Genomic DNA, 115,343 nt, shown 5'->3' with positions numbered 1-115,343 from the left:
AACCTCATTCATGGCTTAGTTTATCCAACATCAATTGGGCGGCGATTTGCTCCGCCTCACGTTTTGATTTTCCTTCGGCACTGACACTGTCCCCATCACTGGCGGTCAGTTCGATGGTAAAGACGGGTGCATGTGCCGGGCCTTCACGGCCAATCATTTCATATTTGGGCAGCGGCTTTCCGCGTCCCTGCAGCCATTCCTGCAATTGGGTTTTGGCATCCTGTGGCGGCTTGTTATCTTCATCTAGAAGCGGCGTCCACAGCTTTTCGATAAAGCTGCGCGCAGGTTCCAAACCACCATCAAGATAGAGTGCGGCAATCACCGCTTCCATGCAATCAGATAAAATGGCCGGGTTGGTGTCCGCCCCTGCGGCCCGCTCACCCTTCGCCATCTGGATCAGATCACCCAGATTAATCTGGACGGCCACACGCGCCAGTGTCTCGCGGCGTACAAGGGCGACAAACCGTTTGGCCATCGCACCTTCGCGCTCACGCCCAAAACGGGTATATAGCATATCCGCCACGACAAGACCAAGCACGCGATCGCCAAGAAACTCAAGGCGTTCATTGCCACCGCTCAGCGCATCCTTCCCCTTGGCCGCACTGCGGTGCGTTAACGCAACACGCAGAAGGTCCGGGTTGGAAAATTCGTGGTCAATCTCTGGGATCCGTGGAGCCCCCTCACCCATCAGTTAATCCCCTGAAACAGACGGTCAAATCGAATGCTGCCCAAATCGTAAATCGGCTGCGAGCTATCCTTGGAATAGAACAGGAACTCTGCACGGCCGACAAGGTTTTCAACCGGGACAAACCGGAACCGTGCCGGGAATGCGCGGCTATCTGCCGAATTATCGCGGTTATCACCCATCATGAAGAAATGACCTTCAGGCACGGTAAACGCCTCGGTATTGTCGCTCGGCCCCTGATCCCCAAACAGTTCCAGAATACGGTGCACACGCCCGTTCGGAAGCGTTTCAAGATACTGCGCCACTGCCGCTGAACGTCCGGTGCCATCGGTCAGGATGTAATCTTCGATCCGTTCGCGTTCAGCCATCTTGTTATTGATGTAAAGACGACCGTTCTTGACCTGAACCGTATCACCCGGAAGACCGATCACGCGTTTGATGTAATCCTGCGACGTATCAGACGGCAGTTTGAAAACAACCACATCCCCGCGCTCTGGCTCGGTTTCCAGAATACGGCCCGGGATCAGCGGCAAGCTAAATGGCAAGCTGTGCTTGGAATAGCCGTATGAAAACTTCGATACGAACAGATAATCACCGACAAGCAAGGTCGGGATCATCGACCCTGACGGAATGTTAAATGGCTCATACGCGAACGTACGAACCAAAAGCGCGATGAGAACGGCCCAGAAAACGGTTTTAAGGGTATCGAATAATCCGCCCGTCTTCTTTTTATGCACTAACTTTTCCATTCCGTGTCTTACCAATCACTTTTATCTGTCAATCTGCCGAAATAACCACAACAGCATTGGCGAGCGGATATTCATCCGTCAGCGTCACATATACTGAAGCCATTTTCCCGTCAGGGGTCAATTCTTCAAGTCTTTTCAATGCACCGTCTATCAAAACCATGTCGGGTTTACCACTGGGTTGATGCACAACCCCCATCGTATTGTGATAAACGCCCTGGCGAAAACCAGTTCCCAGGGCTTTTGAACAGGCCTCTTTCGCCGCAAAAGCCATTGCAAACGACGATGCCGTACGGTGCGGTTTACGTTTTGCGCGCGCAATTTCAACATCGGTGAAGACACGTTTCATGAACCGCTCACCGTGACGTTCAAGTGCCGTCTCGATCCGGCGGATATCACACAAATCTGTGCCAATACCAATGATCATTTAGCGCCCGCTTCGATACCACGTGCCTCATCCATCAGGCGACGCATTTCGCCAATGGCTTTTTCCAGACCGACAAAGATCGCTTCGCCAATCAAAAAATGCCCGATATTGAGCTCGGCAATCGCTGGCATCGCCGCAATCGGCTTAACCGTATCAAATGTCAAACCATGCCCCGCATGGATTTCAAGCCCGATAGAGGAGCCATACGCAACCGCCTTACCAATACGCTGCAGCTCTTTGTTTCGCGCGTCTTCGGTTTCGGCGTCGCAATAGGCACCTGTATGAATTTCAACAACCGGCGCGCCAAGGCTTTTGGCCGCATCAAGCTGCTCTTTCGATGCCTCGATAAACAGCGAAACGCGAATACCGGCATTACCAAGCTCGGTCACAAACGGCTTCAGGTAATTGTGACCACCGGCAACATCAAGCCCGCCTTCGGTGGTGCGTTCTTCACGCTTTTCCGGCACGAGGCACACGGCATGCGGCTTGGTTCTAAGCGCAATTGCCAGCATCTCTTCGGTGGCGGCCATTTCGAAATTCAACGGAATATCAATGTTTTCACGGATATTCTTCATGTCATCGTCTGAGATATGACGACGATCTTCGCGCAAATGGGCCGTGATGCCATCCGCCCCGGCAGCGGCCGCAAGGATCGCTGCGCGTGCTGGATCAGGTGCGACACCTCCGCGCGCATTGCGCACTGTGGCAACGTGATCGATATTAACGCCAAGCCGAAGTTTCGAACTCATGAAGTTTCATCCTGATTTTTGGTGGCAGTCTTTTTCACCGCACCGATCTTTTCCTTGGCAGTTTCAAGCATCGGCACCAACCCGGGGCGATCCGATTTTTTCATGCGGCGCAAAATCCGGTTATGGCGATAAATCCCAACTGCCCGACGTACCGGGAAGTAAAACAGCATCCAAACCACAATGGAAGTCGGAATACAGCCAACAATCATCGGCCAGATAATATCGATAATGCTATGCCACAGGCTTGCCAGTGCCGTGTGATCTGCTGGGTCCCAATGACCAAAGATCAACCCGCCACCGATATAGCTCAGTCCAAGGGTCACGAAATCCCACAGAACGGTCATATCAAAATGCACCGCATGTCCCGGATCATCAACACCGAGTATCCAGTTCCCAGCGGTATAAAGCCAAATCCAGATAAACGGGAATGTCCACGGATTACCGACGATCGTGCCAAGCAACGATGCGACAAGATTACTGCGCAAAAGGAAGCTTAGAATCGCCGACAGGACAAAGTGAAATCCGATAAACGGCGTAAAGGATACCGCCGCGCCAATCGCAAAACCCGAAGCGATGCTATAAGGCGTTCCGGGTAACCGTGCCACGCGATGCGCAAAATACTGCGACGAACGCCGCCATCCACCACGCGGCCAAACCACGTTGCGAACTTTTTGGAATGAATTTGGTTTGATGCGGCGGCGAAACATGCGGGATCAGTTCTGAGGAAAAACAGCTAAACCAAGACAAAGTCGAGGCATATGGGTAAGTGCTTGCTGCGAACTTGGCAAGGTTTTTACGCCGAAATCACCGAAAAGGCGAAGGAGTTCACAACTCACCATTATCCCCGCGCGCGCTCCACCGTATTGACCACCGGGGTTGCCCGCAAAGCCGCAATGATATTGGTCAGATGTTTGACATCCACAACATCAACATCAATCAACATTTCAAAAAAATCTGTGGTGCGATTGGTAAAGCGCAGATTGGTAATGTTGCCATGGTTTTTGGCAATCACACTGGTAATCGAACTCAACGCGCCCTGCTCATGGCCCACGGTCAAACCAAGGCGCCCGATGAAGTGTTCCGGCTCGCCATCATTGTCCCACCCAACGTCAAGCCAACGTTCTGGCTGCTCGGTAAAGGTTTCAAGGGTGTCGCAATCAATCGTGTGGATCGTAACGCCCTTCCCCGTGGTGACAATCCCAACAATGCGATCACCAGGCAACGGGTGGCAACACCCAGCATAATGCACAGCCATACCGGGGATAAGGCCCTTAAGCGGGATGGCGTGATCATGCTTGCGCGCACGTCCCTTTTCAGCCGGGATGATTTTGCGCGCGGTCTCGGTGTCTCTGGATCCCGGGAATACCGCATGAACGACTTCACGCCCGGTATGATGCCCTGCCCCGACGGAGCTTAGCAACGCATCCGCACTGGGCAGTTTGAAGATTTTTAAGACACCATCAATTGCCTTGTCGGAATAGTCATAGCCTTCTTGGCGGAATGCCTTTTGAAGGATGGCTTTGCCAAGGTCCTTGTACTGGTCTTCCTGCTGCTGACGGATAAACCGGCGAATACGCGCGCGCGCCTTACCGGTAACAACAAACCGTTCCCACGTCGGATTAGGCGTTTGCGCCTTGGAGGTTACAATTTCAACCTGATCGCCGTTATTGAGCATCGTGCGCAATGGTACCATCGCGCCATTGACCTTCGCCCCAACGCAAGTGTCCCCAATGTGGGTATGGATCATGTACGCGAAATCGACCGGGGTTGCGCGCGCAGGCAGCGCAATCACCTCGCCCTTCGGGCTAAAGCAGAATACCTGATCCTGGAACATCGCCAGCTTGGTATGCTCAAGGAATTCTTCTGGCTCGGAAGCATGTTCAAGAATATCCAAAAGGTCGCGCAGCCAGCGATACTGCACGCCTTCTTTTTGTGGCCCTGCTTTTTGCGAACCACCTTCTTGCTTATAAACCCAATGCGCGGCCACACCGTTATCGTTGACCTCGTGCATTTCACGGGTCCGAATTTGCACTTCGATCCGGTGGTTTTCCGGGCCAAGAACAGTGGTGTGAATCGAACGATAGCCGTTTGGCTTCGGGGTTGAGATATAATCTTTAAACCGGCCCGGGATCACTTTGTAATTGGCATGCAGGTAACCCAGAACTTCGTAGCATTGCGGCATGTCTTCTACCAACACCCGGAACGCCATGATATCTGACAACTCGCCAAAGGTGATGTTCTTGCGCTGCATTTTCTGCCAGATCGAATATGGCCGTTTTTCACGCCCATAAATATCAACCGCCAGCCCCTGGCGCACAATGACGTCTTTTAACTCGGAAACGATCCGGTTAACGACATTGTCGTCCTTCTCACGCAGGAATTCCAAACGCGCCAAGATCGAATCACGGGCTTCTGGGTTGATATGCTGAAAAGCAAGGTCTTCAAGCTCTTCCTTGATGTCATGCATACCAATGCGCTCGGCAAGCGGTGCATAAATCTCAAGCGTTTCTGCCGCTATGCGTACGCGTTTTTCCGGTTTGGAAATGTAATGCAGCGTGCGCATATTGTGCAGACGGTCGGCCAACTTGACCAACAGAACACGAATGTCTTCTGACATGGCAAGCAGCAGCTTGCGGAAGTTCTCAGCCTGCTTTGAGTCAGCTGATTTAAGCTCGATCTGGGTCAGCTTGGTGACACCATCGACCATCTTCAGAATATCAGGACCAAACAGCTTGTTGATTTCTTCTGGCGTGGCGTCGGTATCTTCGATCGTATCATGCAACAGCGCTGTGATGATCGTGTCACAATCGAGCTTGTAATTCGTCAGAATGCCCGCGACTTCGATCGGATGAGAAAAATACGGGTCCCCCGACGCGCGCTTTTGAGAACCATGCTTCTGGGTCGCATAGACATACGCCCGGTTCAGTGTGGTTTCACACGCATCCGGATCATAAGCTTTTACCCGTTCAACAAGTTCATATTGGCGCATCATTCAGGGGGCATCTCCGTAAATCATTATCGGGGCAAAATCGAACCCCGCTCATAAGATAGTACGATTTGGATAAAAAAAAGCCACGGATGATAAATACCGTGGCTTTTCTTTTAAAACGATCTCAGATCAACGTCTCTGTGACCTAATTTTATTCGTCTTCGGACGGTGCAACCACACCAACCGATGCATCTTCAACAGCTTCTGCAACCAGTTTTGGTCCGAAATCGTCTTCGGATTCTTCTGGCTCGTCAGGCTCAACATGCCGCTGCAGACCCTGAACCAAACCATTGCGCAGTTCGTCGAAATCAACTTTTTCTTCAGCGATTTCACGCAGCGAGACAACGGGGTTTTTATCGTTGTCACGATCAATGGTCAGTTCAGCGCCAGCCGAAATGTTGCGTGCACGCTGAGCAGCAATCATAACCAGCTCAAAGCGGTTCGGAATCTTGTCAACGCAATCTTCGACGGTAACGCGCGCCATAAATGTCTCCAGATATACTTTTTGGGGTGTCCAGACCGAGCTTTATAGCGCCGGATCGTTTGTGTTGCAACAGCGAAACCACACTTTCGAACAGGTTTTCGCTGGATTTTTTAACTCTCTGCCTGCTTGCGGATTTGCTGATCGGCCGGAAGATCGGAAATAAGGTCGCCAACAGTGCGTCCCAAAACCGGATGCACCCAGTCAGGTGCGACATCACGCAACGGCAAAAGAACGAATGCCCGCTCCGCCATTCTGGGGTGCGGCACGTTAATACCGCCCTCCTCGACAATCAAATCACGGCCATAGGCAATTAGATCAAGGTCAATGACGCGTGCGGCATTGCGTTCGCGGCGCACGCGCCCAAATTCGGCTTCCACTTCATGAAGCTTCAAAAGCAAATCATGCGCCGAAAGATCCGTCTCAACCCACGCAACACCATTCACATACCACGGCTGATCAGAAATCGGCACGGGTGCAGTTTCATAAAAAGATGACACAGCCTTGATTGAAACCCGGCCATCTTGGGCTAAATGTTCCAATGCAGCCTTCAATGTCTGCGCTGGCGCACCATATTGATCAGTAGGTAAATTCGCACCAAAAGCGATCAGCTTGGCGTCTTCAGACGTAGATTGAATATTGGACACTGACGGGTTGCTCACAAAGCGTGCTTTCTGGTCTGTGGGTCGCGGGAAAGACGGCATATCTAAGGGAGGCAGCATATCCTGTCCATGACATTTTCGCCTTTCCTTGTTCTCGCACCCACGGTAAACAATTGAGGTTCCGTTTTTTTAGGAACTGCATATTAAAATTTTAAAGTTTGAGGAATTTATATGATGATTTTTTACCCGCAGGAGCGGATCGGGCTTTTTATAGATGGCTCGAACCTCTATGCCGCTGCAAGGTCGCTTGGCTTTGACATTGATTACAAACGCCTTTTGGAACTTTTCTCGCAAAAAGGTCAGCTGATCCGGGCATTCTATTATACCGCCCTTATCGAAGATCAGGAATATTCCCCGATCCGCCCACTCGTCGATTGGCTTGATTACAACGGCTATACCATGGTCACAAAACCGACCAAGGAATTTACCGATGCCGCTGGCCGTCGCAAGATCAAAGGCAACATGGATATCGAGCTGGCAATTGACGTCATGGAAATGGCGCAACACCTTGATCATGTTGTCATTTTCTCGGGCGATGGTGATTTCCGTCGTTTGGTCGATGCGATCCAGCGTAAAGGCGTTCGTGTTACCGTGGTCTCCACGGTTAAATCGAACCCGCCAATGGTCGCCGATGAACTTCGCCGTCAGGCAGATAACTTCATTGAATTAACCGACCTTGAAGGCACCATCGCGCGCAAGGTTCAGCAACGCCGTGACGATGACCACCCTGATATTGATGATCATCCCGACCATCCTGAACTTGGCGATTTCGATTACACCTAAGAAAATATCGTTTTCGCTTTTCGCTCTATCCTGATCACGACCGGTTACGGACCGCTCCGTAACCGGCAAAACCGTCAGATATGCCATGACCGCCTATCAGCAGCCCGACCGAGACTGCCAACTTTGCCCGCGCTTGGTGGAATTTCGCCGCGCCAATCAGCAAAAGTTCCCGCATTTCTATAATGGCCCTGTTCGGCCCTTTGGCCCGATTGATGCCCGACTTCTGATTGTCGGCCTCGCACCGGGGCTTAAAGGTGCCAACGCCACTGGGCGGCCCTTTACCGGCGATTATGCCGGTGACCTTCTCTATGACACGCTTAAAAAGTTTGGCTTTGCCACGGGGACCTATGACAAGCGCCCCGATGATGGGCTCGAACTGATCGATTGCCGCATCACCAATGCGGTCAAATGCGTGCCGCCGGAAAATAAACCGACCGGACCAGAAGCCAACACTTGCCGTCCCTTCCTAATCAGCGAATTCGACGCAATGCCCAACCTTTCGGCCATTTTGTGCCTGGGTCAGGTTGCCCATCAGGCAATGATGCGCACCTATGGGCTTAAGCTGTCATCGTTCAAATTTGGGCATGGGGCGTCACATCGTATGGAAAATGGCATCACATTGTTTGATAGCTATCACTGTTCGCGCTACAACACCCAGACCTATCGCCTGACGCCAGAGATGTTTGAAAACGTCTTTGCCGACATCCGCGCACATCTGGACGGTTAAATTGCCCGATACACCCCCTATGCACGACCTTCTCGACCACCCGACGCAACGTCAGCCGATTGACGTTCTGCGTGAAGTTTTTGGCTATGACAGTTTCCGTGGCCAACAGGCCGAAGTCATCGATCACGTCATTGCCGGCAACGATGCGTTGGTCTTGATGCCAACAGGTGGCGGTAAGTCCCTGTGTTATCAGGTCCCTGCCCTGTGTCGCCCCGGCACGGCGATTGTCGTATCGCCCTTGATCGCCCTCATGAAAGATCAGGTCGACGCGCTTAACCAATTGGGTGTGAAGGCCGCCTTTATTAATTCGACGCTGGCCCCGGATGCCGCGCGCGAAATCGAAGCCCGCGCAATCGATGGTGATATTGATTTACTTTATGTCGCACCCGAACGCTTTGCTTCTGACCGGTTCCTAAACCTTCTTGAACGCATCAGCATTTCATTGTTTGCGATTGACGAGGCCCACTGTGTTTCACAATGGGGGCATGATTTCAGGCCGGAATATCGCCGTCTGGATCTGTTGCCGACCCGCTTTGCACATGTGCCACGTATCGCGCTGACCGCAACGGCGGATGCCCCAACCCGCAAAGACATCGCCGAAAACCTGCACCTTACCGAAGCAAAATGCTTCCTGACCGGGTTTGATCGGCCCAACATCACCTATCGGATTGAAACCAAGGGCAATGCCAAACAGCGTCTGTTGGCGTTCCTTAACCGCGAGCACGCCGAAGATGCCGGAATTGTCTATTGCCTGTCGCGGCGCAAAACCGAAGACATCGCACAATGGCTGACCGATAATGGCCGCCCTGCCTTGCCCTATCACGCAGGCCTGACACAGGAAACGCGCCAAAATCATCAGGATCGGTTCCTGCGCGAAGACGGCCTGATCATTTGCGCCACTGTGGCATTTGGCATGGGAATCGACAAACCAAACGTGCGGTTCGTTGCCCATCTTAATCTGCCCAAAAGCATGGAAGCCTATTATCAGGAAACCGGCCGTGCTGGCCGTGATGGGCTTCCGGCCAATGCATGGATGAATTACGACCTATCAGACATCGTCTCTATCCGCAGTATGGTGCTTGGCTCCGACGCGCCAGAAGCCCAAAAACGCATTGAATCGCGCAAACTTGATGCCCTTGTCGGCCTTGCCGAAACCACCAAATGTCGCCGACAAGTGATCCTGTCCTATTTCGGCGAAGAAAGTCACAAGCCGTGCGGCAATTGCGACACCTGCCTTGAACCGGTTGAAACATGGGATGCGACCGATGCATCGCGCAAAGCCCTGTCAGCGGTTTATCGCACCGGGCAACGGTTTGGCCCAGCCCACGTGATCGAAGTTCTGATTGGCCGCAAAACCGAAAAAATCCGCCAGAATGGCCATGACAAGATTTCAGTCTATGCCATCGGCAAAGACATCGCCCAACCGCAATGGCGATCCGTCTTCCGTCAACTTCTGGCAATGGGCTATTTGCAAGTCGATGTCGAAGGACACGGTGGGGTTTACCTGACCGAGGAATCCCGACCCATTCTACGCGGTGAAAAAGTCGTTGAAATGCGCAAAGACCCGGGCGAAAGCAAACGCGCGACCACCCGGCGCCTACGCGATTTTGATACGGAATTTGAAACCGAAGAAGACCGCGATCTTTGGGAACGATTGCGCACCATGCGCCGTGAATTGGCAACAAGCCAAAACGTGCCGCCTTATGTCATCTTTAGTGATCGCACACTTTGGGAAATGGTCCGCTTCAAACCCCGCACCCTCGAAGATATGACGTCGATTAACGGTGTCGGCGTGAAAAAGCTCGACCAATATGGTCTTGCCTTCCTGGACGTTATGGATGGGCGGCGTTAATCAAAGCCGCCCATAAACCGTAAAATAGCGCTGCAAATCAGCTTTCAGCAGCAAGTCCAGCTTTAACCGCGTCAATCACCTCGTCATCGCCGGGTTTAACCCGGGTATCGAAACTTCCGATCAAGGCCCCGTCGCGACCAATCAGGTATTTGTGGAAGTTCCATTGCGGCGCGTTATCTGCACCAAGGGTTTGTTCTGCCCATTTAAAGAACGGATGCGCATCCAGTCCCTTAACAGTGGTTTTTGATGTCATTGGAAAATCGACATCAAAATTAACCTCGCAGAATTCAAGAATGGACGCGTCATCGCCGTATTCTTGCCCCCCGAAATCACCTGATGGAACACCAAGGACAATCAAACCATCATCCCTGTAATCATCCCAAAGTTTTTGCAGGCCCGTATATTGGGGCGTAAAACCGCACATTGATGCGGTATTCACCAACAAAATCACCTTGTCGCGATACTCTGAAAGATCGATTTCCCCGCCCTCAATGGCAGGAAATGAAAAGTCATACGCTGTCTGCGCATCACCCGACGCCATGCTCTCCCTCCCGGAAAAAATGACTGTTACGAGAATAAGTGAAAACAATACAACGAATTGAAACGGTTTTCCAATTGGGGAATTGTGATTATCCATATCGTTCCTCCGCCCACGGGTCGGCGTTATTGTGATATCCGCGCTCTTCCCAAAATCCGGGGTGATCTTCCTTGGCGAAAGTAATCTCGCGCACCCATTTGGCACTTTTCCAGAAATACAATTTCGGGATCACCACCCGAACCGGGCCGCCATGCTCCTCGCTCAGGGGCTCTCCCTCCCAATGATGGGCGATCAACACATCATCATCAAGAAACTGATCAATCCGCACATTGGTCGTGTAGCCATCATGGGCGGTGAACAAAACATGCGTCGCATCACTGGTTGGTTTGACAATATCGGCCAATGCCAATGCAGATACCCCCTGCCAATGATTATCATAACGCGACCAACTGGTTACGCAGTGAATGTCATTTTTCGCTTCAACATGGGGCAAGTCAAGAAGTCCCGCAAAATCAAGAATAAGGGGATTTTCAACCTCACCCTTGATGGTCAGCTTAAAGGTCTCAGCGGTGATATGCGGGGTAATCCCTAAATCAAGAACCGGCCAGTCGGTGACCAATCGCTGTCCCGGCGGCAGGCGATTTTCACGTTTTTCGTCGGCGACACCGGTCAAAAGACGGCCGTCTTCGGCCCATTTCTGTTTTGCCGCAATCAGCTTTTCTTTGATCTTGCCACTAAAGTTCTGCGTCACAGAGATCTCCTTTACTCCAAGCTGATACGAAAAATGGCATCGACATGTTCACCATGACGACGCCATTTAAGCATTATTTCGTAAAAAACGGTCAAATTTGCATCCGCGTGCGGCAAGCAGCCAACACCAGAAATCAGCCGAAATCACGCAGGATACGCGCTTTATCACGCTGCCAATCGCGGGCTTTTACCGCTTCGCGCTTATCGGCTTTTTTCTTACCTTCGGCGATGGCCATTTCCAATTTCGCGATCCCGCGTTCATTGAAATAAAGCTTTACCGGAACAAGGGTGAACCCCTTCTTGTTCAGCGCGTCATGCATTTTGGTGATTTCGCGCTTATGCAAAAGCAACTTGCGCGGACGGCGCTCTTCGTGGCCGAACGGCATTTTGCTTTGATATTCAGGAATATAGGCGTTGATCAGCCAGACCTCGCCGTTTTTGGCTTCGGCATAGGATTCCTGAATATTGCCCTTGCCATCGCGCAACGATTTAACCTCGGTCCCACGCAAAGCGATCCCGGCTTCGAACGTTTCCGTAAGGAAAAAGTCAAAGCGGGCTCGCCTGTTTTGCGCGACGACCTTGTTATTATCAGTCTCTTTCTTGGGTGCCATAAGTCGCTTTTAATCGCTTATTGGCCGAGAAGACCAGCGCCTTTAAGCGCGGCTTCGACCTTGCGTTTGGTTTCATCGGCAATCTCGACCATCGGCAGACGCATGTTGCGCCCACACAGGCCAAGAAGTTCTGCGGCGTATTTCACCGGCCCGGGGCTTGATTCACAGAACATCGCCTTGTGAACGGGCATCAGTCGATAGTTTAACTCTTGAACCTTGGAAATGTTCCGCTCTGCCCATGCCGCATGCAGATCAGAGCACAGTTTCGGCGCGATGTTGGACGTAACCGAAATGCACCCGTGGCCACCCTGTGCCAAGAACGGAACAATCGTGCCGTCTTCGCCCGAAAGCTGGCAGAAATCAGGCCCTGCTGCCAAACGGGTCAGTGCCGGACGTTCCAGATCACTGGTCGCATCTTTAACGCCAACAATACGCGGCAATTTCGAAAGCGCCGCCATCGTATCAACCGACATATCAACAATCGACCGGCCCGGAATGTTGTAAATCACAATCGGAATATCGGTCGCATCATGAATGGCTTTGTAATGCGCGTGCAGGCCAGCCTGCGTAGGCTTGTTGTAATACGGTGTCACAACAAGTGCGGCATCCGCACCGGCATTCTGCGCATGACGGGTCAGCGAAATGGCTTCTGCGGTCGAATTTGACCCTGTACCGGCGATAACCGGGCCGCGCCCCTTGGCAACTTCAAGTGCCAGTTCAACCACACGATGGTGTTCAGCATGGCTCAGGGTCGGCGATTCACCGGTGGTTCCGACAGGCACAACACCTGTCGTGCCCTGTTTAAGCTGCCAATCCACAAAATTTTGGAACGCCTTTTCGTCAATCGCACCATCGCGGTCGAACGGTGTGATCAAAGCGGTAATAGAACCCGTAAACATAGAGATCTCCAAATCTTGGATGGATTGAAAGCGGACGCGAAAATAGCGGCTGTTCGCTATTCCCGCAAGCACTGTATACATTAATAATTCGGTTCTGCGTTTGAGGTTGCAATTTCCGACGAGGACTGTTTGGCTTTTGGCAAATTCACTGCCATAATACACAAGACTATAAGAGTATAAGTTGCCGAGAGGCACGAGGGGACAACAAACATGGCGCAAGCGTCTTTCCGCAAGATTTCGGTCTGCGCATTGGCACTGGGCTTCTTATCGCTGATGCCGACCGCAAACCCGGCACAAGCGGAAGCAACCGATGACAACATTCTGCGAACGCAACCGCCCTCGCCGGCTTTTTCGGCGGTCAGTCGGGCGCGGCTAAACGCGTTTCTGGAGGCGCTCGAAAACGGGCGCACCGAAACGTTCCAAGAGTTGCTGCCAAATTTCAATGATCCGTTGCTGCAAAAAGCCGCCGAGTGGATGTGGCTTGTCGCACCAAATTCCGGTCGCAGCTTCGAAGAAATCACCACCTTTATCGACGCCAACCCCAAATGGCCCAGTCAGTCACGCCTGCGTCAACGCGCTGAAGAAGCCATGACCGATGCGGTGCCTGACGCGGACATTCTGGCATGGTTCAAACGCTCTGCCCCCGTCACGGCGGATGGTGCGACGCGCCAGATCAAGGCTCTGTTAACTGCGGGTCAAATCTCTGCGGCAACCGCCTTGGTCCGCAACAGCTGGATCAACGAAAACTTCGGCCGCGGGCAAGAACGCCGCTTCCTTGATCGCTACGCAGAATATATCGATCAGGAAACCCACCAGAAACGGCTCGACCGTCTGCTTTGGGAAGGCCGTCTTGGCCCGGCGTCGCGCACAATGGACTATGTCAGCGACGATTACCGCCTGCTGGCAAAGGCCCGCGCAGCATTGCGCGCCATGAGCAACGGTGTCGATGCCGCCATCAATAGCGTTCCTGAAAAATATCGCAACGATCCCGGCCTGATCTATGAACGTGTGCGCTGGCGCCGGATCAAGGACCGCGACCAAGAAGCCCGCGATCTGTTGCTGTCACAGGCAAACGACCTGGCATACATTTCGATCCGCCCGCAATATTGGTGGCTCGAAAAGGCGATCTTGGCCCGCCGTGCCCTGCAAAAGGGTCACATTACCGATGCTTATCGTCTGGTTGCCAATCATGGTCAGACCGACGCGGCCGACATTGCAGAAGCCGAATGGTATGCCGGTTGGATCGCGCTTGAATTTTTGGGCGATGCCGATATCGCGCTGACCCACTTCCAAAATCTTTATGACGTGGTGCAATACCCAATCAGCTTATCCCGTGGGGCTTATTGGGCGGGCCGCGCAAGTGAAAAGCTTGGCGACACCGAACGCGCACGTCACTGGTATGCACTGGCTGCCGAACACGCCCATACCTTCTATGGCCAGTTGGCCATTAAGGCGCTTGGCGAAAAACCAACCTATTCGGTCATTCAGCCAGTTCCAACCGCCGAACAGCGTGCTGATTTTGAAAATCAGGAACTGACACAGGTTGTCCGCAAACTCGGCGAGCTTGGCCTTGGCAATATCATTCGTCCGTTCATCATGGCGTTGGTTTACGAACATGACGAACCAGAATATCTGGCGATGGCGACCAATCTTGCCCGTGAATATGGCCGGGCCGATCTTGGCATTATTGCAGCCAAGCGCAGCATCCGTACCGGCAGCGGTTATCTTGATGCCGCCTACCCGATCCATGAACAGGTTCCGATGGGTCGCAACCCGGATCCGGGCCTTGTGCATGCGATTATCCGTCAGGAAAGCCTGTTTAACCCCAATGCCATTTCATCGGCCGGGGCGCGTGGCTTGATGCAATTGATGCCGGCAACGGCAAAACGCATGGCGAAATCGCTTGATCTTGAATACGAAACGTCCCGCCTGACCGAAGACCCGGCATTTAACATCGCCTTGGGGCGCGTCTATCTTAAGCGCTTACTGGATCGCTGGGACGGCTCAGAAGCCCTGACAATCGCCAGCTATAACGCCGGTCCAACCCGTGTGCGCCAATGGATCAACGAATATGGTGATCCACGTGATCCCGAAGTTGACCTTGTCGACTGGATTGAAATGATCCCTTACAGCGAAACGCGAAACTATGTTCAGCGCGTCATGGAGGGAACCTATGTCTATCGCAAGCGTTTTGCCCGCGACGAAATTGCGATGGGACAAAGTGATAGCACGCCTGGCAAATAGATTTATCCGATACGCAAATCGGCACCCCCGCCTGTTTGCGTATGGACCACCATCGCACCATATTTGATCCACTGCTGCTTGTCAGAGAAGGTCGAAAAAATGTCCGATAAAGAACTGTCATCCTGCCGCGCATTTGTATTTGATGCTTACGGTACCCTTTTTGACGTTGGCTCTGCCGTGACCAAGTTGCGCGACAGTGTCGGCGAAGAAGCCGAGCTCCTGTCCCATGTATGGCGGCAAAAGCAACTTGAATACACCTGGCTGCGCAGTCTAATGGGGGAATTCACCGATTTTTGGACCGTTACCGGCGATGCACTTGATTTCGCCTTGGAACAAATCGGTAAAAAAGACCCGGTCTTACGCTCCAAGCTAATGGAAACCTATCTGTCGCTTGATACATTCCCCGAAGTTGTCGAAACGCTCGAAGCCCTGAAATCACAGGGCCACAAGCTGGCCATCCTGTCAAATGGCGCCAAGCACATGCTGATTTCGGCGGCAAAATCATCGGGCATTCTTGGATTATTTGATCAGATCATCTGCGTCGATGATCTTAAAACCTACAAACCCCACCCGGATGTCTATCAGTTGGCGGTCGATCAGCTCGAACTTGAACCAGATGAAATCGCATTCCAGTCGTCAAATGGTTGGGATATTGCCGGTGCTGGTCATTTTGGCTTCCGCACCGCATGGATCAATCGCACCAAACAACCGGTGGAACGCCTGTCGCATAAGGCGGATGTTGTCCTAAACGGGCTGGACGAACTGCTGCCCATGGTCGCGACGCCACAAAAAGCCTGATCGCGCTTGTGACGGGGACGTGAGCGCGCTTGGCGTGATTTGGCGGTTGCACGCACAGTAACTAGGCACTTGCGCTCTGATGCATCCGGCCCCGTCAGTAGATCGGGATTTATGCATAAAACACAAAAGGCAGGCCACTTTGGCCTGCCTTTTCATTTGCACACTACACGGTTCACAATCAGACGACCCCGTCATCCGTTATGCCCAAAAGTGCTTATTTGCTTTGTTCTTTTTTGACGTGCGACGCGACAACTTGTCCGGCCTGAATGACCGTAAGGCCGCTTTCTTCGGCTGCACCTTCGATCCGGCGGCAATGGCCTTCGATATGCGCACCCGGCTCAATCGACAGGCTTTCATGAAGGATATCGCCCATCATGCGCGCGGTATCTGCCAGTGAAACGTCACGTGCGCGAACTTGCCCGATGACTGTGCCACAAATGCGAATTTTATCGGCGATGATTTCGCCGCGCACTTCGCCAGATTGGCCAATGGTCAACGTTCGTGTGCGAATGTCGCCATTCACCGAACCATCAACCTGAACATCAGATTCTGAAACCAGATCGCCGGTCACCCGAAGATCCGCATTAATAACCGAAAGGCCGCCCTTTTTCTCGGTGGAACCACCGTGACTATTTGCTGCCGTCTGCTTCGTCTTGCTCGCTTTTGAAAACATAACGTCCCGCCTCAATGAACTTGATCGGATTAACCGGTTTGTCATTAACCAAGACTTCGTAATGGACATGGCTTCCGGTACTCCGACCGGTACTTCCCATCAATGCTACGACGTCTCGATATCCTACTTCGTCGCCCTTCTTAACGAGGACCTTGTATAAATGGCCAAAACGGGTATGAACGCCATTCCCATGGTCAACCTCGACCATCTTCCCGTATTTACCACTCCACCCTGCATGCACCACTTTTCCCGGTGCTGTTGCAAAGATTTCTGTTTTGATCGGCCCGGCAAGGTCGACCCCCGAATGGAACGCCCATTTTCCGTTAAACGGATCCTTGCGCTTTCCAAACGGGCTGGAAAGATAATAAACCGCCGCTGGCTCCCCTATCGGGGTTTGCAACACGCGCTCGTTCAAATTGGCAAGGTGATCCATACGATCGGCCAAGGCCACAGCGGTGCTGACGAATTCTTCGTCCTGCGGGTGTTCGGGCTCAAACGCCTCGAACGGTCCACCAACGCCCGGCTCGACGGGTTTCATCGGTGGTAAAATAAAGTCCTGTTCCTGCAAGCCGGTCATTTCAAGAACATTCTCAAGATCAAGAATGGTGCTGTCGGCTGTCTGGGCAACACGCTGCAATGCCTGCTGCTGGATGGTATGCAGATCGGCAATCCGCTGATGGGCGTCAGCCAGTTCTGCCTGCAGCTTTTTGGCCCGCTGGCTTGCCTGATCGCGTTCGCGCATCACGCGCGACATCACCGTTTCAACCGTTTCCAACTCATCGCGCAGCGCCATATTGCGGTTGGTGATGCCATCAATCTGCCCTTGCAGGGCTGACATCTGATTATCCATCGAGGTCCGCAGCGCAGAAATACGGGTCTTCTCTTTTTCGCTACTTTCAAGCTTCGATGTGTAATCCTGAACACGCGCTTGAAGCTGCATGTTCTTTTCCGCCATCGACAGAAGGTTACGGTGCGTACCTTCCATCTGGGTGGTGATTTCACCGAAACGTCGCTGGCTTTCGGTCACACGGGTGATTAACTGGTTGTACGATAGCTCACTGCGGAACAACTGGCGTTCGCGCAGCGCAAGTCGCTGATCAAGATACAAACTGTATCCCGACACACCAACAGACCACGTAATCGCAGCGATCCCCAACGAAGCCAATCCAAGCTGCGCGTATTTTCCAAGTCTAAGCTGGTAAACAGAATCATTTGACCGAACCAGGATCTGCCGATCAGGAAACCATTTATCCACCAAATGACGTACGCGTTCAAACGCCGACATATTCAGTATTCAACCCCTATTTGCCCGCACTCACGTAATCAAGACCCTCGACCACGTATTGTTTTTAGTCGCCCCGCTGACAATATTTTTTTAGTATAATTGTTACGCTACCTGTTACGCGCCTTTCAAGCAAGCATGTTAACGTAGCCTTAACTTCAAAAATTTCCCCGGTCAGGTGCTGTGCTATGGTACTTAAGGCCATCTTCCATAGCTAATGTGCGGATCACCAATGTCTTTTTTCCGTTTTTTGATCACTTGCTCTGCGACCTGGTTCTATAGCGGAAAAAGCCCCAAAGCACCGGGCACCGCGGGATCTTTTGCTGCTTTGCCCTTTGGCTGGCTCCTATGGGCCTATGGCGGCAACCCCGCCCTGCTCATTGCCAGCATCATCGTTTTCATCGTCGGCATCTTCATTGCCGATCGCTACAGCCACATGATCGGTGTGCATGATCCGGGCGAAATTGTGATCGACGAAGTTGTCGCACAATGGCTTTGCCTGATGGTGATCCCCCTTGGCAATGGCTGGATTGATCTGGCGTGGCTGTTTACCGCCTTTGTCGCGTTCCGGGTGTTTGACGTTTTAAAACCGTGGCCCGTCGGCTGGGTTGACCGGCGCGTTGGCGGCGGTTTTGGAATCATGTGCGATGATGTCGTCGCCGCAGTCTTTGCCATGATCGTGCTTGCTGGCCTGAATTACTTCATCGCCGGGGGATTTGCATGATCATTGATCAGAAAATTTTCGTCGCGGCCCGCGATTTGATTGATCAGTGCAACAAACACGGCGTCATGATCGCAACGGCTGAATCGTGCACTGGTGGCTTAATCACCGGCGCGCTGACCGCGGTTGATGGCAGCTCGTCCGTGGTTGACTGCGGATTTGTCACCTACTCCAACGAAGCAAAGCACGACCTGATCGGCGTAACCAACTCCTTGCTGGCCGATCACGGCGCTGTATCGCAACCCGTGGCAAAGGCCATGTGCGAAGGCGCATTGCAGCGCGCGCCAAACGCCACGATTGCAGTATCTGTAACCGGTATCGCCGGCCCCGGCGGCGGATCAAAAGAAAAACCGGTTGGCTTGGTGCATTTTGGCTGTGCAGGCAAAGGTCGCCCTACCCGCACCCATCACGAAGTCTTTGCCGGTGATCGCCATTCGGTGCGCAAGGCCACCATCTTGCAAGCCTTTGACATGATCGCAGAAATGCTTAACACCGCACAGCAAGACGCTACCTAGTTGCCCAAAGGCATCTACAGATAGCTGCTCTTCTGAACCGAACGCTTTACGTTTTGCGCAAAGCGTTAGAAATCAAAATTTGAAATCAGTCTTTTGAAATCGTTTGCTGCGGCGCGCCATACACTTCGCGGGCCCGGGTTTCAAACGCCCCGACCATCATTTTGACCGCTTCGTTAAACACCATCCCGATCATCTTTTGCAAAAGTGCGGATCGGAATTCAAAATCAACGAAGAAATCAAGACAGGTTCCGCCATCCTCGTCTGGTTCAAAAATCCAATGATTATTCAGATACTTGAACGGCCCTTGCAGATATTCCACATCAATGCGATGCGGGCGCTGCAAGGTGACTTTGGATGTGTATTTCTCGCGAAACATCTTAAAGCCGATCACAAGATCAGCGGTAAGAACGTCACCGACGCGGCTGCGCACGCGCGATGCCACGCACCACGGCAAAAACTCCGAGTAGGAATCGACATCCTCGACAAGTGCAAAGAGTTGTTCCGGCGTATAAGGCAGCTTTCTGCGCTCTGCATGCGTCGGCACTCGATGTCTCCCCTTATCGTGGCGTGTAACTGCTTAAAATAGCGTGGTTGTAAATTATTCTGCGGCGGTCGTGGACTGCGCTGCTTTTACCTTGGCCTGCTCAGCCGCCGCCAGCTTCTTCTCACGGGCTTCACGCAGCTGTTCAAAGTCACGGTCCGCGTGGTAGCTCGACCGCGTCAGCGGCGTTGCAGACACCATCAAAAAGCCCTTGCCGCGCGCCATAGACGCGTAATCGTTAAATTCGTCTGGCGTGACGAAACGATCAACCGGCTCATGCTTCAGGGTTGGCTGCAAATACTGGCCGATTGTCAGGAAATCGACATCCGCCACCCGAAGGTCATCCATCACCTGCGACAGTTCTTTGCGTTCTTCACCCAATCCAACCATCAGGCCAGATTTGGTAAAGATGGTCGGATCAATCTGTTTGACCCGATCAAGAATACGCAGCGACTGGTAATAACGCGCCCCCGGACGGATGTGGGTATAAAGACGCGGAACCGTTTCCAGATTGTGGTTAAACACATCCGGACGGGCCTTGACGACAATTTCAACCGCACCCGGCTTATCGCGGAAATCTGGCGTTAGAATTTCAATGGTGGTTTCTGGCGATTTGTGACGGATTGCCTCGATCACGCGGGCAAAATGGGCTGCCCCGCCATCGGCAAGATCATCGCGGTCAACAGACGTGATCACCACATGCTTAAGCTGCATGTCGGCAACCGCCATCGCCAAGTTTTCCGGTTCAAACGGGTCTAGCGCGTTTGGCATCCCGGTTTTCACGTTACAGAACGAACATGCACGTGTGCAGGTATCGCCCATGATCATGAAGGATGCGTGTTTTTTCTGCCAGCATTCGCCGATATTCGGGCATGCGGCTTCTTCACACACCGTATGAAGGTTCAGGCCACGCGCAAGTTCGCGGGTTTCCTGATATCCCTTGGAGGTTGGCGCTTTCACACGAATCCAGGACGGCTTGCGTCCCGATGGACGATCCGGGCGTTTCTGCTTTTCCGGGTGACGAAGTGCTTTGGCTTCGTTTTGCGCCGTCGACATAGAGTGACCTCCGAAGGATTGGACGGGCGGCAATGTGCCGCCACGCCACGTATTTGTCAAACCGACATTCTTTAATTTTCGTCATACCGGGCATGTTCGCCCGGTAAAACGCAATAAATTAGAAGTGGATCGCACGCCCATAGGCGTCAAGGACCGACTCATGCATCATTTCCGAAAGGGTCGGATGCGGGAAGACCGTATGCATCAAATCTTCTTCCGTCGTCTCAAGCCCCATCGCCACGACAAAGCCCTGAATAAGCTCGGTGACTTCGGTACCAACCATGTGTGCGCCCAGCAATTCACCGGTCTTGGCATCAAACACGGTTTTCACCATGCCTTCGGCCTCGCCCAGTGCAACTGCCTTGCCATTGCCAATGAACGGGAACTTACCGACTTTCACGTCGTAGCCCGCATCTTTTGCCTTGGCTTCGGTCAGGCCAACACTGGCGACCTGCGGATGGCAATATGTGCAACCCGGGATCTTAAGCGGATCAATCGGGTGAACATTTTTAACACCGGCAATTTTCTCGACACAGATCACACCTTCATGCTCGGCTTTGTGTGCCAGCATCGGTGGGCCTGCAACATCGCCAATGGCATAAATGTTCGGTTCTGCGGTACGCGAAAACTCGTCGGCATCAATCACATTGCGATCAACTTTAACCTTCGTGCTTTCAAGACCAAGATTTTCAGTATTGCCGATCACACCAACAGCCGAAATCACACGATCAACGGTGATTTCCTGTTTCTTGCCGTCTTTACCTTCAACCGTCACAACAACGTTATCAGCATTGCGTTTCAGATTGGCAACCTTGGCTTCGGTCAGGATTTTCATCCCGCTCTTGGTCAGCATTTTCTGCGCAAGACCGGCGATTTCTTTGTCTTCGACCGGCATGATCTGCGGCATGATTTCAACCACAGTCACATCCGCACCCATGGTGTGGTAGAAGCTGGCAAATTCAATACCAATCGCGCCAGAACCGACCACAAGCAGGCTTTTGGGCATTTTATCAGGCGTCATCGCCTTTTTGTATTCCCAAACCACTTTGCCATCGGGCTCAAGCCCTGGCAGCGAGCGGGCACGTGCACCGGTGGCAATGATGTAATGCTTGGCGGTATAGGTGCCTTCATCCTTACCAGACACAACGATCTTTTTCGGACCATCAAATTTGGCTTCGCCATTGATGACCGTAACTTTGTTCTTTTTCAGCAGATGACCAACGCCACCTGAAAGCTGCTTGGAAACCCCACGCGACCGCTGGATAACAGCATGAAGGTCAAAGGACGCCTTTTCACAGGAAAGGCCATATTCCTTGGCGTGGTTCATATTGCGATAAACTTCGGCTGAACGCAGCAACGCCTTGGTCGGGATACAGCCCCAGTTCAGGCAAATACCGCCAAGATGTTCACGTTCAACAACGGCCGTTTTCAGGCCAAGCTGGGCAGCACGGATTGCGGTTACATAACCACCCGGACCTGCACCAATCACGATTACGTCGAAATTGCTATCCGCCATCGTAGGATCTCCTTCGCCTGCCCGTCACCGGTCGCAGGTCTTAAAATTCAAATGCTTGCGGGGACTAATTAAAGTCCCCGCGCAACTTTGGACCCTTAGAGCAACATGCTCATTGGATCTTCAATCAGCTTTTTGAATTCGGCCATGAACTGCGCACCGACCGCGCCATCGACCGCACGGTGGTCAACAGAAAGCGTACAGCTCATCACAGTTGCAATGGCAAGGGCCCCGTCCTTAACAACAGGGCGCTGCTCGCCCGCGCCGACCGCAAGAATGCAGCCCTGCGGCGGGTTGATGATGGCAGAAAACTCTTTAATGCCAAACATACCAAGGTTCGAAACAGAGAACGTCCCGCCCTGATAATCTTCTGGCTTAAGTTTGCCGTCACGTGCCTTACCGGCCAGTGATTTCATCTCGCTCGAAATTTCAGCAAGCCCTTTGGAACCAGCATCGCGCACAACCGGCGTGATCAGGCCACCCTCAATGGCAACCGCCACCGAGATATCCTGTTTCTTGCACTGAAGGGTCGCTTTGTCGGTCCAGATCGAATTGGCTGCTGGAACACGTTTAAGGGCAATCGATACGGCGCGAATGACAAAGTCATTGACCGAGATTTTAACACCCTCGCCCGCTTTTTCATTCAACTGCTTGCGCGTTGCCAACAGATTGTCGAGCTCGCAATCGACCGTCAGATAGAAATGCGGAACCTGCTGTTTGGATTCCGTCAGGCGACGCGCAATGGTTTTACGCATGCCGCTGTTCGGGATTTCCTCGTATTCCGGAAGGCCGGTCAAATCCGGGTTCCAACCAGACGCTGCTGGTGCAGATGCACCAGATTTCGAAGTTTCCTGTGAAGAGGACGAAGTTGCCTCTGCATCGGATTTCTTCTCCGACGACTTAGACGACATGGCGGCTTCGACGTCACGTTTAACAACACGACCACGCGGGCCAGAACCATCAATAGACGCGATATCAACACCTTCGTTCGACGCAATACGCCGCGCAAGCGGGCTTGCCTTAACACGCTCACCACCCGAAACCGGGGCGGCTGGTGCGGAACCTTTTGACGAAGATGAATCAGAAGATTTCTCTTCTTTGGCCGGTGCTTTGTCTTTGGACTCTTCGGCGTCTTTCGAACCAGAACCAGACGTATCGGCGGCAGAGGTATCAGCCCCTTCAAGCGCACTTTCGTCTTCGTCTTCTTCAAGCAGAAGTGCAATCACCTCGTTGACGGCAACACCTTCGCTGCCCTCAGAAACAAGGATCTTACCGATTTTGCCTTCGTCGACGGCTTCAACTTCCATCGTGGCTTTATCGGTTTCGATTTCGGCGATGACATCGCCCGACTCAACGGTATCACCTTCCTTGACGTGCCATTTTGCCAAGGTGCCTTCGGTCATGGTCGGCGACAGCGCCGGCATCAATACTTTTACAGGCATGAACCCATTCTCCCGGTAACGGGGCGGCGCGTTTGATGAACGCACCTGCCCCTGTCCGTATCACTTAGCGATAGCAAACGGCCTTGGCCGCATCGACGATGTGCTGCTCTTGCGGAAGCGCAAGCGCTTCAAGATTTGCAGCATACGGCATCGGAACGTCTTCGCCCGTAACACGCGCAACCGGCGCATCCAGGTAATCAAAGGCATGTTCCATAACCGCCGACGCGATTTCAGCGCCGATACCGGCGAAATGCCACCCTTCTTCACAGGTGACAATGCGGTTGGTTTTCATCACCGAGCGCACAATGGTGTTCACATCCAACGGACGGATGGTACGCAGGTTGATGACTTCGGCCGAGATACCCTGCTCTGCCAGCTGATCAGCCGCCTTAAGCGCTTTGCCCACCATGATCGAGAAAGCAACGATGGTTACATCGGTGCCTTCGCGTTCAATTTTGGCCTGACCAATCGGCAGGACGAAATCGTCATCGTCAGGAACGTCAAAGCTCTGACCATACATGATTTCGTTTTCAAGGAAGATCACCGGGTTCGGATCGCGGATGGCCGCCTTAAGAAGGCCTTTTGCATCTGCTGCTGAATACGGTGCAATCACTTTCAAGCCCGGGCAATGTGCATACCAAGATGCATAACACTGCGAGTGCTGGGCACCAACGCGTGCCGCCGCCCCGTTCGGGCCACGGAACACGATCGGGCAACCAAGCTGGCCGCCAGACATGTACAACGTTTTGGCAGCCGAGTTGATGATCTGGTCAATTGCCTGCATGGCAAAGTTGAACGTCATAAACTCAACAACCGGGCGCAGGCCCATAAACGCCGAACCGGTCGCAAGACCAGCAAAGCCTTGCTCGGTGATCGGCGTATCGACAACACGCTTGTCACCAAATTCATTGAGCAACCCTTGGGTAACTTTATAAGCCCCCTCGTATTGCGCAACTTCTTCACCCATCACAAAGACGTTCTCGTCGCTGCGCATTTCTTCGGCCATTGCATCACGCAGGGCCTCACGCACGGACTGAGATTTAAAGCTGGAATAGCTTTTCTCGTCCTGGGTGGAGTTCATAACGCTCATTGCACGCGGATCAGATTCCGAACGCTCAATCGCGCCACTTGCACTGACCGGGGCCGCATTTGACTTGCTGGCTTTCGGTGCGTCGTCTTCTTCGTCTTTTTTCTCAGATGATTTCTCTTCTGATTTGGCAGAAGACCCGCCAGACGATGCAGAAACGTTATCAAGGGCAGATGCGTCTTCATCTTCTTCAAGAATGTACGCAATGACTGCATTGACCGAAACATTTTCGGTCCCTTCGGCGATCACGATCTTGCCCAGAGTACCTTCTTCGACAGCTTCGACTTCCATCGTTGCTTTGTCGGTTTCAATCTCTGCAAGGACATCCCCGGATGCGACAGTGTCGCCTTCCTTGGCAATCCATTTGGCAAGCGTGCCTTCGGTCATGGTCGGCGACAGCGCCGGCATCAAAACTTCAATCGGCATTGTTCCCTCTCTCCCGGGAAAAATCGTTCAAAAGCGGTTCGCGATGGGTCGCGATCACGCGTCGATCAGAATATCGGTAAACAGCTGCGAAACATCTGGTTCCGGGCTGTTCTGTGCGAACTCGGCCGCTTTTGCGACTTCGCCTTTCACTTCCTTATCGATGTCTTTCAGGCCTGCTTCGTCAACGATGTTGCCATCAATCAAAAGCTTTTTGACCATATCGATCGGGTCGTGCTCTTTGCGCATTTTGTCGAGTTCGTCCTTGGTGCGATATTTCGCAGGATCCGACATTGAATGACCGCGGTAACGATACGTTTTCAGCTCAAGGATATAAGGCCCTTTGCCTTCGCGGCAATGTGCAACGGCGCGTTCACCAGCCGCCTTAACGGCCAGAACATCCATACCATCAACCTGTTCACCCGGAATGCCATAAGCCATACCGCGCTGATACAGATCAGGGCTGGATGAGTGACGCTGGGTCGATGTGCCCATGGCATACTGGTTGTTCTCGATGCAATAAATCACCGGAAGCTGCCAGAGTGACGCCATGTTAAAGGACTCATAGACCTGACCCTGGTTGACAGCACCGTCACCAAGATAGGTCAGGCAGACCTTGTCTTCACCGCGATATTTGTAATTAAAGGCAATGCCGGTTCCCAACGGAACCTGTGCGCCAACAATGCCGTGCCCGCCATAGAAATTCTTTTCCTTGGAGAACATGTGCATCGAGCCGCCCTTACCTTGGGAATAGCCGCCTTCGCGGCCTGTCAGCTCGGCCATCACGCCGCCCGCATCCATACCACATGCCAGCATGTGGCCGTGGTCGCGGTAACTGGTGACAATGCCATCGTCGCCTGTGACAGCAGCTTGCATGCCAACAACAACGGCTTCCTGCCCGATGTAAAGGTGACAGAAGCCACCGATGAGACCCATGCCATACAACTGACCGGCTTTTTCTTCAAAGCGTCGGATCAGAAGCATTTCACGGTAATATTTGAGGAGATCGTCACTGCTCGCCTGATTGTCGGCGCGCGTAGTGGCACGTTTGCGTTTCGTGGTCGCCATGTTTCCTCCCGGTGGATGGCTGTCGCTTAAGCATCATGTATGAGCGCTTAATTCGGTACTGGACCACCGAAATAACTAACGAAAACCACGCAGAAGGGCAAGTAATCTAACTTTGAATAAACCGTTGTTTTGCAACGCACAATCACCAATAAACCAGATATTGGTTAATTTTTGCGATTTGACAAATATGCAGATTTTAAGGGTTTTCAGCTACTTGGGGCGATCCTTTAAAATCCGTTCATTCCCCCACGTCACAAATGCTGTGCTTTGACAAACATAATACCGCATAGCCGTAGAAGACCCAAAACAACCCCAGAAGGCATTCAATATCAACGCTCTCAACTGTTTTGTTTCCTATCAACCCCGCAAAGCAAAAGTCAGTTGAAACAATTCGTTACCGATAAGCTTTTATTACTGCCAATGTTTCACAACTAGAAATTTTCATCGATACGGGGATATTTACGCCAAAATGGAACAAGAAACCGCAAAACAGGCATCATGACACCGCCCGGATTCCCGATCCAGGTTCCCCTCGCCCGCGGCATGGACAACGCTCACCAAGGCAGCTTTAAAATGTGCAGGATATAATGCGTAAGATATATCGAACAGTCGTCCGGACTATTTGCGTGCCGTAATTACTTCGGTGTCGGCATAGCCATCATGATGGAAAATAATCACATCATCAGGATGCGCAGCATTCAACATCGCGCGCGCACGCTCGTCGAGCAAATCCGGATCAAGGTGCTTGGCCCGCAAGGACACGACATGCTGTTCAAGGTCTTTGCGCTTTTGGGTGGTTTCGTCACGCACAACGGCAATATTGGCAACACGGTCTTGCATCGACCAATAGGCCAGCAAACCACGATCACCTTCCACGCTGTGGAAGATGAAGTATGTCATAACTGTAAATGCGATGACCGGCGCGACAGCCTGCTTTAGGCGGTAAAAAACCGGTGACGTTGACGACATTTACCCCTGCCCGTGCGAAACAAGCCAAAAACCTGGCCCAAAACATTTATTTCGGCTTCGAAATATGAAAACAACATACGTTATCATATCGACTTATCAAGCACTTAGAGCCCAACAAAGCCGAAAACCGCGCAATACTACCGTCCTAGAAGCACACAAAGACGTAAAAATAGAGTTAACCCCACAGCGCAAACCAACAAAATTACGCTCGATCAGATAATTCTAAATTAAAAAAACAGCCCTTCATTCCACTTTTATGAATGCCCTTTAACCGCGAAGCACCACGACATCACGCATTTTCCATCGCCAAAATTTAGTCGCGGAAACGGCGCGTAAGGCACAGTGGCATCTAAGAACGAAGGTACTTTTGGAACCGAAACTGTATTTCGCGCCACTCAATGCTAATGATCACGAAATTGCGACGACCAAAGCAACACGCGATGCGAGCATACAGGAGAAAAAAGTGGCAATAATAAATAATCCTCCCAAAACCAATCTGACAGCGACGACAAACGCCCCAACCAACACCCCCGCTGCCACCGATAACGGCGTCAAAGCGCGTGGCGTTGGATCTTTAAAAAAGAAGTTTTTGTGGGTGACAAAACAATTCGTAAGCCTGACCAGCCGAAAGCATATTGCACAGAAAAAGCATAATACGCAGCTCAACGACCTGAAATCACAGATCAGAACCTCGTGTGGTGAGCGTGGCTTGGCTGTATTGACCAAAAAACTGGCGAACCACAAGTGGGACCGCGAGACCAAAGTGTTCTCAAAAAAGAACCTGACAACATTGCGCACGGAAGTACGCACCACCCTCAGCGAGAACGACAAGCTTGCAAAAGCTCACGAAGAAACACTCTTAACCCAAAAGGTAGAACAGAAAACAAGCAAGCTTCTTTGTTCCATGTTTGGCCACGATCATCAAACACGAAATTACGATGAAGAGCGAGCGGGACGCGAAGAACTATTCCAAGAACTTCAAGACTTAAAATCGAAAGCAGCGGTTTTTATTGAAAACGAAACCGTCGCCGAGGTGGCCGCCAACAAAGAAAAACGCATTAACGACAAGTTTGAAGAGATCTTTAGCGGCCTATCGTCTGACGTCACCACAACAATGAAAGATCCTGAAGCCACACAATTTGTAGAAAGCATCAGGACAAAAAATGCTCTCCAAGTGGATTTCGAGTTCTTGCAAGCTGTGAAACCATATTGCAGCGGTGCTGTTAAAGCCAGTCCGCAAGAAGTAAACAACCTCGTGGCGATCGTCGAAAAATTCATTTCTGACGGTGAAAATTTTGACGAGTTTTCCGAGAACTCGATAATCAATCTAGACGCCCCCAGAGCAGAGGAAATTCAGCAAGCGTGCAAAGATTTAAAAAAGGAAAGCAGCGACGCGGAAAAAACGGCGAAAGCCGAAACCCTCATTACCAAATTAGGCGGTGCGCAGGAATATATTCAGAAGCAGGTTTTCAATGATAAATTCGACAAGACGACTATCCGCGACGACATTCAACAAATTGCGGAAACAATTGTCGAACGAGAGATTCTTGTAACGAACAGGCAAGAACTCGGATTGGATTAAACTGACGCACGCCCAAAACTCTGCGCCTCACAACGGGTATTCCACGTGGAATATCCGTTTTTTTTGGCCGATATACCGTTTTTACGGAACCCATCGGCCTGTTTTGTGACTCAATTTATAATGCAGATCAGAACACAGTGATGTTGTACTCACGCAAAACAGGAAAGCCGTTCAAAAATGTCACTCACAGCAATCCAGGCACTTTTCGCAGAACTCGGTCAACAGCTTGGCATGGCCGAACTGGCGTTGGATGAAAATAACCACTGCATTTTAAACATTGATGATGGCAACGACATTCACCTTGAATATCTTGAATCCGAAGATCTGCTATTGATGGTCTCGGCCCTGCCCCCAGTCGAAGAAAAACACCAAGCCGTGATTTATGGAACCATGCTTCAAGGCAATTATTTGTGGCAGGACACCTATGGCGCAACACTAGCCATCCACCCCGAAACCGATGCCATCATCATCGAACATAAAATGCGAATTGACGCCATCGAACCGGGATCTCTTCAGGAACACATTGCCGGGCTTGATACCTTGACCCGCGCTTGGGAAGAGCGGATTGGCGATATCATCGCCAAGCAGGACACATCGGCGTCTGACACAGCACTGCGCCCACAAGATATGAACCACATGCTGCGCGGTTAATACGCGCACTTTCGCTAACGAGTAGCCTTCTCCGCCGATGTCCGTTTGGGCGCGCAGCGTGCGATGAACGGCTCGCGAATACGGAAATAATGAAATGGCAATAACAAACAATCCCATCCACAACACAAACACCACTGCCCTGCAGGGTCATAACGCTGAAAACACCCCTGCCCCCCAGCAAAACAATCGCGTTGTCGCACGCGGTGTCGACATGCTTCAAAAAGCATGGTTGCACCTCACGGGACAAGCTAGAGAAAAGCACAAAGAACAGCTCACCAACCTGAAAGCGCAGGTTGAGCGCAAATTCGGCGAAGATGGGTTGCAGGCCCTAAACAACAAAATTTCGGCCAAAAAGTGGGACAGCCCGAATTCAACCAAGCTGTTTTCACGTTCCGAGCTAAAAAGTCTGCGTTCAGATGCCTTTTTCGGCGCGAAAGACATTCGCCTTGCTCAAAAGCTGGAGGCAATCGACGACACAGTGCAGGAAATGAAGGAGCCGCGTATTGATAAAAAGTTTAATGAGATCTTTAACGACCTAAAATCTGACGTCACCAAAACAATGAAACATCCGGAAGCCACACAATTTGTAGAAAGCATCAGGACAAAAAATGCTCTCCAAGTGGATTTCGAGTTCTTGCAAGCTGTAAAACCATATAGCAGCGGTGCTGTTAAAGCCAGTCCGCAAGAAGTAAACAACCTCGTGGCGATCGTAGAAAATTTCATTTCTGACGGTACAACCTTCGACGAGTTTTCCCCGAACTCGATAATCAATCTAGACGACCCCAAAGCAGCGGACATTCAGCAAGCGTGCCAAGATTTAAAAGATGCCGGCAGCGACGCGGAAAAAACGGCGAAAGCCGAAGCCCTCATTACCAAATTAGGCAGTACGCAGGAACATATTCAGAATCAGGTTTTCAACGATAAATTCAACAACTCTACTGCCAAAGGCGACCTCAAACAAATTGCAAGAAAAATTGTCGAAAACGAGATTCTTGCAATGCAAGGGTAAGCACTCGGATTAGATTAAACTGACGCACGCCCAAAACTCTGCGCCTTACAACGGATATTCCACATCGGAATATCCGTTTTTTTTGTGACACGCCATTTTCACGGAACCAATCAGCCTGTTTTGTGACTCAATTTATAATGCAGATCAGAACACAGTGATACTGTGGCTCACTCAAAATAGGAAAGCAGTTCAATAATGTCGCTTACAGCAATCCAGGCACTTTTCGCAGAACTCGGTCAGCAGCTCGGCATGGCCGAACTGGCTTTGGATGAAAACAATCATTGCATTCTCAATATCGATGATGGCAACGACATTCACCTTGAATATCTGGAATCCGAAGACCTGCTGTTGCTGGTTTCTGCGCTGCCGCCGGCCGCTGAAAAACACCAAGCAAAGATTTACGACATTCTGCTTAAAGGCAATTATTTGTGGCAGGATACCTATGGCGCAACGCTTGCCATCCACCCCGAAACTGATGCCATCATCATCGAACATAAAATGCGAATTGACGCCATCGAACCGGGATCTCTTCAGGATCATATTGCCGGACTTGATACGTTGGTGCGCGCCTGGGAAGAGCGTATTGGCGAGGTCGTCGCCGAACAGGACACACCATCGTCTGACACGGCCCCTCGCCCACAGGATATGAACCATATGCTGCGCGGTTAATACGCGCGCTTTCGCTAACGGTTAGCCTCTCGAGCGATGTCTGTTTGGGCGCGAAATGAGCGATGATAGGCCCGCAAATACAGGAATGATGAAATGGCAATAACAAACAATCCCATCCACAACACAAACACCAATGCCCTGCAGGGTCATAACGCTGAAAACACCGCTGCCCCCCAGCAGAACAATGGCGTTGTCGCACGCGGCGTCTGCATGCTTCAAAAAGTATGGTTGCAGCTCACCGGAAAAGCTGGAGACAAGCACACCAAACAGCTCACCAACCTGAAAGCGCAGGTTAAGCACGAATTCGGCGAAGGCGGGTTAATGGTCCTGAATGACAAACTCTCGGCCAAAAAATGGGACAGCAAGGGTTCAAAAAAAATATTCTCGCAAACCGAACTAAACAACCTGCGCAAAGAGGCCAAAGAAGGCGCGGGTCTTGCGGAGTTCAAGATGGGATTGCATCAAGAACTCGACGCAAAGTTACGGGCGCCCGCACTCGAGAAGGCAGACGCGGCTGATGCAGCTGCGTTGGACCGAAACGAAAAGATCGAAGCAAGAATACCTGGTTTGCTCCAAAACCACACTGGCGAACTTATCAAGGCATTGTTTGAAGGGTCACACGTTTCGCGTTTTGAAGCAATTCAGGGATCACACACAATCAACGTCGCAGCAGAGACCGTCCTCAAAAATCCATCCGTCTCCTTTATGATGAGCTACGCCCTGCCGTACTTGAAACTGGATCCAAACAAAGACGTCAAACCGGAAATGATTAATGACATGATCGAAATTGCGCAACGTCATTGCGTGCCCGATGCAATGCAAGAAGTTACGCTGCCCGATCACGAACTTGATGGCGTCATGAAGAATAATATGGCTGCGTCTCTGGAAAAACTCACCCAAGTACGGGCGAAAGGCTCCGACAGTGAAAAAAAACAAGCGGTGCACGAGTTCCTCACTGGAAACTTGAAGGATTTCTATAATCATGCCAGCGACATGTATTTTGACAAACTGGACAATGCTCCGGCCGAGAGCTTGCTAAAATTCACCGGGACGGTCCACGCAGCTTTGCCGGAGCTTGCACACGCCGAAGCAGCAAGGCTTGTTGACGCAGAAAAAGCTGATCTGGTCGCAGCAGAACGCGCGCCGATCGAACAAAATCTGAAATTGAATCTTGCGAACAGAAAAAGTTATCCCGAAGTCAATTTGGCAATCACAGATCTGGGACTGGCAGCAGCAAAGTCAGCACTTGACGAAAATATTACCCTCCCAAGTTACGACCACCTCAACCTCATTGACGATCTCGCCCTCCTAAGCACCGAAAAAAGGTCCCCTTCTCCATTTATTCTCAATCAGTTGGGCAACCTGGCAAACAGAATCCTCGACGATGAGGCCGTCTGGGCCGAACTCATGCCCGCCGAACAGAGAGCTTTGATCGAACAAAGAGCGAGTGAAATGGAAAAGGTAGGAACAAATGCGACCGAGTCCGAAAGAAGTGACGCCGCCCGTAATTTCCTCGACACGCTGGACTCATCACTCCACGAGCTGATTAGTGCCTCCTACTATGATAATTATTTGGCAAATGACCCACACTTTTCCAGCGCCCTGAATAAAGAAGCAACAAACATCGTGAACAAACAAATTCGTGACGAAAGAATGGCTGCTGGTTAACGCCGGGAACATTTGTTCTTCGGATATAAAAACGGGCCGTCTGGATTTTCCAAGACGGCCCGTTTCTTTTTATGCCTCTTTGACGATCACTGAAATAGTCAACAAAGATGCTTTATTTCAGGATCGAACGCCCCGGGTAATATGCACCAGCGTCGAGCATCTCTTCGATGCGGATCAGCTGGTTGTATTTTGCCAGACGGTCTGACCGCGACAGCGAACCGGTTTTGATCTGACCACAGTTGGTTGCAACCGCAAGGTCGGCAATGGTCGAATCTTCGGTTTCGCCCGAACGATGTGACATCACAGCAGTATAGCCTGCACGGTGGGCCATCTCGACGGCTTCCAACGTTTCAGACAGGGTGCCGATCTGGTTGACTTTGACCAGGATCGAGTTGGCGACGCCTTTTTTGATGCCATCGGCCAAACGTTTCGGATTGGTGACAAACAGATCATCGCCAACCAACTGGATTTTTTTGCCGATGCTCGACGTCAGCTCTGCCCAACCATCCCAGTCATCTTCGGCCATGCCGTCTTCGATGGAGAAGATCGGGTATTTGCCAACAAGATCGGCCCAGTATTTTACCATGCCGCTGGCATCAAGGGTTTTCCCCTCGCCCGACAGGACGTATTTGCCGTCTTTGTAAAATTCGGTCGATGCCGCATCAAGCGCCAGAACAACGTCTTCTTCTGGGCGATAACCAGCAGCTTCGATCGATTTCATCACATAGCTGATGGCGTCTTCGGTCGATGCGATGTTCGGGGCAAAACCACCTTCATCCCCGACCGAGGTGCTCAGACCATCTGCGGACAGGGCCTTTTTCAGGTTATGGAAGATTTCAGCGCCCATACGGATGGCATCCGAACCGGTTTCTGCCGAAACAGGCACAACCATGAATTCCTGAACGTCGATGGCATTGTCGGCATGCTCGCCACCATTGATGATGTTCATCATCGGCACCGGAAGGGTACGCGCGAAGGAACCACCAACATAACGATACAGCGGAAGACCAGCGTCTTCTGCAGCGGCTTTGGCGGTCGCAAGCGACACACCAAGGATGGCATTCGCACCAAGGCGCGATTTGTTTTCCGTGCCATCAAGGTCGATCATGACGGTATCAACAGCAACCTGGTCTTCGGCATCCATGCCAGCCAGTGCTTCGAAGATCTCACCATTGACCGAGGCAACAGCCTTGGTCACACCTTTGCCCATGTAACGGTCTTCTTTGTCACGAAGCTCAACAGCTTCGTGCGCCCCCGTTGACGCGCCAGACGGAACGGCAGCACGACCAAAGGCGCCATTTTCCAGGGTGACATCAACTTCGACCGTCGGGTTACCACGGCTGTCAAGGATTTCGCGGCCGCGAATATCGATAATAGCGGTCATGACTGAAACTTCTCCTTAAGCGGTAGGAAGCAGGTCCCGGATCGGGCCTGCGGGTTACAGCAAAAACAATGCCGCCAGTTCACGTCTGGCGGCATTTTTAGAATTAGGCGTCAAACATATCCAGACGAACCGGGTTGGCTTTCGCCACCTTGTCGAGTTCCATCAGGACCGAAAGCACTTCGGGGAGTTTGTTTAACGGTATTTGGTTCGGGCCATCGGAAATGGCCGTTGCCGGGTTATCGTGGGTTTCGATAAACAATGCCGCGATGCCAACCGAAACGGCTGCACGGGCCAGAACCGGCGCGAATTCGCGCTGACCACCCGATGAGGTGCCCTGCCCGCCTGGCTGCTGAACCGAATGGGTCGCATCAAAGACAATGGGATAGCCCTGACGGGCCATGGTGGGAAGTCCGCGGAAGTCTGTAACGAGCGTGTTATAGCCAAAGCTGGTCCCACGATCGCACAGCATAATGTTTTCATTGCCGGTTGCCGCAATGTTATTGGCAACATTGGCCATGTCCCAAGGGGCCAGGAACTGACCCTTTTTGACATTGACCACACGCCCGGTATTGCCCGCTGCCTGCAACAAATCCGCCTGACGGCACAAGAATGCCGGGATTTGCAGAATATCGGCAACTTCGGCAACCGCCGCACATTGATCAGGCAAATGCACATCCGTCACAATCGGAAGGCCGGTCTTGTCTTTGACTTCTGCCAAAATATCAAGACCTTCGGAAATCCCAACACCACGTTTGGATGTGGTGCTGGTCCGATTGGCCTTATCAAAAGAGCTTTTATAAACAAGCCCAATCCCCATCCCTTCGGACAGTTCTTTTAGCGCAACCGCCATTTCAAGCGCATGCGCCCGGCTTTCGATTGCACATGGACCTGCCAGAACGGCAAAGGGCCGATCATTGGCAATTTCGATATTTCCGACTTTAACGGTTTTGATTTCGGTCACTTTAACGACTTTCTTTCAAGGCATTAGACACGCACGTTAACGGTTTACACCAAACGACTGCGTTCTTTGGCAGCCTTGATATAAGACACAAACAGCGGATGCGGATCAAGCGGGCGCGACCGAAGTTCCGGGTGGAACTGAACGCCGATGAACCACGGGTGATCCGGATATTCAACGATTTCCGGCAAACGCCCATCCGGTGAAAGGCCCGAGAATTTAAGCCCTTTTTCCTCAAGCTGCGGCATGAAGTTTACGTTAACTTCATAACGATGGCGATGGCGCTCAAGCACGGTCTCGCTGTCGTAAATTTCGCGCGCACGCGAACCATCAACCAGTTTGCACTCGTAATTGCCAAGACGCATGGTTCCGCCCAGATCGTCTTCATCCGAACGACGCTCAACCGAACCGCCATCCTTTGACCATTCGGTCATCAGGCCAACAAGCGGTGTTTTGGTCGGACCAAATTCCGAAGAAGACGCGTCACTAAGACCAGCAAGATTACGCGCAGCTTCAAGAACCGCCATCTGCATGCCAAAGCAAATACCGAAATACGGCACTTTGTTTTCACGTGCATAACGGGCCGCAGCAATTTTGCCCTCGGTCCCACGTTCGCCAAATCCGCCCGGCACCATGATCGCATCAAGTTCGGACAGGATTTCGCTGACATCGCCTTCTTTTTCAAGCGCGTCAGACGCAATCCACTGCAACTTCACCCGTACTTTGTTGGCGATACCGCCATGGGTCAGCGCTTCGGTCAGCGACTTATAGGCATCTGGCAACTGGATGTATTTACCAACGATCCCGATGGTGACCTCACCTTCCGGATTGCGGATGGTGTTGCAGATTTCATCCCACGGACGCAGATCCGGGTCCTGTGCCTGCAGGCCAAAGTGATGCAGAACTTCGTTGTCCAAGCCATACTGGTGATAGCTGATCGGCACCTGATAAATGTTATCAACGTCATAGGCCGGAATAACGGCTGCTTCACGCACGTTACAGAAGCGCGCAATTTTGCGACGTTCATTGATCGGGATTTCACGATCACAACGGCACAGAAGGATATCTGGCTGAATGCCAACGCTTTGCAGTTCCTTGACGGAATGCTGGGTTGGTTTGGTTTTAAGCTCACCGGCCGATGAAATGTACGGCACCAGGGTCAGATGCATGAACAAGGTCCGGCCATCGCCAAGATCATTGCCCATCTGACGGATCGCTTCAAGGAACGGCAGGCTTTCAATATCGCCAACAGTCCCGCCGATTTCGACAAGCACGAAATCCTCAGTCGCGTCAGACTGAACGAATTCCTTAATCGCATCGGTAATGTGCGGAATAACCTGCACCGTCCCGCCAAGGTAATCCCCCCGACGTTCACGTGCGATCACGTTCGAATAGATACGCCCGGTGGTCACGTTATCGGAACGACGCGACGACACCCCGGTAAAACGTTCATAGTGACCAAGATCAAGGTCGGTCTCGGCCCCGTCTTCGGTCACATAACATTCGCCGTGCTGATACGGGCTCATGGTGCCCGGATCGACGTTGATATACGGATCAAGTTTCCGCAGGCGAACGGTAAAACCACGTGCCTGTAGCGAGGCACCCAAAGCAGCCGACGCCAGGCCTTTGCCCAACGAAGAAACAACGCCACCGGTGATAAAGATATAACGAGTCATTTCTTTGCCTCATCTCAAAGCACAAAGCCTCGGTTAGATGCCACTTAGTGCACCATGAACCGGGAAATACAACAATCAAAAATTGAGGCGGCAATTTTGCCGCCTCGGGTCGTCGGTTATTTTGTCTAGCGGGTCGGGGCCGCGGGCCCGGTATCCTCAGCGGGTTCAGTGACCGCTGGGGTGTCCGTGCTCTCCGTGGTCGATGCTGCCGGGGCCTGCTCCAAAATGGATGCTGGCTTGGTGTGGCTGTTGGACTGAAGCGCGAGGATGATGCTGGTGATCATGAACGCACCGGCCAGTATCGCAGTCGTACGGGTCAGCAAGTTTGCAGCACCGCGTGAGCTCATCACGCCGAAACCGCCGCCGCCACCGCCGCCGCCACTTCCACCGATACCAAGCCCACCGCCCTCGCTGCGCTGTACGAGAATGACGGCAATCATGCCAAGCGCGAGAAGAAGGTGAATTACCAGGATAACTGTTTGCATGGTGTCGAAACTCTTGTCCTAACTTCCGATCCGAACGCAACCTGCCCCGGATCGGGCATAAATTTGATGGCTATTTAACGCGTTTTCCCGCTGTTGGCTAGGCGCAAGTTTCAATAATTTTCCAAAAATCGTCAACCTTAAGGCTGGCCCCGCCAACCAACGCCCCGTCGACATCTTCGACAGCAAGCAATTCCGCCGCGTTGGACGGCTTGACCGAGCCACCATAAAGAATTCGGAATTCTGCACCATCTTCAAATCGCGCAACAAGTTCGGCGCGAATGGCGGCGTGAACTTCGGCAACCTCGGCAACACTTGCGGTCCGCCCGGTGCCAATCGCCCAGACCGGCTCATAGGCAATCACGGTATTTTTCGCTGTCGCACAATCTGGCACAGAAACAGCCACCTGACCATTCACCACCGCAAGGGTCGCGCCAAGATCGCGTTCCTGTTCAGTCTCACCGACACACACAACCGCCGTCAAACCGGCATCATGTGCGGCAATTGCCTTTTGGCGAATGGTGGTGGAGCTTTCATCATGATCGGCCCGGCGTTCCGAATGGCCAACCAAAACGCAGGTTGCGCCAATATCGGCAAGCATCGGTGCCGCCACATCACCCGTATGCGCACCCGACGTCGCCGCGTGGCAATCCTGCCCGCCAACCATCACCGCACTGTCCTTGGTCGCGGCAACCACATCGGAAATCAGTGTTGCTGGCGGACAGACCAAAACGTCACAGCCCAAAGCCCCCTTCTCGGCCGCCTTGGCCGCAAGGCCCTTGGCCAGCGCGACACCGTCCGCGCGTAAACAATTCATTTTCCAGTTTCCGGCGATCATCGGACGGCGTTGGGTCATGGCATGGGTCCTTATCAACAGCTCAGGTTTTCGACATCGGCTATGTCTAACAAATTGATCCGCGGGTGCATAGCCCGGTTACGGTTTGTTACATTGTATAATATACGCGGTTTTTACCACGCCCTATTTGCAACGAAAACCCATAAGAACAAAACCAATAATCCCTTGGAAAACCGCCCGAAATCCGGTGCATGACAAACGTTGTTGTGTCCTTGATCATTGTTCTATGCAATCGGATGTTGCCGGTGATACCTCTCGCCATTAAGATGCGCGGCAATTCCGCACCGGATACCATGCCGTGACGGACAAAATTATAACCTGTCGAAACACCGTTTCGGCGCCAAACCACGAATTGTTAGGCTTATTCATATGCTTGCTGGCATTCGCAATTTTTCGAAATCAATCTTTGCCAAGATCATCTTTAGTTTGCTTGCGCTAAGCTTTGTTGGCTGGGGCCTGAACGCATCTATGCTTGACCTTGGCACATCCCGTCAGGTCGCGGAAATCGGCAATCAGTCGATTACCCCGGTTGAACTGGATCGCGCGTTTCAGCGCACCGTTCAGAACATGCGCAATGCGTTTGGTCCGAACTTCAACCAGCAGCAGGCCATTCAGATGGGCCTCCTGAACAATACGGTTCAGTCGCTGGTATCGCAAAAGATCATGCGCGAAGACGCCCGCGAGATGGGCATTGGCATCAGCGATGAAAAAGTCCGCGATGCGATCTTTGCCTCTGATAGCTTCAAAAACCCGACGACCGGCAAATTCGACCGTGATCGTTTCATGCAGTCGCTTTATGCCGCCGGTTACACCGAGCAGGAATTCATCGACGGTGTACGTGGCGATCTCATGAGCCAGCAGATCGTGGGCAGCCTGACCGGAACCGTCGCCGTTCCTGATATCATGGCAAAGCAGATCGTGGCCTATCGTAACGAACAGCGTTCCGGGTCGTTCTTTACCCTGAACCCGGCTGAGTTCGATAACATCGAAACGCCTGATGACGCGACGCTTCGTAAATATCACGAAGACAATGCGCCGGCCTTCACCGCCCCGGAAAGCCGTGATGTGGTTCTTGCCACCCTGTCGGCTGCTGATCTGGCCGACACCATCACCGTCACCGACGAAGAAGTGCTCGAAGCTTATAACCAGCGCATTGCCGAATTCCAGACACCGGAAAAACGCACGGTTCAGCAAATCCTGTTTGCCCCGAACGAAGAACAAACCGCCAAAGACGCCTATAAGCGCCTTGAAGACGGTGCGGACTTCATGGAAGTTGCCAAAGAAGCAGGCATGGACAGCTCGGTTGTTAATCTGGGTGAATTCACCGCCAACGACATTCTTCCTGATTTGCGCGATGCGACCTTTGCCTTGAAAGAAGGTGGCATTTCCGAACCGGTTGAAACCGCTCTTGGTTGGCACATCCTGCGCGTTCCGTCGATCACGCCAAGCAAAACCCAGTCCCTTGACGAAGTGCGTGACACCGTCGTCGAAGGCCTGAAACAGTACAAAGCCGAAGACGCAATGTACGATTTGTCGGTCACCTTCGACGAAGAACTTGGTGCAGGCACCCCGATCGAAGACGCTGCCCGCGAAGTTGGTGCAAAAACCTATACCCTGACCGGCATTGTCAAAGGCCAGGGTCTGGACGGCAACAAGATCGATGGTGCGGACGAAATCAACGCCAAAATCTTTGAATTGGGTGATGGCGAGGAAAGCTTCCTTGAAGAAACCGCAACCGGCACCCGTTATGTTGTTCGTGTGACCAACGTAACCCCGTCGGCGCTTCGTCCGTTCGAAGACGTCCGTGATGAAGTCACCACCGCATGGAAAGCCGAAGAACGTCAGAAAGAGATGCTGGCCAAAGCCGAAAAACTGGCATCAGACGTCAATAACGGCACCGCCATTGCAACGGTTGCCAGCGAAGACGGTGCGAACGTTCAGCAAACCGGCATGACCAAACGCGATGGTCAGGGCCTAAGCCAGAACGTCAATCCTTCGATTGCCGCTGCCCTGTTCTCGCTCGACGACGGCAAGGCTAAATCGCTTCAGACCGGCGAAAACATCGTTGTTGTCAAACTTGACGACGTCAAAGCCGCCAACACCGACACCGCAGACGCGGCTCCGGTCAAGGACGAGCTTCGCCAAGCAATCGATCAGGATATTGTTGCGCAGTATCTTGATTACCTGCGCGATGAAATCTCGGTCAGTGTCAATCAAGGCGTGATTAACGGGCTTTACGCCCCTGCCGCTGAAAACTGATCCGCAAAACATTGGGCGGCCCCGTCAAACGGGCCGCCCTTTTTCTTAACCACACCGCACATCTAAATCGCCCACCCACAAGATCAGAAATCGGATACCCCATGGAAATCAAACCGGATTTCACCAGTTTCAAGCAAAATTACGAAAACGGCATTTCGCAGGTTGTCTCAACCGCGCTGACAGCCGATCTCGATACGCCTGTTTCGGCCTTTCTTAAAATCGCCGAAGGCATGCCCAACACCTATTTGCTTGAATCTGTTGAAGGCGGTGCTGTTCGCGGCCGCTATTCGTTTATCGGCCTGAAGCCCGACCTGATCTGGCGGTGCTTTGGTGATCGCGCCGAACTTAACCGCCGCGCCATGGCCGATGCCGATGCCTTTGTGGCTGAGGCCGACGCGCCGCTCGAAAGCCTGAAAAAGCTCATCGCCGAAAGCCATATCGACCTGCCAGATGACCTGCCCCCCATGAGTGCGGGACTGGTCGGCTATATGGGCTATGACACCGTCCGCTTGATGGAAAAGCTTCCTGACAGCAACAAGGACGAACTTGATGTGCCCGATGGCATTTTCATTCGCCCAACCGTCACGGCAAGTTTTGATACCATCGCAGACACCGTAACCGTGGTAACCCCGGTGCGGCCCGAAGACGGCATCAATGCGCAAGCGGCCTATGATCTGGCCTGTGCGCGCATCAATGACATTGTCTTGCAGTTCCAGCGCAATCTGTTTATCGACCGTCGTTCGAAATCCGTGCCCGACACCCTGCCCGAACCAAAAGTCAGCGTTGACGAAGCCGGCTTCCACAAAATGGTCGATCAGGCCAAGGAATACATTCGCGCCGGTGATATCTTCCAGGTCGTGCTGTCCCAACGCTATACCCTGCCCTATCAATTGCCCCCATTCGCGTTCTATCGTGCGCTGCGCCGCATCAACCCGTCACCCTTTATGTTCTATCTTGATATCGGTGGTTTTCAGGTTGTCGGCGCCAGCCCGGAAATTCTGGTGCGCCTGCGCGACGACGAAGTCACCATTCGCCCCATTGCCGGTACGCGCCGCCGGGGTCGTACTGCCGAAGACGATAAAATCATGGCGCAGGATCTGTTGGACGATCCTAAGGAACGCTCAGAACATCTGATGCTGCTTGATCTCGGCCGCAACGATGTTGGGCGTGTGTCCAAGCCGGGAACCGTGCGTGTCACCGACCGCGAAAACATCGAATATTATTCCCACGTCATGCACATCGTTTCCAACGTTGTGGGTGAAGTCGACGAAAAATACGACGCGATGGACGTGCTTAAGGCGGGCTTCCCGGCAGGCACCGTTTCGGGCGCGCCCAAGGTTCGCGCCATGGAAATCATTGATGAACTGGAATCGGTGCGTCGCGGCATCTATGCCGGCTGCATTGGCTATATCTCGGCCGACGGCTCGATGGATACCTGCATCGCGCTGCGTACTGCGGTCATCAAAGACGAACAAATCCACATTCAGGCCGGTGCTGGCATCGTCGTCGACAGCCAACCCGAACTAGAAGACAAGGAATGCCGCAACAAAGCCGGTGCGCTCATGGCCGCTGCCCGCGAAGCCCATCGCTTCGCGTAATCACACAACGGCATATCCACCTGCTTAATAAAACCCGACCATAAAAAAGGGCCGCATCACATGATGCGGCCCTTTGTCATAACAAACGAATGGTTGGCTGATTATGCTGACGTCTCGCCTAGCCCGTCGCACGTTGCGATGTACGGCGCAGAACTTCCGTCGCCGGGACAAGGACAAACCCCTTGGCTTTAAGCTTCGGGATCCAGCTTTGCAGTGCTTGCAATGTCAAATCGCGCGGGTGACCAATCGCGATGGCATAGCCCTGCTTGGCAGCAACCCGTTCGGTTTTGGCCAGCATATTGGCAATCTTGGTGGCGTCATCTGAATCATCAATGAACACATCACGCGTGATGGCCGGAACGCCGAAATCATTGGCGGTTGAAAAACCAACCGATTTCGCACTGGTGCGGGAATCCAGGAACATCAAACCACGCGACTTCATGACTTCCATCACGATCCGCATTTGCCTGGAGTCAGATGTGAATTTGCTGCCCATGTGGTTATTCACCCCGACATAGCCATCAAACCGATCAAGCATCCAATTCATCTCGCTCAGAACTTTTTGACGGTCATATGCTTCTAACAAGGCATGCGGGCCGGGATCGATGGATGCGGATGACGGCTCCATAGGCATATGCAGCATGACCTCGTGCCCGGCCTTGCGCGCTTCGTTTACTTGCGGCTGCAAATTGCGCGCATAGGGCAGATATGAAATCGTCACCGGTCCGGGCAATTTAACCGTGCGTGCGGTGCGCGGCTGATCAAGACCAGCATCATCAATGACAATGGCAATTACCGGCGCATTTCCGGCATTGGGCGACAGGGCCGCATATTTGCGCCACGGCGCGTTGGCATCATCCACGGTCGCGTTTACACCGCCATCTGATCCGCTGCCGCCGGGCAAGACATCTGGTGTGGGTGTGGTGTGCTGCGGTTTTGGCTGCGTGGGTCCGGTCGTGCCCAGTTCGGGCAAGGCGGCGACTTCTGCCGGGGCGTTGCCCTCTTGCTCATTATTGCCAACAAGATATCCGGTGCGGTCGCGCACTTGGGCGTCTTCGGACATCTTGTAATCTTTGCGCAATTTCGGCGTCGGTGCCGGGTCGGCCATGGCGTAATCAGGTGCTCTTTGATCGGCTGCGCGGCCAAATTCATCCGATGCGCGATCAAGTTCAAGCATGCTGCCAACCGCAATGATCGCCGACAAGGTTCCGGCGACAAAGGCCCCGCCCAGCATCAGACGGCCAAAACCGCCCGATTTCTTTTTCGGTGCGGACTTCTTGCGGGTTGATTTTTTGGGTGCCGCCTTCTTACGTTTGGCGGGTTGTGCCCGGCGTGCCACGTGGTGGTCTCCAGTTTGGTTTGCCCGGTCTCGTGAACCGGTTCGTGCTACCCATATAGTGATTATACACCGACTCTGCAGACGGTTGTTATGCTGGTTTTACATTGCCTCTGGTTAGCACCCTGTTAATTCATTCATTCCCTTCTCGCATTTGGGCGAAAAAATCCTTACCTTGCTTCCGCTTGACGTAGCGCCACGTGCGTTTATTCTCTGCCGACCTTCATATTTATAGGCCTTTTCCCGCGATGTACCTCCTCATCGATAATTACGACAGCTTCACATTCAATTTGTGGCATTACCTGCGCGAACTCGGTCCCGAGGTCGAAGTCCGCCGCAATGATGAAATCACGGTTGAGGATGCCCTTGCCCTCAACCCCGAAGGCATCGTGATATCGCCGGGTCCGTGCGATCCGGAGCGGGCGGGTATTTGTCTTGATCTGATCAAGGCCGCTGCGGGTAAGGTCAAGCTGTTGGGCGTGTGTCTGGGCCATCAATCCATCGGCCAGGCATTTGGCGGCAAGGTCATTCGTGCCCCCCATTGCATGCATGGTAAAACCGATGCGATGAAACATGACGCCACCAGCGTGTTTAGCGGCCTGCCGAGCCCCTTTTCCGCCACGCGTTATCATTCATTGGTGATTGAACGCGACACCCTGCCCGATTGCCTTGAAATTACGGCCGAAAGCGATGATGGTCTGATCATGGGTGTACGTCATAAAACCCATCAGATTCATGGCGTTCAGTTTCATCCTGAAAGCATCGCGTCGGAACATGGCCACGCATTGCTTAAGAATTTTATCGATTTTCCGCGCATTTGATCCTGCTGCGGACCGCAAACCGAGGACACCTGTATGTCGACCGATAACGATCTCAAGGCCATCTTGGCCAAAGTCGCAACTGGCGAAAGACTGAACGAAGAACAGGCCGAACAGGCGTTTAGTGTTCTGATGTCAGGTCAGGCAACCCCGTCACAGATGGGGGCGTTTCTGATGGGCTTGCGCCTGCGTGGGGAAACGGTCGATGAAATCACCGGGGCGGCACGCGTTATGCGCGCCAAGGCAACCGGGATCATTGCCGCTGAAAATGCGGTTGATACCTGTGGCACTGGTGGTGATGGCAGCGGCACCTATAACATCTCAACCGCTGCTGCGATTGTGGCCGCGGCCGCCGGCGCAACAGTTGCCAAACACGGCAACCGCGCGGCATCGTCAAAATCGGGATCCGCCGATGTTTTGATGGCGCTTGGGGTTAATCTGGATGCGGATATGGCGCTTTTGGAAAAGGCGCTTAAAACCATCAATCTCTGCTTCATGATGGCAACCCGTCACCATTCGGCCATGCGCCACGTGATGCCAACCCGCGTTGAAATGGGCACGCGCACCATCTTTAACCTTTTGGGCCCGCTTGCCAATCCGGCCAAAACCAAACGCCAGGTTCTTGGCGTGTTTGCCCGTGAATGGGTTGAACCGATTGCCAACGTTCTAAACCGCCTTGGCTCCGTCCATGCGTGGGTTGTGCATGGGCATGATGGGCTTGATGAAATCTCAACCACCGGCCCGACTTTCTGCGCCGAAGTCAAAAATGGCAATGTCACCACCTTTGAAATTAATCCGGGTGATTTTGGTTTGGAAATCGCCACACTTGACGCGCTTAAAGGTGGCGATGCCGATGAAAATGCCCGTGCCATTACCGATCTTCTGGCCGGTCAAAAAAGCGCATATCGTGACATCGTCTTGATGAATGCCGGTGCTGCCCTTGTCGTCAGTGATATCGCAACCGATCTTGCCGATGGCATTGCCAAGGCAGCAAACGCCATTGATACCGGCGAGGCCGCAGAAACACTTAAGGGCCTTGTGGCGATTACCAACGAAGGAAATCCAGCGTGAGCGACGTTCTTAAAAAAATCTGCGCCGACAAACGCGATCACGTTGCGGCCTGCAAAGCCCGCAAGACGCTTGGCGAACTTGACGCTGCGGCCAAAACGCAATCGGCCCCGCGTGGTTTTATCAACGCGCTTGAAACATCCGTTGCTGATGGGCGCTATGGCTTGATTGCCGAAATCAAAAAAGCCTCCCCCTCCAAGGGACTTATTCGCGCGGACTTTAATCCGCCAGAACTCGCCAAGGCTTATAAGGCTGGTGGTGCAAGCTGCCTGTCGGTCTTGACCGATGTGCCCTATTTCCAGGGTGATGACAGCTATCTGGTCGCCGCGCGCGCCGCTGTTGATCTTCCGGCCCTTCGTAAGGACTTCATGATTGATCCCTATCAGGTCACCGAGGCCCGCGCACTTGGCGCGGACTGCATCCTGTTGATCATGGCCGCCTTGGAAGACGACCTTGCCGCCGAACTTGAAGATGCCGCCCATACCCTTGGCATGGATGTCCTGATCGAGGTGCACAACGCCCCGGAACTCGAACGCGCACTGAAACTCAAATCGCGTCTGATCGGGATCAATAACCGCAATCTTAAAACCATGGAAACGTCGCTGACCACGACCGAAGAACTGGCAAGCATGGTCGACAAAGACCGGTTGCTCGTTTCGGAAAGTGGTTTGTTTACGTCCGATGACTTGGCCCGAATGGCCAAACACGGCGCGCAATGCTTCCTGATCGGCGAAAGCCTGATGCGCCAAGAAGACGTCACCGCCGCCACCAAAACCCTTCTGGGCCTTGCGGCGTAACGATCTTCGTCATTCATGATTGTAGTTCCGGCTGATGGAGGATCTAATCAGCCGGAACGTTGATCTGATCAATGTTTGTGAACACCCAATAGCGGTAGTTTAACTTCAATAGCTTTTTACCGCCTCGATGCACGCGCGCACCAAGAATGTCGTCACCTTCAAGATCATCGAACCGTGAAAAGACAAAGCAGAATTGGGATGTCAGGCACAGTTTGTCTCTGTCGTGATAATCGCCCCAAGAAAAGCGTTCCCACGAAGCATTGCCCGACCAATATGCGCCCCGCCGCCCACGGATGATGACTTGATTTTCACTGTCGAGTTGCGCACGAACTTGAAATCCGTTGGCCGGATTGACCAACGTGAAAGATTTGCCAACAAGAACTGCTTCCACCTGTTCGCGGTCTAGTTTGCGATATCCGGGCGGTAAGTATGATGGATCTTGATATTCTCTCTCAAGGTGTCGGATGCCAATTTCAAGAAAACGGGTGACCGTGTCCGTGTCGACCAGACGATCAAGGCTTGGCCCGCTAGCACACGCCTGAAGCAGAACCAGCGTTCCACCAACAATTAGTTTGGTGTATGTCTTCATCAATCTTACCATTTTCGATCATAAATATCTTTAAGTGTATTAACCGATTAGCACACAACCCTAAGCCCAACAAGGAAGCACCATGGCAGACGAACTTTCCCATATTGATGCGGGTGGCAACGCGGTAATGGTTGATATTTCGACCAAGGCTGACACCTCGCGGATCGCAGTTGCCAAGGCACGGGTTTTGATGTCTGCCAAAACTTACGAGCTGATTGCAAATCGCGGGCATAAAAAGGGGGATGTGCTTGGCATTGCCCAACTGGCCGGGATCATGGGGGCCAAGAAAACCCCCGACCTGATCCCGCTCTGCCACCCCCTGCCCCTCACATCGGTCACGGTGGATCTTGAACTGGCCAAGGATGTTGATGCCGTCGATATTACCGCCACCTGCAAAACCACCGGGAAAACCGGGGTCGAGATGGAGGCCCTGACTGCGGCATCTGTCGCGGCACTGACCGTGTTTGACATGTGCAAGGCAGTCGATAAGGGCATGCAGATTACCGACCTTCGTGTCACCCGAAAAGAAGGCGGCAAATCGGGCACCTTTATCGCCGACTAGGTACGGGATATTAAGGCGTATCTTCCGACATATCTTCCGCCCCATCTAAAGGCGGATACCGACGCACGATTTGCTCGTGTATGAACAGATGGCGCGCGCATAAAATTCGGAGTTCAGCGCATCTGTGGTGATGCGGGTGATTATTCACTTATTTTGAAGAATAGGCCCGATTGAACAATTCCACCATCAAGTGGATCGGACATGCTTGACCTCGGAAAAGAACTAAAGTAGAACACTTATGTATTCATTTTGTTCTTTCTACAGGTTCGGAAAATGTCATGCTGACGCGTAAGCAATACGAATTGCTGGTCTATATCGACAATTACCTTCGCGATCGCGGGATCTCGCCTTCTTTTGATGAGATGAAGGAGGCACTGGACCTTAAATCCAAATCGGGCATTCACCGCCTGATTACCGGGCTTGAAGAACGCGGTTTTATCCGCCGCCTGGCCCACCGGGCCCGTGCGCTTGAAGTCTTGCGCCTGCCTGATAACAGCAATGATGACACCCCGGAAACCGCCAATAATGTGACCTCTATCGCCAATGCGCGCAAAACGCCGCATCGGCCAACGACGGTGCCAACAGCGTTTTCTGACAGCAACGACGCCATTTCGCTGCCGCTTTATGGGCGGATTGCCGCAGGTACACCGATTGAAGCACTGCGCGATCAAAGCACGATGGTGCAGGTTCCAGCCGCCCTTTTGGGGACCGGTGATCATTACGCGCTTGAGGTTTCAGGTGATTCCATGATCGAGGCCGGTATTCTTGATGGCGATACAGTCCTGATCCAGCGCTGTGAACAGGCCCATGACGGCACGATTGTCGTCGCCCTTGTCGATGACAGCGAAGCGACGCTTAAACGCCTGAAACGCGGTCTTGGTCAAGTGATGCTTGAACCGGCCAATGCGCGCTATGAAACGCGGTCCTTGTCACCCGACCGCGTCCGCATTCAGGGCCGTCTGGTCGGACTGTTGCGGCAATATTGAGCTGAAGCATTAAGTTTCGGCTCCCCGCATAACCAATTGATATGTCGCCCGGATTTACATTAAGTCCGGGCGATATTTATTTGTATGATGATTTAATTTGGGCATTTTCCCCACCCGCGTGGATCAAAACCAAACCCCAAACTTAGCGGGCAACTTTGCCGCCAATCACGATCCATGGCCAAGGCCCCGCCTGTTGGCGCACTGACAGTATCGACGGGTCCTGATTTTGGCGGTTGCTGACCGTGTTAAGGTCACTGGCTTTGTCTGTGTCGCCAATATTTTTCGGATTCATCGCCACCCCGCCTTGCCACCACAAAACATCATCATCGATCTGAATATCTGTGCCAGATGCGCGGCACTGTTTGGTTGGCAGGTCGTTTTTCAGATCAACAACGATATCGGCATTCCGGCAGGCATAGAACGGGTCGGTCAAAGCACTGGCGATGATGATGTTTTTGGGATGATCCCCACCAAGGGCGATATAACAGGGTTCGTCGGTACAGGCTTGCACCTGTTGGTTTTCGTTTTCGGGACGCAGGCCAAAGCGCGCCATCCAAATCGATTTTTGAAAGGATGACAGCTTTTCGGGGATATGAAGAACCTGTTGATTGCGGTCAAAAACCGCCCAGCTTTCCCGATCCCCAGAGATTAAAATGTCAGAAGATTGATGCTGGGTTTGAAAGATCACAGCTGCGATCAAAACTGGAATGACGGGCAGCAGCATCAGGCGATGGCGCCAGATCACACACCATGTTAGCGCTAACACCAGGCAGGTCATGGCCGCGGCATCGAGCCCCGCGACATACCACAACCCCCATTCAACATTGCCAAGCCATGACGCGGTATCAAGCAAGATGGTCAGTCCCGGTCGCATCAACCAAAGTACGGGATATTCCAACCCGAATGGCATCAATGCCAAAGCCGCGACGATTAATGGCATCACCCAAAAAGCCATCACCGGAATGGCAAACAAGTTGGCGACAACACCCAGGGCCGATATGCGACCAAAGTGATAGCCAATGATCGGCGCCGTGACAGCGGTAACAATAACACCGGTAATCACAAGCCCCGCCAAATAGACCAAGACGCGTTCAAACCACGGTCTGGCACCCTGCCCGTCAAGCCAACGCCGCCCCGGACCATCGTAAAAGGCGACAAGCGCGCCCACGGCGGCAAAGGATAGCTGGAAACTGGCACCGAGAACCGCATCCGGGCGCAAAAGCAAAACAATCACAGCCGCAACACCGACCAGACGCAGTGAAATCGCCCGTCGATCCAGCAACAACGCGACCCAGACCACAAACAGCATCACATAGGCCCGCTGTGTCGGGACTGTCGCCCCGGACAATCCCATATAAACAAGCCCCGCCGTCATTGCGCCAATCGCGGCCCATTTTTTAATTGGATATCGCAAGGCAATGGGCGGGATCGCCGCCAAACCACAGCGGATCAGAAAAAACACAGTGCCGCAGAGAAGCCCCATATGCAGCCCGGATATCGCCAGCAGATGGGCCAAGCCTGATTTGCGCAAATCTTCGGCAATTTCGGGCCAGACATCGCCGCGTTCCCCAATGATGAGGGCCTTAGCAATTCCGGCCTCAGGCGCGCTTAAACTTGCATCAATCTTGTGCGATATTTTTTGCCGAAGAACTTCGATATACCTCCATAATGCACTGATATTATTTTCTTCTTTACCGCGCGATACTTCAAATTGACGACCAAAGGCAAAGCCGGTCGCACCGATGTCGCTGAAATACAGATTGCGGGCAAAATCGGGATCCCCGGGAACGGATGGTGCACGTAGAGGAAACAACCGTGCGCGGACCGATATCCGGTCGCCAATCGCAAGGTCGCTATCGCCTAGAAAACTAAGCCGCACCGTCCAATCAAAACGATCCTGATCGAGCCCATCAATCGCAATCGGTTCAATGGTCGCACGCAGTCGTTTCCCGCGTGGTTCAACAGCAATGATGTCGCCGGTGACAGTTGTAGAATATAGCGTTCGGGTCAGAAGGTTGGTCGGCCCCATTTGGGTGTGGAGTGCCGCGATAAAAAGCCCGGCGGCAAGACAGGACAATAATTGCAAGCAAAATGCCACCATTGTCCGTCGGCGCGACAGCCAAAAACCACTGGCCAAAAGAATCAATGCGGTAGCCGATTGGGTTGTGGAAATGCGCGCAGGAAGACAAAAATAGATCGCGCATCCCAACCCAAAGAAGATAACCGACAGCAAAAACCATTTATTTCTTTGCTGGGCCACAATGGATGTAACTTGCGAAAATATCTCTGCAAGCTTTTGTTTTTGCGATATTATTCCAAAACGCCTTCGACGAATGTCCAATAGCATGCCCGCAGCTTAGTTCCTACCTAACATCCGCTGTGGTGCAACAGCGTGTCATTTGTGCTATAGCCTGCACGCCAAAAGTCCATACGACAAGCGACAACATCCAAATAACGGATAGAATGAATGACGGTTGTTACCCGTTTTGCCCCGTCCCCGACCGGGTTTCTCCACATCGGCGGCGCACGCACCGCTCTTTATAACTGGCTTTATGCCAAACATACCGGCGGCAAATTTTTGCTGCGCATCGAAGACACAGACCGCGAACGGTCAACCCCCGAGGCTGTTGAAGCCATTTTTGATGGGTTGAACTGGCTGGGCCTGACCGCCGACGAAGAGCCGACGTTCCAGTTTGCCCGTCGCGACCGCCATGCCGAGGTTGCCCAACAGCTTCTTGATGCGGGCAAAGCGTATCATTGCTATTGCACGCCCGAAGAATTGACGGCAATGCGCGAAAAAGCACGCGCAGAGGGCCGCCCAATGAAGTATGACGGCACCTGGCGTGACCGTGACCCATCCGAAGCCCCAGAAGGTGTTAAGCCTGTGGTGCGCCTTAAATCGCCGCAGGAAGGCGATGCCGTGATCAACGATCAGGTTCAAGGTGAAGTCCACGTCAGCAATGAGCAGCTTGACGATTATGTCATTCTGCGTGGCGATGGCACCCCGACCTATATGCTGTCAGTGGTTGTTGATGACTTTGACATGGGCGTAACCAACGTTATTCGTGGCGATGACCATCTGACCAACGCATTCCGCCAAAAGGCGCTGTATGATGCGATGGGTTGGGATGTTCCGACATTTGCCCACATCCCGCTTATTCACGGCCCGGATGGCGCGAAGCTTTCCAAACGTCATGGTGCTTTGGGTGTTGATGCCTATCGCGACGAAATGGGCTTTTTGCCAGAAGCGTTGAACAACTATCTTCTGCGTCTTGGCTGGGGTCACGGCGATGACGAAGTCATTTCGCAGGAACAGGCGATTGAGTGGTTTGACGTCACCGACGTTGGTAAAGGTGCGGCACGTTTTGACTTTGCCAAGCTGACCAACCTGAACGGCGTTTATATGCGCCAGACAGATGACAAAAGGCTTGTAGACGAGATTTCCCAACGGGTTGCGGACCTGATTGGAAGCGATGCAATTGATGCAGCGCAAAAAGAAATCTTGATCAATGGCATGCCAGGCCTTAAAGAAAGAGCTAAGACACTCATCGAGCTCGCCGTATCTTCGGCCTTCTACGTTACCGATGGCGTTACGTCATTTAACGAGAAAGCTCAGTCCCTGATTGATAGCGCCCCCGAAGGTCTGTTTGGAGAACTTGCCAGCAGCCTTGAAGCGCTTGACAACTGGACCGAAGAGAACGTTGAGGCAAGTGTTCGCGCAACCGCCGAGAAACTTGATCTTAAACTTGGCAAAGTGGCGCAACCCTTGCGGGCGGTGCTCACAGGTTCCAATTCTTCACCAGGCATCTTCGACGTCATGATCGTGCTTGGCAAAGAGCAAACGCTGAAACGCATTCGCCATTTCGATGCATAACAACAGCGAATAACGAAAAAGCTAATAGTCTGTTTGCGCTTGGTGCGCCGCAGCATTATGCTGCATCCAACTTGAAACCGTGTTCGTTCAAACAGGGAAGGAAAAATAGTCATGGCTGATAATTCCAAGACTTCCCACACCGTAACACTGACCGACAATGCCTCAGGCAAGTCGATCGAGATGCCGGTGCTTAAGGGTAGCGTAGGACCGGATGTTATCGACATTCGGAAACTTTACGCCGAAACTGGATTTTTCACATATGATCCTGGCTTTACGTCAACCGGCTCCTGCCAGTCAGAGCTGACCTATATTGATGGCGATGTGGGTATCCTGCGCCACCGTGGTTATGCGATTGACGATCTGGCAGAAAACGCAGACTTCCTTGAAGTTTGCCACCTGCTGATCTATGGCGAGCTGCCGAACGCAACTGAAAAGAAACAGTTCGAAACTGACATCACCCTGCACACGATGGTGCATGAGCAGATGCGCAATTTCTATAACGGCTTCCGCCGTGACGCGCATCCGATGGCCATCATGGTTGGTGTTATTGGTGCAATGTCTGCGTTCTATCACGACAGCACCGACATCAATGACCCGCAGCAGCGTCTGATTTCGGCTTATCGCCTGATTGCGAAAATGCCGACCATCGCAGCGATGGCGTACAAATATTCAATCGGTCAGCCGTTCCGTTATCCGAACAACAACCTCGGTTATGCAGAAAACTTCCTGCAGATGATGTTTGGTAACCCGTGCGAAGAGTATGTTGTTAATCCTGTTCTGGCCAAAGCAATGGATCGTATCCTGATCTTGCATGCTGACCACGAACAGAATGCATCGACCTCGACCGTACGTCTTGCCGGTTCTTCGGGTGCAAATCCGTTTGCATGTATTGCTGCTGGTATCGCATCCCTTTGGGGTCCGGCACATGGTGGTGCAAACGAAGCCGTTCTTAAGATGCTTAACGAAATCGGAGATGTGAAAAACATCCCGGAATATGTCGCAAAAGCAAAAGACAAGAACGATCCGTTCCGCCTGATGGGCTTTGGTCACCGCGTTTACAAAAACTACGATCCGCGCGCCAAAGTGATGCAGGAAACCTGCCACGAAGTTCTCAAAGAACTCAACATCAGCGATCCGTTGCTTGACGTTGCGCAGGAACTTGAACGCATTGCACGTGAAGACGAGTACTTCATCGAGAAGAAACTCTATCCGAACGTCGATTTCTATTCGGGCATCATCTTTAAAGCGATGGGCATTCCGGTCAGCATGTTTACCGTGCTGTTCGCGGTTGCACGTACCGTCGGCTGGATCGCCCAGTGGAAAGAAATGATCGAAGATCCTTCGCAGAAAATCGGTCGTCCGCGTCAGCTGTTTACCGGTGTCGCAGAACGTCCGTTCGTTCCGGTCGACAAGCGTTAATTCGCCCAAGACCAACGATCTAACGAAGATCAAAAAGCAAAGGCCCGGAGTTAAATCCGGGCCTTTGTTGTATCTGACGTCTTTTAGAACGGTCTAAAACGACCATCCCCGAAACCGGTTTTACCAGCTTCCGGTGTTTTCCATGCTTGCCCACGGTTCTGCTGGTTTCAGGCTGTCGCCTTTTTGCAGGAACTCGATGGAAATGTTGTCTGGCGAGCGAACAAACGCCATACGGCCATCGCGCGGCGGGCGGTTGATGGTTACACCGGCATCCATCAGTTTCTGGCAGGTGGCATAGATGTCATCAACTTCATAGGCCAAGTGACCGAAGTTACGACCTCCAGAATAGCTTTCCGGGTCCCAGTTATAGGTCAGTTCAAGTTCCGGAGCCTTAACGGATTTGGCACTTTCGACGTCGGCCTCGGGTGCCAGATAAATCAGGGTGAAACGCCCTTCTTCGCTTTCGATGCGGCGGGTTTCGCGCATGCCCAGCAGGTCACAATAAAATTTCAGTGAGTCATCAATATTTTCGACACGCACCATCGTGTGCAAATAACGCATAACAATGTCTCCGTAATGAAGTGATCAATGATGTGAAACTAGGCTGTATCAGGACATAACGCCACCCTGAGCAGGTTATTTTTTGGCTATGATTTTTAAAATCTGCTCGGCGGCTTTTTCGCTTGGCGCGCGATCGCCAAAGCCCAACAAGCGACAGGCTTCGTCAAAGCCGTCTTTTTGTTCTTGGCGCGCAGGACTATCGCCAAGCAATTCATCTAACACCGGAATGATTTTTTTGGGTTTGCATCGGCTTTGTAAGAATTCCGGGATCAATTTGCGGCCCAGGACCAAATTAACAATGGTCACGGTATCGATCTTAATCAGGCGTTTGGCCACCCAGCCGGTCAGTGCATTGACCTGATAGGCAATGACATGCGGTACACCAGAAATTGCAAGCTCCAGCGAGACTGTTCCCGATGCCGCCAGCGCACAGTTTGCGGCAGCAAAGGCATCATGGCGTTCTTGATCGGTTGAAACAACGATCGGCGACAGAGGCCAATCTTTCATTTCATCAGTGACCACGTCGGCCACCTTGGCAACGGTTGGAACGACTATCCGGGTATTGGGATGTTTTGCGGCAATGTCGGTGACAACCGCCTTAAAAATCGGAAGCAGGCGTTTGACTTCTGAATTGCGACTGCCCGGCAGAACCGCCAACAGCTTTGTATCGCCATCAAGGGCGTGCTGGGCGCGAAAACGGTCTGCGTCCCCATCATGGCGCTCTTCGACGGCTGAGTGGCCGATAAAAGTGGTTGGCAGGCCTTCTTTTTCGAAATAGGGCGGCTCAAACGGCAAAAGTGCCAAAAGATGGTCCAAGAAATCAGCAATTTTGCGCGCGCGCCCGGAACGCCACGCCCAGACAGAGGGCGCGACATAATGGACAAGCGGAATTCCCTTGCCCTTAAGCTTTTTACCAACACGGAAGCTGAAATCCGGGGCGTCAATCGTGATCACTACATCGGGGTGTTCACTGCGCGCAAATTTTGCGGTTTGCGAAATGCGTTTGAGCAAATGGGGGATGTGGGGCACGACTTCGGTCAGGCCCATCACCGACATTTCATTCATTGGAAAAAGGCTGCTGAGGCCTTCGCGCTCCATCCGCGGGCCACCGACACCGATAAAGCGCGCATTTGGCGCCTGTGCCTTGATCGCGGCCATCAAACGCCCGCCCAACTGATCACCGGATGCTTCGCCGGCCACCAGCATAATTTTGGGGCCGTTTATGGAGGACTGAGTGGTCATTGGCTTTCATCCACGCGAAGCCCCATGACAAATAGTCCAAGCGCGTCAGCACGCGCCAAAACCGCATCACGATCAATGATCATGGTGCCACCGGCCAACAGACCAATGCCACGTAATCCAGCTTTGTGGGCTTCTTCGACGGTTGTCATGCCAATCGCGGGTAGATCAAGACGGCGGTCTTGTTGTGGTTTGGCAGATTTCACCAAAACACCACCAACACCATCACGTTTATAAAGGGCTGAACGGCGGACCATTTCATCGGTGCCTTCGATGGCTTCAAGTGCCAGAACAAGGCCCTGTTGTACGACACAGCCCTGCCCGACATCGGCTTGGCCCAATGTGCGCGCGACGATTAAGCCATGTTTGGCATCACTAAGTGCCTGTTCATCGGGCTGCACGGCACCAAGAACGCCTTCTTGGACGGCAAGATTGGACAGGATTTCATGCGCACCGACAAGGTGAAATCCTTCGCGTTCAAGCTCTTGGCCGACAAGGCGCAAAAGACCGTCATCGCCGAGTGCCTTCATGCCGACTTTCATCAGAAGTTTGGTGGCGCGCCAGTCTGGGCGCATGGCCGAAAAGCTTGGTCGTGCGACTTTGCCCGCCAACACAACATCGACGCATTTTTGTTTGCCCATGGCATCAAGGATTTTGGCCGCAGCCCCAAGACGCAAGGTTTTGTGCGGATAATCTTCTAGCGCCGGGTCGTTGGCATAGCCATCAAGCAAGACAATAAACACATCCCGCCCAGCGGCCGTGGCCGCAGACGCCAAGCGCACAGGTAGTGCGCCGCCGCCTGCGATAATCCCCAATTTCGGCTGCGGATTATCCTGCTGAGCTGTCATATTTTGGCGTACATGCGGAACGCATGCTTTCTGCTTTCAGGAAGTCGATGATTTCCATCACAGGACCAACGCCTTCGAAATCTTTGGAGACTTCTTCGACGCGTTCGGCAAGCGTGCCTTCCTGGGCAAATAACAGTCGATATGCTTTGCGCAGGGAATGGATCGTTTCACGATCAAATCCACGGCGTTTCAGACCAATGATATTCAAACCCGATAGATACGCACGGTTGCCAATGACAGACCCGTATGGGATCACGTCACTGTCAACACCAGTCATGCCACCAATCATGGCATGTTTGCCAATACGGACAAACTGATGCACGGCCGAAAGCCCGCCGACGATTGCGAAATCTTCGACCAGAACATGTCCCGCCAAAGTACCGTTATTGACCAGAATGCAATGATTGCCGACATGACAATCGTGACCAACATGGGCCCCGGTCATCAAAAGGCAGTCATCTCCAATTGTGGTTTCCATCCCGCCGCCTTCGGTACCGGGATTAAGGGTGGCACCCTCGCGGATTTTGGTGCGTTTGCCGACGATCAGGCGGCTTTCTTCACCTTTGAACTTTAAGTCCTGCGGGGCATGGCCGACCGATGCGAATGGATAAACCTCGCATTCATCGCCAAGGGTCGTCACCCCCGCCATGGCCACATGACTATGCAGCTTGACCCGGTCCCCCAAGACAACCTTCGGGCCCACCACACAATAGGGCCCAATTTCGACATCCTGACCAATCTGCGCGCCATCTTCGACGACGGCGGTTGGATGTACTTTTGACATTATCAGTTATCCCGGATCATCGCGGCGATTGTGGCCTCGGCAACGACTTGCCCATCCACTTTGACTTGGCTTTCGAATTTCCAGACCGGACCACGGCTTTGTTTTTTGACCACATGAATGTGCATGACATCGCCTGGCGTTACCGGCTTCCGGAAACGGGCGTTATCGATGCTCATGAAGTAAACCAGTTTGCCTTCGGCGTCTTCGCCCAGTGTCTGAACGACAAGAATGGCGGCGGTTTGAGCCATGCTCTCGACGATCAAAACGCCCGGCATAATTGGCTGCTGCGGGAAATGCCCTGTGAACTGTGGTTCATTCATCGTAACGTTTTTGATGCCGGTCGCAGACTCACCCGGATCAATATCGATGACTTTATCAATCAGCAAAAACGGATAGCGATGCGGAATCATTTCCAGAATGCGCTGAATATCAACACTTAACAGTTCGGTCATGCGTATAGCCCTTATTTCTTTTTTCGTATCAGACGCGACAAGGCCACCGTCTGTTTATGGTATTCCATAACCGGGACGGCAGGGCTTCCGCCCACGGTCTCGCCCGGTCCAATGCTTTTCATGACACCCGATTGCGCGGCAACCTTGGCCCCATCACCAATCTCAAGATGCCCGGTAACACCGACCTGCCCGGCCAAAACAACAAAGTTGCCAAGTTTGGTCGATCCGGAAATCCCGACTTGGGAGACAATAACACATCCCATGCCAAGTTCGACGTTATGGCCGATTTGCACCAGATTGTCGATACGACAGCCATTGCCAATGATGGTATCTGGCCCTGCCCCACGATCAATTGTCGCGTTTGAGCCGACTTCGACGTCATTGCCGATGACAACGCGACCAAGCTGGGGCACCTTGACGTGTCCCTGCGGGCCCATGGCAAAGCCAAAACCGTCCTGACCGATGCGCGCACCGGGGTAAATCAGGCACAGATTACCAATCAGGCTGTGGCTGATGGTCGCCCCTGCCCCGACTTTGCTGCCGGCACCAATGACGACGCCATCGCCGATCACCGCATTAGGCGCAATGATCGTCCCGTCGCCAATTTCACAATTGGCGCCGATGACAGCACAGGCATCAACCTGAACACCTGTGCCAAGCTTCGCGGTCGGATCAATCACGGCCCGGTCAGAAATGACACCATTTCCGGTTTCAAACGGATAATAGGCCGTTGCTGCCTTGGCATAGGCGCGGTACGGATCATCGGTCGTAAACAGGACCATGTCCTTCGGCGCGCGATCAGCAAATTCCGGACGCACGAAGCATGCGCCAGCTTTGCTTTCGACAAAGGCATCAATGTATTTGCGATTGTCAAAAAAGCTCAGGATCGTGGCATCTGCGATTTGCAGAGGCGCCACGTCCTCAAAACGGCGGTCCGCGTCCGGTGCATTGACCGGGGTCGCGCCCGTAAGTTCAGCGATCTGTTGAACGCTGAACGGACCTTTGCGATTAAAAAAACGCGGATCAGCCATTAAGAGCCTTCCTTGAACTGAACCTTAAGCGTTGGCAGTTCAGCGTTAATCCGCTCAAGGACCTGCGGGCTAGCATTCATGCCCTTGGCATGAAGGATGACCTGACTTTTACGCAGAACCAAAGTTGCCTGACGCTTTTCAGCAAGATCAGCAACAATGCCGATCAGCTTTTTTTGGAACTCGCCACTGGCGACAGCGCGGGCTTCATCGAGCACACGGTTGCGACCCTGTGCGAATTTCTGGAAAGCTGCGACCTTCTGTTGGAAGGCTTTTTGCTTTTCCTGAAAAACGTCGGCAGCCAAGAGGCTACGCTGCTGCGCCAATTGCTTGTCTTCTTCGCGCAAGGCCTGCTGCCGGGTTTCAATTTCCTGCTGGTAGGCCTGCTGCCGGGCTTTGAGCTGCTTGTTCACATCGCGCATGGCGGATGCTTCGCGCAAGATGCCGTCGATATCGACGATCATGACGTTTGCAAGGGTCTCTTTTGCAAGCGGCTCTTGGGCCTGCGCATGGGTTGCCAAACCGGCGCCGGAAATCATTGCGACAGCAAATGCGACGTTACGGATAGATTTTGTAATGCTCATTTAGAATCTGGTCCCGAAGTTAAGACGGAACACTTCCTCTTTGTCGTAGCTTTCTTTCAAAACAGCCTGCGAGAGATCGACACCGATGGGGCCAAATGGCGATTCCCAACCGACACCAACACCGACAGACGCGCGAAGTGACCCCTCATCATAGATTTCGCCAGCACGTGCACCGTCTACGCCCTCAGAAGAACCGAAGTCACTAAAGATACGGCCCTTAAGGGCAAATTCAGACGGCAGGCCAAGCGGGAAGTCCATCTGTACAGACCCCGTGTAGTAACTTTTGCCCCCAAGCGCATCATCCGATGCGATATCACGCGGCCCGACACCCGCCGATGCGAAACCACGCAGGTTTGCACCGCCAACAAAGAAGCGTTGGGAAATACGAGTATCGTCGCCAATACCAACAATGTAACCGGCAGCAGCACGTGCTGAGAGAACCCATTCATGCTCACGATCGATCGGATAGTAATACCCGCCATCAATCCGTGTGCGCAGATAGGTTTCATCCCCCCCGAGACCGGCAAAATCGTTAGACAGACGACCGAAATAACCCTCGGTCGGTGAGAAGCTGCTATCACGTTTGTCGTAGGTCAGCGTGTGACCAATTGAAGATTCAATGAACTCATTGCTTTCTTCTTTCAACAAACGCGACGCATCTTTTGAAATGTTAGAATATTTATTCTGCTCAATCCCGTAGCGAAGCGAATGCGACAGGGCTTCTGAATATCTAAATCCTGCGCGCAGGCGCCCACCTGTCTGCTCTTCGTCATAGGAGCTTTCGTCCTGATTGTCCTGCTCTCGACGATAGACATCGAAGCCAGCAGCAATTTCTCGATCCATGAAGTATGGTTCGGTGAAAGACAGATCAACCTGCTGATCCGACGAACCGAGCGTGAAGTTAAGACGCAAATCCTGACCTTTACCCAGCAGGTTACGTTCACGCACACCAATCTGACCAAAGGCGCCGTTATCCGTGCCATACCCAGCACCGATCGAAAACTCACCGGTGGATTTTTCTTCGACATCAACTTCAAGAACGGTCTGATCCGGTGTTGAGCCCGGCAACGTCTTCACATCAACCTTTTTAAAGAAGTTCAGGTTTTCAATACGTTGCTTCGAACGCTTCATCTTAGAGCTGCTAAACGCATCACCCTCGACCAGGCGGAATTCACGGCGGATAACTTCATCAAGGGTCCGTACGTTGCCAACCACATTGATCCGTTCGACGTAAACCTTTGGACCTTCGGCGATGGTAAAGGTCACGTCAATCGTACCGTCTTCGCGGTTACGCTGAACGTTCGGGCGAATATCGATAAAGGCATAGCCCTGATCACCGACTTTTTCGGTCAAGGCCTGAACGGAATCATCGACAAGCTCAGCGTTATACCATTCGCCCGATTTGATATCGACCAGTGGGAGAAGCGTTTCGCCGTCAATCTTGTCGATCTGGGATTCAACCTTGATGTTACCGAACTTATAGCGCTGACCTTCACTCACCGTATATGTGATGAAGAAATCAGAGCGGTCCGGTGTCAATTCTGCAACCGACGACAGCACCTGGAAATCAGCATAACCGGCAGAAAGATAGAAACGACGCAGCAATTCTCGGTCAAAAGTGACGCGATCAGGATCGTAGTTGTCATCTGCGGTCAGGATTTTCCACCACGCACTTTCGGTCGTGCGGATGACTTCGGACAGTTCACCATCATCGAACGCTTTATTGCCGATGAAATTGACTTTACGAATGCCGGTGGCGTCGCCTTCCTTAATCTCAAAGACAAGATCGACACGGTTTTGTTCAAGCTGGATGACTTTTGGATCCACCGTCGCGGCGAAACGGCCATTACGGCGATACAGTTCCAGGATACGCTGAACGTCCGACTGCACCTTGGTGCGGGTATAGACAACGCGTGGACGCAGCTGCAGCTCGGTGCTGAGCGTATCGTCTTTCAGACGCTGGTTACCTTCAAAGGCAATGCGGTTAATGATCGGGTTTTCAACAACGTTAACCAGAAGCACGCCCTGATTAAATGAAATCGACACATCTGCAAAAAGGCCTGTCGAAAACAGCGCTTTGAGAGATTCATTGATTTTCTGCGCATCATACGGGTCGCCCGGGGCAACAGTCAGATAGGCATCAACCGTCGCACTTTCGATACGATTATTGCCATCCACCTTGATGTCACGGATCACGCCCGAGCTTTGAGCGTGGGCCACCGTCGAAACAATCATTGGCGACATCGCGCCAAGCAGAGCCGTACAAATTCCGGCCGCTTTTACCGTACGCAGCAAGTTAAAACCCCTTTTGCCGTCAATCATCAGCCAGCAAGTCCTTTGAGGAAACTAAAGACGCCCAATTGCGTCAGATCGTTCCAGGTTGCAAAGATTATTAAGCTGAATACCAAACCCGCACCGATACGGAAACCATATTCTTGTGCTTTTGCGCCCAATGGCTTACCGCGAATTGCCTCAATCGCGTAAAACACCAAATGCCCCCCATCCAAGACCGGAACAGGCATCAAGTTAATCAACCCGAGGCTGATAGACAAATATCCCATAAAGAACAGCAGCGGTCCAAAGCCGCCTTCGGCGACTTCACCCGACATCTGCGCGATCCGGATCGGACCACCAAGCTCGGAACTGTCACGATCCCCACTGATCATTTCGCCAATGGCCGAAAATGTCTGGGTGGTTAACATATAAACCGAATTAAACGCGCGCCCAACAGCATCAACAACACCGTCGCGGCTGGTTTCAAACGCCCCCGCAGTCACACCAAGACGGCCAAATGCCTGCGATGCGTCACCGCCTTCTGGCGTGACGGCCTCTGGCGTGACGGTCAGATCAAGCGGCTGATCGTTGCGCACAACGGACAGCTGCAACTGTTCAGACGGATGTGCGCGCACGATTTCGGAAAGATCGGAGAACCATTCAACCTGATCGCCATCAATTGCAGTAATGCGGTCATCGGTCTGAAGCCCGGCCACAGCCGCCGGACTGTTTTCCATGACCTCGCCCACGACCGGCAATGCGCGTTGTTGACCAACCGCGGCAAACAGGAACGTAAAGACGATAATGGCAAACAGGAAATTGGCAAACGGGCCGGCAAAAACAATCGCCGCACGTGCCGCGACACTTTTGTGATGAAAGGCGAATTGCTTTTCGTCTTCGGCCAAGTCATCACGCTGGCCAGCACTGGCTGGGTTCATGTCGCCAAACATCTTAACGTAGCCGCCCAGTGGCAGCAGGCTTACTTTCCAGCGCGTTCCTTTTTTGTCGTACCAGCCAAACAGTTCTGGTCCAAAACCGATTGAAAAGGCTTCGACTTTCACGCCGTTTTTAATCGCAACCCAATAGTGCCCATATTCGTGAACGAACACGAGAACCGAGAGTACGAAAAGAAAAGAAAGCAAGGTTTCCATTAAGACGTCCCTTATCCGGCAAAACCGGTGTTATTTAGTTAAACAGCCGCGATCCGTGCAGCTGTTTCGCGTCGGACCATGGCATCTGTTGCAAATACCTGATCCAGATCGACAAGATTTTCGTTGCCGATTTTCGTCATCATTTCTTCGACAATCTCGGCAATCGCAAGAAAACCGATTTTATCATTCAGAAACGCTTCGACGGCGATTTCATTTGCCGCATTCAAGACTGTAGGCAGTGTCCCGCCCGCCTGCAAGGCTTCTCGTGCGAGACGCAGTGCTGGGAAGCGAGCACAGTCTGGTGCCTCGAAGTTCAAACCTCCGATCGTGGCAAAATCAAGACGCGGTGCGTCGACTTTGATCCGCTCGGGCCAAGACAGGGCATAGGCAATCGGGGTGCGCATGTCGGGCGAGCCCAATTGCGCCAGAATCGAGCCATCGGCATATTCGACCATGCTGTGCACCACCGACTGCGGATGCACCACGATTTCGATGCGTTCTTCGGGAACCGGGAAAAGATGCCGGGCTTCGATGAGTTCGAGGCCCTTATTCATCATGGTTGCCGAATCAATCGAGATTTTAGCCCCCATTTCCCAGTTGGGATGGGCAAGTGCCTGCGCACGCGTAACCGATTTCATATCGTCCAATGACCATTGACGAAACGGCCCGCCGGAGGCAGTCAGCAAAATACGTTCGATCTGGTCTTCGGCCCGGTCTTCGAGCACCTGAAAAATCGCACTATGTTCAGAATCGACCGGAATAAGGGTGGCGCCATGCTGGGTAACCTCGCGCGCCATCAAGCTGCCCGCGCAAACAAGGGTTTCCTTATTGGCAAGCCCCACCCGCGCACCACGGCGAATGGCCGCAAGTGTTGGTTTCAGGCCAGCTGCGCCGACGATTGCTGCGATGATGATGTCCGACGGGCGCGAAGCCGCCTCGATCAGCGCGTCTTCGCCTGCGGATACTTCAATTTCGGTCCCCGACAGCGCATCGCGCATCTGTGCGAAATAGGCAGGATCCCCGATGACAGCGCATTTCGCGCCAAGGTCCATGGCCGTTTTGGCAAGAGCATCAACATTGCGATGCGCCGTTACCGCGTCCACACTGTATTTATCAGCATGCGTTTTTAGAATATCGACAGTACTTTTGCCGACGGATCCCGTAACGCCAAAAACACTGACGGATTTCTTCAAAGTCATCAAACACCTGTCAGAAAAGAACCAGCTTCATATCTGGTTCTAGCGCAATGAGAGCCCAGCGAAATAAATAATCGCAAATGCGACCGGGAACACCGACAGCATGCCATCGGCACGGTCAAGCAATCCGCCATGTCCGGGGATAAGGTGGCTGCTGTCTTTGACTTTGGCATAGCGTTTAAGCGCAGATTCACCAAGGTCGCCAATCTGAGCCACTACAGCAAGAACCATGCTCAGGACCACGATCACCCAATTAATGGCATCGGTGCTATGATAGGTCACCACACCGCCAACAATCCCGGCACAAACCATACCACCAAGCAATCCGGCCCAAGTTTTGTTCGGGCTATACCGTGGTGCGAGTTTCGGGCCACCAATCAAGCGTCCAAACGTGTAGCCGCCGGTATCTGTCGCCCATACCAGGAAGAACAACCACATGATCGTCAAAAGACCATTAGGTTCCTGATGGCGTAGCCAAATCGCCGATAACCCGGCAAGAGAGATGTAAAGAACGCCAAACCCGGCCAGAAGCCAGTTTTTACCGCCACGCGCCATTGCAATGATCACACCGATGGCAACAGGCATGAACATCAGTTCGCCCTGCCCGGTTACTTGCATCAAGATGGCCACACCAATGGCAACACCCGAAACAATTGAAACACCAATATAGTGATTGGGAATGCACATCCGCGCCCATTCCCACATCATTCCCGCAGAGAACACAAATAGAAGGATATCGAAATAAGGCGCGCCAAACCAAACGGCGGCGATGGCGACGGGTGTCATCACCAACGCAGATAAAATGCGTGGTTTTAGCCCGGAATTCGTATCTTTTTGACGTTCAGCCTCAGATGACTGCACCAAAACGTCGCTCCCGTCCGGCAAAGTTTTCAATGGCTTTTTCCAGATGGCTACGATCAAAATCAGGCCACAGAACATCTTCAAACACGAATTCTGTATAGGCCGACTGCCAAAGCAGGAAATTGCTTATCCGCTGTTCCCCACTGGTTCTGATCAAAAGATCAGGATCCGGCAGGCCCGCGGTCGATAAATTATTTTCGATCAAATCTTCAGTCACGGCATCGGCTGTGATCTGCCCAGATGCCACTTGGCGCGCGATTTCACGGACGGCCTCGGTAATTTCGGCCCGCGCCCCGTAACTCAATGCAATCGTTAGATTAAGACGCGTATTGTTACGGGTTTTTTGTTCGGCCCCGTCCAATAGATCGCGAATGTCATCGGCAAAACGTGACCGATCGCCAATAATGCGGATTTTGACATTATTGCGATGCAAAGTCGCAAGCTCTCGCTTTAGGAAAAAGCGCAAAAGCCCCATCAGGTCGGTGACTTCGCTTTCGGGGCGTTTCCAGTTTTCCGTCGAGAAACCATAAAGCGTCAGGTATTCGATACCAAGATCGCCGGCTGCCTCGACCGTACGCCGGACGGCTTCGATACCGGCACGATGACCCATCGTACGTGGCTTGCCACGCCCGCGCGCCCAGCGTCCGTTGCCATCCATAATGATGGCAACATGACGCGGCACACAGGCCTGTTCGTTTGGTTGAGCTTGCGAAGACAGAACAGCCATAATCAGACTTGCATGATTTCCTGTTCTTTATGAGACAGCGCCTCATCGATCTCGCCGATGACCTTGTCGGTCAGCTTCTGGATCTCTTTTTCCTCATCATGCATCTCGTCCTTCGAGATTTCGCTGTCTTTTTCCCATTTTTTCAGTTGATCCATACCGTCGCGGCGGACGTTACGGACTGAAACTTTGGCTTGCTCGGCATATTTGCCAGCAACTTTAGACAGCTCTGCACGGCGTTCTTCGTTCAGGGCTGGAATCGGAACGCGAACCAAGGTTCCGTCAGCAGCCGGATTGAGGCCAAGGCCAGAATCGCGGATCGCTTTTTCAACGGATTTGACCATGCTTTTGTCCCAGACCTGAACCGAAAGCATCCGGGATTCAGGAACACTGACAGAAGCCACCTGATTAAGCGGGGTCGGAACACCATAGGCTTCGACCATAACCGGCTCAAGAAGGCTGACACTCGCACGTCCGGTACGCAGACCGGTAAATTCTTTGTGCAGTACTTCTACAGCCCCTTCCATACGGCGGGACAGGTCCTTTTTTAGGCCAGCAACGTCAGACACGTTCAGTCTCCATTCGAAATAATCGTAAACGTCCCCTTTGCAGAGACAACATCTGCAAAGGCACCCGGATTATGCAAAGAAAATACGATAACCGGAATATCATTTTCGCGTGCCAAAGAAATAGCCGATGCATCCATCACACGCAAATCTTTGGACAAAACTTCCATATAAGTCAGGGAATCGTAACGTTCTGCCGTCGGGTCGGTTTTCGGATCAGCGGTATAAACGCCGTCCACCTGTGTCCCTTTAAGCAACGCATCACAATCCATTTCAACCGCGCGCAACGCAGCAGCCGTATCGGTCGTAAAGAACGGGTTGCCCGTTCCAGCAGCGAAGATAACAACGCGGCCTTTTTCCATGTGCCGAACAGCACGACGGCGAATGTAAGGTTCGCAAACAGAAGACATTGGAATGGCGGACTGCACACGGGTTTGAACCCCGTGACGCTCAAGCGCGCTTTGAACCGCGAGCGCATTCATAATGGTCGCCAACATGCCCATATAGTCGGCTGTGGCGCGTTCCATGCCCTGAGAGGCACCTTTGACGCCGCGGAAGATATTCCCGCCGCCAATTACCATACAAACTTCGGCACCCATGTCATGAACGGTTTTGATTTCGCTGGCAATTCGGTCAACCGTTTCAGGATCGATCCCATATTGCTGTTTACCAAGAAGCCCCTCACCCGAAAGTTTCAATAGGACGCGGCGAAATTTTAATGGACCGTTTTCTGCCATGCTGACTGCCTCTTAATGCCGATGTCGCACATCACCCAAGGACGGGAAATGCAAAATTCAGATATAAAAAGACCGGCGAGTAACAGGGCGGATTTGCGCTGCCGACCTCGCCGGTCTGGATCATACACGAAATGATGCAAAACGCACCATTTCGAACAGATGTTTTATTTGTTCAGCTGCTCAGCAACTTCGGCCGCGAAATCTTTCTCTTCTTTCTCGATGCCTTCACCGAGTTCGAAGCGAACAAAGCCTTTAAGGGTAATCGGTTTACCAGCTTCTTTAGCGGCATTCTCAATTACGGTTTTAACTTTGTTTTCGCCGTCAATTACGAAGGTTTGCTCAACCAGAACAACCTGCTCGTAATATTTACGGATACGACCTTCGATCATTTTCTCGATGATCTCAGCCGGACGACCCGATTCTTTGGCCTGGTCGGTCAGAACGGCTTTTTCACGCTCGACCAATTCCGGGTCCAAATCTTCGACGGTTGCTGATGCCGGGTTGGTTGCCGCAATGTGCATTGCGATCTGTTTACCAAGACCGTCGAGAACCGCAGCGTCTGCTTCGGATTCAAGAGCAACGAGAACGCCGATTTTACCAAGATCGGTTGCAACACCCGAGTGGATGTAAGAAGCAACTGCACCTTTTTCGACCGACAGACCAGCCGAACGACGCAGGGACATGTTTTCGCCGATGGTGGCGATCATGTGGGTGACCTGCTCTTCAACGTTACGCGACGAGCCTGGGAACGGTGCCGATTTCAGTGCTTCGATATCGCCATCAACCGAAACGGCCTGAACAGCAACTTCTTTAACGAACTTCTGGAATTCTTCGTTACGCGAAACGAAGTCAGTTTCAGCGTTCAGCTCGACAACGGCACCTTTGGTACCGTCAACAGCAACAGCAACCAGACCTTCGGCAGCAACACGGCCAGCTTTTTTGGCAGCATTTGCAAGACCTTTGGTGCGCAGCCAATCAACAGCTGCGTCAACATTGCCATCAGTTTCGGAAAGCGCTTTTTTGCAATCCATCATGCCAGCGCCGGTAGTTTCGCGAAGCTCTTTTACGAGAGCAGCGGTAATAGCCATTTCTAAAGCCCCTATTACGCAATCAAGTTAACACCTAAAGAAACGGCGGCATATTAGCCGCCGTTTCCCCGGGTAAAAAATGAAAGTTATGCGGAAGCTGCTTCTGCAGCTGCATCTTTCGTCGCGGCGGCTTCAGCAGGAACTTCTTCCGCTTCGCCAAGATCCGCGCCAGAAGCGGTCATTTCTTCCTGGATGCCGTCAAGAACGGAACCAACGAACAGATCGCAATACAGCTGGATCGCACGGATTGCATCGTCGTTGCCCGGAACCGGGAACTGAATGTTCGCCGGATCAGAGTTGGAATCGAGGATTGCAACAACCGGGATGTTCAGGTTTTTGGCATCCTGAATAGCAAGTGATTCTTTGTTGGTGTCGACCACGACGATAATGTCTGGCAGACCACCCATATCCTTAATACCGCCGAGAGCGCGTTCAAGTTTGTCGCGCGAACGGGTCAGGTTCAGGATTTCTTTTTTGGTCAGACCTTCAGCGCCAGCGTTCAGGATTTCGTCCTGTTCTTTGAGGCGTTTGATCGAGTTGGAAACAGTGTTCCAGTTGGTCAGCATGCCGCCGAGCCAGCGATGGTTCACATAGTACTGGCCGCAACGTTTTGCAGCATCAGCAATGATCGGGGATGCCTGACGTTTGGTACCAACGAACAGAACACGACCACCTGAAGCGGTAACGTCACGAACGGCCTGCATCGCACGATGCAGCATCGGGACAGTTTCCTGCAGGTTCAGGATGTGAATGTCGTTACGTGCACCGAAGATGTACTGTTTCATCTTCGGGTTCCAACGGCGGGTGTGGTGACCAAAGTGGACACCAGCTTCCATGAGCTGGCGCATGGTAAAGGTTGGCAAAGCCATGATAATTCCTACCTTTTTCCGGTTAATACCTCCGCGAAAGGGAATTTCATGCCTCATGCATGAAACACCGGATGGACGAGTTGCCATATGACGGCAGTCGCCGCTCTTTCGCGTGCGATGTTCGAGCGGGTTTTAATCCCGTCCCGAGAAGAATGCAAGCCTAAAAAGCACCTTACCCAGCACCTTGAGGCCAACTGCACGCAGTGTAACGGAAATCTGGGTGTGCGGTCAAAAATCTTTGACAAAAGTAAAACGATCGTTTTACACTTGGTGGCATGAAAACGAAAACCAAACTCCTTACATCGGCGGAACGGCTATTTGATCAGCAAGGTTTCATGGCAACCAGCATGGACCAGTTGACCGAAGCGGCCCAAATGTCGAGCCGCACACTGTACAAACATACCGGCGGCAAAACAGAACTTGTCAAAACGGTTCTGGTTGCCCGCGATGAGCGCTTTATGCAGATCATTGACGTTCAAAGCATTGATGATCTGTTTGACGCCTTACACACGTGGACACGGACCGAAGGCGCGCGGGGATGCCTTTTCTTGCGCGCCTATGGTGAAACTGGCGGGAAAACCGCAGAACTCACCGAGGTTATCCTAAGACACAAGTCGGCCTTTCAAGCGCAGATCACGAACATCATCTGTGGCGAAGTTGGTCCAGATCACCCGAACCTCTCCTTGCTCGCTGACCAAATCCTTGTACTGATCGAGGGGGCCACAGCTGCTGCGATCTATCGCGGTGCCGATGCCATCACTGCCGCACACCAAGCAGCAGTGATGCTTATTGCGCAGGCCAAAGCATGAACACTGCATTTAAAATCGGAGTAACTGGCTTTGGGCTGATTGCTGTTTGTTATGGCTTTGCACGGTTCGCGTTTGGATTATTCCTGCCTGAAATTGACCAACAATTGTCTTTAGGCCCGACCCTTTCGGGGTTTATTTCAGGTGGATCTTTCCTGGGGTATTGCATTGCGATTATTGGATCAGCCGCCCTGACCGAGCGTTTCGGACCACGACGTGTGGCGGTTGCCGCATCTTTGGTCGCAGCGATTGGCATGATTGGGATCGCGACCGCCCCGAATGCAATTTGGCTGGCCTGTGCCGTTTTGATTGCCGGATCAAGTACCGGCCTTGCATCGCCCCCGATGGCCGCCGCCGTCGTCGCCGCTGTGCAAGCCGATAAGCAGAACCAAACAAATGCAACGATCAATGCCGGAACCAGCGTGGGCGTTGCGCTATCTGGGCCTATAGCACTTTTGATCGCCGGGGAATGGCGCATGGCTTTTGGCGGCTTTGCCTTGGTCGCTGTTATTATGGCGATCATAAGCGCCATCAATCTTCCATCGTCATCCAAAATGGCTGCGCACCAGCACCGTTTGCCAAAGCTTGATGGCAATGTATTGCGGCTGATTATTGCAGCGTTTCTGATGGGGGCAGCCAGCACCGCAGTTTGGTCGTTTGGTGGAAAGCTTGCGACGCTTCGCCTTGGTTGGGACAGCAGTGATGTCGGTATTTTGTGGATTGCCATTGGATCGGCGGGTATCGCTGGTGCGTATGCGGGCAATCTTGTCGCACGCTTTGGCATGACCATTACGCACTGGCTGTTTTTAGGGTTGATGGCGATCGGCATGCTTGCCATTGGGTTTGAAGGCGCGAATACCGTGACAACATTCATTGGCGGCGCACTGTTTGGGGGATCCTATGTCATCTTGACCGGTGTGTATCTTATCTGGGGTGTCAACGCCCTGCCCCGACGCCCGGCGACGGGTTTAATGATCGGATTTTTGATGATCGCAGTTGGGCAAACCGCCGGTGCGCCGTTATTCGGCATACTGCTTAACACTCTTGGTGCTGAATATGCGGCATTGGCCTTTGCCATTCTAAGCCTTTTGGCCGGGCTGGCCCGCAGCGGGCAAAAAGCGACCTTTGCCTGAGCGAGATATAAAAAGCCCGGCCCCTAATCAAAGGTGCCGGGCTTGGATTTCCGTAAGATTTTGCCGCGTCTTTAGATTTCTTCGGCAAATTCAACGCCGGGAATGGCCCCGATGGCCCCAATAAGAGAAGGGCCAACTTTGTAGTTATCTTCAAGTTCGATCTCGGCCATGCGGCCATCACCACACATCGATGACAAGGTGACAAGCCCCCGGCCCTTGCCCGCCGATTCAAGCAGTTCGCGGATTTCCGGAACCGGATCAGGGCGGTTTAAGCGAATACGAATGCCTTCAGCAGCCCCCGATACGGCGTGTTCCAGATCTTCGACACGCTGTCCTTGGATGCGAAGCTGTCCTTCACGCATTTCAGCAGCAACGATCAAAAGCACAGGCCGCCCTGCGGTGATGATTTCCTTATAGGCCGCCCAGGCCTCAGCCCAAAAGGCGACTTCGAAGCTGCCGGTTGGATCGGAAAACATCACAAAGGCAAATTTCGAGCCGTTCTTTTTTGAAATCATTTCGCGGGCATTGATCAAGGTGCCCGCCAACTTAATCGCGCCTTTGTTTTGCGCACGCATACGCGCAGGCAGTTCCTTAATCGGGGCAATGCCGATGCGCTGGATGCTTTTGCCAAATGTATCAAGCGGATGGGCCGACAAATAGAACCCGATGGCCGAGAATTCCTCGGTCAGTTTTTCCATGGGCACCCAGTCGCGCTCGTCCGGCAATTTGATCGCATCCTTGGCAAAGCCGGTTTCATCACCAAACATCGAAATTTGATCGTCATTTCGTGCCTGCATTTCGCGCTGGGCAACGGCGATGACTTTATCGACATTTTCGAACATGACTTTGCGGTTGGTCGTCAGGCAATCAAGGGCGCCTGCCCGTACAAGGTTTTCAAGCAGGCGTTTATTGACCGCACGGCTGTCGATGCGCGATGCAAAATCAGTAAGGTCCTTGAACGGACCGTTTGCTTCGCGTTCGGCCACCAGGCTTTCCATGGCGGCATCACCAACATTTCGGATCGCGGCCAATGCATAACGGATTTTCCCGCCGCTTTCGTGGTTTTCGACCGAGAAGGCAACTTGCGAATTGTTAATGCATGGCGGCAGAATTTCGATTTCAAGCCGTTCGACTTCTTGTTTAAACACCGCAAGTTTTTCGGTGTTGTGCATATCAAGCGTCATCAACGCGGCCATGAATTCGACCGGGTAGTTGGCTTTTAGAAACGCGGTTTGATAGGCCACTAGTGCGTAGGCCGCAGCGTGCGATTTGTTAAAGCCGTAGGACGCGAACTTGGCAACCTGATCAAAGATGTCAGATGCATGTTCACGACCAACACCATTCTTTTCCGCGCCATCAACAAACAGCGAGCGCTGCTTTTCCATTTCCTCGGCGATTTTTTTACCCATCGCACGGCGCAACAAATCTGCGCCGCCGAGCGAGTAACCCGCCATGATCTGGGCCAGCTCCATGACCTGTTCCTGATAGATCATGATGCCATAGGTTTCTTCGAGGATCGGCTGCAACATCGGGTGCATGTAATCTGGTTCTTCCAGACCGTGCTTACGCGCGATGTAATATGGGATATTATCCATCGGCCCCGGACGATACAGGGCCACCACAGCGATAATATCTTCAAGCGTATCGGGCTTTAGGCCGCGCAAAACGTCCTGCATGCCTTGGGACTCAAGCTGGAACACGCCGACAGTTTCGGCGGCAGACAACAGCTTAAACGCCGGGCGATCATCAAGATAAATCGCACTAATATCAAAGTCTTGCGGCACGTCTTTACGTTGACGCATCAAGTTAACGGCTTCGATAATCACCGTGAGGGTCTTAAGACCCAAGAAGTCAAACTTCACCAGCCCGGCATTTTCAACATACTTCATGTTAAATTGCGTCACAGGCATGTCCGAGCGCGGATCACGATAGAGCGGAACGAGCTCATCCAAGTCACGGTCACCGATCACAACGCCCGCCGCGTGGGTCGATGAGTTACGGTACAGCCCTTCGATCTGCATGGCGATGGACAGCAGGCGATCAATATCGGGATCTTCGCGCGCAATTCGACGCAGATCCGGTTCCATATCGATCGCTTCTTTCAGCGGGATCGGTTTGGCCGGATCACCCGGGATCATTTTACAAATTTTATCGACATAGCCGTACGGGATGCTCAGCACACGCCCGACGTCACGCACGGCGGCCTTGGCTTGTAGCTTACCAAAGGTAATGATCTGTGCAACGCGGTCGTGACCGTATTTTTTCTGCACATATTCGATGACTTCGCCGCGCCGATCCTGACAGAAATCGACGTCAAAGTCAGGCATGGAGACACGTTCCGGGTTCAAGAAACGTTCGAACAGCAACGAGAAACGCAGTGGATCAAGGTCGGTAATCAACAACGCATAAGCCACAAGCGACCCCGCCCCCGAACCACGGCCCGGCCCGACGGGAATTTCGTGATCCTTTGCCCACTGAATAAAGTCCGCAACGATCAGGAAGTAGCCCGGAAAGCCCATCTGATTGATGATGCCAAGTTCGTAATCAAGGCGCTTCCAATAAGGTTGGGCGACTTCTTCCTTTTCGGCGTCGGTCATACCTTCGGTAAAGACGTATTTTTCCAAACGGCCTTTAAGGCCCTCTTCGGACATGTGACGCAGTTCGTCGACCTCGGTACGGCCTTCGCCGCAATCAAACGGCGGCAAGATCGGATCGATTTTTTCTACGTGCCATGAACAACGTTTGGCAATCGCGACGGTATTGTCACACGCCTCTGGAATATCGGCGAACAGACCACGCATTTCAGAAGCAGTTTTAAACCGATGATCACGCGTCAGGCGCCAGCGTTCTTCCTGGCCGACAACCGCCCCCTGCCCGATACAGATAAACACGTCATGGGCTTCATACATTTTCCCCGACGGGAAATAGCAGTTATTGGTCGCAACCAACGGCACGTTATGATCATAAGCCAGCTTGATCAGGCCGGGTTCAACCTGCTCTTCAAGCGGTTCGCCGTGTCTTTGCAGCTCGATATAAAGACGATCGCCAAAGATGCCCTTTAACTTATCAAGGCAGGCTTCGGCCTTATCGACTTGCTCATCGGCCAACAAACGCGCAAGCGGCCCGGTCGGACCACCGGTAAGGCAAATGACGTGCTCGGAATATTTTTCGATATGTTCGAACAGCGCCTTGGGCTCGCTGCCGGCTTCTGATGTCATGTGCGCGCGAGAGATAATTTTCAGAAGATTGAAATACCCTTCTTTGTTCTGCGCAATCAGAACAAGACGATCGGGCATCGGTTCGCGCATGACTTTGCCAATGGCGGGTTTGTCGCCGAAGCGCTCAAAGCCCATTTGCACGCCAAGGATCGGCTGAATGCCCGAACCACTCATGGTTCCGGCAAAATCAAGCGCGCCAAACATATTGTCCGTATCGGTCATCGCAACGGCGGGTTGGCCGTCAGCTGCACACAGTTTTGCAAGCTCCTTCGTCGTGATGGCACCTTCGGCAAGCGAATAGTTGGTGTGAACACGAAGATGGACGAAACCGTTTTCCATCGAATTTAACCCCGGGAAAGAAGACAAAAAATTGGCAACGCGCCGTTTCGCGACATGGCGAAACGACGCGTCCCATCAGCTTAAAGAATTTTGGGCCGTTGCGAAAGATCGCTTAGGTCAGATTGGCCGGATCAAGCTCGACCAAATTCCCATCGCGCAGGGTCACAACCCGGTCCATCTGGCTTGCCAGTTCCGGGTTATGGGTTGCGATCAAGGATGCCAAACCGGTTTCACGTACCAACTGCATCAACATGCCAAACACGATTTCCGCAGTTTGCGGATCAAGGTTGCCCGTTGGTTCATCGGCAAACAAAACATCGGGCACATTGGCAAGCGCACGGGCGATGGCAACGCGTTGCTGTTCCCCACCCGACAGGCGTGCCGGGCGATGTTCGCCACGGTTTTCAAGCCCCAGACAACGCAGAAGTTCAAGCGCGCGTTCTTCGGCCTCGGACCGTTTCAAGCCGGCAATCATTTGCGGGATGACGACATTTTCAATCGCAGAAAATTCCGGCAGCAAATGGTGGTACTGATAGACAAAGCCGATATGGCGGCTGCGCATTTCGGTTCGTGCCAGATCAGACAAATCTGTGCTGCGCTTGCCGCCAATCGACACCAAGCCACCATCTGGCTTTTCCAGCAAACCGGCGATCTGAAGCAAGGTTGATTTACCCGCCCCTGATGGCCCGACAAGGGCAACAATTTCACCCTCGTGGATATCAAGGTTGACCGATTTCAGAATTTCAAGCTGATCGGGGCCCTGATTGAAGACGCGGTCAATCTTGTCCAAGCGCAACACAACATTGCGCGAGCGTTCCTGCGCGGTTGTTTTCACCTGATCACTCATAACGAAGGGCCTCCACCGGATCGAGACGCGACGCACGCCATGCCGGATATACCGTAGCAAGGAATGTCAGTGTCAGCGACATGACGCAGACCAAGACGACCTCGCCGGTATCCATGTCGGCTGGCAATTTCGACAGGAAATAGATTTCAGCGTTAAACAGATCGGTCCCGGTCAGGGTCTGGATGAACTGGCGAATATTTTCAATATTCAGGCAGAACAACACGCCAATGATCAAACCGCTGAGCGTGCCCAAAACGCCGATGGATGCACCAGCGAGGAAGAACACCTTCATGATGGATTTTCGCGTCGCCCCCATGGTGCGCAAGATCGCAATATCGCGCCCCTTGTCCTTTACCAGCATCACCATGCCGGAAATAATGTTGAAGGCGGCCACCAGAATGATCAAGGTCAGGATTAAGAACATCACATTACGTTCGACCTGTAACGCATTGAAAAATCCGGCATTTGATTGCTGCCAATTGACCAGGCGCAACCGTTCACCGGCAAGGGTTTTCAGCAACGTATCCATGGTGTCATCAAGCGATGAGATATCATCAAGCATCACTTCAAAATGCGTGATTTTTTCAGGCAGCCTGAAATAAAGCTGTGCGGCATTGAGCGGCATAAAGATAAAGCCGCTGTCATATTCATACATGCCGATATCAAACAGCCCGGTCACCGTATAAGCCCGCACGCGCGGCACGGCGCCAAAGGCGGTGACATTGCCCTTGGGCGAGATCAGGTTGACGGTATCGCCCACCCCGACACCAAGCTTCATCGCAAGGCGCGCGCCCATAATCACGCTGTCGTCGCCCTTAAAGTTATCAAGGGTGCCAAACACGATGTTATCGGAAATGGTTTTGCGCAGTTTGACGTCTTCGGGGCGCATGCCACGGACAATCGCACCCGATGCACGGCCATTTTTCGACGCCATGACCTGCCCTTCGACGACGGGGACGGTCAGTTTGACATTGCCAGTCGCGGCGATCTCTTTTTCGATCGCATCGTAATTGCCAATGCCGTCATTGCCCTGCGCATAGACAGATATATGCCCGTTCAATCCTAAAATCCGGCCAAGCAATTCGGCCCGGAAACCGTTCATGACCGACATCACAATGATCAGCGTCGCAACACCAAGCATGATGCCCAGCAACGAGAAAATGGCGATAACGGAAACGAAACCTTCCTGCCGACGTGGACGCAGGTAGCGGAAGGCCACCATACGTTCGAACGGACTGAACATGGGCAATTTATCCTTGTGGAAGCGGGTCAGGAATGGCCTAGTGTGCAAAATCAAAAATCAAACGCACAAACCAAGCCGGAAATCACGACGGGGCAGCGATGGCTGCCCCGTACATCAACATTTTAATCAGGCGCTGATCTGGTTCAAAGCCGCCTCGAAGGTGACTTCGGTTTTTTCGCCAGACCGGCGATTTTTCAATTCAACAACACCGTTTTTAAGCCCCTTAGGACCAATGACGATCTGCCATGGCAGACCAATCAGGTCCATATCGGCAAACTTGCCACCAGCACGGATATCGCGGTCATCATAAAGAACCTCGATCCCGGCATTGGTCATTTTGGCATAGGCATCTTCACAGGCCGCATCGCAGGCATCATCGCCGGTACGCAGGTTGATCAGGCCAACCTTGTACGGTGCAACGGACTCAGGCCAGATAATGCCGTTTTCGTCATGCGATGCTTCGATCAGTGCACCAACAAGACGCGAAACACCAATACCGTAAGAGCCCATCTGAACCGGGGTATCTTTGCCATCCGGTCCAAGGACAGTTGCGCCCATCGGTTCGGAATATTTGGTGCCAAAGTGGAAGATATGCCCCACTTCGATGCCGCGCGTTTCGATCAGGTCATCGCCAGAAATCGGGCTGTTGGCCTTATCGTGTTTTTCTTCGGTCGCGGCGTAATCAGAAAGCGTGGTCTGAACCCAGTTTTCAAGGCCCGGACGATCGTTAAGGTCAACGCCCTGCCCGGTCAAATCTTTGTCGAGCCATTTCTTATCGCAGAAGACTTCACTTTCGCCGGTATCGGCAAGAATGATGAATTCGTGGCTAAGATCGCCGCCAATCGGGCCGGTATCAGCGACCATCGGGATTGCCTTTACGCCCAAACGGGTAAAGGTCCGGCAATAAGCCAAGAAAATCTTGTTATAGGTGTGACGGGCACTTTCGTAGTCGATGTCGAATGAATAGGCATCCTTCATCAAAAATTCGCGGCCACGCATCACGCCAAAGCGCGGGCGGATCTCGTCACGGAACTTCCACTGAATGTGATAGAGCATCTGCGGCAGCTGCTTATACGAGCGCACATCATTGCGGAAAATATCAGTGATGGCTTCTTCGTTGGTCGGCCCGAACAGCATTTTACGATCATGACGGTCGGTGATGCGCAGCATTTCCAGACCGTAATCGTCGTAACGACCACTTTCCTGCCACAGCTCAGCCGGCTGAATGGTTGGCATCAGCAGTTCGTTAAAACCGATTTTGTCCTGTTCTTCGCGAACGATCTGTTCGATTTTTTTAAGAACACGGTGGCCAAGCGGCAGCCAAGAATAGATCCCCGCGGTGAGCTGGCGAACCATACCGGCGCGCAGCATCAAACGATGAGAAGCAATCTGTGCTTCTGACGGGGTTTCCTTCAGGGTCGGCAAAAAGAACTGGGAAAGACGCATCAATGCCTCGTGATGAACAAATCTAAAATTTGGGTGTGTTAATTACCTTGCCCGGAAAATGCGACAGCATCGCGCGAAACGCAAGCTGGAACTTGTGTTATCTGTTCCCTGTTTGGTTAGTTTCCAATGATGGCAAAACTACGATAGTACGATTATGCCCGCAAAACAGGATTTTGGCCCCGACATTGCTGCGCAAAAAGCCGTCCCCGTCTTATTTGTACCCGGCCTGACGACAGGCTGCGATCACCTCGGCATTCACGGCGTCATCACCCAACGGCTGATCATTGAAATAGACCCGCCCGTTGCGGAATGAAATCTTGCCAATGCTTTGTTCGCCGCCAACCCCGCGCGGTTTGGTGATGCCCGCATATTCAAAGAAATCAATCGTGACCGGGAATTCAATTTCCTTGGGCAAGGATTTTAAAATCGTGCTGCCGCCATTCAAATCCGCGGGGGCAACTTTGTTGCCGTAAACATCCACACCCGGCTGATAGGTCACGTCATCATCTGGCACATGACGGACAAGCTGCAGGCAGGCCGACCGGGTCACGATGATGGTTGGTTTTGTATTTTCATCCGCTTTGGTGTCACTTGACGCCCCGTCATTTGGGGCATCTTGGTCCGTCTGAGCCTGATCCGCGGAACTTTCGGACGCAGTCGGCAAAGGAGAATCGGTTTGCGCCGTAACGTCAAACGGCAAAACCAACATCACAACCGCCGATGCGCAAACCGCCATTTGACGGACAAAACCGCCAAAAACACGTCCGGTAATAGGTTTAACCAATAGAATATTGTTCATCTTAGAGTTCCGCCCTATCTGTGTGCAGTGCAGCATCGAATCATTTGTGAATATTGGTCAAAACATCTTGCATAAAACGGCAACATGTGGCTTTTTAGTCCTCCGCTAACGGCGCAAGATCGTTGCGGTAGACGTATCGCAGCCGCTCAAAAAATTGCGGGAGGCTTTGTTGCCAATAAGCATACAAGAAGCTGGCGCGACGTCGAATTAAAACCTGTGCAAGATGCCCAGGTCTTAGGAGGAAGTATAAAAAGATTACGGGAAAAACAGCTATTAAAATAGCATCTTAGCAAGATCCTTTGGATCTTGCTTTTTTTTTGGCCGATCACCTGCCCGTGTTTTATTGTGCAGTCCAAGACGACAAAACCCCGCAGCATAAGTGCGGGGTTTTCTGTTATTGGCGGGCATAACTGGTGACGATATTGGGCCAGCCTCGCAACATTTGTGATTATTGCGGCGGACGAACTTCAATCATACCGCTTGTGATCACGAACCACGCAACGACCCACAAAATGCCTGAAATGATGCTGGTGGCCAGAACCTTTTTCCACATATGGGCTTGTTGCGGTGCGCCACTATCATGGCCGGCTTCGACATTTTCGGTCCGTTTGACACCAAACGGCAGCACCATAAACAGAACCAGCCACCAAATAACGATATAGACCAGAATGCCGGAAAACCAGTTCATGGGATGCTCTTTTGGTTAAGGGTGACGTGTGTTGTGCGGATGATGAATAGGTCGATCATGTGACGGTGATGTACGAAAAGTTTAGGCTAGGCCACCTGCCCCATTTCCATACGATGCCCGACAATCAAACTTGTTCAAGCTCGACCAAGGTGCCGTTAAAATCCTTGGGATGCAGGAATAGAACCGGTTTGCCATGTGCGCCGATTTTCGGATCGCCATCGCCCAGAACCCGGGCGCCGGTTGCTTTGAGCTTGTCACGGGCGGCGATGATATCATCCACCTCGTAACAGACATGGTGAATGCCGCCTGCGGTATTCTTTTCAAGGAACGCTTTAATCGGGGAATTTTCACCCAGCGGATAAAGCAATTCAATCTTGGTGTTGGGCAGTTCGACAAACACCACCGTCACACCGTGATCGGGTTCATCTTGCGGTTCGGAGACCTTTGCCCCAAGCACGTCGCGATATTGCGCGATCCCGGCTTCAAGGTCGGGCACTGCGATGGCAACGTGGTTTAACCGTCCGATCATGGTGGTCCTCCTGCAATGTGATCTGCACACCCGGTCAATCTACGGGACCAATCACACCTGTGACAATTGCCCATTTGGTCGAATGCCCGACCAAATGGGCGTGTCGTAAGTCGTTCTATTCCTTAACGCGGACCAGATGGACTTCGATCAGCGGGCGTTTGCCCAGACGTTGGCGCACAGGACGGCGCAAGGCCTGCCGGATTGCCAAGATCACGGCTGAATCATCCAAAACTTCTTCGTCGCCCAACTGATCGACACGGTTGCCAATTTCAGCGGCAAAATGATCCAAGCGCACATCGTCATCTGGTTCATCAAACAGGCTTGGCGCGGTAATCATGGGTTCATTGACCATTTCACCAAACTGATTGAGCACCACGGTGACAAACATCACGCCGTTCCAAATGATGCGATTGCGGTTGCGGATGGTGTTCGCATCACGTTTGAGCAAACGACCGCCATCAAGGGCCAGCACACCGGCCTCAGCCACGCCGATCACCTGTGAATTGCCCGGTGACAGGCGAATAACCGTACCGTCATGCGGGATCACTTGTTCGGGGATCTGGCATTCCGCACCAAGGGCTGCCTGTTCACACAGATGGCGGGTTTCGCCGTGAACCGGGATCAGGATTTTTGGGCGGGTCAGTTGATACATCCGTGCCAAGTCCTGACGGCCAGGATGGCCCGAAACGTGGATGGGTTCATCCCGTGCCGTAATGACCTTAATGCCGCGGCGGATCAAAAGGTTCTGGATATAGCCAATCGACTTTTCATTGCCGGGAATTTCACGCGCCGAGAACACCACCGTATCGCCGGGATCAAGTTGCACCATCGGGTGATCGCCCTTGGCAATCCGTGACAAAGCCGCACGGGGTTCGCCCTGCGATCCGGTGCAAAGGAACAGCACCTGATCCTTGGGCACTTCCATCGCGTCCTGATCGGTCAATAGGTTCGGATAGGACGTCAGGTAGCCGACTTCGCGCGCCGCCTCCGTCACGCGATACAGCGACCGACCGACCAAGCCAACACAGCGGTTGTTTTCGTGCGCGGCCTCGATCACCGATTGCAGACGGGCCACGTTGGTTGCAAAGCACGCTATCGCAATGCGGCCTTGCGGATGTTCGGCGAAGAGTTTGGATAGATTTTTGGCAACGTCCCCTTCTGAGCCTGTTTGCCCCTCGGAAAAGACGTTGGTTGAGTCACAGACCAGCGCCATAACGCCCTCGTCACCAAGCTCTTCGAGCTTTTTGACATCGGCGGCTTCGCCAATTTGCGGATCGGGATCAAATTTCCAGTCGCCGGTATGGATGATCAACCCCTTTGGCGTGCGAATGGCCAAGGCATTTGGTTCCAAGATCGAATGGGTCATGGTGACAAATTCGATATCAAAACAGCCCAACTCAAATCGACCGCCGAGTTCAATCACATGGATTGGTACTTCGTCGGCGAAATCGGTTTCAGACAGCTTTGCCTTAAGGAACGCGGCGGCAAAGGGCGTTGCATAGATCGGGCATTTCAGGCGCTTCCACATATAGGGAATGGCACCAAGGTGATCTTCGTGGGCGTGGGTCAGCACCAGACCAAGCAGCTTGTCCTTGCGGTCTTCGATAAAAGTGGGGTCCGGCATGACGACGTCGACACCTGGCAGGCCTTCCTCGCCAAAGGAAACCCCCATATCGACCATCAACCACTGATCATCATAGCCGTAAAGGTTCATGTTCATGCCGATCTCGCCAGAACCGCCAAGCGGCACAAACAGCACTTCGTCTTTTGGCAAATACAAATCCACGGACGGTATTCCTTTACTTTCGGTATTCTGATCCGGCGGGGAATGTCCCCCTACTCGGTGCGAGCCGCGACACGGCCCAAATATCTTATTGCTGGCTGTTGCGACGATAAATCATCAACAGACCAAGCATGGTCAAATCGCCATGCAGATGTTTAATTTCTTCTACTGCCTTGGTAAATAACGGCGCAAGCCCACCGGTGGCAACGACCTTGATCGTTTCAAGGCCTTGCTGTTGGCGAATGCGCGCAAGCAATCCTTCGATCATGGACACATAGCCCCAATACACGCCAGATTGCATGGCCTCAACGGTGTTTTTACCAATCACATTACGCGGGGCTTCGATGGCAACCATCGGCAATTGGGCGGCCGCCATATGCAGCGCCTTGATCGACAGGTTCACCCCCGGCGCAATCACCCCGCCAAGATAATCCCCGTTGCCATCCACCACGTCAAAGGTGGTCGCGGTGCCAAAATCAAGCACGACCAGCGGCCCACCAAAAATCTTGTGGGCGGCAACCGCATTGACCAAGCGGTCGGCCCCGACTTCGCTGGGGCGGTCCATGATGATGTTCATGTCCAACTTAACGCTTGGATCACCAACCACCATTGGTTCGACATTGAAATAACGCCGACAGAGGGTTTTCAAGCTAAATTCCGCCGCCGGGACCACGGTCGCGATAATCGCACCGGTGATCGCATCAACGGGTACATCAGACAGGGTAAACAGATGGTGCAGCCATACGCCCAACTCGTCGGCGGTGCGTTCGGTTGTTGTCGAACAGCGCCATTGCCCTTTGATGGTATCGCCATCAAAGACAGCAAAAACGATGTTTGTGTTTCCGGCATCAATCGCAAGCAACATGAAGCTTACAGCCTCCACTTCGCAGCAAGATATTATTCCATTTAGGCCCTGAAGAAGATTTCGCCAGCGCCGATACGATGTTCGTCACCGCGATCTTCTCTTAGAATAAGCGCGCCATCATCATCAAGACCGACGAAAGTCCCGTGTAATTCGCGCTCGGTCAAGCGCGCAACCACAGGATCGCCAATTCCATAGGCCCGTGTGAGCCACGCTTCGCGGATCGGGCCAAAGCCCTGCTGTTCCCAAATTGGCAACCAGTGCGCAATACGCGCGACATAGACCGACACAAGATCATCCACCGAAACCGGTGCGCCAAGACTTGCCAGCGAGGTTGCAGGCCGTTCGGCATCGTCCGGGAAAAAGGCGACATTTACCCCGGCACCGATGACCAGATAATCCGTCGCCGATCCGTGATTAGACGCACTTTCAAGCAAGATACCGCAAATCTTACGGCCATTGACCATCAGATCATTGGGCCATTTACAATCGGGGCGCACCTGCATGCCGGTGATGGTTTCAATGGCCTCCGCCATGGCGAAGGCAATCAGGAACGTCAGACGGGCGGCTTCGGCCAAGGAACAGCGCGGACGCAGCAACAAGGACGAATACAGATTGCCCACGGGCGACGACCAAGCCCGACCGCGGCGACCGCGGCCGGATGTTTGCGTTTTTGCTAAAACAAGGGCGCCACTCTGGGCGCCCTTGTCTGCGAGGCGTTTGGCCTCTTCATTTGTATTGTCGATCGTATCTACCTGATGAAGGTAAAATCCTTCGGGAAGACGGATCGTGCTTTGCGTCATTCTTATTGGCCGAACAATGATGCCGCAGCAATCGCTGCGCTGTCCATCAGCGGGTTCGGGAAGAACACAAAGACCAAGATCGCAACCGTGGCAAGTGCCATGATGACATTCATCTCAGTACCGTTGCGATCAAACCCTTCGACCGGCTCATCGAAATACATGACCTTGATGATGCGCAGATAGTAATACGCACTGACAACCGAGGTCACCAAACCAATGACAGCCAATGTCACAAGACCAGCATCAACCGCCGCCTTAAAGACATAGAACTTACCAAAGAAGCCTGCCAGCGGCGGAATACCAGCCATCGAGAACATCAAGATCGCGGTAATCGCAGCCATCAGCGGCTTGGTCTTGGCAAGACCGGCCAGATCGGTGATTTCCTCGTTCATGCGGTCGTTACGACGCATGCACAAGATGACCGCAAAGGTGCCCAGGTTCATGACAAGGTAAATACCAAGATAAACCAGAACGCCCGTAACACCTTCTTCGGTGCCTGCTGCCAGACCGACAAGCGCAAAGCCAACGTGACCGATAGACGAATAAGCCATCAGACGTTTGATGTTTTCCTGACGCAGGGCCGCGAACGAACCAAGCATCATAGACAGGATCGAGATCAGAACGATGATCTGCTGCCAATCGGCTACCACACCACCAAACGGACCAACCGCAACCCGGATAAACAGCGCAAGACCGGCAATTTTCGGTGCAACCGCAAAGAAGGAAGTCACCGGGGTCGGTGCGCCTTCATATACGTCCGGGGTCCACATGTGGAACGGAACGGCGGAAATTTTAAAGCACAGACCAGCAAAGATGAATGCCAGACCAACCATTGCACCAACCGGAAGGTTGCCACCCGTAAGGGTATCGGCAAGAACCGCAAAGCTGGTGGTCCCGGTAAAGCCATACACCATCGACATGCCATAGAGCAGAATGCCCGAGGCAATAGAGCCGAGGATGAAGTATTTCAGGCCAGACTCAGTCGAGCGAACGGTATCGCGGCGGATGGCCGCAACCACGTAAAGAGCAAGCGACTGCAATTCCAGACCAAGATACAAAGACATCATGTCGGTTGCCGACACCATCGCCATCATGCCAACCGTGGCAAGAGAGATCAGGATCGGGAATTCGAACCGTGACATGTTTTCACGTTCAGCGAATTTCATCGACATGACGATACCGACACTTGACCCGATCAGGATCAAGACTTTGCAGAACTGTGCAAAGGCGTCGGCCTTAAACTGGCCAAAGAATGCCGAGCCGCCCTGCCCGGTCACCACAAGGATGATCGCGACAATGTGGACGGCAACCGCCAACCAAGACACGGTACGGAACGCTTTGTCCTTGCCGGCGAAAACCCCAAGCATCAACAGAGCCAAGGCAGAGACTGCCATGAAGATTTCGGGCAATGCGGCCCCGAGGTTGAGCATAGAAACTCCCATGTCCATTCCCCTCAATTCGCGGTCAGCTGGGCGGCTTGAGCCGCGGCAGCTTGCGCCGTTTCGACGTGGTTGACGAGGTTCTCAACCGAGACATGCATGACATCAAGGAAGGAGACCGGATAGACCCCCATCCAAAGAACGACGATCACCAATGGTGCAAAGAGCAGCCATTCACGCGGGCTCAGATCGAGGATCGTTTTGAGGTTTTCCTTCGTCAGGGCCCCAAAGATAATCCGGCGATAGAGATAAAGCGCATAGGCCGCACCAAGGATCAAACCGGTTGCCGCAAAGAATGCGACCCAGGTGTTGGCCTCAAACGCGCCAAGCAAGGTCAGGATTTCACCAACGAAACCACCCGTCCCCGGCAGACCAACAGACGCCATGGTGAAGAACATGAAGATCAAGGCATAGCTCGGCATCCGGTGAACCAGACCACCATAGGCGTCGATTTCGCGGGTGTGGATGCGGTCATAGACAACACCAACACACAAGAAGAGCGCACCCGAAACCACACCGTGGCTGAGCATCTGGAAGATCGAACCTTCGATACCGTGCTGGTTAAAGGTAAATGCCCCAACCGTCACGATGCCCATATGCGCGATCGAAGAATAGGCAATCAGCTTTTTCATGTCCTGCTGAGCAAGAGCCACCAGCGACGTATAAATGATTGCAATAATCGACAGCGTAAAGATGAGTGGTGCGAAGGTTTCAGACGCCAGCGGCATCATCGGCAGCGAGAACCGAAGGAAGCCATAGCCACCCATTTTCAGCAACACGCCAGCCAGAATAACCGAACCGGCAGTCGGTGCTTCAACGTGGGCATCCGGAAGCCAGGTATGAACCGGCCACATCGGAACTTTAACCGCGAAGGAAGCAAAGAATGCCAGCCACAGCCACAACTGCATATTATAGCTAAACCCGTACTGCATCAGGGTCGGAATGTCGGTGGTGCCTGCGTCGAAATACATCGCGAGCAAAGCAACCAGCATCAGGACCGAGCCCAAAAGCGTATACAGGAACAGCTTGAATGCAGCGTAAACGCGGCGCTGACCGCCCCAGACACCGATGATGATAAACATCGGGATCAGGACGCCTTCAAAGAAGAGATAGAACAGCAGACCGTCAAGCGAGCTGAACATACCGATCATCATCGTTTCAAGAACGAGGAAGGCGATCATGTATTCCTTCACGCGCTTTTGGATCGCTTCCCATGCCGACAAAATACAAATCGGCGTCAGGAAGGTCGCAAGCAGGACGAACAGAACGGAAATACCGTCAACGCCCATGTGATAGGAAATGTTCAGGCCCGGCATCCAGTCGGCTTTTTCGACGAACTGGAAGTCAGCAGTTGTTTTGTCGAAGTTCACCCACAGCATCAAAGATACAAGGAAGGTGAACACCGACGTCCAAAGCGCAACCCCACGGGAATTGCGGGCGACATTCGCCTCTTCACCATTGATAAAGAGCAACAGAGCTGCCCCAAGCAATGGCAAGAAGGTGACGATCGAAAGAATTGGCCAATCACTCATCGCCCGTTAACCCATCTTCCAAATTGTGTAGGAGACCAGCGCAGCAATACCAATCAGCATTGCAAATGCATAGTGATAGACAAAACCACTCTGAATGGCGCTGACGCGACGTGCGATGTTACGGCAAGCAGCGGCAACCCCATCAGGGCCACAACCGTCAATGATCGCACCATCACCCGATTTCCATAAGCCATAGCCAAGTGCGAAGGCCGGTTTTACGAAAATCTTGTCGTAGAGTTCATCGAAGTACCATTTGTTCAGCACGAAGCGATACAGACCATTGAAGGTGTTCGCCAAGGTGCGTGGCAGCGACGGAACAAGCTTGTACATGATTACCGCAAGGGCAAAGCCTGAAATCATCGCAACAAACGGTGCCAGTTTGACCCAGCCCGGAACGTGGTGTGAATGTTCAAGAGCCATATGGCCCTCTGCCATAAAGATCGCACCGTTCCAGAAGTTCAGCATTTCTTCGTAGTTGCCACCACCGAACCAGTCTTTGGCAAACCAACCAGCAAAGATTGCGCCGACAGCCAAGAACAGAAGCGGTGCCGTCATGACAGCCGGGCTTTCATGAACATGCGCCATGGTGCGTTCATCAGCACGCGGAGCGCCAAAGAAGGTCATGAAGATCAAACGCCAGCTATAGAACGAGGTCATAAGCGCGGCAAGAACCCCTGCCCAGAAGGCATACAGACCGACACCGGTATGTGCCGCATAGGCACTTTCGATGATCAGATCCTTGGAATAGAAGCCCGCAAGACCCGGAACACCGGTAATGGCGAAGGTCCCAATCATCATGACCGCAAAGGTCAGCGGAACCATTTTCCAGATGCCGCCCATTTTACGCATGTCTTGTTCATCAGACATCGCGTGAATGACCGAGCCAGCCCCAAGGAACAGAAGTGCCTTAAAGAAGCCGTGCGTCATCAGGTGGAACACACCAGCCGAATAAGCCGACACGCCGCAAGCAAAGAACATGTAGCCAAGCTGCGAACAGGTCGAATACGCGATAACGCGTTTGATATCGTTCTGAACACAGCCGATGGTCGCTGCAAAGAATGCGGTCGACGCACCAACGATGGTCACAATCATCAGCGTGGTTTCAGCATATTCAAAGATCGGCGACAAACGCGCGACCATGAACACACCGGCCGTCACCATGGTTGCCGCGTGAATAAGGGCGGAAACCGGGGTTGGGCCTTCCATAGCGTCAGGCAGCCATGTGTGCAGACCAAGCTGTGCCGATTTACCCATCGCACCGATGAACAGCAAGAAGCAGGTAACTTCAAGTGCTTCGAATTGATGGCCAAGGAACATCAGTTTGGTGCCAGCGACTTCTTCTGCATTGCCAAAGATGACGTCGAACTGAACGCTGTCAAACAGGACATAGACTGCAAAGATACCAAGTGCGAAACCAAAGTCACCAACACGGTTAACAAGGAACGCCTTGATCGCAGCAGCCGAAGCCGACGGTTTGGAATACCAGAAACCAATCAGAAGGTAAGACGCAAGCCCCACCCCTTCCCAGCCGAAGAACAGCTGGATCAGGTTGTCAGCGGTAATCAGCATCAGCATCGCAAAGGTGAACAAGCTGAGATACGCCATAAAGCGCGGCTTGTCCGGATCGTGCGACATGTAACCGATGGAATAGATGTGAACCATTGAGGACACACCGGTCACAACGATCAACATCACACAGGTCAGCGTATCAAGACGCAGCGCCCATGAAACATCGAAGTTGCCCGATGTGATCCAGGTAAACAACTGAATGGTTACCGGGTTGCCACCAAGGGCAACATCGACAAAGGCAAAGACCGAAATGATAAAGGCAACAACAACACCGCAAACGGTGACAAGCTGTGCCACACGATCGGCCGAGGACGCACCATGATGGTGATGACCGTGCGAGTCATGCGGGGCATCTTTCGCGGTCGACATGGCGCCGACCAGCGTGATGGTCCCAGCAATGATTGCCGCGATCAGGGGCAGGAATACAATCAACGGATACATATCTGCCTTACCCCTTCATCATGTTGATGTCTTCAACCGCGATGGTGCCGCGGTTACGGAAATAGACGACCAGGATCGCCAGACCAATTGCGGCTTCTGCTGCTGCAACTGTCAGAACGAAGATGGTGAAAACCTGTCCAACGAGATCGCCAAGGAATGACGAGAACGCGACAAAGTTAATGTTGACCGCCAACAGCATCAGTTCGATCGACATCATAATGATGATGACGTTCTTACGGTTCATGAAGATGCCGAAGATCCCGAGTGTGAAAAGGATCGCCGCGACGGTCAGATAATGTGCAAGACCGATTTCCATCAGATCCCCCTTCCGACCGGAACTTTTTTGACTTCAAGCGTATCAGCGCGGGTACGCTTGATCTGCTCAGAGATTTTCTGACGGCGGACACCTTCACGGTGACGCAGTGTCAGAACAATTGCGCCAATCATCGCTACAAGCAGAACCAGACCAGCCGACTGGAAGATGTATGCGTAATCGGTGTAGATCAGTTGACCAAGCGCCTCGACGTTGTTGACGCCAACCGGCGTTGGTTGCGCCAAGACAGCAACCGTCCCGTCCGTCAGTGTCCATCCGGCACCGACAAATGCCAGTTCGACAAACAGAACAACCGCGATCAGGACACCGATCGGCAGGTAGTTCAGGAAACCCTGGCGCATTTCAACAAAGTTGATGTCCAGCATCATCACAACGAACATGAACAGAACTGCCACTGCGCCGACGTAAACAACGACCAGCAGCATGGCGAGAAACTCAGCACCCAGCAGGACGAAAAGCCCCGCTGCGTTAAAGAATGTCAAGATCAGCAACAGTACCGAATGCACCGGGTTGCGAACGGTCACAACCGCTGTCGCGGACAGAACCGCGATGGTAGCAAACAGGTAAAAAGCCAAAGCCTGTACGACCATAAGGTACCCCCTTGGCGAACCGTTGCCGCCCCATTGGCAGACAACGATCCATGAACTCTCTTTATAACGATCAGACGCGACACTTACCGATAAGGTGCGTCTGCCTCCAATCGTGCAGCAAGCTCGGCTTCCCAACGCTCGCCGTTTGCCAGAAGCTTGTCTTTGTCATAAAGAAGCTCCTCGCGGTTTTCGGTTGCGAACTCAAAGTTCGGACCTTCGACAATTGCATCCACCGGACAGGCTTCTTCGCAGAAACCGCAATAGATGCATTTTGTCATATCAATGTCGTAGCGGGTTGTACGACGCGAACCATCGTCACGCGGCTCTACCTCGATGGTGATGGCCTGCGCAGGACAGATCGCTTCACACAGTTTACATGCAATGCAGCGCTCTTCCCCGTTCGGGTAGCGGCGCAAAGCATGTTCGCCACGGAAACGTGGGCTCAGCGGGCCTTTTTCATATGGGTAGTTCAGCGTCACTTTTGGCTTGAACATATATTTCAAGGTGAGCGCCATACCCGATACGAGTTCCGCGAGCAGGAAGCTCCGGGCCGTCCGATCAATAAATGACATCGTTTACCTCTCTCTTTCCGATGCGCGGCGATCAGGCCGGGACCTTGTCAAAAACAACCAGGAACGTGGCAACCAGCATGACCCAGGCAAACGACAGCGGCAGGAAGATTTTCCAACCCAGACGCATCAACTGGTCATAACGGTAACGCGGGAATGTTGCACGCACCCAAAGGAAGATGAACAGAACGAAGCAGATCTTCAGGATGAACCAGATGGCCCCCGGGATGAAGTCGAGGAACGGCAACGGTGCGCTCCAGCCCCCAAGGAACAGAACAGCTGCAAGGCCGCTCATCAGGATCATATTGGCGTATTCACCCAGGAAGAACAGCGCAAAGGTCATTGCCGAGTAATCGACGTTATAACCTGAAACAAGTTCCGCTTCGGCCTCGGGAAGGTCAAACGGTGCGCGGTTGGTTTCTGCCAGAATGGATACGATGAAGACGATAAACATCGGGAAGTGATAGATAAAGTTCCACTCCCATACGCCGCCAATCTGGCCGCGGACGATGTCGCTCAGGTTCAGCGAGCCGGTCGTCAGAAGAACCGAAATGATGATCAAGCCAATCGAAATCTCGTACGAAACCATCTGGGCGCCGGAACGCAGCGCGCCAAGGAATGCGTATTTGGAGTTCGATGCCCAACCGGCCATCACGATGCCATAGACACCCAGCGAAGAAATCGCGAACAGGTACAAGATGCCAACGTTCAAATCCGCCAGAACCATGCCTTCGTCGAACGGAATAACCGCCCAGGCAATGATGGCAAGGATAAAGGTCAACATCGGGGCGATAACGAAGACGCCCTTATTTGCACTTGTCGGAATGATTGTTTCTTTCAGAAACAGCTTCAGACCATCAGCAAGCGGCTGCAGAAGGCCAAACGGCCCCACAACGTTCGGGCCTTTACGGAGCTGAATAGCACCGATGACCTTACGCTCAGCGTAGGTCAGATAGGCGACAGCGACCAGCAGCGGGACCACAATCGCCAAAATCTTGGCGACGATCCAGACTAGTGGTTCAATATATCCGTCCCAAAGAAGTTCCATCGGTCAAACCGTATCTTTTGCGTTTCGTCCCAGAATTGGGACACCCCCTTGCGGGATAGGCGACGATCAGATCGCCGCCCCCCTTACTCAGGCAACCTTCTCGGCAGCCGCACCTTTGACAAAGGCCTCAGTACATTTGGCCATTGTCACCGATGCACGGCTAATCGGGTCGGTCATATAGAAATTGCGAACCGGAGACGTGAAACCTTCTGACTTCATGTCGCCTGCTTTACCGAAATCGGTCCATTCGGCTTTGGTCGGAACATTCAGCGACGCGAAGGTCGGGCTGAGTTCGACCATACGGGTCCGAACAGCATCGATATTGTCGTACGGCAAGGTCTTGTCCAAGGCACCGGAAAGTGCACGAACAATGGTCCAATCCTCACGGGCATCACCACGTGGGAAGACTGCACGCCAGCCCTGCTGGGCGCGGCCTTCGGTGTTGACGTAAGTACCGTTCTTTTCGGTATAAGCTGCACCCGGCAAAATAACGTCTGCAGCCTGCGCACCGGCATCACCCATCGCACCCTGGTAAATGACAAATGCCTTTTCCAGTTTGCTCATGTCGATTTCGTCCGCACCCAACAGGTAAACAACTTCGACGTCGCCTTTGGCGGCACCGTCAAGGATGTCGTTGGTTGCAAGGCCGCCCTCGCCCGGGACAAAGCCCAGATCAAGGCCACCGACGCGTGATGCAGCAGTGTGAAGAACGTTAAAGCCGTTCCATTCCCCCGAAACCATGCCGAATTTCTCGGCAATTGCGCGGGTCGCGGCCAAAACAGCGTCGCCATCTTCACGGTTCAAAGCGCCCATGCCGACGATGATCATCGGTTTTTCAGCAGCTTCGAGAACCTTGGCGAAGTCGTTTTTGCCGTCAAGAATGTCAGAAAGCGTTTCCGGACCGGCACCAAGATAATCGTTCTTGTAGGTCGGATCCCACTTTTCACCAACGATGCCAACGCTGAAATCACCGTTCGTTCCGCGCCAGCGTTTCCGCAGACGGGAATTGATGATCGGTGCTTCTGCACGTACATTGGCGCCAACGATCAGACAGGCGTCTGCCTCTTCGATGCCGGCAATGGTGGTGTTGAAGATATAAGAACTGCGCGGACCGCCAATTTTCGATCCGTCCTGACGGCAATCAAGGTTCGGAGAACCCAGGCTGCCCATCAGGTCTTTGAGCGCGGTCATTGATTCGCAATCAACAGTATCACCGGCAATGGCAGCAATTTTTTTGCCGTCAAGCCCGGTTACCTTGGCTTTGATTGCTGCAAACGCTTCGTCCCAGCTTGCCGGAGCAAGTTTGCCGTTTACACGAACATAAGGACGATCAAGACGCTGACGTTTCAGACCGTCAATGGCGTAACGGGTTTTGTCCGAAATCCATTCTTCGTTCACGTCTTCGTTGATGCGCGGCAAAACACGCAGAACTTCTGAGCTGCGCGCATCGATGCGAATGTTTGAACCAACCGCGTCCATAACGTCGATGCTGTCGGTTTTTTTCAATTCCCACGGACGTGCGGTGAACGCATAGGGTTTCGAGGTCAATGCACCGACCGGGCAAAGGTCAACCAAGTTGCCCGAAAGTTCGGAGTTGATCGACGCTTCGATATATGGCCCGACTTCGGTGTCTTCGCCGCGGTAAACAGCACCCATGGTGCCAACACCAGCAACTTCCTCGGAGAAGCGCACGCAACGGGTACAGTGAATGCAACGGGTCATGATCGTTTTAACGATCGGGCCCAGTTCCTTGTCCTTCACGGCACGCTTTTTCTCGGCATAACGTGACGAATCAAAACCATAGGCCATGGCCTGGTCCTGAAGGTCACATTCACCACCCTGGTCACAAATCGGGCAATCAAGCGGATGGTTAATCAGCAGGAATTCCATCACACCATTGCGCGCTTTTTTAACCAGATCAGAATCGGTTTTAATCACCATTCCATCTGCTGCAGGCATGGCACAGGACGCGACCGGTTTGGGCGCGCGTTCCATTTCAACCAAGCACATACGGCAGTTGCCGGCGATTGACAGGCGTTCGTGATAGCAGAAACGCGGGATTTCCTTACCGGCCTCTTCGCAAGCCTGAAGGACTGTCGCCCCGGCTTCTACTTCAACTTCTATACCGTCAACTGTTAGTTTCGGCATGTCTCAATCCCTCTCAACAGGTCCTTCTCAGGCCGCGATCCGCGCGCGATATTCCTTAATCCGACGTTCCATTTCGGGACGGAAATGACGGATAAGGCCCTGAATTGGCCATGCCGCAGCATCACCAAGCGCACAAATGGTATGGCCCTCGACCTGTTTGGTCACATCCCACAACAGATCAATTTCATCAAGCGTGGCTTCGCCGCGGACCATGCGCGTCATCATGCGCATCATCCAACCGGTACCTTCACGGCACGGTGTGCACTGGCCACAACTTTCATGCTTGTAGAATTCCGACAGACGCGCGATCGCATAGACAATGTCAGTCGACTTATCCATGACGATAACCGCCGCCGTTCCAAGACCCGATCCCACTTCACGCAGGCCATCAAAGTCCATCAGAACGTCGTCACACACGTCTTTTGGCATCAGCGGAACAGACGAACCACCCGGAATAACCGCCAGAAGGTTGTCCCAGCCGCCGCGAACGCCGCCGCAATGTTTTTCGATCAGTTCACGCAGCGGAATGCTCATTGCTTCTTCAACGGTGCACGGCTTTTCGACGTGACCGGAAATGGCAAACAGCTTGGTCCCGTGGTTGTTTTCACGGCCGAAGCTTGAGAACCACGAACCGCCGCGACGCAAAATGGTCGGAACCGCTGCGATGGATTCAACGTTGTTCACTGTGGTCGGGCAACCATACAGCCCCGCATTCGCTGGGAATGGCGGTTTCAGGCGTGGCTGACCTTTTTTACCTTCGAGGCTTTCGATCAATGCGGTTTCTTCACCACAGATATACGCCCCGGCACCAAGGTGCAGGTAAATGTCAAAATCCCAACCAGAACCGCAGGCGTTTTTACCAACAAGGCCCGCTTCATATGCCTGATCGATGGCAATCTGAAGGTTGGAGGCCTCATGATAGAACTCACCGCGGATGTAGATATACGCGGCATGCGCATTCATTGCGAAGCTGGCCAGAAGGCAACCTTCGATCAATGTATGCGGATCATTGCGCATGATCTCACGGTCTTTACAGGTGCCCGGCTCGCCTTCGTCGGCATTGACGACGAGGTAGCTTGGACGACCATCGGATTCTTTGGGCATGAACGACCATTTAAGGCCCGTCGGGAAGCCTGCGCCCCCACGACCACGCATCCCCGATGATTTCATTTCATCGATGATCCAGTCACGGCCCTTTTCGATCAGTCCTTTGGTCCCATCCCAGTTTCCACGGGACTGCGCGCCTTTAAGGCCGAAGTCCTGAAAACCATAGAGATTGGTAAAGATACGATCCTTATCCTGCAGCATATCAGGCGTCCCCTTCGCTTGCATCGGCGTCCTGCGGTGCAGCACCGCAACCACAGAATGCTTTCAGAACCTTCGGACCATCAATCGGCTCGCAACCTTTACGGCCGCTTTGCGGACCGGTTTTCGGTTTCTCACCCTTTTTCAGGGCGTCGAGGATTGCCTTGGTCGTATCTGCGGTCAGATCTTCGTAATAATCGTCGTTAATCTGCATCATCGGTGCGTTAACACACGCACCAAGGCATTCAACTTCGATCATGGTGAACTGACCGTCTTCGGTTGTTTCGCCGACACCAATGCCGAGTTCCTTTTTACAGGTTTCGACAACATCGGCAGAACCGCGAAGCCAGCACGGCGTTGTGGTGCAGACCTGGATGAAATTCTTACCCACTGGGGCAAGATTGTACATCGTATAGAAGGTCGCGACCTCATAGACACGAATGGCGGGCATATCGAGCATGTCGGCAAGGTAATCCATGGCGACAGTCGGAACCCAGTTCCCCTCGGTCTGGCGCTGTGCCAGATCAAGCAACGGCATGACCGCACTTTGCTGGCGGCCTTCCGGGTACTTGGCGATGATCTTTTTCGCTTTTTCCAGATTTTCTGGCGTAAAGGCGAAGCTGACAGGTTGAAGCTCCTTAGGAGCAGGTCTTCTCAAATGGCTCATCGGTCAATCTCACCGAACACGATATCTAGCGACCCGATATTGGCAACGACGTCGGCCAGCATGTGGCCTTTTGACATGAAGTCGATGCCTTGAAGATGCGGGAATCCCGGGGCGCGAATTTTGCAACGATACGGACGGTTCGAGCCATCCGAAACAAGATACACACCAAACTCGCCTTTTGGTGCCTCGACCGCGGCATAGCATTCGCCAGCCGGAACGTGGAAACCTTCGGTAAAGAGTTTGAAGTGGTGGATAAGCGCTTCCATCGAACGCTTCATCTGCGCACGTGACGGCGGAGCCACTTTGTTGTTCTGAACGATCACCGGACCATCAGGCATGTTTTTAACAGCCTGCTTGATGATTTTCAGCGATTGCCACATTTCTTCAAAACGCACGAGGAAACGGTCATAGCAGTCACCGTTTTTGCCCACGGGAATGTCGAAATCGAAATCTTCGTACGAGTCATAAGGCTGCGATTTACGAAGATCCCATGCCAAACCAGATGCGCGGATGTTCGGGCCGGTAAAGCCCCAATCAAGCGCCTCTTCGGCGGACACGGTGCCGATATCAACAGTACGCTGTTTGAAGATACGGTTACCAGTCAGAACGCGGTCAAAGTCGTTCAGGAAGATGTCGAACTGATCGGCCCATGCATCGATATCTTCGAGCAAACCAGCCGGCAAATCAGCCGCAACACCACCCGGACGGAAATAGTTCGCGTGAAGACGGGCACCACAGGCGCGCTCATAGAATTCCATGAGCTTTTCACGTTCTTCAAAGCCCCAAAGCAGCGGGGTCATCGCACCAACGTCAAGCGCAAACGCGGTCAAGTTCAGGATATGGTTCAAGATACGGCCGATTTCGGCGTACAGAACACGGATATACTGAGCACGTTTTGGAACTTCGACGCCCATCAGCTTTTCGATGGCCAGGCAATAAGCATGTTCCTGGTTCATCGGCGCGACATAGTCGAGACGGTCAAAATACGGGGTTGCCTGAATATAGGTTTTATATTCGATCAGCTTTTCCGTACCGCGGTGCAGAAGACCAATATGGGGATCAGCACGTTCAATGACCTCGCCGTCCATTTCCAGGACAAGACGCAGAACCCCGTGGGCCGCAGGGTGCTGCGGACCGAAGTTCATGGTCATATTTTTGATTTTTTGTTCGGACATCAGGCGTTGCCCTCCGCCTTTTCATCGCCCGGAAGAACATTCTGGATGCCTTCCCATGGGCTTTCGAAATCGAAATTACGGAAATCCTGAACCAGTTTGACCGGTTCATAGACGACGCGCTTTTGCTCATCGTCATAACGAACTTCGACATACCCGGTCAGCGGGAAATCCTTACGCAGCGGATGACCTTCAAAACCGTAATCTGTCAGGATACGACGGGGATCGGGATGATCGGCAAAGAAGATGCCGTACATATCCCACGTTTCGCGCTCAAACCAATCGGCGGCGCTGAAAAGAGAGACACAGCTTGGTACTGGCGTTTCTTCGTCGGTCCGCACCTTAACGCGAATGCGCAGGTTATGCTTAAGCGACAGCAGGTGATAGACAACGTCAAAACGCTCAGCACGTTCTGGATAGTCTGCACCACAAACGTCGATAAGCTGCTTAAACAAGCAGCCGGTATCATCCCGAAGGAACGTCAGAACTTTTAGAATATCATCGCGTTTGGCGACGATGGTCAGCTCGTCATAACGAATCTCAGACTCGAGAACTTCGTTTGCAAGCTGTGACACCACAAGATCTTTAAGATCTTTCAATGCGGCGCTGTTATCGCTGAGCAGATCGCTCATGCAAGCCCCCTATTACGGATCAGCGTGTCAGGACACCAGTTCGGCGGATTTTCTTTTGCAACTGCATCACGCCGTAAATCAGCGCTTCGGCTGTCGGCGGGCACCCCGGAACATATACGTCAACCGGGACGACACGATCACAACCGCGCACCACTGAATAGGAATAGTGATAGTAACCGCCGCCATTGGCGCACGACCCCATCGAAATAACCCAGCGCGGCTCTGCCATCTGGTCATAGACCTTACGCAGTGCCGGGGCCATTTTGTTGGTAAGTGTACCAGCAACGATCATCACGTCTGACTGACGCGGGCTTGGACGGAAGACAAGACCATAACGATCAAGATCATAACGCGACGCAGCCGAATGCATCATCTCAACAGCACAGCACGCCAGACCAAATGTCATTGGCCACATCGAACCAGTACTTGCCCAGCTTGCGAGCTTATCGAGATTGGCAAGGACAAAGCCCTTGTCGTTCATCTCGTCAAACACACCCTTAAGCAGGGTATCCTGATCCGTACCGGGTGCCAGGGGTGCGCCTGTATTGGTGCTCACTCCCATTCCAAAGCTCCCTTCTTCCATTCGTAGATAAAGCCGACCGTCAGAACGGCCAGGAAGATCACCATCGAAACAAAGCCGAATGTGCCGATATCACCGAGGGTAACAGCCCACGGGAACAGGAACGCGACTTCAAGGTCGAAAATAATGAACAAAATTGCGACCAGATAGAACCGCACGTCAAACTTGATGCGCGCGTCCTCGAACGGCGCAAAACCGCACTCATATGCGGACAGTTTTTCGACATCCGGTGCCTGCTTGGCAAGAACCAGCGACGCGATGATGATTACCGCCGAAAGACCGACGGCGATCCCGATGAATACCAGGATCGGAAGATATTCCGAAAGAAGCTCTTGCATCTCTCTGACCTCTCAAGAACAGGCCCTCTGACCCGACCAGGTCCCCACCTGGCCAATAACGGCGCACCATAACGTATGCACCGCACAAGTTCCAGCTTTTCAAACAGTTTTTACTGATCTTACGCTCAGAACTTCCTAATCTTTTCTGCCATTTTCTATCATCGAATATCGGACCGCACATCGAGATGATCAAGCCCCACCCCAGCAAACCAGCAAAAGCAACGTGTGGAGTGGCAATCGCGGAAAAGACGAAATGCCCGATAAAAGACAATAGATGAATGGTCATGGCGCGAGCGACGAGACTTGAACTCGCGGCCTCCGGCGTGACAGGCCGGCGCTCTAACCAACTGAGCTACGCCCGCAAAATGACCATCATTCGGCGCGCCTTTGTTAGACCACCCCCCAAACCAAGTCAAGCAGCTAGCAATGATTTCAACCGTTTCGACATTTTGCGGCGCACACATCCCCCGTGGAATGGTAATTTAACCGGGATTTGTACAGAATTAACGCTTTCTGCACATTTTACGCCCTCAATTCGTTTTGGGTTTTTGCATTGGGGTGTCAGCTTTTATAGAATTGTTGACGAATTTCTCCTATCTTACGGTGCGATAGGGGCACGTTCGAACTTCCCACATCAGATTTCGAACAAAGGCATTAGGACGGAGAAGACCACTCGTGGGGCGCGTTAAAGAAGAATACAGATCACTGGCCGGTCCTGAGAAAGCTGCGATTCTCATGCTCGCACTTGGGGAAGAACACGCCACCAAAATGTTCAGCATGATGGATGACGAGGAAATCAAAGAGATTTCCCAAACCATGTCGAGCTTGGGCACGATCGGCTCAAACATCGTTGAACGGTTGTTTGTTGAGTTCGCCGATCAGCTTTCTTCCACCGGGTCGCTTGTTGGCTCGTTCGATACAACCGAACGCTTGCTCTCAAAGGTTCTGTCTGAGGACCGCGTTAACGGCATCATGGAAGAAATCCGCGGCCCTGCGGGTCGCACCATGTGGGACAAGCTGAACAACGTGAACGAAGCGGTTCTGGCCAACTACCTTAAAAACGAATACCCGCAGACCGTTGGTGTTGTGCTTTCGAAACTTAAACCCGGTCACTCTGCCGCGGTTCTGTCATTGCTGCCTGAAAACTTCTCGATGGAAGTCATCATGCGTATGCTGCGCATGGAGGCCGTGCAGAAAGAAGTTCTCGATAATATCGAGAAAACCCTACGTACAGAGTTCATGTCCAACCTTGCGCGCGGTTCGCGCGGGGACAACCACGAACTTATGGCGGACATCTTCAACAGCCTTGATCGCCAAAGTCAGGATCGGTTCCTTACCGCCCTTGAAGAACGTAACCGTGACTCCGCGGAAAAGATCAAAGCCCTTATGTTCACCTTCGAAGACCTTGCGCGTTTGGACAACAACGGTGTTCAGACCCTGCTGCGTCAGGTGGAAAAAGACAAGCTGGCCCTGGCCCTCAAGGGATCGACCGATGCGATGCGCGACCTGTTCTTCAAGAACATGTCCGAACGTGCCGGCAAGATGATGCGCGAAGATATGGACGCGCAAGGCCCGGTCCGCCTGTCGGATGTCGAAGAATCGCAGATGATGATCGTGCAACTGGCCAAGGAATTGGCTGCACAAGGTCAAATCGTTATTTCCGAAGGCGGCGGCGAAGACGAAATGGTCTATTAAGACGACGGACGCCTTCCCACCCCATCAAAAAAGGACAGCCTCGCGCTGTCCTTTTTCTTTTTGGTGCCCTACACGTCAAACCGAGATCAGAACGCACGGCACATATATTATATGCCCTGCCCTCACCGTCCTGCGCGCTGCCTGCAAAAAGGCTTACCCAACAATCACGTTCGGCACCGGATCGGTAATGGATTTGATTTCCCAGTGCAGGCGGTTTTCGCCGTCCTCGTTCTTGAATTCGGCAGCGTTGTGGCTTCGAATGCCTGCCTTCGTGCGAAAATTAATCGTGCCGGTCATTTGATAGCCCAACGCGTTCAGGCGTTCTTGATAGCGATCCGGCACAAACCCGCCGCGAATTTCGACCGTGTTGGAGTCTTTGTAAAAGAACATTTCCAAAATACGAGAATTGCGCCGCACAAAGACAAAGCTTTTATCGCGGATGATGTTGCTGCTGCGTTCGTAAACGATTTTGAACACGCCGCGCCCACTATAGCTTAGCTGCTTAACACCAGAATCGCGTTTTAGGTCGGCCAGAACGATGGCGACTTTTTCTTTTTCCGCTTCGGCGTCCAAGCTGCCATCCAACAGGGCTTCGGTGATGGTCGGCTGTACCAGCAATCCGCGATAGCTCATGCGGTAATCGCCGTTGCGTTCCATACTAATGTCGATGGCAAAGGATTCTGGCAGATAACACCCAACTAATATGAAAGGCATCAGCAGCGCCAACATAAAGCCCCTGAGACGCCGCAGCCCGGATTTTCCACCCTGTGCTGGCGACAGCAGAAAGAAGGGCTGACGCCCCTTTAAAATCAGCGATGCGTAATGGTGGGTCATTATAATTGGTTATCCGATTCCCATGGTCATCCGCCAAGATTGCCCGTCAGCTTGGCAAGCGTCAACTTTTACAGTGATTTACAGAGCTCCGAGCTTGGGGCCGAGCCAAAAGCCAAGCAATGCGATTCGCGCACAAGAATACATGCCGATCACATCGCCCTTTCCGAAATTCCGCATTGCAGTTGGTGTCCGTATTTTTGGTATGCAAACCAAACCGTCAGCCTCTACTGCGCTGCGATATCCAATCAGGCGGAATGCGCACACGCCGAGGTCAAACAAGGTGCCTAAACGACCATTTGATAGCGGTTGTATTTCAGCGAAAGAAAGGCTTCTGGGAAATGAAATTCAGGCAAAGAAAAAGGCGCCCTTTAGGGGCGCCTTAATCGTGGTGGGTGATGAGAGATTCGAACTCCCGACCCTCTCGGTGTAAACGAGATGCTCTAACCAGCTGAGCTAATCACCCGATGTTTCCGCGCTTGTCTGCGGAAGCGAGGCGGAACTTAGCATGCTTTTTTAGAAAAGCAATCCATACATTGCAGAATTTTGAATATTCTATTTCAACGGTATTTATCACCCGCGCATGGTCAACCATGACACTCTATTTTGCGGCTTTTTTGACTGAAAACCCGCGAATCACGCGCCAACCCGAAATGCGTTTTGCCGGATAATGATTCGTCTGAACGTAAAAAAATGAAATGCAGGCAAAGAAAAAGGCGCCCTTTAGAGGCGCCTTAATCATGGTGGGTGATGAGAGATTCGAACTCCCGACCCTCTCGGTGTAAACGAGATGCTCTAACCAGCTGAGCTAATCACCCGATATGTCCATGCTTTCTTGCGAAAGCGGGCGGAACATAGCATGGATTTTAGAAAAATCAATGCCGGTGACAGGTGTCACCGGCATTTTTATTCAAAACATCGCCAAACTTAGTTGACGGCGTCTTTAAGGCCTTTACCAGCCTTGAATTTCGGCTGTTTCGATGCCGGGATGTCGATTTCTTCACCGGTGCGCGGGTTGCGACCTTTTGAAGCAGCGCGAGCAGCGACAGCGAAGGTACCGAAGCCAACCAGACGAACTTCGTCGCCTGATTTCAAAGAATCGGTAATGGAATCGAAAACAGCATCAACTGCCTTAGCGGCATCAGCTTTTGAAAGATCAGCTTTAGCGGCTACACTTCCAACGAGATCGTTTTTATTCACTTCCTGGCCCCCTTGTTTGGACGTTCGGAGTTATGAGGAAATTTGGTTTGCCCCAAACCTGTTGCACGGGCAGTTTAAGCAGGTCGCCAACATCTCGTCAATGCGAGAGACGCAGTTTTCTGCGGTTTTTGACGTTTTTTTCCATTTTTTACACTTTACACCTCAGCTGAGATCGGACTTTGCCGATTCTAAGCCCAAGTTATCCACAGAAAAAGGGGAGCAACGATGCTGCTCCCCTTTATTTTCTGCGGATTTGGAGGTTTTCTAGTGTGTGGTCACACCGCCTACTTCCGATTCTTCGCTGTCTTTGGATCCGACGGCGATATCATCGTCGCCTTCTTCCCATTCGATTGGCACCAATGGGTTGACCAATGCGTGGGTCAGAACCTCGTCAACATGGGAAACCGGAATGATTTCCAAGCCGCGTTTTACGTTGTCAGGAATCTCTTCGAGATCCTTTTCGTTTTCCTGCGGGATCAGAACGGTCTTCACCCCACCCCGCAAGGCCGCGAGAAGTTTTTCCTTCAAACCGCCGATCGGAAGAACGCGACCACGCAAGGTCACCTCGCCCGTCATCGCGACATCTTTGCGTACCGGGTTTCCGGTCAGAACCGAAACAACCGACGTCACCATGCCAACACCGGCCGACGGGCCGTCTTTTGGTGTTGCGCCTTCGGGGACGTGAACGTGAATATCGCGTTTCTGGAACAAGGTTGGCTTGATACCAAACTCGACCGCACGTGAACGAACAAACGAGGTTGCCGCCTGAATCGATTCCGTCATGACTTCACCGAGTTTACCGGTGGTTTTCATGTTGCCCTTGCCAGGAACCGTTACAGATTCAATCTGCAACAGATCGCCACCAAATTCGGTGTAAGCAAGACCGGTCACGACACCAACCTGATCTTCACCCTCCGTCTCCCCAAAGCGGAACTTACGGATACCGGCATATTTGCCAAGGGTCCGCGGGGTCACACGTACAGATGTAATGCTTTCAAGCATCAGGCGTTTGGTCGCCTTACGGGCCAAGCCAGCCAATTCACGCTCAAGACTACGCACACCTGCTTCGCGGGTGTAGTAGCGAATAAGATCGCGAAGGGCATCGTCGGAAATGCTCCACTCGTCCTTTTTCAGGCCGTTATCTTTGACCTGTTTGGGGATCAAGTGACGTTTGGCAATTTCGACTTTTTCATCTTCGGTGTAACCCGAAAGACGGATGACTTCCATACGGTCCAAAAGCGGCTGCTGCATGCGCAGCGAATTCGCCGTGGTCACGAACATGACATCCGAAAGATCGTAATCGACTTCCAGATAGTGATCGTTAAAGGTCGAATTCTGTTCCGGATCAAGCACCTCAAGCAGAGCTGACGCAGGGTCGCCACGGAAATCCGAACCCATTTTTTCGATCTCATCGAGAAGGAAGAGCGGGTTGGAATATTTGGCTTTTTTCATACCCTGAACGATCTTGCCCGGCATGGACCCGATATAGGTCCGACGGTGACCGCGGATTTCAGACTCATCACGTACACCACCAAGTGACATACGCACAAAGCTACGACCGGTCGCATTGGCCATCGATTTACCGAGCGAGGTTTTACCCACGCCGGGAGGACCAACAAGGCACAGGATCGGGCCTTTAACTTTTTTCGTACGGGCCTGAACGGCTAAATACTCAAGGATGCGTTCTTTGACCTTTTCCAGACCGAAATGTTCTTTATCCAGAACCTTTTTGGCCTTTTTCAGATCATGCGAAACACGCGAACGCTTGTTCCACGGAATAGACACCATCCAATCAAGATAGTTGCGCACCACAGTGGCTTCTGCCGACATCGGGCTCATATTGCGCAATTTCTTGAGTTCGGCTTGGGCCTTTTCCTTTGCCTCTTTGGGCATTTTGGCCTTGTTCAGCTTCTCTTCGAGTTCAGAAGCTTCGTCCTTGCCGTCTTCGCCCTCGCCCAGTTCTTTCTGAATGGCTTTAAGTTGCTCATTCAAATAGTACTCGCGCTGGGTTTTTTCCATCTGGCGTTTGACGCGGTTGCGGATCTTCTTTTCGACCTGCAGCACGCCAATTTCGGATTCCATGAAGCCGAAAATACGTTCCAAACGATCACCGACAAGGGCAGTTTCCAGAAGTTCCTGTTTTTCGGAAATCTTAAGCGACAGGTGCGAAGCAACCGTGTCAGCAAGCTTTGCCGGTTCTTCGATCTGATTGACCGAAACCAGGACTTCTGGCGGAATTTTTTTGTTGAGTTTGATGTACTGCTCAAACTGCGTGACGACAGAACGCGCCAGCGCTTCAAGTTCGCTGTCGTCTTCGTCTGTGTCTTCGCGCACGGCTGCATGGGCCTGGAAGAATTCCGTGTTATCAACGTAACCAGAAATTTCGGCACGCTTACCGCCTTCGACCAGGACCTTTACCGTCCCGTCTGGCAGTTTAAGAAGCTGAAGAACAGTTGCGACCGTCCCGACGTCATAAAGATCATTGACCGACGGATCATCAAGACCGGCGTCTTTCTGTGTGACAAGCAGGATTTGCTTGTCTTCGCGCATGACATCCTCGAGCGCACGCACAGACTTTTCACGTCCCACAAACAGCGGAACAATCATGTGCGGGAACACGACAATGTCGCGCAACGGCAGCACCGGGTATATTTCGCCACGTGCTAATTCGACCATTATGTTCTATTCCCTAATCTGAGCCAAAACGTTCCTGCGGTCCTACCTTAGGCCCCGACAGCAACGCGAACATTCAGAAGATAATCTGAAATTCCCGCACCGCAATAGCATGCCGGTGCGGGAAATGAATATCAGGCAGAGTTCTCGACACCTTCGCGACGTTCCGCATGGATCAGCAAGGGTTTCGCTTTTCCTTGGACAACATCGGCGTTGATGACGATTTCCTCGACACTTTCAAGGGTCGGCAGGTCGAACATGGTGTCAAGCAGGATGCCTTCCATGATCGAGCGCAAACCACGTGCACCCGTCTTACGCTCAATCGCCTTAGCAGCGATTGCTTTAAGCGCATCCGTCTGGAAGGTCAGTTTGACGTCTTCCATGTCGAACAGACGTTCGTACTGCTTGATCAGTGCGTTTTTCGGCTGGGTCAAAATCTGAACCAGCGCGTCGTCGTCAAGGTCTTCGAGCGTTGCCAGAACCGGCAGACGACCAATGAATTCTGGAATAAGACCGAATTTCAACAGATCTTCTGGTTCAACTTCGCGCAAGACATCGCCAGTACGGCGTTCTTCCGGGCTGCGAACATCGGCACCAAAGCCGATTGCGCTGCCTTTGCCACGCTGCGAGATCACCTTATCGAGGCCGGCAAACGCGCCGCCAACGATGAACAGGATGTTGGTCGTGTCGACCTGCAGGAATTCCTGTTGCGGATGCTTGCGACCACCCTGGGGCGGCACAGAGGCAACAGTACCTTCCATGATCTTAAGCAATGCTTGCTGAACGCCTTCACCCGAAACATCGCGCGTGATCGACGGATTGTCCGACTTACGCGAGATTTTGTCGACTTCGTCAATATAGACGATGCCGCGCTGGGCGCGTTCGACGTTGTAGTCAGCAGACTGCAGCAATTTCAAAATGATGTTCTCGACATCTTCACCGACGTAACCGGCTTCGGTCAGTGTCGTGGCATCTGCCATGGTGAAGGGAACATCAAGAATGCGGGCAAGGGTCTGGGCCAGAAGCGTTTTACCGCAACCGGTCGGACCAACCAGCATAATGTTTGATTTCGCCAGTTCGATATCTTCGTTCTTACTGGCGTGATGCAGACGCTTGTAATGGTTGTGAACCGCTACAGAGAGAACTTTCTTCGCATGGCCCTGACCGATGACATAATCATCAAGGACCTTGCAAATCTCTTGCGGAGAAGGCACCCCGTCAGCCGATTTGACAAGATGAGTTTTGTGCTCTTCGCGGATGATGTCCATGCAAAGCTCTACGCATTCATCACAGATGAACACGGTTGGACCGGCGATGAGCTTGCGAACCTCGTGCTGGCTCTTTCCACAGAAAGAACAGTACAGAGTGTTCTTGGAGTCCCCGCTATTCGATTTGCTCATACAAACCCCAATTACGTTTGACGTTATCTTTTATCGCCATGTTAGCCGGTAAACGATACCGATCTCAACGTTTAATCTGCGCTTTTCGGCCATTTGGCTATTTGATTTATATGGGACCGCAATTCCAGTTGCGAAACCCCCTTACCTTATCACCCAAACGTTTGGGCAAAAGACAAGTTCCGATCAGCGGCCAAAAAGCCAAGCACCCTCTTGTCTATGACTTAAAAGTGCCATGAAGCAAGTCATAAAAAAACGCCCCGGCCAACGACCGGGGCGTTTTCACCGACCATCATCAGACGATCAGTCTTTCTTTTCGTCGCTTTCGGTCTTCGGACGCGACGTCACCACCTCGTCAATCAGGCCAAATTCTTTTGCCTGATCCGGGGTAAGGAAGTTGTCGCGCTCCATCGCATCTTCGATCGTCTTAAGATCACGGCCGGTATGTTCGACGTAGATCTCGTTAAGACGCTGACGCAGTGCCAGGATTTCGCGGGCATGGATTTCGATGTCCGATGCCTGCCCCTGGAAGCCGCCAGACGGCTGGTGGATCATGACGCGGGCATTCGGCAGGCAGTAACGCTTACCTTTTGCACCGGCCATCAACAGAAGAGACCCCATAGAAGCCGCCTGCCCCATGCACACCGTAGAGACATCGCAACGGATGTACTGCATGGTATCATAGATGGCGAGACCAGAGGTCACAACACCGCCCGGAGAATTGATATAGAGCGAAATATCCTTATCGGGATTTTCCGATTCGAGATGCAGGAGTTGCGCGCAGATCAATGACGACATGCCGTCATGAACCTGACCGTTGATGAAGACGATCCGCTCCTTGAGCAAACGCGAAAAGATGTCATAAGCCCGTTCGCCACGGCTGGTCTGTTCAACCACCATCGGCACAAGCGAGTTCATCTGTTCTTTAATCATCAACTGCAATCTCCCTGCATGATCCAAACCGGTTCCGGTAGGATGTATTCACTTCCGATTAGTCAGCTTTCTTTTTAGCAGCCGGTTTCTTGGCAGCAGCTTTTTTGGCCGGAGCCTTTTTTTCTGCGTCCTTTTTAGCCGGTGCTTTTTTGGCAGCCGATTTTTTCTTTTTCGGAGCTTCTTCTTCCTCTTCAGGTTTCAGAAGTTCGTCAACGGTGACGGTCTTGTCTTCAACCTTGGCAAGCTCAACGATGAAATCAACGACCTTGTCTTCATATACAGGGCCCTGAAGCGCCTGCAAGGCCTGCGGGTTATTTTTATAGAATTCAATAACCTGCTGTTCCTGACCCGGGTACTTCTGAGCTTCGGCAACAAGAACCTTGTTGACGTCTTCCTGAGTAACCTGGATTTCGTTTTTGCGGCCAACTTCTGCCAGAAGCAAACCAAGAAGAACGCGGCGTTCTGCGATTTCGCGGAACTCGTCGGTCAGCTCTTCTTCGGACTTGCCTTTGGTTTCGTCGTCTTCCTGTCCAGCTTCACGGGCCTGTTTGATCTGGCCGATGATGCCTTCGAGTTCGTTGTCAACCAGCGAGGTCGGCAATTCGAAGCTGTGGTTTTCAGCAAGCGCGTCAAGAAGCTCACGCTTCATTTTCTGACGGGAAACCGATTCGTACTCACGACCGTAATCCTTACGGATTGCGTCTTTGAGCGCTTCGAAGCTTTCCTGACCCAATTTTTTGGCCAGTTCGTCATCAAGCTCAGCTGGTTTCTTTTCTTTAATTTCTTTGACGGTTACGTCGAACTCGGCATCTTTGCCTGCGAGTTCAGCAGCACCGTAAGCTTCCGGGAATTTAACTTTAACGACGAGTTCGTCGCCAGCGTTAACACCGGTCAGCTGCTCTTCGAAACCTTCGATGAACGAGCCAGAACCCAGTTCGAGTTCGTAATCTTCGGCTTTGCCGCCTTCGAATGCTTCGCCATCGATTTTGCCGAGGAAGTCAATTACGACAACATCGCCAGTTTTCGATTTGCGTTTGCGCGCCAACGGAGCAGTGGTGCCCTGTGCTGCAGCAATACGCTCAAGCGTTTCAGTAACTTTGGAATCGTCAAGTTCAACAACTTCGCGGGTCAGCGTCAGCTTTTTGAAGTCCATTGCTTCGATCGCCGGGATGACTTCAACAGCGATGTCGAACTCAAGATCACCGCCTTCATCGAATTTGGTAACTTCGATTTTCGGCTGAACGGCGGGGCGCAGGTCATTGTCGTTGAGAACTTTGCCAGTGTTTTCGTTTACAGTGGCTTCAAGAACTTCACCCATGACGGACTGACCATAGCGCTGGCGCAGGAGTTTCGCCGGGATTTTGCCCGGACGGAAGCCTGGAAGGCGAACCTGGTCTTTGATCTCGTCAAGTTTGGCGACGACTTTTTCTTCGATGAGTGCGGCTGGCACCACGACTTTGAACTCGCGCGCCAGGCCTTCGTTTTTGGTTTCAGTAACCTGCATAGATAACTCTTTTGCTTGGTTCGAATAATGTCCGTTACGCGACGCAGTCCGGACGTCAGAAAGTCAAAATGACTAAACGAATATGTAATCTGGTCCAATATATCCGGTGCGCAAGTGGTACGGGCGAAGGGACTCGAACCCCCACGAATTGCTTCACCAGGACCTAAACCTGGCGCGTCTACCAATTCCGCCACGCCCGCACACAAGCGTACCAAACACGCCGGACAAACCGGCATGAGTGCGCCTTAATACAAACTTCGATGACCTCATGCAAGCGTCGCCTTTCGACAATTGTCATCTTGGCACGCCGAAATAACCCAAAAGCGCAAAAATCCGCCATTTCAGCGGATTTCACTACATTACAAAACGCATACCAAAGCCCAACCACACGGCGAAAATGGGCAAAATCGCCCTGCCCGACACGGCTTTGCTGCGTTTTTTGACGCCAAATTGGTCCTGATAACTTTCATGCGAACAAGCGCCCTTCTCCACCGCGCGAAAGCAAAGGTTGCCCTAAGCCCCTTAAAAAGAGGGACAAAAGGTCAAGACACAGCCGAGAAAACACCTGTGCGATGATCGCTTATTTCCGCGACGCCAACCACAATTCGCGCAAAACCGTAGGCAAATGATCCGGGATATCTTCGGCAATCAAGCCGGGGCCGATATCGCTTCCGGCCCGCCCATGCAGCCATGCCCCCATGCAGGCCGCATCGAACATTTCCATCCCTTGGGCCATCAACCCGGCAATGATCCCGGCCAAAACATCGCCCGATCCCGCCGTTGCCAACCAAGGCGCATCGACTGAGCTGATCGCGGCGCGACCATCAGGTGCAGCGATAACCGTATCGGCCCCTTTGATCAGGACCGTCGCACCGCTTCGTTTGGCGGCCGCCCGGGCACGCGCCAATTTATCGCCAGAAATATCAGGAAACAGTCGAGAAAATTCACCTTCATGCGGGGTTAAAACGGTCGGCCCTTTGATCGCAAAGCACAAGGTGGACGGATCGTCGGCAAAGCTGGTCAGCGCATCGGCATCCAACACAGTCGCCCGGCAAAGATGCAAAAGCTGCAACACCAGACCGCGCGTGTCATCACCAACCCCATAGCCTGGCCCAACGACAAAGGCATTATGTCGACAATCATTTAAAAGGCCGTCTAGCCCGCCAATCGATGCGGTCATATTCCCTGGTGCGTCCGCCGCATAGACCGGCATCGCAGATGGTTCGGATACGATGGTCAGCAACCCGACACCTGATCGCCGCGCAGCACGGGCAACAAGGCGCGTCGCCCCGGACATGGCGCCACCGCCAAAGGCCAATAAATGCCCACGGTGATATTTATGCCCATCAAGCCCCGGCCAGCAGATGCCAGCACGCCAAAGGGCCGGATCATTGCGCCAACAGTTTGGACGCAGTTCTGCAACCACCTGATCGGGAATGCCTATATCGCGCACAGCAAGCTCCCCACAATGTTGGCGGCCCGGCAATAGATAGTGCCCAGGCTTGGCCCGGCAAAACGTCACCGTCAGGTCAGCCTTGATGGCACACCCCATAACCGCACCGGTATTTCCATCGATGCCACTTGGCACATCCACCGACACCACCGCCGCCATGCTTTGGTTTGTTGCCGCAATCAGATCAGCGACTTCGCCGGTGATATCGCGCGCCAACCCGGCGCCGAAAATGCAATCAACAATCAGATCCGCCCCAACGACCAAGGCGGGCGATAACCGTTCGGTTGCCCCATCCCACCGTTTGGCATGAAGCAATGCATCACCGGTAAGGTTTTCAGTATCGCCCAGCAGTCCAAGGCGCACGGACCAGCCTTCGTCACGCAACAAGCGCGCAATGACAAAACCATCGCCGCCATTATTGCCCGGACCACACAGGACCGAAACGGAGCGCGGCGACCAATGGCGGACAATTTCGTCAAACACCATCCGCCCGGCTGTATCCATCAGGGTTTCGCCCGAAACACCGCCATCAATTGTACGACGGTCAGCTTCATACATCTGGTCGGTTGTCAGGATTTCAAACATTTTGCACCGTCACCATTCCCTGCCAATAATCGCGGCCTTTATTGCTTGGCCGTTTGGTCCTTTGATCTGATCATACACTGCACCGCACGGACAGACATCGGTAGCCATTTGTTTTATGCATCAGTATATTGCAAATGATTTTGCGAGTCAGATAGTTAAAGAAATTACGCACCGTCGCATAGGCTTTACGATCTGACGGATGCGCAAAAGAGACACTTCACACGGGGCTTTTCCGACATGCATGTTGTCGTTTTGGGCGCTGGCGTCATTGGGACGACGGCGGCTTGGTATCTTTTGGAAAATGGCCATCAGGTGACAGTGATTGACCGCCAACATGCCAGCGCACAAGAAACCAGCTTTGCCAATGGTGGGCAAATTTCCGCCTGCCATGCAACACCCTGGGCCAATGCCAATACCCCAAAACAGATCCTGAAATGGCTGGGCCGCGAAGAAGCCCCGCTTTTGTTTCGTATGCGCTTTGACCCGCAACTTTTTGACTGGGGCCTTCGGTTTTTGCGCAATTGCACTTCTGCGCGCGCGGCCGAAAACCTTGAAAAATCGTTGCGCGTTGCAGTCTATAGCCGCGATTGCCTGCGGCAATTACGCAATGACCTTGGCCTTACCTATGACCACCGCCAAGAAGGTATTCTTCATATTTGCCGCGATGAACGTGAAATGGCTTCTGTTGCCGCGGCAACCGCACAAATGCAGGAATTTGGCCTAAACCGGCGCATGGTCAGTGCCGATGAATGTTATGACATTGAACCTGCCCTTCGCCAAAGCAACGCCAAAATCTTGGGCGGCAGCTTTACCCCCGATGATGAAAGCGGCGATGCCCATAAATTCACGCAAAGCTTGGCGCAAAAATGCATCGAACGCGGCGCAACGTTTAAATTCGACACCAAGATTATGGGCCTCAAATATGATCAGGGGCGCGTAACATCGGTTCAAACCGATGCGGGCACCATCAATGGGGATGCGTTTGTTGTCTGCATGGGCAGTTACAGCCCGCTTTTAACAAAGCCGCTTGGCATTCATCTTCCGATATATCCCTGCAAGGGCTATTCGCTTAGCATTAATACAACCGGATATAACGGCGCGCCGACAACCGCGTTGATAGATGACAGCGTTAAGATGGTTTATGCCCGGCTTGGTGATCGGCTTCGTGTCGCAGGAACCGCCGAATTGGATGGATACTCGTTGCGGATGTCCGAACGGCGCCAACAAATGATCGTCGATAAGGCATTTGAATTATTTCCAAATTCGGGTGATCGGTCGAACATCACGTTTTGGTCGGGTCTTCGCCCGGTTACGCCTGATTCTGCCCCTATTATTAGCCGCACAAAATATGCTAATCTATTCCTTAACACCGGTCATGGGACGTTGGGCTGGACAATGAGTTGTGGCTCAGGCAAGGCAATTGCCGACCTGATCAGCAACAAACACCCTGACATCCCGCTAACAGGATTAGGTAGCGAACGTTTTTAACGGGCTTTGCTATTCAAAATGGGATCTGGGACAGATATGACCAACGACACACCTATTGGTGCGCAATCTGGTGCGCCATTGGCCGATCAGGTCGTTTTAAACGCCCTTCCCTATGCCGCCGTGATTTGCGACCGCACGGGCAAAGTATTGCAATGCAACGATGCCATCGCACGCATGATCGGTGTATCCAAGGACCGCATGCTTGGCACTACAGCCGGCTTTCTTTCCAAGGGTCTATTAGCTGACATTCAAGATGTGTTTTCATCTGGTCGATCTTGGCGTGGCGATATCGTGCTGGTCAATGCAAATGATGAAAGCCACGTCTGCGATCTTTCGATTGCGCCGCTTGAATATTCCCAGAACAACGAAACCTGCACGGCAGTGTTGCTCACGCTTTTGGAAAACGATCGTCAAAAGCAGGCCGAGCGCAGCCTGATGGTGCAAAATCGCAACCTGTCGGATGCCAACGCATCAAAGGCAGAGTTTATTGCCAATATGGGCCATGAATTGCGCACACCGCTAAATGCAATTATCGGCAACTCCGAACTGATTGCAGAAGGCGTGCTTGGCGATCTTTCAGATGGCTATCGCGATTGCGGCCGTGACGTGTTTGAGGCGGGTAAACACCTGCTGGAACTGGTCAATAATGTTCTGGATGTGTCGAAGCTATCGGCTGGGTCGATGACGGTGAACCTTGAAGAAGCGGATCTGATTGCCGTGATCAAAGAGGCCGTCAAACTGACCAATGATGACATTTCCCGCCATCAGCACAGCCTGAATTTCGAGATCGCCGAAACAACCTTCCCAATGCGCTGTGATACGCTCAAGACCAAGCAAATCTTGATCAACATCCTTAGCAACGCGGCGAAATTCACCCCCGACGGCGGCACCATCACCATCGGCCTGACACAAACAGAAACCGACATCACCATTTCGATCGCGGATACCGGTGTCGGCATGGCGCCCAACGATATTCCGCGCGCGCTGGCCCGGTTTTCACAGCTTCATCCATCGGGTGTTAAGGAAAGCCCCGGTACGGGACTTGGCCTGCCGCTGGCAAAGCTTTTGGTCGAGCTTCTTGGTGGACGGCTTAGCATTGAAAGTGCGGTTGGCAAGGGAACGACGGTTGGCATCACCCTGCCGCGCGCCTGATCAACACAACACACCAATAGCATCCTGCTTATACAAAGCCCGCTATAGATCGCACGTCTAAGGCAGGCTTTGTTACTTTCGCGTCGCCCAATTTATTGCTCTCGGGCCGAACGGTTGATTTCGTCGTGGCGTTTGCGGATTTCCTTTGGCCAGCGGCTTTTAACGTAAGACAGGCTTGCCAGGATTTCCTCATCACTCAGCACATCATCAAACCCTGGCATGGTGGATTTGTAATCACTCCCCGCCATGACCGATGGCCCATATTTGGTCAAGGCAAACAACACCGCATCGGGGTGATGCCACGTATGGCCGGTTTCATCATGGGGTGGTGCGGGCAACAACCCATTGGCATCGCGTTCGCGCCAATTTTCCTGCCCCTCAAACGACCGGCCATGACAAGACGCGCAGTTGGCGTCATAGACCTTCTTGCCAAGTGCCACGAGTTTAAGGTCATCGGGGCGCAGCTCCACGGATGGATCGATGCGCGTTCCCGGTCCAAAAAAGGTAACGATGCTATAGACAATCGCGGCCCCGACCACTGCGCCGACGGCCATGAATCCTTTGTTTTTCATGCTGAACGCTTTCTTTACACGATGTGGTTACGGGCACGGATATCGGTGGGAAGATATGTACCGATGACACTTCCCCCTATCAGCTTGCCAAATCATTGATGATCGGGCAATTGGGACGCCCATCACCGTGGCAGGCATCGACCAAATGCGACAGCGTTTTTTGCAAACTTTGCAATTCTGCGATCTTGCGTTCAATTTCCGCCAAATGGGTTTGGGCGATCTTTTTCACGTCAGACGAAGCACGGTTGCGGTCTTCATAGAGCGACAACAACCCGCGGCAATCTTCGACAGAAAAACCAAGTCCGCGCGCACGCTGCAAAAACCGCAACTTGTGCAGATCATCTTCGTCATAATCGCGATAGCCATTGGCAAGGCGTCCGGGTTTGACCAAACCGATCTCTTCGTAATAGCGAATGGTTTTGGCCGCCAGACCGCTTTCAGTCGCTGCATCCGAAATATTCATGACCTTACCCCCGCGGCTTCCAACGACGCAGTGTCAGGGAATTCCCCACCACCGAGACGGAGCTAAGCGCCATCGCGGCACCGGCAATCGCCGGGCTCAGCACGCCCAAGGCCGCCAATGGTACACCCACAACGTTATAGGCAAATGCCCAAAACAGGTTTTGTGCAATCTTACGACGCGTTGCGATCGAAATATCAATCGCTGCGGCCACCAATGCCGGGTCGGACCGCATCAGGGTAATGCCCGCTGTTTCCATCGCAACATCGGTCCCTGCCCCCATGGCAATGCCAACATCGGCTGCCGCCAAGGCCGGGGCGTCATTGATGCCATCGCCAACCATCGCAACTTGGCGGCCTTCCTTACGCAGTTTTTCAACCGCCAGCGCCTTATCCTGTGGGCGCACGCGACCTTCGCCACGTTCAAGGCCAAGTTGCTCTGCGACGTAGCTTGCCACTTCCTGACTGTCGCCAGACAGCATAATGCTATTGATCCCGCGCGCCTTAAGGTCGGCAATCGCCTGTTTCGCACTATCGCGAATGCGGTCTTCCAAGGTGATAAAACCGGCATAAGAACCTGAAATCGCGATAAGAATAACCGTGCGACCGCGTTCTTCGTGATGTGCAATATCGGCTTGGATGACCGCCGCATCTGGCATCGAAACCGATTGATCACGCAGCATGGCATCGGTGCCGATGATGACGACTTTGTCGTTTACCGTTGCCATCACGCCAGCACCGGTTGTGCCCTTAAAGTCCGCAACATCGGGGATATCAAGTTCCTGATCACGGGCTACCGATACCACCGCGCGGGCCAGCGGATGCTCGCTTGCGGCCTGAACCGCGGCGGCATAGCGCAGCAATTCGTTTTGATCCATCCCATCAACCGGATTGATATCTCGCACAGTCGGGGTGCCTTCGGTCAAGGTACCGGTTTTATCAAAAATAACGGTATCGATGTTATGGGCCTGTTCGAGCGCATCAAAATTGCGGATCAAAATACCCGCCCGCGCCGCACTGCCCGTTCCAGCCACAAGGGCGGTTGGTGTGGCGAGACCAAGCGCACAGGGGCAGGCAATCACCAAAACAGATACGGCAACAACGATGGATTGTTCCACCCCGCCGCCGGCAATCATCCAACCGGCAAAGGTAACCAACGCAATCAAGACGATGACTGGCACAAACACCGCAGAAACCCGGTCCACCAGTTTTTGCACCGGTGCCTTACCCGTTTGAGCCTTTTCCACCAACCGAATGATCCGCGACAAGGTGGTGTCATCACCAACCGCACTGACCTTCACATCAAGGCGCCCGGTGCCATTGACGGCACCGCCGACAACCTCATCCCCCGCCACACGGGCAACCGGGCGGGTTTCGCCCGTGATCAGGCTTTCATCAAGGTCACTTTCACCGGCCTCAACCACTCCATCGACAGGCAGGCGCTCACCGGGCAAAACCCGAACGATATCGCCAACATTCAACTCATTAATATCAACGTCGACTTCTTTGCCATCGCTCATTTTGCGGGCCCGGCGCGGACGGAGTGCCATCAATTCCCGAATGGCGGCGGATGCCCCGCGCTTGGCGCGGTCTTCCATGATTTTACCGCCGAGGATCAAGGTGATGATCGCAGCCGATGCTTCGAAATAAAGGTGCGATTCCCCGCCTTGCGCGACAATCAGATTATACAGGCTCAGCAAATACGCCGCCGACGTGCCCAGTGCGACAAGCACGTCCATATTGGCACTGCCGTGACGCAGGGCAGAATACGCCCCACGATAAAACCGCCAACCAATCAGAAACTGTACCGGTGTCGCCAAGGCAAGCTCCACCATGCCCGGCAGCCGATAGGAAACGCCTAGATACATCCAAATCATCTGCCCAACCAGCGGCGCGGTGAGTACAATCGATGCGCCTAGCAACAGCAATGACCGCTCTGTGGGCTTACCTGACGTATCACCGTCCGTCTGCTCCGTACCGTCTTGGTCGGATTTTTTGTTACGTGATGTGGCGTGATATCCGGCATCCTCGACCGCGCGAATGGCGATATCGTCGCTCATTTGACCGGGAAGTGCGGTGATCGTTGCTTGCTCTAGCGCGAAGTTAA

At 52.7% G+C, this 115,343-nt stretch carries 106 protein-coding genes and 4 tRNA genes (2 of these 110 only partly in view); 26 read left to right on the top strand and 84 right to left on the bottom strand.

The genetic code is table 11. The features are described 5' to 3' along the window. The 9 genes from era to folK form a co-directional block, all read right to left on the bottom strand. Positions 1 to 12: the 5' portion of a GTPase Era gene (era, locus tag HCZ99_RS11305; RefSeq protein WP_167447076.1), read on the bottom strand. 927 nt of this gene lie to the left of the window's left edge; the window shows 12 of its 939 coding nt (coding positions 1-12); the start codon lies at positions 10 to 12; its stop codon lies off the left edge, out of view. Then, complete coding sequence (rnc, locus tag HCZ99_RS11300; RefSeq protein ID WP_167447075.1) at positions 5 to 688, bottom strand: ribonuclease III; 684 nt, start codon at positions 686 to 688, stop codon at positions 5 to 7. Before rnc ends, era begins: the two co-directional genes overlap by 8 nt. Further along, on the bottom strand, positions 688 to 1,434 hold the full coding sequence (lepB, locus tag HCZ99_RS11295) for a signal peptidase I (protein ID WP_167447074.1): 747 nt from the start codon (positions 1,432 to 1,434) through the stop codon (positions 688 to 690). The genes rnc and lepB overlap by 1 nt, the downstream gene beginning before the upstream one ends. Before the next feature lie 28 nt (positions 1,435 to 1,462). Beyond that, the gene (gene acpS / locus HCZ99_RS11290; protein ID WP_167447073.1) at positions 1,463 to 1,858 is read right to left on the bottom strand and encodes a holo-ACP synthase; all 396 of its coding nucleotides are present in this window, start codon (positions 1,856 to 1,858) and stop codon (positions 1,463 to 1,465) included. Then, entirely contained in the window at positions 1,855 to 2,607 is a 753-nt protein-coding gene (locus tag HCZ99_RS11285; RefSeq protein ID WP_167447072.1) for a pyridoxine 5'-phosphate synthase, read from the bottom strand. Before HCZ99_RS11285 ends, acpS begins: the two co-directional genes overlap by 4 nt. Then, a complete protein-coding gene (locus HCZ99_RS11280) occupies positions 2,604 to 3,314 on the bottom strand; it encodes a DUF2062 domain-containing protein (RefSeq protein ID WP_167447071.1) in 711 nt (236 codons plus the stop codon). The genes HCZ99_RS11285 and HCZ99_RS11280 overlap by 4 nt, the downstream gene beginning before the upstream one ends. Positions 3,315 to 3,445: 131 nt before the next feature. Continuing rightward, a complete protein-coding gene (locus HCZ99_RS11275) occupies positions 3,446 to 5,599 on the bottom strand; it encodes a RelA/SpoT family protein (RefSeq protein WP_167447070.1) in 2,154 nt (717 codons plus the stop codon). Positions 5,600 to 5,747: 148 nt separating this feature from the next. After that, positions 5,748 to 6,080, bottom strand: a complete 333-nt coding sequence (rpoZ, locus tag HCZ99_RS11270) for a DNA-directed RNA polymerase subunit omega (protein ID WP_167447069.1) — start codon at positions 6,078 to 6,080, stop codon at positions 5,748 to 5,750. A gap of 110 nt (positions 6,081 to 6,190) precedes the next feature. Further along, entirely contained in the window at positions 6,191 to 6,739 is a 549-nt protein-coding gene (gene folK, locus HCZ99_RS11265) for a 2-amino-4-hydroxy-6-hydroxymethyldihydropteridine diphosphokinase (protein WP_368484255.1), read from the bottom strand. Positions 6,740 to 6,913: 174 nt separating this feature from the next. Here folK and HCZ99_RS11260 point away from each other — a divergent pair, with 174 nt between their 5' ends. The 3 genes from HCZ99_RS11260 (at position 6,914) to recQ (ending at position 10,101) form a co-directional block, all read left to right on the top strand. Next, positions 6,914 to 7,522 carry a LabA-like NYN domain-containing protein gene (locus tag HCZ99_RS11260; RefSeq protein WP_167447526.1) on the top strand — a complete coding sequence of 203 codons (609 nt, stop codon included), beginning with the start codon at positions 6,914 to 6,916 and terminating at the stop codon, positions 7,520 to 7,522. A gap of 85 nt (positions 7,523 to 7,607) precedes the next feature. Then, positions 7,608 to 8,249, top strand: a complete 642-nt coding sequence (locus HCZ99_RS11255) for a uracil-DNA glycosylase (RefSeq protein WP_167447068.1) — start codon at positions 7,608 to 7,610, stop codon at positions 8,247 to 8,249. Positions 8,250 to 8,268: 19 nt separating this feature from the next. Continuing rightward, positions 8,269 to 10,101: a DNA helicase RecQ gene (gene recQ, locus HCZ99_RS11250; protein ID WP_167447067.1), complete on the top strand. Its 1,833-nt coding sequence runs from the start codon at positions 8,269 to 8,271 to the stop codon at positions 10,099 to 10,101. A gap of 37 nt (positions 10,102 to 10,138) precedes the next feature. On the opposite strand, the gene HCZ99_RS11245 is transcribed toward recQ, so the two are convergent. From HCZ99_RS11245 to dapA, 4 genes are all read right to left on the bottom strand, one after another. Then, on the bottom strand, positions 10,139 to 10,642 hold the full coding sequence (locus HCZ99_RS11245; RefSeq protein ID WP_167447066.1) for a glutathione peroxidase: 504 nt from the start codon (positions 10,640 to 10,642) through the stop codon (positions 10,139 to 10,141). A gap of 88 nt (positions 10,643 to 10,730) precedes the next feature. After that, a complete protein-coding gene (locus HCZ99_RS11240) occupies positions 10,731 to 11,390 on the bottom strand; it encodes a sulfite oxidase-like oxidoreductase (protein ID WP_167447065.1) in 660 nt (219 codons plus the stop codon). Between the two features lie 133 nt (positions 11,391 to 11,523). After that, a complete protein-coding gene (gene smpB, locus HCZ99_RS11235) occupies positions 11,524 to 12,000 on the bottom strand; it encodes an SsrA-binding protein SmpB (protein ID WP_167447064.1) in 477 nt (158 codons plus the stop codon). Positions 12,001 to 12,017: 17 nt separating this feature from the next. Continuing rightward, complete coding sequence (gene dapA, locus HCZ99_RS11230) at positions 12,018 to 12,899, bottom strand: 4-hydroxy-tetrahydrodipicolinate synthase (protein ID WP_175581479.1); 882 nt, start codon at positions 12,897 to 12,899, stop codon at positions 12,018 to 12,020. Between the two features lie 210 nt (positions 12,900 to 13,109). On the opposite strand from dapA, the gene HCZ99_RS11225 reads away from it, so the two are divergent. Both HCZ99_RS11225 and HCZ99_RS11220 read left to right on the top strand, forming a co-directional pair. After that, a complete protein-coding gene (locus HCZ99_RS11225; RefSeq protein ID WP_167447063.1) occupies positions 13,110 to 15,143 on the top strand; it encodes a lytic transglycosylase domain-containing protein in 2,034 nt (677 codons plus the stop codon). Positions 15,144 to 15,242: 99 nt separating this feature from the next. Beyond that, entirely contained in the window at positions 15,243 to 15,941 is a 699-nt protein-coding gene (locus HCZ99_RS11220; RefSeq protein WP_167447062.1) for a haloacid dehalogenase type II, read from the top strand. A gap of 214 nt (positions 15,942 to 16,155) precedes the next feature. Here HCZ99_RS11220 and HCZ99_RS11215 read toward each other — a convergent pair whose 3' ends face one another. Continuing rightward, entirely contained in the window at positions 16,156 to 16,614 is a 459-nt protein-coding gene (locus tag HCZ99_RS11215) for a bactofilin family protein (protein WP_167447061.1), read from the bottom strand. Further along, entirely contained in the window at positions 16,571 to 17,899 is a 1,329-nt protein-coding gene (locus tag HCZ99_RS11210) for a M23 family metallopeptidase (RefSeq protein WP_167447060.1), read from the bottom strand. The genes HCZ99_RS11215 and HCZ99_RS11210 overlap by 44 nt, the downstream gene beginning before the upstream one ends. Positions 17,900 to 18,128: 229 nt before the next feature. On the opposite strand from HCZ99_RS11210, the gene HCZ99_RS11205 reads away from it, so the two are divergent. After that, positions 18,129 to 18,620, top strand: a complete 492-nt coding sequence (locus HCZ99_RS11205; protein WP_167447059.1) for a phosphatidylglycerophosphatase A family protein — start codon at positions 18,129 to 18,131, stop codon at positions 18,618 to 18,620. Beyond that, positions 18,617 to 19,132: a CinA family protein gene (locus HCZ99_RS11200; RefSeq protein ID WP_167447058.1), complete on the top strand. Its 516-nt coding sequence runs from the start codon at positions 18,617 to 18,619 to the stop codon at positions 19,130 to 19,132. The genes HCZ99_RS11205 and HCZ99_RS11200 overlap by 4 nt, the downstream gene beginning before the upstream one ends. 85 nt (positions 19,133 to 19,217) lie before the next feature. Here the strand turns inward: HCZ99_RS11200 and HCZ99_RS11195 are convergent, their stop codons facing one another. From HCZ99_RS11195 to HCZ99_RS11165, 7 genes are all read right to left on the bottom strand, one after another. Then, positions 19,218 to 19,676: a type II toxin-antitoxin system RatA family toxin gene (locus HCZ99_RS11195; protein ID WP_167447057.1), complete on the bottom strand. Its 459-nt coding sequence runs from the start codon at positions 19,674 to 19,676 to the stop codon at positions 19,218 to 19,220. Between the two features lie 54 nt (positions 19,677 to 19,730). Continuing rightward, positions 19,731 to 20,729 (bottom strand): lipoyl synthase, encoded by a 999-nt coding sequence (gene lipA, locus HCZ99_RS11190; protein WP_167447056.1) that lies wholly within the window; start codon positions 20,727 to 20,729, stop codon positions 19,731 to 19,733. Positions 20,730 to 20,847: 118 nt separating this feature from the next. Then, entirely contained in the window at positions 20,848 to 22,245 is a 1,398-nt protein-coding gene (gene lpdA / locus HCZ99_RS11185; RefSeq protein ID WP_167447055.1) for a dihydrolipoyl dehydrogenase, read from the bottom strand. Positions 22,246 to 22,340: 95 nt separating this feature from the next. Next, the gene (locus HCZ99_RS11180; protein WP_167447054.1) at positions 22,341 to 23,684 is read right to left on the bottom strand and encodes a pyruvate dehydrogenase complex dihydrolipoamide acetyltransferase; all 1,344 of its coding nucleotides are present in this window, start codon (positions 23,682 to 23,684) and stop codon (positions 22,341 to 22,343) included. A 64-nt stretch (positions 23,685 to 23,748) separates the two neighbouring features. Next, positions 23,749 to 25,197, bottom strand: coding sequence for a pyruvate dehydrogenase complex E1 component subunit beta (locus HCZ99_RS11175; protein WP_167447053.1), 1,449 nt, complete (start codon positions 25,195 to 25,197; stop codon positions 23,749 to 23,751). 54 nt (positions 25,198 to 25,251) lie between these two features. Continuing rightward, positions 25,252 to 26,262, bottom strand: a complete 1,011-nt coding sequence (gene pdhA, locus HCZ99_RS11170; protein WP_167447052.1) for a pyruvate dehydrogenase (acetyl-transferring) E1 component subunit alpha — start codon at positions 26,260 to 26,262, stop codon at positions 25,252 to 25,254. A gap of 618 nt (positions 26,263 to 26,880) precedes the next feature. After that, a complete protein-coding gene (locus tag HCZ99_RS11165; RefSeq protein WP_167447051.1) occupies positions 26,881 to 27,231 on the bottom strand; it encodes an FtsB family cell division protein in 351 nt (116 codons plus the stop codon). 367 nt (positions 27,232 to 27,598) lie between these two features. On the opposite strand from HCZ99_RS11165, the gene HCZ99_RS11160 reads away from it, so the two are divergent. From HCZ99_RS11160 to HCZ99_RS11140, 5 genes are all read left to right on the top strand, one after another. Further along, positions 27,599 to 28,813, top strand: a complete 1,215-nt coding sequence (locus HCZ99_RS11160; RefSeq protein WP_167447050.1) for a hypothetical protein — start codon at positions 27,599 to 27,601, stop codon at positions 28,811 to 28,813. Positions 28,814 to 28,990: 177 nt separating this feature from the next. Further along, positions 28,991 to 29,464 carry a type III secretion system chaperone gene (locus tag HCZ99_RS11155; protein WP_167447049.1) on the top strand — a complete coding sequence of 158 codons (474 nt, stop codon included), beginning with the start codon at positions 28,991 to 28,993 and terminating at the stop codon, positions 29,462 to 29,464. 94 nt (positions 29,465 to 29,558) lie between these two features. After that, positions 29,559 to 30,473 (top strand): hypothetical protein, encoded by a 915-nt coding sequence (locus HCZ99_RS11150; RefSeq protein ID WP_167447048.1) that lies wholly within the window; start codon positions 29,559 to 29,561, stop codon positions 30,471 to 30,473. Positions 30,474 to 30,668: 195 nt separating this feature from the next. Further along, positions 30,669 to 31,142 (top strand): type III secretion system chaperone, encoded by a 474-nt coding sequence (locus HCZ99_RS11145; RefSeq protein ID WP_167447047.1) that lies wholly within the window; start codon positions 30,669 to 30,671, stop codon positions 31,140 to 31,142. A gap of 93 nt (positions 31,143 to 31,235) precedes the next feature. Next, on the top strand, positions 31,236 to 32,810 hold the full coding sequence (locus tag HCZ99_RS11140; protein WP_167447046.1) for a hypothetical protein: 1,575 nt from the start codon (positions 31,236 to 31,238) through the stop codon (positions 32,808 to 32,810). 112 nt (positions 32,811 to 32,922) lie between these two features. Here the strand turns inward: HCZ99_RS11140 and eno are convergent, their stop codons facing one another. The 5 genes from eno to tpiA form a co-directional block, all read right to left on the bottom strand. Continuing rightward, the gene (eno, locus tag HCZ99_RS11135; RefSeq protein ID WP_167447045.1) at positions 32,923 to 34,194 is read right to left on the bottom strand and encodes a phosphopyruvate hydratase; all 1,272 of its coding nucleotides are present in this window, start codon (positions 34,192 to 34,194) and stop codon (positions 32,923 to 32,925) included. Between the two features lie 103 nt (positions 34,195 to 34,297). Further along, positions 34,298 to 35,155: a 3-deoxy-8-phosphooctulonate synthase gene (gene kdsA / locus HCZ99_RS11130; protein ID WP_167447044.1), complete on the bottom strand. Its 858-nt coding sequence runs from the start codon at positions 35,153 to 35,155 to the stop codon at positions 34,298 to 34,300. A 44-nt stretch (positions 35,156 to 35,199) separates the two neighbouring features. Continuing rightward, complete coding sequence (locus tag HCZ99_RS11125) at positions 35,200 to 36,828, bottom strand: CTP synthase (protein WP_167447043.1); 1,629 nt, start codon at positions 36,826 to 36,828, stop codon at positions 35,200 to 35,202. Positions 36,829 to 36,953: 125 nt separating this feature from the next. Further along, a complete protein-coding gene (secG, locus tag HCZ99_RS11120; protein WP_167447042.1) occupies positions 36,954 to 37,313 on the bottom strand; it encodes a preprotein translocase subunit SecG in 360 nt (119 codons plus the stop codon). A 97-nt stretch (positions 37,314 to 37,410) separates the two neighbouring features. Further along, positions 37,411 to 38,166, bottom strand: a complete 756-nt coding sequence (gene tpiA, locus HCZ99_RS11115; RefSeq protein WP_167447041.1) for a triose-phosphate isomerase — start codon at positions 38,164 to 38,166, stop codon at positions 37,411 to 37,413. A 369-nt stretch (positions 38,167 to 38,535) separates the two neighbouring features. Between tpiA and HCZ99_RS11110 the strand changes: the two genes are divergently transcribed. Together HCZ99_RS11110 and trpE are read left to right on the top strand one after the other, a co-directional pair. Next, positions 38,536 to 40,425, top strand: a complete 1,890-nt coding sequence (locus HCZ99_RS11110) for a peptidyl-prolyl cis-trans isomerase (RefSeq protein WP_167447040.1) — start codon at positions 38,536 to 38,538, stop codon at positions 40,423 to 40,425. A 101-nt stretch (positions 40,426 to 40,526) separates the two neighbouring features. Then, positions 40,527 to 42,023: an anthranilate synthase component I gene (gene trpE, locus HCZ99_RS11105; protein ID WP_167447039.1), complete on the top strand. Its 1,497-nt coding sequence runs from the start codon at positions 40,527 to 40,529 to the stop codon at positions 42,021 to 42,023. 118 nt (positions 42,024 to 42,141) lie between these two features. Here trpE and HCZ99_RS11100 read toward each other — a convergent pair whose 3' ends face one another. Further along, positions 42,142 to 43,362 carry a divergent polysaccharide deacetylase family protein gene (locus HCZ99_RS11100; RefSeq protein ID WP_167447038.1) on the bottom strand — a complete coding sequence of 407 codons (1,221 nt, stop codon included), beginning with the start codon at positions 43,360 to 43,362 and terminating at the stop codon, positions 42,142 to 42,144. A gap of 245 nt (positions 43,363 to 43,607) precedes the next feature. Here HCZ99_RS11100 and HCZ99_RS11095 point away from each other — a divergent pair, with 245 nt between their 5' ends. The 3 genes from HCZ99_RS11095 to trpC are packed head-to-tail and all read left to right on the top strand — an operon-like array spanning position 43,608 to position 46,042. Next, complete coding sequence (locus HCZ99_RS11095; protein WP_167447037.1) at positions 43,608 to 44,180, top strand: anthranilate synthase component II; 573 nt, start codon at positions 43,608 to 43,610, stop codon at positions 44,178 to 44,180. Positions 44,181 to 44,213: 33 nt separating this feature from the next. Further along, positions 44,214 to 45,248 (top strand): anthranilate phosphoribosyltransferase, encoded by a 1,035-nt coding sequence (gene trpD, locus HCZ99_RS11090; RefSeq protein WP_167447036.1) that lies wholly within the window; start codon positions 44,214 to 44,216, stop codon positions 45,246 to 45,248. Continuing rightward, positions 45,245 to 46,042: an indole-3-glycerol phosphate synthase TrpC gene (trpC, locus tag HCZ99_RS11085; protein WP_167447035.1), complete on the top strand. Its 798-nt coding sequence runs from the start codon at positions 45,245 to 45,247 to the stop codon at positions 46,040 to 46,042. The genes trpD and trpC overlap by 4 nt, the downstream gene beginning before the upstream one ends. Positions 46,043 to 46,085: 43 nt before the next feature. Here the strand turns inward: trpC and HCZ99_RS11080 are convergent, their stop codons facing one another. After that, positions 46,086 to 46,631, bottom strand: coding sequence for a hypothetical protein (locus HCZ99_RS11080; RefSeq protein ID WP_167447034.1), 546 nt, complete (start codon positions 46,629 to 46,631; stop codon positions 46,086 to 46,088). A gap of 82 nt (positions 46,632 to 46,713) precedes the next feature. Between HCZ99_RS11080 and moaC the strand changes: the two genes are divergently transcribed. Both moaC and lexA read left to right on the top strand, forming a co-directional pair. Continuing rightward, positions 46,714 to 47,193 carry a cyclic pyranopterin monophosphate synthase MoaC gene (gene moaC, locus HCZ99_RS11075; RefSeq protein ID WP_167447033.1) on the top strand — a complete coding sequence of 160 codons (480 nt, stop codon included), beginning with the start codon at positions 46,714 to 46,716 and terminating at the stop codon, positions 47,191 to 47,193. Between the two features lie 278 nt (positions 47,194 to 47,471). Beyond that, a complete protein-coding gene (lexA, locus tag HCZ99_RS11070) occupies positions 47,472 to 48,179 on the top strand; it encodes a transcriptional repressor LexA (protein WP_167447032.1) in 708 nt (235 codons plus the stop codon). Between the two features lie 142 nt (positions 48,180 to 48,321). Here the strand turns inward: lexA and HCZ99_RS11065 are convergent, their stop codons facing one another. Then, positions 48,322 to 50,439: a ComEC/Rec2 family competence protein gene (locus HCZ99_RS11065; RefSeq protein ID WP_368484254.1), complete on the bottom strand. Its 2,118-nt coding sequence runs from the start codon at positions 50,437 to 50,439 to the stop codon at positions 48,322 to 48,324. 207 nt (positions 50,440 to 50,646) lie between these two features. On the opposite strand from HCZ99_RS11065, the gene gltX reads away from it, so the two are divergent. Continuing rightward, complete coding sequence (gltX, locus tag HCZ99_RS11060) at positions 50,647 to 52,053, top strand: glutamate--tRNA ligase (protein WP_167447030.1); 1,407 nt, start codon at positions 50,647 to 50,649, stop codon at positions 52,051 to 52,053. A 111-nt stretch (positions 52,054 to 52,164) separates the two neighbouring features. After that, the gene (locus HCZ99_RS11055; RefSeq protein ID WP_167447029.1) at positions 52,165 to 53,472 is read left to right on the top strand and encodes a citrate synthase; all 1,308 of its coding nucleotides are present in this window, start codon (positions 52,165 to 52,167) and stop codon (positions 53,470 to 53,472) included. Positions 53,473 to 53,592: 120 nt separating this feature from the next. Here the strand turns inward: HCZ99_RS11055 and HCZ99_RS11050 are convergent, their stop codons facing one another. The 16 genes from HCZ99_RS11050 to rpsB form a co-directional block, all read right to left on the bottom strand. After that, the gene (locus tag HCZ99_RS11050) at positions 53,593 to 54,033 is read right to left on the bottom strand and encodes a VOC family protein (protein ID WP_167447028.1); all 441 of its coding nucleotides are present in this window, start codon (positions 54,031 to 54,033) and stop codon (positions 53,593 to 53,595) included. Positions 54,034 to 54,108: 75 nt separating this feature from the next. Beyond that, a complete protein-coding gene (gene lpxB / locus HCZ99_RS11045) occupies positions 54,109 to 55,275 on the bottom strand; it encodes a lipid-A-disaccharide synthase (protein WP_167447027.1) in 1,167 nt (388 codons plus the stop codon). Further along, positions 55,272 to 56,120, bottom strand: a complete 849-nt coding sequence (locus HCZ99_RS11040; protein ID WP_167447026.1) for an LpxI family protein — start codon at positions 56,118 to 56,120, stop codon at positions 55,272 to 55,274. The genes lpxB and HCZ99_RS11040 overlap by 4 nt, the downstream gene beginning before the upstream one ends. Then, positions 56,101 to 56,904: an acyl-ACP--UDP-N-acetylglucosamine O-acyltransferase gene (gene lpxA / locus HCZ99_RS11035; RefSeq protein ID WP_167447025.1), complete on the bottom strand. Its 804-nt coding sequence runs from the start codon at positions 56,902 to 56,904 to the stop codon at positions 56,101 to 56,103. The genes HCZ99_RS11040 and lpxA overlap by 20 nt, the downstream gene beginning before the upstream one ends. Before the next feature lie 2 nt (positions 56,905 to 56,906). Further along, complete coding sequence (gene fabZ, locus HCZ99_RS11030; RefSeq protein WP_167447024.1) at positions 56,907 to 57,356, bottom strand: 3-hydroxyacyl-ACP dehydratase FabZ; 450 nt, start codon at positions 57,354 to 57,356, stop codon at positions 56,907 to 56,909. 11 nt (positions 57,357 to 57,367) lie between these two features. Next, positions 57,368 to 58,387, bottom strand: a complete 1,020-nt coding sequence (lpxD, locus tag HCZ99_RS11025; RefSeq protein WP_167447023.1) for a UDP-3-O-(3-hydroxymyristoyl)glucosamine N-acyltransferase — start codon at positions 58,385 to 58,387, stop codon at positions 57,368 to 57,370. Beyond that, complete coding sequence (locus HCZ99_RS11020; RefSeq protein ID WP_167447022.1) at positions 58,387 to 58,968, bottom strand: OmpH family outer membrane protein; 582 nt, start codon at positions 58,966 to 58,968, stop codon at positions 58,387 to 58,389. The genes lpxD and HCZ99_RS11020 overlap by 1 nt, the downstream gene beginning before the upstream one ends. Next, positions 58,969 to 61,263, bottom strand: coding sequence for an outer membrane protein assembly factor BamA (bamA, locus tag HCZ99_RS11015; RefSeq protein ID WP_254869578.1), 2,295 nt, complete (start codon positions 61,261 to 61,263; stop codon positions 58,969 to 58,971). A 26-nt stretch (positions 61,264 to 61,289) separates the two neighbouring features. Further along, a complete protein-coding gene (gene rseP, locus HCZ99_RS11010) occupies positions 61,290 to 62,393 on the bottom strand; it encodes an RIP metalloprotease RseP (protein ID WP_167447020.1) in 1,104 nt (367 codons plus the stop codon). 38 nt (positions 62,394 to 62,431) lie between these two features. Beyond that, positions 62,432 to 63,592, bottom strand: a complete 1,161-nt coding sequence (locus tag HCZ99_RS11005) for a 1-deoxy-D-xylulose-5-phosphate reductoisomerase (RefSeq protein WP_167447019.1) — start codon at positions 63,590 to 63,592, stop codon at positions 62,432 to 62,434. A gap of 39 nt (positions 63,593 to 63,631) precedes the next feature. Beyond that, positions 63,632 to 64,483 carry a phosphatidate cytidylyltransferase gene (locus HCZ99_RS11000; protein ID WP_254869577.1) on the bottom strand — a complete coding sequence of 284 codons (852 nt, stop codon included), beginning with the start codon at positions 64,481 to 64,483 and terminating at the stop codon, positions 63,632 to 63,634. After that, a complete protein-coding gene (locus HCZ99_RS10995; RefSeq protein WP_167447018.1) occupies positions 64,437 to 65,177 on the bottom strand; it encodes an isoprenyl transferase in 741 nt (246 codons plus the stop codon). The genes HCZ99_RS11000 and HCZ99_RS10995 overlap by 47 nt, the downstream gene beginning before the upstream one ends. Positions 65,178 to 65,179: 2 nt before the next feature. Continuing rightward, the gene (gene frr / locus HCZ99_RS10990; RefSeq protein WP_167447017.1) at positions 65,180 to 65,743 is read right to left on the bottom strand and encodes a ribosome recycling factor; all 564 of its coding nucleotides are present in this window, start codon (positions 65,741 to 65,743) and stop codon (positions 65,180 to 65,182) included. A gap of 2 nt (positions 65,744 to 65,745) precedes the next feature. Continuing rightward, positions 65,746 to 66,477, bottom strand: a complete 732-nt coding sequence (gene pyrH, locus HCZ99_RS10985; protein ID WP_167447016.1) for a UMP kinase — start codon at positions 66,475 to 66,477, stop codon at positions 65,746 to 65,748. 164 nt (positions 66,478 to 66,641) lie between these two features. Continuing rightward, positions 66,642 to 67,565, bottom strand: a complete 924-nt coding sequence (gene tsf, locus HCZ99_RS10980) for a translation elongation factor Ts (RefSeq protein WP_167447015.1) — start codon at positions 67,563 to 67,565, stop codon at positions 66,642 to 66,644. An 86-nt stretch (positions 67,566 to 67,651) separates the two neighbouring features. Then, entirely contained in the window at positions 67,652 to 68,434 is a 783-nt protein-coding gene (rpsB, locus tag HCZ99_RS10975) for a 30S ribosomal protein S2 (RefSeq protein WP_167447014.1), read from the bottom strand. A gap of 275 nt (positions 68,435 to 68,709) precedes the next feature. Between rpsB and HCZ99_RS10970 the strand changes: the two genes are divergently transcribed. Then, positions 68,710 to 69,243, top strand: a complete 534-nt coding sequence (locus tag HCZ99_RS10970) for a TetR/AcrR family transcriptional regulator (RefSeq protein WP_167447013.1) — start codon at positions 68,710 to 68,712, stop codon at positions 69,241 to 69,243. Beyond that, positions 69,240 to 70,373: an MFS transporter gene (locus HCZ99_RS10965; protein WP_167447012.1), complete on the top strand. Its 1,134-nt coding sequence runs from the start codon at positions 69,240 to 69,242 to the stop codon at positions 70,371 to 70,373. Before HCZ99_RS10970 ends, HCZ99_RS10965 begins: the two co-directional genes overlap by 4 nt. 71 nt (positions 70,374 to 70,444) lie before the next feature. On the opposite strand, the gene dnaE is transcribed toward HCZ99_RS10965, so the two are convergent. The 25 genes from dnaE to HCZ99_RS10840 all read right to left on the bottom strand — a co-directional run bounded on the left by dnaE (position 70,445) and on the right by HCZ99_RS10840 (position 97,656). Continuing rightward, the gene (gene dnaE, locus HCZ99_RS10960; protein ID WP_167447011.1) at positions 70,445 to 73,930 is read right to left on the bottom strand and encodes a DNA polymerase III subunit alpha; all 3,486 of its coding nucleotides are present in this window, start codon (positions 73,928 to 73,930) and stop codon (positions 70,445 to 70,447) included. Between the two features lie 112 nt (positions 73,931 to 74,042). Next, positions 74,043 to 74,777 carry an ABC transporter ATP-binding protein gene (locus HCZ99_RS10955; RefSeq protein WP_167447010.1) on the bottom strand — a complete coding sequence of 245 codons (735 nt, stop codon included), beginning with the start codon at positions 74,775 to 74,777 and terminating at the stop codon, positions 74,043 to 74,045. Further along, on the bottom strand, positions 74,770 to 76,020 hold the full coding sequence (locus tag HCZ99_RS10950) for a lipoprotein-releasing ABC transporter permease subunit (protein ID WP_167447009.1): 1,251 nt from the start codon (positions 76,018 to 76,020) through the stop codon (positions 74,770 to 74,772). Before HCZ99_RS10950 ends, HCZ99_RS10955 begins: the two co-directional genes overlap by 8 nt. A 126-nt stretch (positions 76,021 to 76,146) precedes the next feature. Continuing rightward, positions 76,147 to 77,466 (bottom strand): proline--tRNA ligase, encoded by a 1,320-nt coding sequence (gene proS, locus HCZ99_RS10945; RefSeq protein ID WP_167447008.1) that lies wholly within the window; start codon positions 77,464 to 77,466, stop codon positions 76,147 to 76,149. 211 nt (positions 77,467 to 77,677) lie between these two features. Next, positions 77,678 to 78,265 (bottom strand): hypothetical protein, encoded by a 588-nt coding sequence (locus HCZ99_RS20700; RefSeq protein WP_254869576.1) that lies wholly within the window; start codon positions 78,263 to 78,265, stop codon positions 77,678 to 77,680. A gap of 448 nt (positions 78,266 to 78,713) precedes the next feature. After that, positions 78,714 to 78,953, bottom strand: a complete 240-nt coding sequence (locus tag HCZ99_RS10935; RefSeq protein ID WP_167447007.1) for a DUF1467 family protein — start codon at positions 78,951 to 78,953, stop codon at positions 78,714 to 78,716. Positions 78,954 to 79,077: 124 nt separating this feature from the next. Next, positions 79,078 to 79,482, bottom strand: a complete 405-nt coding sequence (mce, locus tag HCZ99_RS10930; RefSeq protein ID WP_167447006.1) for a methylmalonyl-CoA epimerase — start codon at positions 79,480 to 79,482, stop codon at positions 79,078 to 79,080. Between the two features lie 115 nt (positions 79,483 to 79,597). Then, the gene (locus tag HCZ99_RS10925) at positions 79,598 to 81,268 is read right to left on the bottom strand and encodes a ribonuclease J (protein WP_368484253.1); all 1,671 of its coding nucleotides are present in this window, start codon (positions 81,266 to 81,268) and stop codon (positions 79,598 to 79,600) included. A gap of 85 nt (positions 81,269 to 81,353) precedes the next feature. Continuing rightward, positions 81,354 to 82,130, bottom strand: a complete 777-nt coding sequence (locus HCZ99_RS10920; protein WP_167447005.1) for a type III pantothenate kinase — start codon at positions 82,128 to 82,130, stop codon at positions 81,354 to 81,356. Between the two features lie 41 nt (positions 82,131 to 82,171). Beyond that, complete coding sequence (locus tag HCZ99_RS10915; protein WP_167447004.1) at positions 82,172 to 82,930, bottom strand: biotin--[acetyl-CoA-carboxylase] ligase; 759 nt, start codon at positions 82,928 to 82,930, stop codon at positions 82,172 to 82,174. Between the two features lie 2 nt (positions 82,931 to 82,932). Next, positions 82,933 to 84,372: an NADH-quinone oxidoreductase subunit NuoN gene (gene nuoN, locus HCZ99_RS10910; protein WP_439654654.1), complete on the bottom strand. Its 1,440-nt coding sequence runs from the start codon at positions 84,370 to 84,372 to the stop codon at positions 82,933 to 82,935. 11 nt (positions 84,373 to 84,383) lie between these two features. Then, positions 84,384 to 85,901 carry an NADH-quinone oxidoreductase subunit M gene (locus HCZ99_RS10905; RefSeq protein WP_167447002.1) on the bottom strand — a complete coding sequence of 506 codons (1,518 nt, stop codon included), beginning with the start codon at positions 85,899 to 85,901 and terminating at the stop codon, positions 84,384 to 84,386. Positions 85,902 to 85,907: 6 nt separating this feature from the next. After that, a complete protein-coding gene (gene nuoL / locus HCZ99_RS10900; protein WP_167447001.1) occupies positions 85,908 to 87,911 on the bottom strand; it encodes an NADH-quinone oxidoreductase subunit L in 2,004 nt (667 codons plus the stop codon). Positions 87,912 to 87,918: 7 nt separating this feature from the next. Continuing rightward, entirely contained in the window at positions 87,919 to 88,227 is a 309-nt protein-coding gene (gene nuoK, locus HCZ99_RS10895; protein ID WP_022732390.1) for an NADH-quinone oxidoreductase subunit NuoK, read from the bottom strand. Further along, entirely contained in the window at positions 88,227 to 88,835 is a 609-nt protein-coding gene (locus HCZ99_RS10890; protein ID WP_167447000.1) for an NADH-quinone oxidoreductase subunit J, read from the bottom strand. Before HCZ99_RS10890 ends, nuoK begins: the two co-directional genes overlap by 1 nt. An 83-nt stretch (positions 88,836 to 88,918) precedes the next feature. Next, positions 88,919 to 89,407 (bottom strand): NADH-quinone oxidoreductase subunit NuoI, encoded by a 489-nt coding sequence (gene nuoI, locus HCZ99_RS10885; RefSeq protein WP_167446999.1) that lies wholly within the window; start codon positions 89,405 to 89,407, stop codon positions 88,919 to 88,921. A 31-nt stretch (positions 89,408 to 89,438) separates the two neighbouring features. Beyond that, positions 89,439 to 90,452 carry an NADH-quinone oxidoreductase subunit NuoH gene (gene nuoH / locus HCZ99_RS10880; RefSeq protein WP_167446998.1) on the bottom strand — a complete coding sequence of 338 codons (1,014 nt, stop codon included), beginning with the start codon at positions 90,450 to 90,452 and terminating at the stop codon, positions 89,439 to 89,441. Positions 90,453 to 90,539: 87 nt separating this feature from the next. Continuing rightward, positions 90,540 to 92,600, bottom strand: a complete 2,061-nt coding sequence (nuoG, locus tag HCZ99_RS10875; protein ID WP_167446997.1) for an NADH-quinone oxidoreductase subunit NuoG — start codon at positions 92,598 to 92,600, stop codon at positions 90,540 to 90,542. Between the two features lie 27 nt (positions 92,601 to 92,627). Further along, positions 92,628 to 93,908, bottom strand: coding sequence for an NADH-quinone oxidoreductase subunit NuoF (nuoF, locus tag HCZ99_RS10870; RefSeq protein WP_167446996.1), 1,281 nt, complete (start codon positions 93,906 to 93,908; stop codon positions 92,628 to 92,630). 1 nt (position 93,909) lies between these two features. Continuing rightward, positions 93,910 to 94,572, bottom strand: a complete 663-nt coding sequence (gene nuoE / locus HCZ99_RS10865) for an NADH-quinone oxidoreductase subunit NuoE (RefSeq protein WP_167446995.1) — start codon at positions 94,570 to 94,572, stop codon at positions 93,910 to 93,912. Further along, positions 94,569 to 95,747, bottom strand: coding sequence for an NADH-quinone oxidoreductase subunit D (locus HCZ99_RS10860; protein WP_167446994.1), 1,179 nt, complete (start codon positions 95,745 to 95,747; stop codon positions 94,569 to 94,571). The genes nuoE and HCZ99_RS10860 overlap by 4 nt, the downstream gene beginning before the upstream one ends. Then, a complete protein-coding gene (locus HCZ99_RS10855) occupies positions 95,747 to 96,376 on the bottom strand; it encodes an NADH-quinone oxidoreductase subunit C (protein WP_167446993.1) in 630 nt (209 codons plus the stop codon). Before HCZ99_RS10855 ends, HCZ99_RS10860 begins: the two co-directional genes overlap by 1 nt. A 19-nt stretch (positions 96,377 to 96,395) precedes the next feature. Then, positions 96,396 to 96,938, bottom strand: coding sequence for a NuoB/complex I 20 kDa subunit family protein (locus HCZ99_RS10850; protein ID WP_167446992.1), 543 nt, complete (start codon positions 96,936 to 96,938; stop codon positions 96,396 to 96,398). After that, positions 96,929 to 97,294: an NADH-quinone oxidoreductase subunit A gene (locus tag HCZ99_RS10845; RefSeq protein WP_022732400.1), complete on the bottom strand. Its 366-nt coding sequence runs from the start codon at positions 97,292 to 97,294 to the stop codon at positions 96,929 to 96,931. The genes HCZ99_RS10850 and HCZ99_RS10845 overlap by 10 nt, the downstream gene beginning before the upstream one ends. Before the next feature lie 285 nt (positions 97,295 to 97,579). Next, positions 97,580 to 97,656: transfer RNA gene (locus tag HCZ99_RS10840), tRNA-Asp, on the bottom strand. Between the two features lie 313 nt (positions 97,657 to 97,969). On the opposite strand from HCZ99_RS10840, the gene fliG reads away from it, so the two are divergent. Further along, positions 97,970 to 98,989, top strand: a complete 1,020-nt coding sequence (fliG, locus tag HCZ99_RS10835; RefSeq protein ID WP_167446991.1) for a flagellar motor switch protein FliG — start codon at positions 97,970 to 97,972, stop codon at positions 98,987 to 98,989. A gap of 153 nt (positions 98,990 to 99,142) precedes the next feature. On the opposite strand, the gene HCZ99_RS10830 is transcribed toward fliG, so the two are convergent. The 10 genes from HCZ99_RS10830 to HCZ99_RS10785 form a co-directional block, all read right to left on the bottom strand. Further along, complete coding sequence (locus HCZ99_RS10830) at positions 99,143 to 99,703, bottom strand: hypothetical protein (protein WP_254869575.1); 561 nt, start codon at positions 99,701 to 99,703, stop codon at positions 99,143 to 99,145. A gap of 506 nt (positions 99,704 to 100,209) precedes the next feature. Next, positions 100,210 to 100,286 (bottom strand) — tRNA-Val (locus HCZ99_RS10825). Positions 100,287 to 100,561: 275 nt separating this feature from the next. Continuing rightward, positions 100,562 to 100,638: transfer RNA gene (locus HCZ99_RS10820), tRNA-Val, on the bottom strand. Between the two features lie 109 nt (positions 100,639 to 100,747). Next, positions 100,748 to 101,020, bottom strand: a complete 273-nt coding sequence (locus HCZ99_RS10815) for an HU family DNA-binding protein (protein WP_008891813.1) — start codon at positions 101,018 to 101,020, stop codon at positions 100,748 to 100,750. Positions 101,021 to 101,284: 264 nt separating this feature from the next. Further along, entirely contained in the window at positions 101,285 to 103,696 is a 2,412-nt protein-coding gene (gene lon, locus HCZ99_RS10810) for an endopeptidase La (RefSeq protein WP_167446990.1), read from the bottom strand. Between the two features lie 131 nt (positions 103,697 to 103,827). Continuing rightward, positions 103,828 to 105,093: an ATP-dependent Clp protease ATP-binding subunit ClpX gene (gene clpX, locus HCZ99_RS10805; RefSeq protein ID WP_167446989.1), complete on the bottom strand. Its 1,266-nt coding sequence runs from the start codon at positions 105,091 to 105,093 to the stop codon at positions 103,828 to 103,830. A 300-nt stretch (positions 105,094 to 105,393) separates the two neighbouring features. Next, entirely contained in the window at positions 105,394 to 106,023 is a 630-nt protein-coding gene (gene clpP, locus HCZ99_RS10800; protein WP_167446988.1) for an ATP-dependent Clp endopeptidase proteolytic subunit ClpP, read from the bottom strand. 58 nt (positions 106,024 to 106,081) lie between these two features. Further along, positions 106,082 to 107,527, bottom strand: a complete 1,446-nt coding sequence (gene tig, locus HCZ99_RS10795; protein ID WP_167446987.1) for a trigger factor — start codon at positions 107,525 to 107,527, stop codon at positions 106,082 to 106,084. A 115-nt stretch (positions 107,528 to 107,642) separates the two neighbouring features. Then, a tRNA-Leu gene (locus HCZ99_RS10790) sits at positions 107,643 to 107,727 on the bottom strand. A 380-nt stretch (positions 107,728 to 108,107) separates the two neighbouring features. Then, entirely contained in the window at positions 108,108 to 109,565 is a 1,458-nt protein-coding gene (locus HCZ99_RS10785; RefSeq protein ID WP_167446986.1) for an NAD(P)H-hydrate dehydratase, read from the bottom strand. Between the two features lie 237 nt (positions 109,566 to 109,802). Here HCZ99_RS10785 and HCZ99_RS10780 point away from each other — a divergent pair, with 237 nt between their 5' ends. Together HCZ99_RS10780 and HCZ99_RS10775 are read left to right on the top strand one after the other, a co-directional pair. Next, positions 109,803 to 111,053 carry a D-amino acid dehydrogenase gene (locus HCZ99_RS10780; RefSeq protein ID WP_167446985.1) on the top strand — a complete coding sequence of 417 codons (1,251 nt, stop codon included), beginning with the start codon at positions 109,803 to 109,805 and terminating at the stop codon, positions 111,051 to 111,053. Between the two features lie 36 nt (positions 111,054 to 111,089). Further along, positions 111,090 to 112,205, top strand: coding sequence for a PAS domain-containing sensor histidine kinase (locus HCZ99_RS10775; RefSeq protein ID WP_167446984.1), 1,116 nt, complete (start codon positions 111,090 to 111,092; stop codon positions 112,203 to 112,205). Positions 112,206 to 112,297: 92 nt separating this feature from the next. Here the strand turns inward: HCZ99_RS10775 and HCZ99_RS10770 are convergent, their stop codons facing one another. The 3 genes from HCZ99_RS10770 to HCZ99_RS10760 all read right to left on the bottom strand — a co-directional run. Then, positions 112,298 to 112,777 (bottom strand): c-type cytochrome, encoded by a 480-nt coding sequence (locus HCZ99_RS10770; RefSeq protein ID WP_254869574.1) that lies wholly within the window; start codon positions 112,775 to 112,777, stop codon positions 112,298 to 112,300. Positions 112,778 to 112,856: 79 nt separating this feature from the next. Further along, positions 112,857 to 113,240: a Cu(I)-responsive transcriptional regulator gene (gene cueR / locus HCZ99_RS10765; protein ID WP_167446983.1), complete on the bottom strand. Its 384-nt coding sequence runs from the start codon at positions 113,238 to 113,240 to the stop codon at positions 112,857 to 112,859. 4 nt (positions 113,241 to 113,244) lie between these two features. Beyond that, positions 113,245 to 115,343: the 3' portion of a heavy metal translocating P-type ATPase gene (locus HCZ99_RS10760; RefSeq protein ID WP_167446982.1), read on the bottom strand. The gene runs 436 nt beyond the window's last position; 2,099 of the gene's 2,535 nt are visible here — the last part of the coding sequence; the start codon falls outside the window, past its right edge; the stop codon is at positions 113,245 to 113,247.

The sequence above is a fragment of the Thalassospira lucentensis genome, from assembly GCF_011806425.1.
Taxonomy (GTDB): Bacteria; Pseudomonadota; Alphaproteobacteria; order Rhodospirillales; family Thalassospiraceae; genus Thalassospira; species Thalassospira lucentensis_B.
This window is presented reverse-complemented; position numbering and strand designations above follow the sequence as displayed.

Coding starts and splice junctions, on each gene's coding strand:
- rpsB (WP_167447014.1), bottom strand. CDS start 68,434: ATGGCTTTGCCAACCTTTACCATGCGCCAGCTCATGGAAGCTGGTGTC.
- mce (WP_167447006.1), bottom strand. CDS start 79,482: ATGATCGGACGGTTAAACCACGTTGCCATCGCAGTGCCCGACCTTGAA.
- HCZ99_RS11040 (WP_167447026.1), bottom strand. CDS start 56,120: ATGACAGCTCAGCAGGATAATCCGCAGCCGAAATTGGGGATTATCGCA.
- HCZ99_RS10935 (WP_167447007.1), bottom strand. CDS start 78,953: ATGAACTGGTTTTCCGGCATTCTGGTCTATATCGTTATTTGGTGGCTG.
- HCZ99_RS11145 (WP_167447047.1), top strand. CDS start 30,669: ATGTCGCTTACAGCAATCCAGGCACTTTTCGCAGAACTCGGTCAGCAG.
- HCZ99_RS20700 (WP_254869576.1), bottom strand. CDS start 78,265: ATGAACAATATTCTATTGGTTAAACCTATTACCGGACGTGTTTTTGGC.
- lpxB (WP_167447027.1), bottom strand. CDS start 55,275: ATGACCACTCAGTCCTCCATAAACGGCCCCAAAATTATGCTGGTGGCC.
- HCZ99_RS11175 (WP_167447053.1), bottom strand. CDS start 25,197: ATGCCGATTGAAGTTTTGATGCCGGCGCTGTCGCCGACCATGACCGAA.
- HCZ99_RS11255 (WP_167447068.1), top strand. CDS start 7,608: ATGACCGCCTATCAGCAGCCCGACCGAGACTGCCAACTTTGCCCGCGC.
- HCZ99_RS11225 (WP_167447063.1), top strand. CDS start 13,110: ATGGCGCAAGCGTCTTTCCGCAAGATTTCGGTCTGCGCATTGGCACTG.
- lpxD (WP_167447023.1), bottom strand. CDS start 58,387: ATGGCTGATCCGCGTTTTTTTAATCGCAAAGGTCCGTTCAGCGTTCAA.
- HCZ99_RS10955 (WP_167447010.1), bottom strand. CDS start 74,777: ATGAGTGATCAGGTGAAAACAACCGCGCAGGAACGCTCGCGCAATGTT.
- nuoL (WP_167447001.1), bottom strand. CDS start 87,911: ATGTATCCGTTGATTGTATTCCTGCCCCTGATCGCGGCAATCATTGCT.
- HCZ99_RS11140 (WP_167447046.1), top strand. CDS start 31,236: ATGGCAATAACAAACAATCCCATCCACAACACAAACACCAATGCCCTG.
- nuoN (WP_439654654.1), bottom strand. CDS start 84,372: ATGGGAGTTTCTATGCTCAACCTCGGGGCCGCATTGCCCGAAATCTTC.
- HCZ99_RS10785 (WP_167446986.1), bottom strand. CDS start 109,565: ATGTTTGAAATCCTGACAACCGACCAGATGTATGAAGCTGACCGTCGT.
- nuoF (WP_167446996.1), bottom strand. CDS start 93,908: ATGCTGCAGGATAAGGATCGTATCTTTACCAATCTCTATGGTTTTCAG.
- HCZ99_RS10915 (WP_167447004.1), bottom strand. CDS start 82,930: ATGACGCAAAGCACGATCCGTCTTCCCGAAGGATTTTACCTTCATCAG.
- nuoI (WP_167446999.1), bottom strand. CDS start 89,407: ATGTCATTTATTGATCGGACGGCCCGGAGCTTCCTGCTCGCGGAACTC.
- rpoZ (WP_167447069.1), bottom strand. CDS start 6,080: ATGGCGCGCGTTACCGTCGAAGATTGCGTTGACAAGATTCCGAACCGC.
- HCZ99_RS10970 (WP_167447013.1), top strand. CDS start 68,710: ATGAAAACGAAAACCAAACTCCTTACATCGGCGGAACGGCTATTTGAT.
- clpP (WP_167446988.1), bottom strand. CDS start 106,023: ATGATTAAAGAACAGATGAACTCGCTTGTGCCGATGGTGGTTGAACAG.
- HCZ99_RS10995 (WP_167447018.1), bottom strand. CDS start 65,177: ATGGCTGTTCTGTCTTCGCAAGCTCAACCAAACGAACAGGCCTGTGTG.
- HCZ99_RS11005 (WP_167447019.1), bottom strand. CDS start 63,592: ATGACTTTGAAGAAATCCGTCAGTGTTTTTGGCGTTACGGGATCCGTC.
- HCZ99_RS11260 (WP_167447526.1), top strand. CDS start 6,914: ATGATTTTTTACCCGCAGGAGCGGATCGGGCTTTTTATAGATGGCTCG.
- HCZ99_RS10845 (WP_022732400.1), bottom strand. CDS start 97,294: ATGCAAGAGCTTCTTTCGGAATATCTTCCGATCCTGGTATTCATCGGG.
- gltX (WP_167447030.1), top strand. CDS start 50,647: ATGACGGTTGTTACCCGTTTTGCCCCGTCCCCGACCGGGTTTCTCCAC.
- trpE (WP_167447039.1), top strand. CDS start 40,527: ATGGAAATCAAACCGGATTTCACCAGTTTCAAGCAAAATTACGAAAAC.
- HCZ99_RS11155 (WP_167447049.1), top strand. CDS start 28,991: ATGTCACTCACAGCAATCCAGGCACTTTTCGCAGAACTCGGTCAACAG.
- HCZ99_RS10950 (WP_167447009.1), bottom strand. CDS start 76,020: ATGTTCAGTCCGTTCGAACGTATGGTGGCCTTCCGCTACCTGCGTCCA.
- HCZ99_RS11080 (WP_167447034.1), bottom strand. CDS start 46,631: ATGAAGACATACACCAAACTAATTGTTGGTGGAACGCTGGTTCTGCTT.
- HCZ99_RS10965 (WP_167447012.1), top strand. CDS start 69,240: ATGAACACTGCATTTAAAATCGGAGTAACTGGCTTTGGGCTGATTGCT.
- pdhA (WP_167447052.1), bottom strand. CDS start 26,262: ATGGCGACCACGAAACGCAAACGTGCCACTACGCGCGCCGACAATCAG.
- tsf (WP_167447015.1), bottom strand. CDS start 67,565: ATGGCTATTACCGCTGCTCTCGTAAAAGAGCTTCGCGAAACTACCGGC.
- HCZ99_RS11180 (WP_167447054.1), bottom strand. CDS start 23,684: ATGCCTGTAAAAGTATTGATGCCGGCGCTGTCGCCGACCATGACCGAA.
- HCZ99_RS10855 (WP_167446993.1), bottom strand. CDS start 96,376: ATGAGCGATCTGCTCAGCGATAACAGCGCCGCATTGAAAGATCTTAAA.
- HCZ99_RS10770 (WP_254869574.1), bottom strand. CDS start 112,777: ATGAAAAACAAAGGATTCATGGCCGTCGGCGCAGTGGTCGGGGCCGCG.
- HCZ99_RS10920 (WP_167447005.1), bottom strand. CDS start 82,130: ATGTTGCTTGCGATTGATGCCGGAAACACAAACATCGTTTTTGCTGTC.
- HCZ99_RS11055 (WP_167447029.1), top strand. CDS start 52,165: ATGGCTGATAATTCCAAGACTTCCCACACCGTAACACTGACCGACAAT.
- secG (WP_167447042.1), bottom strand. CDS start 37,313: ATGCAAACAGTTATCCTGGTAATTCACCTTCTTCTCGCGCTTGGCATG.
- dapA (WP_175581479.1), bottom strand. CDS start 12,899: ATGTTTACGGGTTCTATTACCGCTTTGATCACACCGTTCGACCGCGAT.
- lon (WP_167446990.1), bottom strand. CDS start 103,696: ATGGTCGAATTAGCACGTGGCGAAATATACCCGGTGCTGCCGTTGCGC.
- HCZ99_RS10830 (WP_254869575.1), bottom strand. CDS start 99,703: ATGCCTTTCATATTAGTTGGGTGTTATCTGCCAGAATCCTTTGCCATC.
- HCZ99_RS11280 (WP_167447071.1), bottom strand. CDS start 3,314: ATGTTTCGCCGCCGCATCAAACCAAATTCATTCCAAAAAGTTCGCAAC.
- HCZ99_RS11050 (WP_167447028.1), bottom strand. CDS start 54,033: ATGCGTTATTTGCACACGATGGTGCGTGTCGAAAATATTGATGACTCA.
- lexA (WP_167447032.1), top strand. CDS start 47,472: ATGCTGACGCGTAAGCAATACGAATTGCTGGTCTATATCGACAATTAC.
- HCZ99_RS11200 (WP_167447058.1), top strand. CDS start 18,617: ATGATCATTGATCAGAAAATTTTCGTCGCGGCCCGCGATTTGATTGAT.
- nuoE (WP_167446995.1), bottom strand. CDS start 94,572: ATGAGCCATTTGAGAAGACCTGCTCCTAAGGAGCTTCAACCTGTCAGC.
- HCZ99_RS11285 (WP_167447072.1), bottom strand. CDS start 2,607: ATGAGTTCGAAACTTCGGCTTGGCGTTAATATCGATCACGTTGCCACA.
- HCZ99_RS11275 (WP_167447070.1), bottom strand. CDS start 5,599: ATGATGCGCCAATATGAACTTGTTGAACGGGTAAAAGCTTATGATCCG.
- HCZ99_RS10860 (WP_167446994.1), bottom strand. CDS start 95,747: ATGTCCGAACAAAAAATCAAAAATATGACCATGAACTTCGGTCCGCAG.
- pyrH (WP_167447016.1), bottom strand. CDS start 66,477: ATGGCAGAAAACGGTCCATTAAAATTTCGCCGCGTCCTATTGAAACTT.
- HCZ99_RS11095 (WP_167447037.1), top strand. CDS start 43,608: ATGTACCTCCTCATCGATAATTACGACAGCTTCACATTCAATTTGTGG.
- HCZ99_RS11245 (WP_167447066.1), bottom strand. CDS start 10,642: ATGGCGTCGGGTGATGCGCAGACAGCGTATGACTTTTCATTTCCTGCC.
- HCZ99_RS11215 (WP_167447061.1), bottom strand. CDS start 16,614: ATGTTTTCAAAAGCGAGCAAGACGAAGCAGACGGCAGCAAATAGTCAC.
- lpdA (WP_167447055.1), bottom strand. CDS start 22,245: ATGGCGGATAGCAATTTCGACGTAATCGTGATTGGTGCAGGTCCGGGT.
- tig (WP_167446987.1), bottom strand. CDS start 107,527: ATGCAGGTTACTGAAACCAAAAACGAAGGCCTGGCGCGCGAGTTCAAA.
- lepB (WP_167447074.1), bottom strand. CDS start 1,434: ATGGAAAAGTTAGTGCATAAAAAGAAGACGGGCGGATTATTCGATACC.
- HCZ99_RS11165 (WP_167447051.1), bottom strand. CDS start 27,231: ATGTCGTCAACGTCACCGGTTTTTTACCGCCTAAAGCAGGCTGTCGCG.
- rnc (WP_167447075.1), bottom strand. CDS start 688: ATGGGTGAGGGGGCTCCACGGATCCCAGAGATTGACCACGAATTTTCC.
- HCZ99_RS11210 (WP_167447060.1), bottom strand. CDS start 17,899: ATGTCGGCGTTTGAACGCGTACGTCATTTGGTGGATAAATGGTTTCCT.
- nuoK (WP_022732390.1), bottom strand. CDS start 88,227: ATGGAAATCGGTCTTGCACATTATCTGACCGTCGCGGCGATCCTTTTC.
- recQ (WP_167447067.1), top strand. CDS start 8,269: ATGCACGACCTTCTCGACCACCCGACGCAACGTCAGCCGATTGACGTT.
- cueR (WP_167446983.1), bottom strand. CDS start 113,240: ATGAATATTTCGGATGCAGCGACTGAAAGCGGTCTGGCGGCCAAAACC.
- lipA (WP_167447056.1), bottom strand. CDS start 20,729: ATGTCGACGGCGCAAAACGAAGCCAAAGCACTTCGTCACCCGGAAAAG.
- lpxA (WP_167447025.1), bottom strand. CDS start 56,904: ATGTCAAAAGTACATCCAACCGCCGTCGTCGAAGATGGCGCGCAGATT.
- HCZ99_RS10890 (WP_167447000.1), bottom strand. CDS start 88,835: ATGGTCGTACAGGCTTTGGCTTTTTACCTGTTTGCTACCATCGCGGTT.
- eno (WP_167447045.1), bottom strand. CDS start 34,194: ATGACCGCTATTATCGATATTCGCGGCCGCGAAATCCTTGACAGCCGT.
- trpD (WP_167447036.1), top strand. CDS start 44,214: ATGTCGACCGATAACGATCTCAAGGCCATCTTGGCCAAAGTCGCAACT.
- clpX (WP_167446989.1), bottom strand. CDS start 105,093: ATGAGCAAATCGAATAGCGGGGACTCCAAGAACACTCTGTACTGTTCT.
- HCZ99_RS10780 (WP_167446985.1), top strand. CDS start 109,803: ATGCATGTTGTCGTTTTGGGCGCTGGCGTCATTGGGACGACGGCGGCT.
- acpS (WP_167447073.1), bottom strand. CDS start 1,858: ATGATCATTGGTATTGGCACAGATTTGTGTGATATCCGCCGGATCGAG.
- HCZ99_RS11110 (WP_167447040.1), top strand. CDS start 38,536: ATGCTTGCTGGCATTCGCAATTTTTCGAAATCAATCTTTGCCAAGATC.
- HCZ99_RS10850 (WP_167446992.1), bottom strand. CDS start 96,938: ATGGGAGTGAGCACCAATACAGGCGCACCCCTGGCACCCGGTACGGAT.
- fabZ (WP_167447024.1), bottom strand. CDS start 57,356: ATGACCGAACTGTTAAGTGTTGATATTCAGCGCATTCTGGAAATGATT.
- HCZ99_RS11020 (WP_167447022.1), bottom strand. CDS start 58,968: ATGAGCATTACAAAATCTATCCGTAACGTCGCATTTGCTGTCGCAATG.
- HCZ99_RS11125 (WP_167447043.1), bottom strand. CDS start 36,828: ATGACTCGTTATATCTTTATCACCGGTGGCGTTGTTTCTTCGTTGGGC.
- HCZ99_RS11220 (WP_167447062.1), top strand. CDS start 15,243: ATGTCCGATAAAGAACTGTCATCCTGCCGCGCATTTGTATTTGATGCT.
- tpiA (WP_167447041.1), bottom strand. CDS start 38,166: ATGACCCAACGCCGTCCGATGATCGCCGGAAACTGGAAAATGAATTGT.
- HCZ99_RS10775 (WP_167446984.1), top strand. CDS start 111,090: ATGACCAACGACACACCTATTGGTGCGCAATCTGGTGCGCCATTGGCC.
- proS (WP_167447008.1), bottom strand. CDS start 77,466: ATGCGTCTTTCCCAGTTCTTTTTGCCGACCCTGAAGGAAACCCCGTCA.
- smpB (WP_167447064.1), bottom strand. CDS start 12,000: ATGGCACCCAAGAAAGAGACTGATAATAACAAGGTCGTCGCGCAAAAC.
- HCZ99_RS10905 (WP_167447002.1), bottom strand. CDS start 85,901: ATGAGTGATTGGCCAATTCTTTCGATCGTCACCTTCTTGCCATTGCTT.
- dnaE (WP_167447011.1), bottom strand. CDS start 73,930: ATGGAAAACGGTTTCGTCCATCTTCGTGTTCACACCAACTATTCGCTT.
- HCZ99_RS11205 (WP_167447059.1), top strand. CDS start 18,129: ATGTCTTTTTTCCGTTTTTTGATCACTTGCTCTGCGACCTGGTTCTAT.
- HCZ99_RS11150 (WP_167447048.1), top strand. CDS start 29,559: ATGGCAATAACAAACAATCCCATCCACAACACAAACACCACTGCCCTG.
- nuoG (WP_167446997.1), bottom strand. CDS start 92,600: ATGCCGAAACTAACAGTTGACGGTATAGAAGTTGAAGTAGAAGCCGGG.
- moaC (WP_167447033.1), top strand. CDS start 46,714: ATGGCAGACGAACTTTCCCATATTGATGCGGGTGGCAACGCGGTAATG.
- rseP (WP_167447020.1), bottom strand. CDS start 62,393: ATGGAAACCTTGCTTTCTTTTCTTTTCGTACTCTCGGTTCTCGTGTTC.
- nuoH (WP_167446998.1), bottom strand. CDS start 90,452: ATGGAACTTCTTTGGGACGGATATATTGAACCACTAGTCTGGATCGTC.